Consider the following 115,343-nt stretch of genomic DNA (forward strand, 5'->3'; position numbering starts at 1 on the left):
ACCGACTTTTTAGCTAAGCGCTTATCGCCACATCAAGTCGCGGTCATTAACAGTGGAATTTCAGGAAATCGACTACTCACAGACGGTATGGGTGACAGTGCTTTAGATCGTTTGAAAAAAGAAATATTTCAATATTCAGGTGTGAAAATATTAATTGTTCTGGTGGGTATTAATGATATTTCATGGCCTGGTACCGCATTTGCACCCAAACAACAAATACCGACTTTTGAAGCACTCACTCAAGGTTATAAACGTATTATAGAGGAAGCACATCGCCAAGGTATTCAAGTGATTGGAGCAACCTTATTACCATTTTCGGGAGCTTTACCCAATACACCGTTAGATAATTATTACCAACCGAATAAAGACCAATTACGCCAGCGCATTAACCACTGGATGAGAACCAGTAAAACATTTGATGGGGTTCTTGATCTTGAGCAAGGCTTAAAAGATTCAAAACATTCCGATCGATTAAATCCAATTTATGATTCTGGAGATCATTTACATCCGAATGATCGTGGTAATCAACAAATGGCAAACCTAGTTGATTTAAAACAACTAGTTAATCAATAAAACATCTAGATACAGGTAGGAATTTGTTTCCTACCCGTATTCATATTGATTAATTCCCCTCTAACTCGGCGTTAAGCTTTGGTGTAATAGGCTGTTTTTCAGCTGCATATCGTCTTAAAACCATGACGGCGAAAAGCGCTAAAATTGCAGGGATTGCGATCATCACAAAATTCATTTTATGTGGTAATTCCAACCCTAATAACAGGCCCGTTAAGATAGGTCCAACAATAGCCCCAATTCGACCTACACCAGAAGCACAACCAATTCCAGTAGAACGCACACTTAGTGGATAATATTGTGCAACGTAACTATAAAGAAGAATTGAAGTACCAATCGTTGCTGCTCCTGCCACAGTCACCAAACCATATAAAACATAGGCTGGTGACTTAAAACCTAAACCGACTAAAGCAACAACACCTGCCAGTAGCATTCCCATAATTACAGGTTTTAGATGGAATTTATCAGACAAAATACCGCCACCGATTGAACCGATCATTGCGCCAACATTTAGAGCAAGCAAGAACAAAATACTCTTTCCGAGTGAATAACCTGCTGCCAGCATGAGTTTTGGTAACCAGCTACTTAAGGCATACACCATGAGCAAGCACATAAAGAACACGAGCCAAAACATGAGTGTATTGAAAGCACGGCCTTGTTGAAATAATCCCTTTACAGAACTACCTGTTGGAACATTATCTTCATTAAGCACTAATTGCGTAGTGATCGTTAGGTTTTGTTCAGGCGAAATTTTTTGAATAATGCGCTGTGCTTGCTCAGTCTTACCCGTCTTAACTAAAAAGGTTAAAGACTCAGGTAAAAACTTCCAAATGACAGGTAATAAAAATAATGGAATACCGGCAATTAAAAACATAATTTGCCACCCCTGACTTTCAACCAAATAACTACCGATCAATGCTGAAAGTATTCCCCCAATTGCATAACCACTAAACATACTCCCCACCAAAGTACTTCTTATACGTTTAGGCGCATATTCTGATGTAAGTGCAACTAAATTTGGCATAACCCCACCAATGCCTAGTCCCGCCAAGAACCGAAGTACCCCAAACTCAAGTGGGCTTGATGCAAAAGCACCTAAAAAGGTAAAACCACTAAAAAAAGTCACACAGATTAAAATTACCTTTTTACGGCCTATTTTATCTGCCAATGTTCCAAAGAACATTGCCCCAAACATCATTCCACATAGTGCTGTACTTGCTAACATCCCCGCTTGTACAGCTGTTAACGACCACTCTTGCATTAGCAAAGGCAGTACCACGCCATAAATCACCAGATCGTAACCATCAAAAATAATAATTAATAAACACCAAAGTAAAATGCTCCAGTGAAAAGGGGTAAATCTGGCCTGATCAATAACTTCATTTACATTTAATTTAGATGTTGTCATTTACTCACCTCCTCTGTGAGATAAATTCATATTCAATCTTTTAAAACGACATACTGCACCCTAAAGAAAAAACTAATTATTCAAGGTTTTATTGAATAAATTAAAAGTCATAACTCGCCATCATATTGAAGCGGTTATCTATCCCGTTACGGCCATCAAAAGTTTCTCGTTCGCCATACACATATTCGACGCCCAAGGTAATTGGTTTGTATGGGTTATAAAGTGCATTCACCCAGCCCTGCCAAAGCTCTTTATTTTGGGTGATGCTATTACGTTGTAATTCAGCAAAACGGTTATCATCTTTGGCTTTCATATAGCCGTAGCCTAAAGTCGAGCGAATTTGCGGTGTAAATTGATGAGTAATGCCTAAAGAAACGGTGTCAAATTCATTGCTATGCATATTGTTTTGATCATCTATTGCATAGCCGCTGTTAGTCCATAACAGGAAACGCCCATCTCCTTTGACATGGTAATAATCGGCTTTGAGTAATGTATCGGGCGTAATTTGGTATTTACCGCCCAAGCCTACGCCCCAAGCGACTTCCTCATCATGATTAGTTCTCTTTTCGGCAACAAAACTACGTCCCGACAACATCGAGCCATTGGCAAATTTATGATTTAAGCGACCTACCAACGCTGGTAAACGCATTTTATTATCTGGGTCTGAGGTCGCAGTATATTTCGGATCTTCAACCGATATTGCAAAGCTTGTATTTGCCGTTAAGTTATCGCTATAGCGAACTAGCGGTGATCTTAACAATGCACTGCCTACAAATGTACCCGCATCAATCGTTTCCGGATAATATTCGGGTGCGATAAATGTTGACCACGTTTGACCGATGAGCCATTTATCAAAAGTTAAATAAGCATGGCGTATCCGAAACTGATCACGAGTAGCTGCCCCAAAGAAGTCCATTTCTAACTTTCCGCCCACCTCACCCGCGGCCGTCGGGGTTTTAAAATTCAACCCGAAACGTGTCACATTAACCGTACTATGCAACTGGTCTTTTTGTGCAGATTCTTCTGGCGTGTTCTCAAGTGGAACACCGCTAATATTGTTATACATCGTAGATGCCCCTTTCATTTGATAAGAGGCATCTGCCCGTATATAACCATATAAGTTAAATTCTGCACCAGACTTGGTTAAACCTTGCGGTGGTACGGGTACGGCTTGAGGAGTCGCTGAATTTGCTAGTTCCACTCGTCCTTGCGATAAAGATTTTTGCGCCTGCATATTGGCTTGTAACATCGCCCGAAGTTCTTTTACTTCTTGGCGAAGTTGTGCTATTTCAGGATCTGTTTGACCTGCAAAAGCAGAAGACACAAACAGGGTCACAGAAACAGCCAACAGGCTTTTTGGAACCGTTGTATTTAAAACTTTCATCATGAAATTTTCCTTTTGATCTTTAATTCGACTTAAAGATCTCGACATCCTTTTTGTTATGTACCTATCTAAAATAGGTGCTTAAAATTTTTCTTTCTTTCACAAGAAAAACCTTCGATCATATTTTTTAGACAAAACCTCCCTAAAGCGGCCTCAAAACCACTTTTAATTTGTTTTAAGTAAAGCTAAATCTTCTAATTCTTTTCAGTTTTTATATTCTCTTCCTCATTGAGAATATGCAGGTTTTATATCCGTATTAACGCTTTCCCAAATCCATTATTTTTTTGCAATAAACCCTTGATACGTCAAAATTTGCGTATAAGGATGCACACTTTCAAAACCAGTTTTTTCTAAAAGTTTTATATATCCTTCAGTGGTTAGGCTAAAAAAGTCTTGCGCCATACGCTCTAACATTTTTTGACATTGTTCTTCTGTTAAGCCTTGTGCCAAACATAAATAACGTAAAGCTTGAAGATGTTGTGGATTTACACACGTCATTAAATCGTAGGTCAGCAAAACAGCTTTTTCTTTTAAGCGATCATAAATACCCTTAAAAAAAACGGGTTTTATGTCATCTGCAATAAAATGAGCCACGAGAATAGAAAGTGCAGCATCAAAGCAATTTTCCAGAGGCAAAGTCGAAGTTTCACCATGTACAAAGGTAACTTGTGAAGATTTATCTAAAAGTTCAACCTGTTCCTGAGCTTTTTTCAGCATGGTCAAAGATGGATCAACTGCTGTAAATTTCCAGTTTGGATGACGTTTAAGTAAATATTCGAGTTCATACCCCGTGCCACAGCCCACAATTAAAATATGAGCATTTGGCGGCAACACTGATTGCAAAATGGCATCCACCTGTTGATGGATCACTTCATAACCCGGAATTAATTTACGAATATGTTCGTCATATCCTTCGACTACCTTTGGGCTATTAAAGTCTTTTGCCATTTTGTTTATCCTCTATTTAAACTGCCTTTCAACTTATAGTTTGCTGCACTTTGACCTGACTTTCGACTTCTTTAATCAAAGACATTTCCAGTTAAGTTAAGTTCAGCTCGCATAATTTCCTGCAATTTAAACTTTTGCGCTTTGCCTGAAGCAGTCATTGGAAACTCATTAAAGAATCGGACATAGCGCGGCACTTTATTATGAGAAATATGCTCTTTGCAGAATTGGCGAATGCTGTCTTCATCAATTTGATGATGTTCATGCAAAATAATACAAGCACAGAGTTCTTCACCATATCTGGCATCTGGCAAGCCAATGACTTGGACATCGCTTACATCGGGATGAGTGTATAAGAAATCTTCAATTTCTTTTGGAAAGAGATTTTCCCCGCCGCGAATCACCACATCTTTAATACGGCCTTTAATTTTAATAAAACCGTCTTGATCCATTTCGGCAATATCACCGGTATGCATCCAGCCAGCAGCATCAATGACCTCTTTGGTCTTTTCTTCTTCGCCCCAATAACCCGCCATCACTGAATAACCGCGAACGCATAGCTCGCCCAAAGTTCCTTGCGGAACAATCTGCCCTTCTAAATCGACAATTTTAATTTCAACATGCGGATGAACATGTCCAACTGTACTTACCCGTTTATCAATCGAATCATTTACCGAGCTTTGTACACTCACTGGCGAGGTTTCGGTCATGCCATAACAAATGGTGATTTCAGACATATGCATGCGGTCTATAACACGCTGCATAATTTCACGTGGACAAGGACTACCTGCCATAATGCCTGTTCTTAAACTCGACAGATCAAACTCATTAAACTGCTCATGCTCTAAGGTTGCAATAAACATGGTTGGCACGCCATAAGCTGCCGTGCAACGCTCTTGATGAATCGCTTTTAAAGTTTCTAAAGGATTAAATACCGCCGATGGATAAACCATGGTTGAACCATGCGTAACGCAGGCTAAATTCCCCATCACCATGCCAAAACAATGAAACAATGGCACAGAAATACACACTTTATCTTGAGGGGTTAAACGAATACCTTCCCCCACAAAATAGCCATTATTTAAAATATTATGGTGGGTCAACATGGTCCCTTTAGGGTTACCTGTTGTACCTGAAGTAAATTGAATATTAATGGTTTCATCAAACTGAAGTTGCTTGGTTAATAGTTTTAACTCTTCTAACTGTTCTGATGTTGGCGTAGTGACCAAATCACTAAAGCGATGAATACCTGTATGTTGCTGATCATCAATTTTAATGACAAATTTTAAATGTGGTAGTCGCGCTGAACTGAGCACTTTGTCAGTACAAGTGGTTAACTCAGGGGCAATTTTTGTGAGTAGTTCTTGGTAATCAGTCGTTTTGAATTGAGAAGCAATAATCAATCCTTTGCATGAGACTTTATTCAACACATATTCAAGTTCATGGCTCTTATAAGCTGTATTGAGATTGACTAAAATAATCCCTGCTTTAAAAGCTGCAAATTGGGTTACCGTCCATTCCACACAGTTAGGCGACCAGATCGCTAATCGATCACCTTTTTTTAATCCCAATTTTAAAAGGCTACAAGCAAAAGCGTTTACTTCATCTTGTAAAGCTTTATAGGTTAATCGTCTGTTTTGATGAAAACTAACGATTGCTTCCTTTTCAGCATATTGCCGACAAGCCTGATCAAATTGTTCACCAATGGTCATACCCAATAAGGGCTGCGTGCTTGGTCCCGAGGCGTAGCTTAACCGTTCTTGTTGCATTGAATCATTCTCCTTGATTCTTTTATTCTCTTCTTACCTGATCTAATTGTTGTTACTGCAACTACTTTTCCAAACTACTTATTTTGTGTTGTTTATCGTATATATGCCCTATTTCCTCTGCACAGCATCTACACAAAAGTCAGCAATCTGTTTTGAAAAATAGTCTTTATGCGCATGATCAAACTTTGTATTTTGAGCTGGGTCTAGAGGTTCAACCACCACATAGGTCATGGCACCGACAACACAGAGTGCTGCTGTATTTAAATCATCCAAGACAAACTCACCACTTGCATTTCCATCCGCAAGTATTTTTTTAATACTTTGTTTAATCAATTGCTTTACACGAAAACGCTCATGTTCAACTGTTGAATCGACAGGTTCAAACATGAGTGAATATGCAAGCTGAGGGCTATTGAGTGCCCGTTTTACAAAGGTTGCCACAGCCTTGTGTAATTTCTGCTTTGCCGATAAATCACTTTCGGTAATCGAATCGATAACCAATAGTTCTGTATTAATGGCTTCGGACAAAACTTCAATCAGCACTTGGCTTTTATTATCAAAGTAGCGATAAACCAGACCACTTGATACGCCCGCTTGCTCTGCAATTGTTTGTATTTGCGCGTCTTTAAACCCTCCCTCTGAAATTAACTTTCTGGCTGAACTCAAAATCGACTTACGATTTTGCTCCATCCGCTCTTGCATTAAAGATGATCGTTTATAGCTCATAATTTATTCTCTAACAAATAAAATGAATTGTAAATCATTTTATGAATCAGTATTCACTTTTTTAAAAAATCATTGTATGGTAATTATCAAATACCCACAAAATATTTTATGGACAACAAATATAACCAATAGGATGAAGATATCATGAACCTACGCAGCTTGAATTTCGGTCTAGATGAAACTTTAATTGCGCTTCAAGATTCAGTGGCAGCATTTTGTGCAAAGGAAATTGCACCAATTGCCCAACAAGTTGATCAAGACAACAAATTCCCTGCACATCTCTGGAAAAAATTCGGAGATATGGGCCTTTTAGGCATGACGGTTTCTGAAGAATATGGCGGTGCCAATATGGGTTATTTAGCTCATATTATTGCTATGCAAGAAATTTCGCGTGCTTCGGCAGCCATTGGTTTGTCATACGGCGCTCATTCTAATTTATGTGTAAACCAAATTAACCGTAACGGTAACGAGCAGCAAAAACAGAAATATTTACCAAAATTGATTTCCGGTGAATATGTGGGTGCCCTTGCGATGTCTGAACCGAATGCGGGTTCTGATGTTGTTAGCATGAAATTACGTGCCGAACAGAAAGGTGATCACTTCGTTTTAAACGGTTCAAAAATGTGGATCACTAACGGCGGTGATGCAGATGTACTCGTGGTTTACGCTAAAACTGATCCGCAAGCTGGCGCGAAAGGTATGACTGCTTTTTTAATTGAAAAAGGCATGAAAGGCTTTAGTCACGGCAACCATTTAGACAAACTCGGTATGCGTGGCTCTAACACATACCCTCTGTTCTTTGACAATGTAGAAGTACCTACTGAAAACGTACTCGGCGGCGTCGGTAACGGCACAAAAGTACTGATGAGTGGTTTGGACTATGAACGTGCAGTTTTAAGCGCCGGACCTTTAGGCATTATGGATGCCTGTTTAGATGTGGTAATTCCTTATTTACATCAACGTGAACAGTTTGGCCAAGCTTTAGGTGAGTTCCAGCTTATGCAAGGTAAACTTGCCGATATGTATTCAACATGGTTGGCATGTAAAGCCCTCGTCTACGCTGTTGGTGCTGCCTGTGACAAAGCTGACCATGACCGCAGTCTACGTAAAGATGCTGCAAGTGCCATTTTATATTCTGCCGAAAAAGCAACATGGATGGCTGGAGAAGCGATTCAAAGTTTAGGCGGCAACGGTTATATCAATGAATTCCCTGCTGGCCGTTTATGGCGCGATGCAAAACTTTATGAAATTGGTGCCGGAACTTCTGAAATTCGCCGCATGCTGATTGGCCGCGAACTCTTCAATGAAACCAAATAATAATTATAAATAAGGACGCATCTTATGAACCAATTACAAAGCAAGATTAATGTTCGAAGCGAAGACTTCAAAACAAACCAGCAAGCCATGCAAACATTGGTCACAGATCTCAAACAAGTTGCCCAGCGTATTGCGTTAGGCGGCGGTGAAAATGCCCGTCAAAAACATTTGGCTCGAGGCAAACTTTTACCTCGTGAACGTATTGATCAACTGATTGATGTCGGCACGGCATTTTTAGAAATTGGTCAATTGGCAGCGTACAACGTTTATGAAGATGATGTTCCTGCCGCAGGTGTGATTGCAGGTGTTGGTCAAGTCAACGGCATCACTTGCATGATCGTTGCCAACGATGCAACGGTTAAAGGCGGAACGTATTATCCCCTTACAGTTAAAAAGCATCTACGTGCACAAGAAATTGCTGAACAAAATCACTTGCCTTGTATTTATTTGGTGGACTCAGGCGGTGCCTATTTACCAATGCAAGATGAAGTCTTCCCAGACCGCGACCACTTCGGGCGTATTTTCTACAATCAGGCACGCATGTCGAGCCTTGGTATTGCCCAAATTGCTGTAGTAATGGGTAGCTGTACCGCTGGCGGTGCTTATGTACCTGCCATGTCCGATGAAACTATTATTGTACGTAATCAAGGTACGATTTTCTTAGGCGGCCCTCCTCTGGTAAAAGCTGCAACTGGCGAAGTCGTAAGCAGTGAAGATTTAGGTGGTGGTGATGTTCACACACGTCTTTCAGGTGTGGCTGACCATTTAGCCGAAAATGATGAACATGCAATTGCGATTGCACGTAACATTGTCGCTAACCTTAATAAAAAGCCAAACGACTTAAATAAACAAGTCGATGAACCATTGTTTGATGCATCAGAACTCTATGGTGTGGTTCCAAGTGATGCACGTAAACCTTTTGATGTTCGTGAAGTGATTGCTCGTATTGTAGACGGCTCGCGTTTTGACGAGTTTAAAGCACGCTTTGGTTCAACACTGATTACTGGTTTTGCTTCACTCTATGGTATGCCAGTCGGCATTATTGCCAATAACGGGATTTTATTTTCTGAGTCTGCACAAAAAGGTGCGCACTTCATTGAGCTATGCACACAGCGCAATATTCCATTGTTATTCCTACAAAACATTACGGGCTTTATGGTTGGTCGCCAGTATGAAAATGAAGGGATTGCAAAAAACGGCGCCAAATTGGTGATGGCAGTTGCAACTGCAAATGTACCAAAACTCACCCTGATTATTGGTGGTTCGTTTGGTGCTGGTAACTACGGCATGTGTGGCCGTGCTTATTCACCACGCTTTTTATGGACATGGCCAAACTCTCGTATTTCAGTCATGGGTGGCGAACAAGCGGCAAGCGTACTTTCGACTTTAAAGCGTGACCAGATTGAGCAAAAAGGTGCCGAGTGGTCAGCACAAGAAGAAGATGAATTTAAACAACCAATTCGTGAACAATACGAGCGTCAAGGCCATCCGTACTATGCTTCTGCCCGCCTTTGGGATGATGGTGTAATTGATCCAGCTCAAACTCGTCAGGTACTTGGTTTAAGTCTTGCAGCTGCTATGAATGCTCCAATCCAGCCAACCAAATTTGGCGTGTTCCGCATGTAAGAGGTGTATATGAGCTATCAATTTTTACAACTCGAACAACAAGATCAGGTTGCCTATGTTTGGCTGAACCGCCCTGAATTACACAATGCTTTTAATACGACAGTCATTGAAGAACTGCATGCCTGCTTTAAACAAATTAATACGCGTGATGATATTCGTGTAGTGGTTTTAGCAGGTCGCGGCAAAAGCTTTTCGGCAGGTGCCGACCTCAACTGGATGAAGCAGGCAGGTCAGGCATCTTCAACAGAAAATGAAGCAGATGCGTTAAAACTTGCACAAATGCTTGATGCACTCGCAACACTTAAGCAACCGACCATTGCCCGCGTGCATGGTATTGCCTTTGGTGGAGGCATGGGTTTAGCGTCGGCATGTGATATTTGCATTGCCAGCACTGATGCCAAGTTTGCAACATCTGAGGTTCGTTTAGGGCTTGCTCCATCTACCATTAGCCCCTATGTAATTCGTGCAATTGGTGCAAGACAAGCCTCTCGTTACTTCTTAACTGCCGAGCGGATTTCAGCACGTGATGCTAAGCATATTGGTTTGGCACACGAAGTTGCAGATGCCGAAGATTTAGATAAAAAAGTTCAAGAAATTATTGATGCTCTATTACTTGGTGGCCCGCATGCTCAAGCGGCCTCAAAACAACTCATTCAAATGGTGAGCAACCAGACCATGAGCAATGATTTGCTGCAACAGACAGCTCATCATATTGCTCAAGTTCGTCAAGGTAGCGAGGCAAAAGAAGGTCTGAGTGCCTTTTTAAATAAACAGGAGCCTGCTTGGGTTTCTAACTCGAATAACAACAATTAAGGACGATCATCATGTTTGAAAAGATTTTAATTGCGAACCGTGGCGAAATTGCCTGCCGTGTGATTCGCACAGCTAAAAAATTAGGTATTGCAACGGTTGCCGTTTACTCAGATGCAGACGCAAATGCACAACATGTCAAACTTGCAGATGAAGCGGTTTATATTGGTCAGTCCCCTGCAACGCAAAGTTATTTACAAGCCGACCGCATTATTCAAGCAGCGATTGAAACAGGCAGCCAAGCGGTTCACCCAGGCTACGGCTTCCTTTCTGAAAATGACCAGTTTGCACTCGCTTGCCAACAACACAACATTTGCTTTATTGGCCCGCCAGTAGATGCCATTTTAGCGATGGGCTTAAAAGCGACCTCAAAAGCTTTAATGGAAAAAGCAGGTGTTCCTTTAACACCGGGCTATCACGGAACCAACCAAGATGCTGACTTTTTAAAACAGCAGGCAGATCGAATTGGCTATCCTGTTTTAATTAAAGCCAGTGCTGGCGGCGGTGGTAAAGGCATGAGTTTGGTTGAACGCAGTGAAGACTTTCTCCATGCCTTAGCTTCTTGTAAACGTGAAGCCAAATCGAGTTTTGGTAATGATGACGTCTTGATTGAGCGTTATGTGATTCAACCTCGCCATATTGAAGTGCAAGTTTTTGGCGATACACATGGCAACTATGTACATTTGTTTGAACGCGACTGTTCTGTACAACGCCGACACCAAAAAGTGTTAGAAGAAGCCCCTGCTCCACAAATGCCAAGCGAGAAGCTCGATGCAATGCGCCAAGCTGCAATTGATGCTGCACGCGCGGTAAATTACGTGGGCGCAGGTACGGTTGAGTTTATTGTAGAACAAGATGGTACGGCGTATTTCATGGAAATGAATACCCGCCTACAAGTCGAGCATCCTGTCACGGAAATGATTACAGATGAAGACTTGGTTGAATGGCAACTTCGTGTGGCTTATGGCGAACCTTTGCCTAAACTACAAAACGAATTGCAGATTCATGGACATGCGCTCGAAGCACGTATTTACGCCGAAGAACCAGAAAAAGGCTTTTTACCTGCCATTGGTAAAATTGACTATTTGCATTACCCAACTCAAAACCAGTATGTGCGTGTAGACAGTGGTATTGTTGAAGGCGATGAAATCACGACCTATTACGACCCAATGATTGCCAAACTGATCGTATGGGGTAAAAACCGTGAAGCTGCGCTCATTCAAATGCAACACGCTTTAAGCCAATTCCATGTCGATGGTTTAGGCAACAATATTGCTTTTCTTGAAAAAATTGTTCGTAGCGAATCGTTTAAACAAGCCAGGCTTGATACCAACCTGATTCAACGTGAACAAAACTTCTTGTTTAGCCCTGAAGATATCAAACCTGAACTTGTAGTTGCAGCAGCATTTATTGAGTTTCTAAGTAAACTTAATAACAACAGCTCAAGCCAAAAACAGCTTTGGCAGGCTCAACCACTTTGGCGTTTAAATATTGCTTATCAGCACAGTATTAAACTGAATTATTTAAATCAGAATATCCAAATCAAATTTGCCTCAAATGAAGATGGCTTCACCGCAGAATATAACGGTCAAAGCTACCCGATTTCAGGTCAATTGATTGATGCGCATACGGCGTCTGTTCAAATTAGTGGGTCTAAGCAAAAGCTGTCTTTTAACCAAAGTCAGCAAGGCATTACCTTATTCCAAAATGGACAGAACTATAAGTTTGCTTATATTCGCCAAGACTTTAATCAAGCAGATAGCCAAGCCGATGAAGGCCACCTAAAAGCACCAATGCCGGGTGTGGTCACGCAAGTACTGGTGAGTGCAAATCATAGCGTGAAGAAAGACGATATTTTAATGACGCTTGAAGCAATGAAAATGGAATATACCATCCGCGCCCCTAAAGACGGCGTGATTGTAGACTCCTATTTCCAAGTCGGTGATCAGGTCAAAGCTGGCGACGAGCTTGTGGAATTTCAGCCTGCTCAGGAGGAAGTTGCATGAGTGAGTTTGTCAAAATCGTGGAGGTCGGTCCCAGAGACGGCCTCCAAAATGAAAAGCAGGCTTTGACTGTCGAACAACGCTTAAACTTTATTAATGACCTTATTAATGCAGGTCTGAAATCGATTGAAGTCGGTTCATGCGTTTCGGCAAAATGGGTACCTCAAATGGCTCAAAGTGATGAGCTATTTAAGCTGTTACCCCAAACAACTGATGTGCAATTTAGCCTGCTCACCCCCAATATCAAAGGTTTTGAAACTGCTCAAGCGGTAGGATGCAAAGAGGTTGCGGTGTTTACCGCAGCTTCTGAAAGTTTTACCCGCAAAAATATCAACTGCTCTATTGATGAAAGCTTTGAAAAATTTAGCGATGTCATGAGCGCGGCAAAAGCGCATAACATCCGTGTACGCGGTTATGTCTCTTGTATTGTCGATTGTCCCTATGAAGGTGCAATTGCCCCTGAACAAGTGGTAAAAGTTGTTAAACGGCTCTATGACATGGGCTGCTATGAGGTGTCTTTAGGTGAAACTATTGGTACCGCAACACCAGATCGCGTTCAAAAGGTTTGGCAAGCATGCCTCGCTGAACTCGACAGCAAGGTTTTGGCAGGACATTTCCACAATACCTATGGCATGGCGATTGCCAATATTTATCAGTCTTTACAACAAGGCATTCGTGTTTTTGATTCATCTCTTGCAGGACTTGGCGGTTGCCCTTATGCCAAAGGTGCTTCTGGCAATGTATCGACCGAAGATCTATTTTATTTGCTGTCACACATGGGCTTTGAAACTGGCATTGACTTAGAGAAACTGATGCAAGCCAGCCAAAATATTAGCAACGTATTAAACCGAAAAAGCTTGTCGAATTATGCAAATGCGTATTGGCAAACCAAGTGTGCCTAATCATAAATTAAAGTAGTTCAGCATCTGGTATAAGGCTTAATATAAGGCTAAGTACCAGATCATCCTATCTCATCTTTATCTCATTTCATTCAGGAATTGGGACTAATTCCCTCATGCAATTTTTTTAAAATTTATCATTTATCTGTGTATTAAATGCCTCTTTCAAAAGAAGCATTCTCTACCCTATTTTTATTCTAAACCGTATTATTCTTCATCCTTTTCTAGCTTAGTCCTTAAAAAATTTATCTCATTATTTATAAAAATAAGATGCATCCATTTCAATTCTTGGCGAAATATATTCTTCCACCCAATCTAACCATGCACGTGTTTTGGCATCAATAAAATGGCGTGAAGGCAATAAGGTATAAACCCCAATATCGGGCGAACGCCACTCTGGCAAGATATGACATAATCTTCCATTTTGTACTGCGTCTAAAGCCGAGAACATTGGCAATAATGCGATGCCCATATCCTGTTGCACCACATCTAGTAATAACTCAGGGTTATCTGCAATGAGTTGTCCGCCAATGTCGATTTGGTAAGACTCACCACTTGTATTTAATAAGTGCCAATCTGGTGTAATAGATGGGTTTACCAAGCGTAAACAGGCATGGTTTTTTAAGTCTTCAGGGGACTTCGGCATACCATGTTTTTCGAGGTAAGCAGGTGATGCACATAAAACAGAAAAAATAGTGCCAATTCTGCGTGCAACAAACCGAGAATCTGTTAATGATTCAGTTAGATAAAGACTGACATCGACCCCTTTTGCCAACAAGTCTGGAACGTACTGTGAAGTCGTATATTCCACTGTTAATTCGGGATAATGCTTACAAAACTCGGCCATCACTGGAAAAACATAATGATGCCCAAAGCTTCCCATGCTTAACACACGTAAACGTCCTTTGGGTTTAGATGCCGTCCCTGTTACTTCTGATTCTGCTTCATCCACCATTGAAATGACTTGGCGACAGCGCTCTGCATAAGTCGCACCAATATCGGTCAGTGCCTGCTGGCGCGTTGAGCGTTGTATTAATTTTGTACCTAAGCGTGTTTCTAGCTCGCTGATAAGACGTGAAACCTGTGCTGTGGTCAGATCCATCTGCTCAGCTGCTGCTGTGAAACTCCCGCTATCAATCACTTTCAGGAATGCATGCATTGCATGCAATAGTCCACCATCGAGATTTTTGCGCATAACGTAAATATGTTTTCCTAAATTACGGATTGTTGCACCAGTTTAGTTCAACCACAATGACTAAATGTACATACATTGGCACTAATTCTTTTTAAGAAGAGGAACCGATCTTTTTTTATTTCGTATGTCACTTGCTCCAAATATTCAACTGGATGTTGAAAAAAGAAAGTAGTCCGAGCTACTAAAAATTCTAAGGAGATATAAATGAATATAGCTACAAAAGTCACTCCAAATATTATTGCAACAAAGGATGTGTCACTTGAAGATAAATATGTAAGTGATAACGGTACAGCATATATGACCGGCATTCAGGCACTTGTTCGGTTGCCTCTTGCCCAAACTCGCCGTGACGCGATGAATGGTTATCATACTGCTGCTTTTATTTCTGGTTATCGCGGTTCTCCTGTTGGTAACTATGATAGTTTCCTTTGGCAAGTTCAAGGATTACTTAAATCCCATAATGTTGTATTTCAACCTGGCGTAAATGAAGACTTGGCTGCTACCGCTATTTGGGGTACCCAACAAGTTAATCTTTCAGGCCAAGGCAAATATGATGGAGTGTCTTCATGGTGGTATGGTAAAGGCCCGGGTGTTGACCGTTCAGGCGATGTACTCCGCCATGCTAATTTAGCTGGTACCTCTGAACGTGGTGGTGTTGTTGCTTTATTTGGTGATGACCACTCATGTAAATCTTCTACAATTCCTCACCAGTCTGAACATGTCATGATTGGTTGTGGTATTCCAATTTTCTATCCAACATCCGTTCAACAAATTTTAGACTTTGGTGTTCATGCCATTGCCGTTTCACGTTTTTCTGGCGTTTGGTCTTCAATGAAGTTGGTCAGTGAAATTGTAGAGACTTCTGCGTCAGTTCATGTCGACCTAGACCGTGTTACTCCGGTTATACCTGAAGATGTCAATTTCCCAGAGGGTGGCGTTAACATTCGTTGGCCCGATCATGGTATCCAACAAGAAGAACGCCTTTATAAGTATCGCTTACCTGCTGTTTTGGCCTATGCCCGTGCCAATAAAATCAATACTGTTACATGGCCTTGTGAAAATGCCCGTGTTGGTATTGCCGCAAGTGGTAAAGGTTATTTAGATACCATTGAAGCCTTACGCATTTTAGGTATTGAAGATGAAACTGCCCAACAGCTTGGGCTACGTGTTTATCAGGTTGGACTGATTTGGCCTTTAGAACCACAAGGCATTCGTGAATTTGCCGAAGGTTTAGAAGAGCTAATCGTTATTGAAGAAAAACGTCCAATTCTTGAAACACAAATTAAAGATGAGCTGTACTCACTGCCTGATGACAAACGTCCTCGTGTGATTGGTAAAGCAACTGACGGCAAAGGCGAATGGAGTACTTCTATTGAAGAAGCACCGCTCATTGGTCACTATGAATATCAGCCTGAACCGATTGCAAAAATGCTGGCTGCTCGCTTCTTAAAACTTGATATTCCAGAAAACTTAAAAGCACAAATCCAAAGCAGAATCGACTTACTGCTAAAAGCAGAGCAAGAATCAAAACGTGTTATTGATCTTGCAGAACGTAAACCTTATTTCTGTAGTGGTTGCCCTCATAACTCTTCAACCGTAGTTCCTGAAGGTAGCCGTGCATTAGGCGGTATTGGTTGTCACTATATTGCCGTTTCACTTGACCGCGGTACTGAAACGTTCTCTCAAATGGGCGGTGAAGGTGTAAGTTGGGTGGGTGCATCACCATTTACCAATGAAAAACATATTTTTGCGAACCTTGGTGACGGAACTTACTTCCACTCAGGTTACTTAGCAATTCGTCAGTCTATCGCTGCAAAAACCAATATTACCTACAAAATCCTCTATAACGATGCAGTCGCTATGACAGGTGGTCAGCATGTAGATGGTCATTTGAGCGTTGCACAGTTAACTCGTCAGCTTGCTGCTGAAGGTATTAAAAAACAAGTCATTGTTACTGATGAAGTTAAACTATTAAACGAAGAAGACGGCATTGCACCAGGCGTAGAAATTCGCCACCGTAATGAGCTCGACGCAGTTCAACGCGAGCTTCGTGAAATTACAGGGGTCACCGCTTTAATTTATGTACAAACCTGTGCCAGTGAAAAACGTCGTCGCCGTAAACGTGATGCCTACCCCGACCCAGCTGAACGTTTATACATTAACAGTGATATCTGTGAAGGCTGTGGCGACTGTTCGAAAAAATCAAACTGTTTATCGATTGAACCAGTAGAGACTGCTTTAGGTACTAAACGTCAGATTAACCAAAGTAGCTGTAATAAAGACTTTACTTGTGCCGAAGGGTTCTGCCCAAGTTTTGTGACTGTTCATACACGTGATATGAAACGTCCAGCTAAATTTGAAGGTATTGGTGCAGGCTGGCCGACATCACCAGTTATTCCTCAGTTATATGACGTTCCAAGTCGTATTATGGTCGGTGGTATTGGTGGTACAGGTGTTGTGACTATTGGTGCACTGCTTGGTATGGCAGCTCACCTCGAAGGTAAAGCGACCCGTGTGATGGACATGGCTGGACTTGCGCAAAAAGGTGGTACGGTTTATTCATACGTACAACTTGCAGCAAGTGATGAACAAATTTCTTCTACCAAAATTCCGGCAGGTCAATGTGAATTATTGATTGGTGCAGATGCGGTAGTCGCTGGTGGTAGCGCTGCTCTATCTCGCTTAAAAGATGATGCTTTGGTTATTGTGAATGAAGACAGCACTCCTACTTCTGAGTTTATTAAATCTCGTGACTGGTATGCGCCTATTAGTGATTTAATTGATCGTCTCCGTGGTCGTGTTCGTCAAGGTCAACTGGTTTCTCTGCCAGCGGCTCGAATTGCAACTCAGCTCTTAGGTGATTCAATCTATACCAACCAGTTATTACTCGGTATGGCATGGCAATCTGGTCGTATTCCATTACTGCGTGAAAGTATTGAAAAAGCAATTCGTTTAAATGGTACGGCTGTTGAAAAGAACCTCGAAGCTTTCCGTGTGGGTTGTCATCTTGCAAGTGACCCAACTTTAGCTGCACGCTTAGTTGCGGCAATGCCAAAAACCAAAACTCCGCAAACTTTAGCTGAACTTGTTGAAGACCGTTGTGCTCGTCTAACAGACTATTGGAATGAAGCTTATGCAGCTAAATACCGTACGCTTGTAGAATTAGCTGCTAAAAAGTTACCTGAAGAATTAACAGGTACGATTGCAACTCAGCTTTATAGAGTCATGGCGTATAAAGATGAATATGAAGTTGCACGTCTTTTAACAGGTAAAAGCTTCAAAGAATCGATTGAAACACAGTTCGGTAAAGGCCTACGTTTAACGTATCACCTTGCTCCGCCAGCGTTACTTGGTGGGCTGAAGAATGTCCGTAAACGTGCGTTTGGTTACTGGATGCGCTTCCCAATGATGATGCTTGCTCGCTTACAATGGCTTCGTGAAACTTTCCTTGATCCATTTGCACGTCAAGAAGAACGTCAACACGAACAAGCATGGCGTGATCGTTACATCGCATTTGTTGAAGCACTTGTTGAAGCACCAGACAATCATAACTTGGCAGTTGCTGAGCAAATTGCAAAATTACCAGCAGAAGTCCGCGGTTATGGTCATATCAAAATGAAAGCAATGGATGCTGCAAAACAACGTTGGGATGACCTTACTCCAACACTCATTAAAGTACGTAGCTAAGAAATTGCTTAAAATTTAAATCTGAAAATAAAAAGTCATCCTTAGGGATGACTTTTTTATTGGCTCAAAAATTTACTTAGTCATTTTACGTAAAGTTAAAATCTGCTCGCTTCGTCCAAATGGGCCATATACATCATGTAAAACTGCACTGGTTAAACCAATGCCATCCGAACCATATTGCTGAACGGTTTCTAAACCTAGCCATTTCCCTTGTGGATAACGGTGCATGTGGATTTGTAAATCAAGATTTGGAAAGCCCCACGTAAATTCACCTTCTTGTCTTGGTACAATGCCGTTTGCGGTATCGATCATACCAATTAAATGCGCAAAATCTGTGGTCGGTTGCCCTTCCACGATTTCAATATCATTATTGAGCCAAACAATACCTTTACCCGCACGATGCTGATCATCAGTTTTAGTGACGAGTGTCTGGATAAAACCACCCGGCCATCTTTTCATGCCCGTCCATTCTGTAAAGGTATCTGGATGATGAACTGGCTGATCTTCAAGCCCAGCAATATCTGAACTATCTTGAGTACACATGCGCCATGCTCTAGCCACAATGCATGTTTTACCCTGTGCTTGCATTTCAGCTTCAATCAGTTCAATGGTTTTACCGGCGCGAATCACATGCGTCTTAATCGTAAACTCACCAAAGGCAATCAATCCAAAAATATCAAAACTAATTCGAGCAATTCGCATATCTTGTCGTGGTGAAAATTGCTCTAACTCTGCTGCGATTACACCACTTGCAGGCGCCATGTGCTGTTCATGAGGATTCCAAGCTCCTTGTGCATGAACAGTTGAGCAATAATGAGCAATAACTTCACCTTGAGGACCAATTGTTCTATTCAGTAATTGATAATAAGCATTCATGATTTTCTTTCCGTAGTCCTTGTCCAACATCAATATTTAATGAAAATTCACGTTTTAATGCTTATGTTAACCCTCTAGTTCATTGGCTCAACTGGTTTTTCCTACCAAAAACTGATGAGTCTAAAATTACAAATTTAATCACTAGGTAAAATTCCGCACATAAATTTCACCCAGTGATTCTAGATATTACGATTCATTAAAATGCAAAAGCATCTTGATCGAGCTCCATCACAGATTCAGCTCCAGACTCAATAGAAGCGGCATGACTCTGTGCACGATGCAAAAGCTTTTGATAAAAAAACTTAGCAGTAGTTAATTTTGCTTTATAAAAAGCTTCCTCTTGTGTACCCGATTCTAATTTTTCATGGGCAACTTGTGCCATTCGGGCCCACAAATACGCGAACACAACGTAACTGGAAAAATAAAGATAATCTACTGAAGCGGCTCCTATTTCTTCTGGGTTGTGCTTGGCTTTGTCAGCAATCGTTTTGGTCAGTGACAACCATTGTTGCTTGAGCTCAGCTAATTTTTCTAAATAAGGTTTCAAGACTTCATTTGATTGCTGTTGACCAATAAATTGATCAATTAAGTCGGTCATATTTTTTAGAAGTTTGCCTTCTGACTTGAGGACTTTACGTGCAAGTAGATCTAAAGACTGGATTTCTGTGGTTCCTTCATACAATGTTGAGATACGCGCATCACGTACAATTTGCTCCATACCATGCTCAACAATAAAACCATGCCCACCAAATACTTGAACGCCATGCTTTGCAGACTCATTACCTGACTCTGTTAAAAAGGCCTTAGCAACGGGTGTTAAAAAAGCCAGTAATTCGTCGGAGTGTTTTTGCTGTTCCTGATCGTTTGAGCTTTCGACAATATCGACATGCTGAGCCAGAAAATAAGCCAGCGCACGACCACCTTCGGAAAAAGCTTTTTGTGTCATTAACATTGAACGTACAGCGGGATGCACAATAATTGGATCGGCATTTTTGTCAGGATATTGGGGACCGGATAACGAACGCATAGCGAGGCGCTCTTTGGCATAACTTAATGCGCCTTGAAATGAAATTTCAGAAGCAGCAAGCCCTTGTACAGCCGTTCCAATACGTGCGGTATTCATAAAGGTAAACATACAATTGAGCCCGCGATTTTCCGGACCAATCAAATAACCTTTGGCGCCATCAAAATTAAGTACACAGGTGGCATTGCCATGAATCCCCATTTTATGTTCAATCGCGCTACAGACGACTTTATTACGGTCCAGCACCTGACCGTCGTCACTCACATTAAATTTAGGCACAATAAATAAAGAAATGCCTTTAGTCCCTGCAGGTGCCTGAGGCAAACGGGCTAAAACAATATGAATAATATTTTCAGAAAGATCATGCTCACCCGCCGAGATAAAAATCTTTTCACCTGTAATGGAGTAGCTACCGTCCGGATTTGGCTCTGCTTTTGTTCTAATTAATCCAAGGTCCGAACCCGCATGTGATTCGGTTAAACACATCGTTCCAGTCCAGACGCCACTAATGAGTTTAGTCAAAAACTTTTGTTTTTGTTGCTCAGTGCCATGATGCTCAATCGTTCTCATTGCCCCATGAGATAAGCCCGGATACATTGCCCAAGCCCAATTAGAACCACATAACATTTCAGAAATCGCGATCCGTAGCAATGTCGGCAAGCCTTGCCCACCATATTCCGGATCGGCAGCTAATGAAGTAAAACCTAGCTCGGCATATTTTTGGTAGGCTTCTTTAAAACCTTTCGGCGTTGTGACTACGCCTTGATTTAAATGACACCCTTCTTGATCACCATTTTGATTTATAGGGGCCAATTCATTTTCACAAAAATCTGCTGCTGCATCTAAATATTGATCAATTAATTCTCGATTTATGCTTTCCTGATATTTGCTTAAACCTTGATAGTTTTGTTCTGTTTGAAGCATTTCATGCAGTACAAATTGCATATCACGTAATGGAGCTTTGTATAAAGGCATAGTTTTTTCCTTTCACTTCACTGCCTGTGTCATGGGCAGATATCGTTTTTCCTTAAAATGGACTTTTTATTGTTTCAATCTCACCAAAATATCAAAAAATTTCTTATAGCAAAATATATTTTCACTAATTTAATAAAATTATCCTAACTTAGCTATAGAGATAAAATATAAACATATGTTTTTAAATACAAATATAATATAAAAAGTAGTTAGTCTCGTTTAACTAGAATAAATTTTTATTTTGTATTGCAAAATTTTATTCCGTAAAAAATCAATTTATAGTATGGTGATTAGACTGCTTAATCATGCAAGGACGATTTATGGAAAGCCCGAAATACACAGGTCTTGAGTTTTTAACCGCTTTAAAAAATGGTGAAGTTTCTCCATCACCTATGGCTCACACCATACCAATGGAACTCGTTGAAGTTTCCGAAGGTAAAGCAACTTATAAAGTTACTCCTCGCAAAGAACATAGAAATATACAAGGCGGTGTACACGGCGGCTTTTGTGCGACAGCTTTAGATACGGCGACAGGCAGTGCGGCCCATACATTACTTGAACATGGCGTTGGCTATGGAACCATTGATTTAAATGTAAAAATGATCCGCCCCATGCAGGTTGATACGTCTTATTATGCGACGGCCGAGTTGATTAATGCGGGCCGCAATATTATTAGTACCCAAGGTAAAATCGTAGATGAAAACGGCAAAGTGTATGCTTTTGCTTCGGCAACCTTAATGATTATTCGCAAATAATAAAATATCTAAGCTCCTGTTTATGGAGCTTTTTCTTGCTTTGCTATCTTGTTCATTTCATAAAAATCTAAGCGATCAATCATAAAACTCAGCATTGCCATCGCTAAACCTAAGGCTGCACATGCTTCCCATCCCCAGTGTTTCCAAGCATACACTGCAATAAAAGAACCTAAGGCGGCTCCGCCAAAATATAAGGTCATATAAATTGAATTAATACGAGAACGTGCCTCGGCCGAAATTCGATAGACCAGATTTTGGTTCAAAACATGAAATGCCGACAAACCAAAGTACGCCATGATCACACCAGCAGCGTAGGCCACCAAAGACTGCTGAGCAAAAAATAGGGGTATCCATGCACTCATTAATAACCCCATGCAAATCACTGCAATTTTATTTTCAAGACCTGCTGCAATTTTCTTACCTGCCCAAGGAGTCGCAAATACGCCAGCCAAGCCCACAATTCCAAATAAACCAATTTGGAAATCGTTAAAGTGATAAGGCTCATTCGCCAAAATAAAAGTCATGGTGGTAAAAATAAGAGCCAAAATACCAAAACCAATTCCCCCTGCAAAACCACGGCGTAGTAAATGAGGCTGATGAACAGCTAATGAAAATAGTGAACCATAAATCTGTAGAATATTAAGTTGGTGAGACTTACGCGCAACTGGTAACTTTACCCACATTACCCAAGCAAACACCAAAATGACAATTCCGCTAATTAAATAAACCGCATGCCAAGACCAAACTGTAGAAAGTAAGCCTGCAATAGAACGTGCCAATAATATTCCTAAGAACAAACCACTCATGAGAGTGCCTACAACTTGAGGACTTTTTTTCGGGCTGGCTAAACCTGCGGCAAAAGGAACCAAAACTTGAGTCGCAATCGAAAAGAATGTCGCTAAAAAGGTAAAGCCATATAAAGCTGGCAAGGTTTGACTTAAAGATAGCCCTACTTGGGCAAGGCCTGTACAACACATGAGCAAGCAAATATAACTTCGCTTTTCAAAAAAGTCGCCTAAGGGAACCAATATAAAAAGGCCAACTGCGTAGGACAGTTGGCTAATCACAATAGTTAAAGCGACTTGATCGGCATTAACTTTTAATGCTTCAGCAATCGAATAGATTAAGGGCTGGTTATAATAGTTTGAACCCGCACAAATTCCACATGTCATTGCCATGATAAAAATAAAGCTTTTTGACAGTATATTTTCTGCATTGGGCTCAACTATTTTTTCCATTTTTAACTACGCCCCATTTTAGAATTTATACATCGATACAAAGTTTACACGTGATACATCAGCGGTTCTGCCGTCAAACACTTCTCGTTTGCCTTGGTGATATTCCATCCCAATATCCATTTGCTCAATCGGTGAATAAAAGACGTTAGCTGCGTAGTCCGTTAAGCGTTTATTAGCATCTGGGTTGAGTTTGGCATATGCCGTGTCGTCATCATAATCAAACATTGAAGCCGATAAGTTTGCACGCCATTGCTCATTAAATTTATATGAATAACCAATATTGATGCTATTCAACTTATTCATAACCAAATCTGTTTTGTCTTCGTTTAATGAGAAATCACCCGCGGCATTTAAACTTGTTGAATTTGCCAACCCACTTTGGGTGGTATACGGCATAAATTTTTGATCACCGACAATATATTGATAATTTGCTTGTACCGATTGCTGAGGCGTGAGTTGATATTTTAAGCCGCCTCCTGCACCCCAACTTACTTTCTTCACCGTGGCAGTTGCGACATCTGTAGACTTTTCATTAATAAAGCCTTGCGCAAGTGCTGTTAAAGGACCTTGTTTAAAGGTATAGCGACCCGTTAAAGTTGGAAATGCCGAGACTCTCGAACCTGTATATTCCAAAGCTACTTTTAAATCATTATTGGCATCAATTTTCCAGTCATAGCGAATTTGAGGAGTACGCGTATAAGAGGTTCCCACAAATTGGGTGTAATCAACAGCTTCTGTACGGGTTTCCATGTTAGACATGAGTGACCATGTTTGACCAAAGGTCCAGTCTTTATAGGTAAAAAATGCATGACGGATACGGAATTTACCATCCCCAGTTCCCATGTTAGAACTATCAAAGAAATCGGCTTCGATATTCCCTGTAACCGCTTTATTTGGGCTATTAAAATAAACACCTAATCGGCTTGCATTAATCATGGCATCAGAGCGTGCATGGTTTGAACGTTTTTCACTTTCAAAAGGTGTTCGGTACAGGCTGCTGGTCGTTCTACCACCCGAGTCAGGTGATGATTTAAAATCGACCGCTGCATCAATACGGGCAATACCGTAAACCTTGACATTATCCGTCCAAGTGACCCATGAAGGAGCAACTGGCTTTTCTGTTACCGTTGCTTTAGTTTTTTCAATGTTCTCTTCGATCTTAACCTGTTTGACCTGTAAATTATTTTGAGTTTGTTTCTGAGCAGCAAGTTCTGCTTTTAATTTTTGCAGCTCAGTTTCTAGCAAATTAATTCTTTGTTCTGTCGTATCTGAAGAATTTGCAAAAATGGTCCCTGAAGCCGCAGCACAAGCTGCAGCTAAAATTAATTTTTTCATCTTTTAATCCTTAAAGAAGCGTTTTTCCGTGTGTATTTAGGCTACACGTGCATCGATTAGTTCACAGTCAGTGACTGCCTGTAATTCATCAAAAGTTAAGCCGTCTACCATTTCCTTGACGTAAGCTTTTTGGTCTTTGAGTTCAATAATGCATAAATCGGTATAAATACGGTTTACACACTGCTCACCCGTTATTGGATAGCTCAGTTCTTTTACAATTTTGGGCTCACCTTTTTTAGTGACATGCTCCATATAGACATAAATCGTTTTTGCACCGACTGCCAAATCCATAGCACCGCCAACTGCCGGCACATCATCTGCCTTACCGGTATGCCAGTTTGCCAAGTCTCCATTTACCGCAACTTGGAATGCACCAATCACACAAATGTCCAGATGGCCACCACGCATAATGTCAAACGAGTCGCCATGATGCATAAAGCATCCACCGTCTAACAAAGTGACAAGTTCTTTTCCAGCATTAACTAAATCTTGGTCTTCTTCGCCAGGCTGTGGCGGTGGACCAAAAGCCAAAACCCCATTTTCCGAATGTAAAAAGATTTCTTTGTCTTTTGGCAAAAATTTAGCAACGTTGGTTGGTAAGCCAATCCCTAAATTGACATAAGAACCTTCAGGAATGTCATTGGCAATGAGCTTGGCAATATCTTCACGAGAACGCTTTTGAACTGACATTAGATATCTCCTACTTTTACAACGTGCTGAACAAAAATTCCCGGTGTAATAATGCACTCTGGGTCAAGCGTTCCTAGCTCTACGGTGTCATTCACTTGAACAATCGTGGTCTTAGCGGCTTTTGCCATGATTGGCCCAAAATTACGAGCTGCTTTACGGTAAGTTAAATTGCCCCAGCGGTCGGCTTTATCGGCATAAATCAGTGCAAAATCAGCTTCAAGTGGATACTCGAGCACATAGTTTTTACCGTTAATGGTTCGGGTCTCTTTACCCTCGGCAACTTTGGTGCCATAACCAGTCGGCGTAAAAATAGCACCGAGACCAGCACCTGCGGCCTGAATACGACAAGCCAAATTACCTTGTGGAACCAGTTCTAACTCAATTTTTCCCGCTCTATATAAGTCTTGAAAAACGCTTGATCCAGCAGATTTCGGAAATGAACAAATCATTTTTTTAACACAGCCAGCAATAATGAGCTTGGTTAGGCCACGGTCACCAGAAGCCGCATTGTTATTTACAATGGTAAGTTCTTTTTTTCCTAAATCGATTAAGGCTTCAATTAATTCAGCAGGTTGCCCCGTCACACCGAACCCGCCTGTCATGATGGTTGCACCATCAGGAATAGCTTTTAAAATCGGTTCAATATCACTGGTGATTTTATTTATCATCTCACTTGTCCCTTTTCATCCTTAATTTAAGGTGACAGATTGATCTGTCACTCTGCCTTTTGCGGGTTAAATAGTCGGTCTTTAATAAATAACAATGGGATTACACCGCAGATAAAATAAGCCGCAGCCATCACCAAGAGCCCTAAGCCAATAGAACCGTTTTGCGATAGAAAACCAATTGTTAATGGAGAGAAAATAGAAAGTACTTTGCCAATATTATAAGCACCACCCACTGCCGAGCCTCGAATAGAAGTCGGGAAACTTTCTGTCATATAGGTGGCATTAATTGCGTATGGAATACCGTAAAGGAAACCGAAGAACAGCATCATCCACAAAATATTCGTAGGCGTATTTAAATAGACAATGACCGGAATAAATAAAGCTGTGCCAATGGTTCCGAAAGCGAATACAGCGCGGCGCCCTAATTTGTCGGCAACGATCCCTGCAATCACTTTGGCAAACATCATAATCAGGAAAGTACCGACCATATACATGGCCATTTCTTTAAACTTGATGCCTAGATCAGACTCTAAATAAGCCGGTAACCAGTTACTTACGCCGTAATAACCAAACTGCAATGCACCAGTACTAATAATCCAAAGCACAAACATGGTGCCATGTTTCTTATCTCTTAAAATCTCAAGATATGGATTTTGGCGTTTTTTAGGTTGGTTACTTTGAGCAACTTCTAGCGCTTTTAATTGACGCGCTTTTTTCCAAGACTCAGGTTCAGGTACGCAAAAGTGCATCAAAACTGACAACACCACAGGCGCAATTGCAATCCAGTAAAGGAAACGCCAGCCATGTTCAGGAATAATATGTCCAGCTAATAAGGTCGCGAGTAATGAACCTAAGGTGTACCCCGTCATGAGAGTAGCTAAAACAGTCGAGCGATGTTTGGTTGGCACCATTTCAGACATTAAAATATTACAGGCAATATAAAGTGCACCTAAACCCATCGCTCCAAATGTTCTTAAAACTGCAAATTGCATATAAGAATCAGTAAAACCCAACGCACTAGTTAAAACTGAAGAATAAGCAATAAAGAACACAATAATGCGAACTCGCCCAAAACGGTCACACGCCCAGCCACCAATCAGACCACCCACAGCGGAACCGAAAAGCGTTAAGCTGCCTAGCGTTCCAGCTTGTACACCGGTTAAATGAAATTCTGTTTTAAGACTGGTCAGGCTCAATGCCAAAAAACCTAAGTCTGCCCCATCACACAACAATGTTAAAAAAGCGAATATAAATGCGGTAATCCAAATCTTTTTTGGTGTCTGGATAGCTTCACTGCTAGCCGTATTTTGGGTAACTGTTTCTGTTGTCATGTCCATATCCTCAGAAGGAACATGAGGCATCCAATGCCTCATGGCATTTGTTCTTTATTAGGCTGTAGCTTCCCTAATCATGTTTTTAGCAATAATAATTTGTTGAACTTGCGTGGTTCCTTCATATAAACGGAACAAACGCACATCGCGATAAAAGCGCTCGATGGCATATTCACTGATATAGCCTGCACCACCATGAATCTGTACACAGCGGTCAGCAACGCGTCCGCACATTTCAGTCGCAAACATTTTTGCGCATGATGCTTCTGTGCTAATGTTTTCGCCATTATCACGGCGGCGAGCTGCATCTAAAACCATACATTTAGCTGCATAAATCTCGGCTTTTGAGTCGGCAAGCATGGCTTGAATCAACTGGAAGTTTGCAATAGGTTGACCGAACTGCTTACGCTCAATCGCATAGTGTAATGCGTCGTTTAACATACGTTCGGCAACACCCACGCTATAGGCACCAATGTGTAAACGCCCTTTATCAAGCACTTTCATGGCCGTTTTAAAACCAACACCTTCTACGCCACCAATCAATGCAGAAGCAGGCACACGGCAATTTTCAAAAATCACATCACAAGTGTGTGAACCCTTTTGCCCCATTTTTTGGTCAATTTTGCCCAACGTAATGCCCGGTGTATTGGCCTCGACTAAAAAAGCTGAAATGCCACCCGACCCTTTAATTTCAGGATTGGTTCGCGCCATTACGGTAAAAGTTGCAGCATGGGGTGCATTGGTAATAAAACGTTTGGTGCCGTTTAACACATAAAAGTCGCCATCTTTTACTGCACTGGTTTTTAAAGAGGCAGCGTCAGAGCCAGATTCAGGTTCGGTTAAACAGAATGAACCAATAATTTCGCCACTTGCGTAACGTGGTAAATATTTTTGCTTTTGCTCTTCTGTACCATCAATCAAAATTGCACTTGAGCCAATACCGTTATTAGTACCAATTAAAGAGCGAAAAGCTGGTGAAGTTTGTCCAAGTTCAAATGCAACTCTGACTTCTTCTTCAATGGTGATGCCTAAGCCACCATATTCTTCGGGAATTGTGAGCCCGAACAAGCCTAGCTCACGCATTTGCTGCACAATGTCATCTGGAATTTTGTCTTTCTCTACCACTTCGTTTTCACGAGGGATCAATTCATTTTTTACAAAATCTCGAATTGTTGAAAGTAACTGCTCCAACATCCCTTCATCACGGATCATCTGTGATCTCCCTTTTTATGTATTTCCATCGCACCCATCAGCCATCTCCAGCTTGTCTGGATACCATGTTTTAAATCTTATTTACTGCGGATGTGTTTCATAGTACGAGAACGAAAATACAAATTTCAAGCTTTTTTGAAAATTAATTTCGTTAAACGAAATTTAAAAATACACCATTACTAAATATCAAACACTTAGCTTATTTAATAAATCATAATTGCTCTAATGGACTAAATAAGACTTGAAATAAATTCCAAAATAAGCATCATAAAAGGAATATAGTTTTGATGTGCGAAACAAGGAATTCAAAAATGAGTGTATCAATAGGGAATAATTTCGTAGAAGTCGACTTTTCTATTCAAAAAATAGCGATTGTAAAAATAAACCGACCTGAAGCAAAAAATGCACTGAATACAGAAGTTCGCAAACAACTAGCACAAGCTTTTACCGAATTAAGTTTTAACGATGAGATCAATGCGGTGGTACTCACAGGTGGTGAAGAGGTCTTTGCCGCAGGTGCAGATCTAAAAGAAATGGCAACCGCAACTTCAACAGAAATGTTATTGCGTCATACCGAACGTTATTGGAACGCGATTGCCCAGTGCCCTAAACCCGTGATTGCTGCCGTAAATGGTTATGCATTAGGGGGTGGCTGCGAACTTGCAATGCACGCTGACATTATTATTGCAGGTAAAGGCGCAACTTTTGGTCAACCAGAAATTAAAGTTGGTTTAATGCCTGGTGCTGGCGGTACACAACGTTTATTCCGTGCTGTGGGTAAATTCCATGCCATGCGCATGATTATGACAGGCGCCATGGCCAAAGCCGAAGAAGCTTATTTGATTGGTCTTGTTTCACAAGTCACCGAAGATGACCAAACCATTCCAACTGCAATTCAAATGGCACAAAGCCTCGCAAAAATGCCTCCTATTGCCCTGCAACAAATTAAAGAAGTCGCGCTTATGAGCGAAGATGTTCCATTAAATGCAGGCTTAACGCTAGAACGAAAAGCATTCCAGTTACTGTTTTCGACCGAAGATAAAAATGAAGGTGTTCAAGCTTTTATCGAAAAGCGCAAGCCGTCGTATCAAGGTAAATAATTTAAAACCATAATAACAAAGGAATGAAAATGGCCAGAAAAGTATTGATTAGTGCAGGTGGTTCAGGGATTGGACGATGCATTGCCGAGGTATTTTTAAACAATCATGATGAAGTTTTTGTTTGTGATATTAATGCTAAAAGCCTAGAACAATTTCAACAAGCTTATCCAAAGCTACATATATATACCTGTGATTTGGCTGATCATAAACAAATTGAACTTATGTTTAGTCAAGCCATTCAGAAACTTGGCGGTATTGATATTTTAGTCAATAACACAGGCATTTCAGGTCCGACCGTTGCAGCAGATGAGCTAAGTTTTGAAGATTGGAATACGGTCATTAATTTAAATCTGAATAGCACTTTTTTAATTACCCAGTTAGCCATTCCCTATTTAAAGAAAGCACAAGCAGGCGTGATTATTAATATGTCGTCTATTGCCGGCCGCTTAGGCTATCCATATCGATTAGCCTATTCCACTTCAAAATGGGGGCTGATCGGTTTTACCAAAACGCTTTCTATGGAACTCGGTGCAGATAATATTCGAGTTAACGCTATTCTTCCGGGTGCGGTAGATGGTGATCGAGTTCAACGTGTATTACAGGCCCGTGCCGATGTAGCGCATACCTCACTTGAAGAAGTGACTCAAAACGCATTGAAAAATCAGTCACTCAAATATTTTGTCAATCCAAAGCATATTGCAGATTTATGTCTATTTTTAGCGTCAGATAGTGGTCGCTCAATTTCAGGACAAATCTTACCCATTGATGGTGATAAACAATGCTTAAGCTAAATCACCCAACCCTATTTTTCCGTTTAATTTCAAATATAGATTAATCATCAGGATGATCGACATGACTTATGATATTAAAAGCATGGCTGTGATTGGTGTAGGTGTCATGGGCAGTGGTATTGCTCAAATTGCTGCGCAGTCAGGTCATACCACTTATTTATATGATGCCAAAGAAGGCGCCGCAGAACAGGCTAAAGAAAAACTGGCTGCTACATTTCAAAAGTTAGTTGACAAAAATAAAATTACATCTGAGCAAGCAGCAGCGGCAAATAACCATTTAATTGTTGCTCATCAAATTGAAGATTTAAAAAATTGCGACCTCATTGTAGAAGCAATTGTTGAACGTCTTGATATTAAACAAAGTTTGATGCAGCAGCTTGAAGATATTGTTTCGGATAATACTATTTTAGCCTCAAACACTTCTTCTCTTTCTATTACAGCCATTGCGGCAAATTGCAAGAAGCCTGAGCGTGTTGTGGGTTATCACTTTTTTAATCCCGTTCCACTCATGAAAGTGGTTGAAGTCATTCGTGGTTTAAAAACAGACCCACTTATTATTGATGCTTTAAACGATTTATCTCGTGCATTTGGTCACCGCCCTGTTGTAGCGAAGGACACCCCTGGATTTATTATTAATCACGCTGGTCGAGCTTATGGCACCGAAGCACTCAAAATTTTAAATGAAAACGTTTGCGATATCAGTGAAATTGATCGAATTTTACGTGACGGCGTTGGTTTTAGAATGGGTCCTTTTGAATTACTCGATTTAACTGGTCTTGATGTTTCTCATCCTGTGATGGAATCGATTTATCATCAATACTATGAAGAAGCCCGCTACAAGCCAAACCCGCTCACCAAACAAATGCTTGATGCCAAACAACTTGGACGTAAGGTTAATCAAGGTTTTTATAATTATGAAACCGGTTCAAAAACAGGTGAACAACCTGCTCAGTTTGTAGAGCGTTTAGCGCAATATCCAAAAGTTTGGATCGCTGCCGATTTTTTAGACGATAAGAAACAGCTCGAAGATTATTTAACTCAGCAAAATATTGCCCTAGACACCAATTCTGAACCACAAACAGATAGCTTATGTTTACTTGCTTGTTACGGTGAAGACACAACCCAAGCGGCGACCCGTCTAGGGGTTAACCCTGGACATGCTGTTGCTATAGACATGCTTTATGGCATTGCAAAGCATCGAACCTTAATGCCATCACTCATTACTAAATCTGAATATCGTCAAGCAGCTCACTCTATTTTCAATTTAGATGGAAATCTGGTGAGTATGATTGCTGAAAGTATTGGCTTTGTTGCACAGCGTGTTTTAGCAATGGTCATTAATTTAGGCTGTGATATTGCGCAGCAAAATGTTGCCACTGTAGATGATATTAATGCCGCGGTACGTCTTGGCTTAGGCTATCCATTTGGCCCAATTGAATGGGGTGATCAAGTCGGCAGCGAAAAAATCTTACTCATTCTGAACCGTATAACAGCGCTTACGCATGACCCACGTTACCGCCCTAGCCCGTGGTTACAGCGTCGTGTCGCACTTCATTTACCTCTTACTTTTACTCACGAGTCTTGAAAAGGAATTTCTCAATGTTAAATGCATATATCTATGATGGTTTACGTAGCCCATTTGGCCGTCATGCAGGTGAACTTGCCTCAATTCGCCCTGATGATTTAGCCGCAACTGTCATTCAAAAACTACTAGAAAAAACTGGTGTACCAGGCGCTGATATTGAAGATGTGATTTTAGGCGACACTAACCAAGCGGGTGAAGATAGCCGTAATGTGGCACGAAATGCATTATTACTTGCCGGTTTACCTGTTACTGTACCGGGCCAGACAGTAAACCGTCTATGTGCTAGTGGTTTAGGTGCCGTGATTGACTCAGCACGTGCCATTACTTGTGGTGAAGGTGAACTGTATATTGCAGGTGGTGTAGAAAGTATGTCACGTGCACCCTTTGTGATGGGTAAAGCTGAAAGTGCTTATAGCCGTGATGCAAAAATTTATGACACCACGATTGGCTCTCGCTTTCCAAATAAAAAAATTATTGCCCAGTACGGCGGTCATTCAATGCCTGAAACAGGCGATAACGTTGCAGCCGACTTTGGTATTAGCCGTGAGCAAGCAGACTTATTTGCCGCTCAATCACAAGCTAAATATCAAAAAGCCAAAGAAGAAGGTTTCTTTGCCGATGAAATTACGCCAATTGAGGTTTTCCAAGGCAAAAAATTGCCACCTAAACTCGTTTCAGAAGATGAACACCCTCGCCCAAGTTCAACTGTTGAAGCACTTACAAAGTTAAAACCGCTCTTTGAAGGTGGCGTGGTCACTGCGGGTAATGCCTCAGGTATTAATGATGGTGCAGCAGCACTTTTGATTGGTTCAGAAGCGGCAGGTCAAAAATATGGCTTAAAACCAATGGCTAAAATTTTGTCAGCAGCAGCAGCGGGTATTGAGCCACGTATTATGGGTGCAGGTCCGATCGAAGCCATTAAAAAAGCTGTTGCGCGTGCGGGACTTACTTTAGATGACATGGATATTATTGAAATTAATGAAGCCTTTGCTTCACAGGTTTTATCTTGTTTAAAAGGCTTGAATGTTGATTTTAATGACCCGCGTGTGAACCCGAACGGTGGTGCGATTGCAGTTGGTCATCCACTTGGTGCATCTGGCGCTCGTCTTAGCTTAACAGTAGCTCGCGAGTTAATTCGCCGTAAGAAGAAATATGCCGTGGTGAGCCTATGTATTGGTGTAGGTCAAGGTCTTGCAATGGTGATTGAAAACGTTTCATAACCATGAACCAGATATCCATTCATCACAACAGCGCAGTGATGAATGGATTTATTTTGCAGAGCGAAATATAATGGCAAAACTATTGCTTTAATTATATTTGAGGATCGAATGTCTCAAAACACGGAAACTGAAAAACCAATAAATTTTGATGAGATACGTTTAGATCCTATTTCGCATATACATCGGGAAAATAACCCGCAATTTATTGCTTCTTTAGCGCGCGGTTTAGAACTTTTAAGATGCTTTTCTGCAAACAATCAGGTGCTTGGTAACCAAGAATTAGCAAAAATGACAGGTTTACCTAAACCGACCATTGCACGTATTACCAATACCCTTGTGTCATTAGGTTATTTAAAACAATTGCCTAACTCGACCAAATACACACTAGATATTGGTGTCTTATCTTTAGGATATGCAGCATTATCTAACATCTCGATTCGTAATATTGCTCATCAATATATGGAAGAGATGAGTCAGTATGTTCAAGCGCCTGTGGCGATGGCAACGCGTGACCGCTTAAATATGGTGTATATCGATGTTGTGCAAATTGAAACAGCCTTGAATATGCGTCGTCCAATTGGTTCTACTTTGCCAATCCATAGTAGTTCAATGGGACGAGCATGCTTGGCTGCGACCCCTGAACGTGAGCGCAATTTTCTACTTGATGCGTTGAAACAAAAAAATCCAGAAAACTGGCCAGCCATAAAACGTTCTTTAGAACGAACTTTCCGTGATTACCAAGATTATGGATATTGTTTGTCTTTAGGTGAGTGGCATAAAGAAGTGAACTCGGTAGCTGTACCTTTGGTCAGCTCGAAACACGGTCTTTATGTTTTTAACTGTGGTGCGCCAAGTTTTCATTTAAATCCGGAAAAACTTGAAGGTGAAATTGGACCACGTTTAATCCACATGGTGCACAACATTCAAGATGCTTTGAATGAAACGCATTAACAGTCGTGCTTAAAATAGTCATGGTTGTGTTGATTAAAGGTCCACTTTCATTATGACTAAGGCATGATGAAAAACGCACTATATACTCCAACCATTATTTTAATGGCGATTGCCGCAGGCATTTGTACAGGTGGAAATTATTTTAGTCAGCCACTTATTCACTCAATTAGTGTAAGTCTAAATTTAACTGAAACAACTACAGCATGGGTGCCCACTCTAGCCCAAATCACCTATGCCTGTGGCTTACTCTTTTTAATGCCATTGGGCGATATATTAGAAAAGCGCAAGCTGCTATTTATCTTTATGTTATTGGCTTCAAGTGGATTAATTATTAGCGGTTTTTCGCACAATATTTATCTTTTACTGCTTGGTACTGTCATTACTGGACTATTTTCTAGTGCAGCCCAACTGTTGTTACCGCTTGCTGCAAGTCTGGTTCCAATTCAACAAAGCGGCCGTGTCGTCGGTTTTTTACTGAGTGGACTGATGATGGGGGTTTTACTCGCCCGCTCTCTTTCAGGGCTGATGTCTACACTTTTTGCATGGAATATTATTTATCTGGTCAGTGGCTTTCTGTTACTTGTCATTGCCATTATTTTGCATCGTAATATCGGGTTATTTCCACCAACCAAATCTGAAAACTATGCAAAAACTATTCGCTCTTTACCACAGATTTTTATTCAAAATCGGCGGTTAAGAACCAGAACTTATATTGGTGGTTTTACATTTGCTTGTGTAAGTTTAACCTTTACCACCATGTCGTTGCTTTTGGCTCCAGCGCCCTATTTTTTTAGCGACTTTACCATTGGCCTTTTCAGTTTTGTTGGCGTGTTAGGAACTTTCGTTGCCAATTTTTCAGGTAAATTTATTGATCAAGGCTACATTCATAAAATTTCAATTTATTGCGGCATTGGCCTTATTTTAAGTTGGATTCTTTTTTCACTTTTACCCTACCATTTCGCTTTTTATATTATTGCCTTACTCATTCTCTACGCTTCTCTTTCTGCTGTGCATGTCACCAACCAAAGTATTGTATTTAAACTTAATCAAGAACTACGCTCACGTTTTAACGCGATTTATATGACGGGTTACTTTGCTGGCGGCGCTTTAGGCACAACGGCAGGAAGTTATGCTTGGAAACACTTCGGATGGACAGGTGTCTGCATTTTAGGCTTAATTTTTGCCGTTTTATGTCTTTATTATTGTGTGAGTGATGCAAAAAATCAGCACAGTTAAAACTTGTGCTGATCTTATATAAAGTATGTTAATAGTTAATTAGAAGAGCTAGATTAAGTCCTATAAAAGCCCTAATAACCGACCACGAATAATATCTTCTGCATCTTTAACAATTCGGCTAACCAATTCATCGCATGTCGGAATATCATGAATCAAGCTTGCGACTAAACCGCATGACCATGCACCTGCATTAACATCGCCATCAATCATGACTTTTGGATAGACGCCAGCGACTTCTTCAATAATATCTTCAAATTTAATGTTATCGCCTAGCGCTTTTTCTTTTGCCACGATTTTTTCTACGGCCGCATTATTCATGACACGTTCTGTATTTCGCAAAGCACGCATAATTAAACGTGTATCTCTTTCGGTTGCATTCAGAATCGCCTGCTTCACATTTGCATGTACGGGAGCTTCCTGAGTCGCAATAAAACGCGTTCCCATGTTAATTCCATCGGCTCCCATCGCTAATGCAGCAGCCAGTGAGCGTCCATCTGCCATCCCACCTGAGGCAACAAACGGAATTTCTAATGCATCAGCAGCTAAAGGCAATAAAATCATATTGGGCACATCATCCTCACCGGGATGACCACCGCACTCGAAACCATCTACAGAAACCGCATCGCACCCAATTTGCTGAGCTTTTAAGCTATGTCGAACCGAAGTACATTTATGAATTACTTTAATACCAGCAGCCTTTAAATATGGCATGACTTGTTCAGGATTACGCCCCGCTGTTTCTACAACCTTTACTCCGCCTTTAATGATTGCTTCTACAAAACCCGGATAATCAGGAGTATTTACCGTAGGCAAAAAGGTTAAATTTACCCCAAAAGGCTTGTCGGTCATTTCTCGGCAACGTGCAATTTCTTTTGCCAGATTTTCAGGCGTACGCTGAGTCAGGCCAGTGATAATGCCTAACCCACCCGCGTTTGAAACCGCAGCTGCAAGCTCAGCAAAACCAACATAATGCATACCGCCTTGAATAATTGGATGCTCAATTTCAAATAATTCTGTAATTTTGGTCTTCATATTCTTTCCACTCACTGTTCTATAGCTAGCCTCTTATTTCCTTAGCAGAGCTAGATGCTTATTTACGCATAAATTCTATCAGCATTTAAAGTAATTCAAGTTAAAAATTTCATAATACAAAATTTTATACCACAATATAAAACAAAATAATTGATAACGGAATTATTTTTCGATAGCATCATTTTAATCAGTTTAATTTTTAGACAGCAAGTTATTTAAAGGGATGAATGATGCAGCAGGACAACAAAACTCAAAACCAGCTTAAAACAGGCACAATTCATAAATATTTTGATAGAAATATACTAACGCTCACCATGAGTAATCCCACTAAAAAGAATGCGATTAATTATGAAATGTATGCAGCCCTAAGTCAGGCATTAGATGAGGCTGCAACTAATCAAGACATTCATGTGGTTGTGCTGACTGGTGAAGACTCCGCATTTACCAGCGGCAATGATGTAAACGCATTTGAAAAACGAGATACCACCAGTTCCGAACCACCCGCTTCGATTGTTTTCTTAAAAAGCTTGGCAACGTTTCCAAAACCGATTATTGCTAAAGTAAATGGTGTGGCAATTGGTATTGGCAGCACTATGCTTCTACATTGTGACCTTGTGTATGCAAGCCAAAACTCTATTTTCCAATTCCCCTTTGTAAACTTGGGACTTGTACCTGAAGCGGGTTCAAGTTACATCTTGCCAAGGTTATTGGGCTTTGCTCGAGCTTCGGAAATTATTTTACTCGGTGAAAAGTTTTCGGCAGACCAAGCAAAAAATTATGGTCTGGTAAATGAAATATTTGAGGCAACTGAGCTGGATCAAGCGGTTGAAGATATGGCCATTAAACTTGCTCACAAACCAAGCCAAGCCTTACAGCTCAGCAAAAAGTTACTAAGAGATATGCCAATTGATGATCTACTCAATCGTATTGATCATGAGTCGACTATTTTCTCGCGTTGTTTACAAGGTTCCGAGTTTAAAGAAGCATTAAGTGCTTTCAAAGAAAAACGGAAACCGAACTTTCACAGCCAAACAGCCTAAAACTCACCCACTAAAAAGCCAGCATTGAAGATCAAAGCTGGCTTTTATAAATAAATCAAATAGGTTTAGCTAATCTCGGTACGAATATTATTCACCATGTGTAAAAGACGCGGTGCAATATCTTCTTCAAGTTTTTCACGGTTCATAATAAAACTTGGACCACCACAGTTGAACACCAGCAAACCATGTTGTTCATGAATAAGTGGGACTGCAACCGAATTTACATCTTTATGCCATTCGCCGATTGAAAAACAATATCCAAAATCTTGGTAGTCTTTAAACGCTTTGTCTAAATCGCGGTTAATTTTGATCCAATCTTCTTTGTGCTTACTACGGATGGCATCAAGTAAAAATTCTCTTTCATCTTCAGGCATTGCAGCTAAACAGGCACGTCCCATCGAACTTAAATGGATCGGCAAATAGGTTCCAACTTGACGGCGCATGGTCATATTGCCTTTGCCTTGCACCACATCAAGATAAATCATATTCAGTCGATCACGTGTTGCCATGGCTACAGCAGCGCCAGCATAGTCTGCCAAATTTTTCATATATGGATGAGCAATAGAGCGAATCGACACGTTAGACAGCATGGAATAACCAAACGCAAGAACACCAACTGAAAGCTGGAATTTGCTTGAATTAGGTACTTGTTTGATATAACCCAAACGCGACAAGGTATGTGTAAGGCGAGTAATGGTTGGTTTTGGCAAACCTGTCATCTGAGCAAGCTCTTGGTTGCCCAAATGCTGATGCTTCGGTGTAAAACAACGTAATAGCTCTAAACCACGTGCTAATGCAGTAATAAATTGGCGATCATTTTCATCCTGCATGTCTTCAATCGGATGTAATAATTCATGCCTTAATGGCGCTAATAATTTTTCTGTCGGTTCTGCATCAACTGCATCGTTCATTGTCATACCAATCCATATTTTGTTTCGCACTGCGAAAATTATAATCTATTTTTTCTATAAATAGCAAAAGAGCAAACATCCGAGTCTGCATCTAAAAGATAACTTCATTTAACTCATTAAAGCGAAAGATTAAATATTTTATTTTCTGATTTTAAATATAATTTTAACCTTCCGCTTTTAAGCCACCTACCCAATTACGCCCTTTTCTTTGAGCTCAGCTAGTTTTTCAGGAGAAACTACTCGACCTAAAACCGCCTGCGTATGTTCACCCAACAATGGAGGAGCTGTTTTGTATTCAACAGGCGTTCTAGAAAGTTTGATTGGCGAGCCAATTACTTTCAATTTCTCACGCTTAGGATGGTTCATCTCGACCAGCATTTCTCGGGCAATCACTTGTGGCTCTTGAAAAGCTTGTTCCAAGTTATTAATCACACCGACCGGAACTTTAGCCGCATAGATAGAATCTACCCATTCATCTGCTGTTTTTGTTAAAAAGTGATTTGATAAAATTCCTATAATTTCATCACGATGCTTAATGCGGTCTGCATTTCTGGCAAAACGTACATCATTTGGTAAATCGGGTAACCCAATACTTCGACAAAGTTGAATAAACTGAGTGTCATTTCCACATGCAATAATAAAATCACGGTCAGAAGCTTTGAACACTTGATAAGGCACAATATTGGCGTGTGCATTGCCATAACGCTTAGGAATATTACCCGATGAAAGATAATTCATTCCCTGATTTGCCATTGTGGCAATTTGAACATCAAGCAAAGCCATATCAATGTATTGGCCTAAACCTGTTACATGGCGGTTGAGTAAAGCAGCCTGTATGGCAATCGTAGAATAAAGACCCGTGGCTAAATCGGAAAATGCGACCCCTACTTTTTGTGGACCGCCACCCGGCAAATCATCACGCTCACCCGTGACTGACATAAGCCCGCCCATGCCCTGAATAATAAAGTCATAACCGGGCTCTTCTGCTCTTGGGCCAGTTTGACCAAAACCTGTAATCGAGCAATACACCAGTTTAGGGTTAATCGCAGATAAAGACTCGTAGTCTAAACCGTATTTTTTCAAAGAACCCGCTTTGTAGTTTTCAATCACAACATCGGTGTCTTGAATAAGAGCTTTAATCAATTCTTGACCATCAGGGCTAGCAATGTCGATGGCAACCGATAGTTTATTGCGGTTGGTAGACTGATAATATGCAGCTTCTTGAGTGTCTTGGCCTGAGTCATCTTTCATCCAAGGTGGCCCCCAAGAACGGGTATCGTCACCGACTTTCGGTCGTTCAATCTTGATTACCTCTGCGCCTAAATCGGCAAGAATCTGTCCACACCAAGGTCCAGCCAATACCCGACTTAAGTCAAGCACCCGAATTCCATTTAAAGCACCCATCTTCATCCCACTATATTTTGTGACTTATTTCCTATAGGAAAACTTATCCATTTAAAATTTCGCATAGCGATATATATTTTTAATATACACAGCTCTTTTTAAAAATCAAACTTTAATTTTCCACTAAAAATAATGATTTTTTATAAGAAAATATAGCTCAAATAAATCAATAAATTAGCCAAACATAAATCAACAACAAAGTATCGCATTGCGAAATTAATTTTCAAAATATATTGTTTTGCGTTCATCGTTTGATTACTATCGCTTCAAATATTGGTGATTTTACGAACATCACATTGATGTTTTCTGCATGTAGTAAAAGGACGAGACTATGATTCGTGATCAGGAAACCTTAGATCAACTTGTTGATATGATTCGACAATTTGTTGAAGGTGTATTAATTCCTCATGAGAATGAAGTCGCTGAAACGGATGAAATTCCTCAAGATATTGTTGAGCAAATGAAAGCTCTCGGTTTATTTGGTTTAACCATTCCTGAAGAGTACGAAGGTCTTGGCCTGACGATGGAAGAAGAAGTCTATGTGGCTTTTGAATTAGGCCGTACCTCTCCTGCTTTTCGCTCTCTCATTGGAACCAATAATGGCATTGGCTCAAGTGGCCTGATTATTGATGGGACCGAAGCACAAAAATCATTTTTCTTGCCACGTTTAGCACGTGGTGAAGTGATTAGTTCTTTTTGCTTAACCGAACCGGATGCAGGCTCTGATGCTGCCTCTTTAAAAACCAGCGCTGTAAAAGATGGCGATTTTTATGTGTTGAATGGCACCAAACGTTTTATTACCAATGCACCTCATGCTGGTGTATTTACAGTCATGGCTCGTACAAACTTTGATATTAAAGGTGCTGGGGGCATTTCTGCTTTTATTGTCGATAGCCAAACTCCAGGGATTTTTCTTGGCAAGCGCGATAAAAAAATGGGGCAAAAAGGCGCACATACCTGTGACGTTATTTTTGAAAATTGTCGCATCCCTGCTTCAACGCTCATTGGTGGTGTAGAAGGTGTCGGTTTTAAAACGGCCATGAAAGTACTCGATAAAGGCCGTTTGCATATTGCTGCCCTGAGTGTCGGCGCAGCAACACGAATGCTAGACGATTCTTTAAATTACGCCATCGAACGCAAGCAATTTGGACAACCGATTGCCGAATTTCAACTCATTCAAGCCATGCTTGCCGACTCAAAAGCTGAAATTTATGCCGCTAAATGTATGGTCTTAGACGCTGCACGCCTACGCGATGCAGGGCAAAACGTTAGCACTGAAGCTTCTTGCGCAAAAATGTTTGCAACCGAAATGTGTGGCCGCGTTGCTGATCGTTGTGTACAGATTCACGGCGGTGCGGGTTATATCAGTGAATATGCCATTGAACGTTTTTATCGAGATGTTCGTCTGTTCCGTCTTTATGAAGGGACCACTCAAATTCAACAAATGATTATTGCCCGAAACATGATTCGCGCTGCGTCTTAATCAAGTTTTAAGCACTTTAAAACGATTTGAAGTGCTTTTTATCAAATGTAGGTAATGGATTATGGCTACAAATTACAAAGAAGGTCTTTCTCGTATACAGCCTCATACGTGGAAAATAGCTTTTATTTTTGCTTTTCTAGCACTGTTGGTAGATGGTGCAGATTTGATGCTACTGTCTTATAGCTTAAATAGTATTAAGGCAGATTTTGGATTAAGTTCAGTACAAGCAGGTATGCTTGGCAGTTTCACATTGGCAGGCATGGCTGTTGGTGGAATTTTTGGGGGATGGGCATGCGATAAATTTGGTCGTGTGCGCATTGTGGTTATTTCTATTTTAACTTTCTCGCTCCTCACCTGTGGCTTAGGTTTCACCCAAAGCTTTCTTCAGTTTGGTATTTTAAGATTTTTTGCATCACTGGGTTTGGGTTCACTTTATATTGCCTGTAATACCCTCATGGCCGAATATGTTCCAACCCGTTATCGCACAACAGTACTGGGCACACTACAAGCTGGCTGGACCGTCGGCTATATTGTTGCGACCTTGCTTGCAGGTTGGATTATTCCTGATCATGGCTGGCGTATGCTGTTTTATGTTGCGATCATTCCTGTTGTTATTGCTTTCCTCATGCATGTGCTTGTACCGGAACCAGAAGCATGGCAAAAGTCTCGACTACAACAACCAGTTGTGGCTCAAAATGCTCAAAAAACCTCGGCATTTAAGCTTATTTTCCAAGATAAACGAAACCGTAATATGTTTATCCTATGGGCGCTAACGGCAGGCTTTTTACAGTTTGGCTACTATGGCGTAAATAACTGGATGCCTTCATATCTAGAAAGCGAACTGGGTATGAAATTTAAGGAAATGACTGCCTATATGGTAGGTACATATACCGCCATGATTTTAGGTAAAGTCCTTGCGGGCATGATGGCAGATAAATTAGGACGTCGTTTTACCTATGCTTTTGGTGCAATCGGTACTGCTATTTTCCTACCTTTAATTGTTTTTTATAACTCACCAAGCAACATTCTATATTTACTGGTCACTTTTGGTTTCCTCTACGGCATCCCTTATGGCGTAAATGCAACCTACATGACCGAAAGCTTTGCAACAGCAATCCGCGGTACAGCCATTGGTGGTGCTTATAACGTTGGACGTTTAGGTGCTGCTTTGGCTCCTGCAACGATTGGTTTCTTAGCCTCTGGCGGCTCAATTGGTTTAGGTTTTGTCGTGATGGGCGCTGCCTACCTGATTTGTGGTGTGATACCAGCCCTATTCATTAAAGAAAAATTATACGACCCTCAAAAGTCGTAAAAGATCCATCACAAAAAATACTATAGGTCTTATGACTATAGGATTGATGGTCTAACGATCTAAACATGTGTTTTAGATGGTTAGCAGGAAATAAGGAATTTACTCTTCAAAGTTACTCTTTATTTCCCCATATGTAGAGTTTATTACTCTTCATTTTAATTTTTTAGGTAAGCTTAGCTCCCAAGGGAGCTAAGCTTAAAAAAAATATTGACCTAAACATTTGTTTAAGGTCGTTCACCCTGCCCCAAACGGCGTTCAATATCATCGAGTACATTTGGCAAATCAGCGACACTATCAATCACATAGTGAGCCCCAGACGCATTCATTTTTTGGTATGCCTTATCTTTTAGAACAATCTGTTCATCGACCGATAGTGCACTCCACTCTTCATAGCTTAAACCGACTTCATTACCACTAACTGCAAGTCCTACTGTCCAGCATCCGGCATTTAAACCTTCATCAATACCCACCACAGTATCATCTACTTTTACAACGGTTTTGATGTCAGATACGTCGAGTTGAATTAAGTTTTTCCATAACATTTCAGGATATGGACGGCCATATTTCACGTCGCTGGCAGTAACGATACAGTCCGGTCGGTAACCCTGGTCAGCAGCATCTTTGACCAAGCGGCCAATCATCATGGACGCATAACCCGTGTTACTCCCAATTTTTGCACCACGCTTTTTAATATTTTCAAACGTTTCCAATGCGCCCGGAATTAAAGCAGAACATGTTGGAATAGAATTTAACTGATACGGAATAAAGTCTTTATATAAACGGTCAATATCTGCTTCAGTTGCAGCTTGCCCATATACTTCCTGCCATGCAGCTGCGACACGCGGCATTTTTAAAACGGCAGCAATATGGTCACGTTTTTCTAAACCCATTGGTTCACGTGCTTCTTCAACCGTAATTTCAATTTTATTGTCTTTAAACAAAGCCATAAAAGCCAAAATTGGTGCGCGTGATCCAAAATCTACAGTTGTACCTGCCCAGTCAAAAACTACAGCCTGAATTTGTGTATTGTTGGTTGTCATGATGTATTCCCTTTAATTTAATAAAAATTATGCTGTTACAGCTTGATTGAGATGGTTTTGACAGTAGCTCGCAATCGCAGCAAGAAGCCCTTCAATGTCGTGAATATAAACTTCTCCAATATTGCCAATACGGAAACAATTAAGGTCAGTGACTTTGCCCGGATAAATTACATAACCTGATTTTTTCAACGTTTCATAAAATGACTGGAAGCTAAATGTCTCGGCTGTTGGGTAAAGAAAAGTAGTAATGATGGGTGATTGTGGGCACTCTTTACCGAGCACCAATTCAAAGCCCAGTTGTTGCATACCTTGCGATAAGGTTTGTTGGTTCTGTAAATAACGTTGATAACGTGCAGCAACTCCCCCTTCGACTTCAAGCTCAAGCAATGCTTGATAAAATGCACGTACCACATGGGTTGGCGAGGTAAAACGCCATTTACCGTTATGCTGCTCCATTGTGTTCCACTGGTCATACAAATCGAGACTGACCGAACGAGCCAAGCCTTTACATGCTTCTAGGCAATCACGCTTTGCCAAAATAAACCCAAAGCCCGGAACACCTTGAATACATTTATTTGCACTTGAAATTAGAAAATCAATTTCAAGCTCAGCCATATCCATAGGTACTCCACCAAATGAACTCATGGCATCTACAATCCAGATTTTTCCTGCCGCTTTAACTAAACGGCCTATCTCTTGGATCGGGTTTAAAATACCAGTGGTAGTTTCACAGTGCACACAAGCAACATGGCTAATAGTTTTATCTTTTAAAACACGCTCAACTTCTTGTAAATCTGGTGTTTGGGTTTCTAAATAGTTCAGCTCGATCACTTCAATATTTAGGCAACGCGCCATTTGCACCATACGTGCACCGTATGCGCCGTTATTAATGATCAAGATTTTGCCATCACGTGGAATAGCTGAACCAAGCACAGACTCCACAGCAAAACTACCACTGCCTTGCATTAACACAGCCGTATATTTTTCAGGCTGACTGGTTGCCAAATTGACCAATCGAGAGCGGATATCTTGTACAAGCGAATTATATTCTTGGTCCCAAGTACACCAGTCTTTTTGCATAGCACGGCGTACTGTTGCCGATGTTGATAATGGTCCTGGTGTGAGAAGCAAATACTTGTTCTCTAAATCCATATCGAGTTGGGGTTGCATGTTCATAATGGTACTCATTTCTTTCACGTTCATTTCAATATACATCAATCTGGTTTAAACCAGATGACAAACTAGTAAATATTTTGTTCTAATATTTCTTTCATAAATCCAGCCCCTGTGGTCATACCTTTGCCAGCAATTGCACTCACCAGAAAGATATTTTTTTCAGCTTCAGTGACACAGGCCAACTCATCTTCATGAGTCAGGTAATAACCATTCCAACGTTTTTGAATTGGAGGTAAAGTCAGCCCTAATTTTTCATGGCAGTAAGCTTGGATAAATTCATTAATCTCTTCACGCTGCTCGAACTGAGGCGGTTCATTAATCGGATGGTATTCGTGACTATCGCCCACGATCAGTTCACCAAATTCGTTTTGTTTAATCAGAATATGAATACCGAATTCTTTAATGAAACCTTGTTGTGACGCTTTAACTAGCTCAGCATGACTTGGGCAAATTTCAAAAGCCGGATAACGTGAAATAGATAAGCCTGAATAAAGAGAAGCATTTAATTTTTGTTGAAATGGTTGAGTCAGTGCCATTTGTAAGCCACAACGTTTCAATTTCAAACTTTGCAGCAGTTCTGGATATAAAACATCGATAACTTCACCGTGACAGATCAAAACTTTATTTGCCCGATAAGTCACTCCACTCGCCAAACGAACCAGACAACTTTCATATTGATATTGGGTTTGAACGACACAAGCATTGGTATAAATCTTTACGCCTTTTCTTTCGGCATATGCCAATAGTCGCTGCCCAATCACATGTGGTTCGACCGAATAATCTTCCTCAAAAACCAAGCCGCCTTGAAACTGCTGTTCGGGATTTAAATAAGAAAATTGGGTGACCAGTTCATCATGACTTCGTAAATAAACTGGAATTTGGTAATTATTTGCACGCTCGGCAAACTCATTTAAAACCTGCCATTCAAGTGCAGTGTTTGCCAGATAAACACCTTGGCGTTGAGCAAACGAAATATCGGTTTCAGCTTGAATTCGCTGATAAAAAGAACGCGTTTCAAGCGCGTACTTTCGCCACTGTTGCTCTGGATGGGTTAATGTCGAAGTTCCGACCATGCCGAAATTACGGCGAGTTGCCCCCACTGGTTGAGCATTTTTCTCGAAGATACAAACTTTTAAGCCTTGTTCTTGTGCCTGTATGGCAGCGGATAGACCTAAAATACCGGCTCCGACAACAATTAAATCAAACTGTGCGTTATTCATAAGACTTCCAATTTGCGAAATTTAGGATGAATAAACCCTTGCCTTGTTGAACAAAGCATTTTCATTTCAGTCGGTTAAATAAAAATTGTGTTTAGCTAAAACTTAGTGAGCGCTTTCACGCCATTGCTGACTTCGTGCCATAATTTTTCGGGTAAATAACCAGTGAATGAGTTTTACAACACATGATGTGGTTAAAATTAGAGTGCTCATCGCAACAGCAGCAACCGTGTCTCCCGCATCATCCATATTTAAAACGGCTACCGCCGCTAAACTGGTGTCTGGTGAATAGAGGAAAATGGCAGCCGACACAGTGGTCATGGCATTCACAAAAACATAGACCGACACATCACATAGCGCTGGAAAACACATGGGCAAATATACTTTCCAAAAGGTTTTCCACTTTGATGTTCCTAGAGTTTCCGCCGCCTGATCGAGCTGTAGCGGAATCTGTTTAATGGCATTGGTTAAAGTCAGATGTGGCACAGTGTAATAATGCACCATGGTTGAAATCACCAAAATGGTCATGGTTCCATACAGCACATTTATCGGATTACTTTGCTGGTTAAAAAACAAAATATAAGCAATACCTAGCACCAACCCCGGCACAGCGAGTGGCAGTAAAACCAAAGCCTGTACATAATTTTTAATGAGTGGATGTGCCTTAAAACGTTCGGTTAATAACGCCACCATAAAAATCAGTGCTGTTCCAAAAACCGTACTAAAGAGTGCCATGCGAACCGAGTTAAAGTACGCTGCCCAACCGCCGCCATCGACATATTCAAAACTGTAATGTGCTAAGGTCAAAGACAAATCATAAGGCCAAGACTGAATGAATGAAGCCAGCACTGCCGTAAAGATAATCAGTAAAATCACACCTGAAACTAAACCACAAAATAAGCCCAGAACGACTTCAAGTTTTTTATTCGATGCTGAAACATAAGGTTTAGCCTGAAAAGCTTGAAACCGTGCATGGCGTTTGCTTTGAATACGATCGCAAATGAATACAAAAACTGCTGGTAACAACAATAAGATGGAAATCACTGCACCCATGCTCATATTTTGCTGACCAATAATCTGTTTATAGACATCAAGCGCCATCATGTTAAATGAACCGCCAATGACTTTTGGAATCCCAAAATCGGTCAGTACATAAATAAAAGCCACCAGACTTGCACTAATAAGCCCATAGCGAATTGCAGGTAATGTGACGTGATAATGCGTCTTCCAGATATTTTTGCCGAGCGACAAAGACGCCTCAATTAAACGCTGATCGACACTGCGAAAAGACACCATCATCAACATCAAAATTGCCGGAAATAGCCAAAAGCAGTAGCTGATTAAAATACCGATTGGGCCATAAATTTGTATATCGCCCAGCAAAGGTTTAAACACACCTTGCTTACCAAATAAATAAACCAATGCCAAAGAAGGCAAAAGTGATGGCGCTAAAATCGGTAAAAAAGCGACTACTTTAAAGAAGCCTTTGCCTTTAATATTCACATTGGTCAGGGCAAAAGCATAAATACTGGCAAGCAATACTGTAATGACAGTAGCAGCACAAGCAACCCACACCGAGTTAAATATAGAACTGAGTAAAGCTGGACTTGCAAAATAGTTATAAAAATTTTCAAGACCAACAAAATTTTGATTTTCATCAAAAAATGCAGTTTCAAATAACATGATTAAAGGAGCAATAATCGCTAAAGTCAAAGCGATTGCGACCATAGCCAAAGCAATATTTGATCTTAATGAATATTCAGTTTTTCGACGCGGCTGTGTTTTTAAAACCGCTGAAGCAGCTTCATTTAACATAGTGCGTATCCTTGTTCGTCAAAGACATGAATGAGCTGATTAGGCACTTTTATAAACATGAGTTCTTGCAAAGATTTGAACTTGGTACTTTCAATTTCAATTTGCAACAGGTGTTTTGCCTGCTCAATTCCATCGATATGAATAGCGCAAAACAAACGACGCTTGGCGCCCAAAAATTCAGTGCTTAATACTTTAACTGACAAATACAACGACTCTTTATCACTACCAAAATCATCAACCAACTCGACAGCTTCGGGTCTAAAACCAATGCTGTAATTTTCCCCAGCTTTAAGTTTTTGTTGCTCTAAATTTAGAGGAATAAAACCTAAAACCTCGAGCTGATTGGCGACTGAACAAGTGGCAGTTAAAAAGTTCATGGTGCCAATAAACTTGGCAACGAATTGGGTTTGTGGCTTGTAGTAAATATTGTGCGGTGTATCAATTTGCTCAATAACGCCATGATTCATCACTACCACACGGTCAGAAATGCTTAATGCTTCTTCTTGATCGTGTGTGACCATAATAGTGGGCAAATTAAGCTGCGATTGAATCGAACGGATCTTTTGTCTTAGGTTTAGACGTACCTGAGCATCGAGTGCGGACAATGGTTCATCCAGCAGTAAAATATCTGGATTCGGCGCAATTGCTCGAGCAAGCGCAACACGTTGCTGCTGCCCGCCTGACAATTGGTTTGGATATTTTTTAGCAATATCAGGTAATTCAATCAGTTCCAATAATTGCTGAACCCTTTGGCTACGCTGTGCCTTATCCCACTTTTTTTTATCTAAGCCAAACGCAATATTTTCTTCAACGTTTAAGTTTGGAAATAACGCATAGTTCTGAAACACAATGCCACAGTGACGCTTTTCAGCACTTAGCAATGTAATGTCTGCGCCTTTTTTTATAACCTTTCCATAATCAGGTTTTTCTAAACCCGCAATTATGCGCAGCAATGTGGTTTTACCGCACCCTGAAGGCCCTAAAAAGCTCACGAACTCGCCTGCTTTCAGGTCTAAATTAATATGCGTTAGGGCCTGAAAGTGTTGGAACTTTTTTTGAATATCCACCACTTCTAAAACTGAGGGGCCATGTTCAGGATATTTATAGGTCGTTAAGGTCGACAATAAATGCCCTGCTAACTCGCCCTTTTGGTTTTGACCTAGCAGCGATGATTGCAACGACGAAGGAATTTGCATAATGAAGCCCTTATCCAAAAGATCACTTTTCAAAACGCTTTGACCATTCAGCCAAAATACGTTCACGCTGCTCGGCCGCCCAATAAAAATCATTTTTTACGAGCATTTGAGGAAGATTTTTCGGGAAGTCCATAGTGGTATTTTTAATGCCTTTATAGGCCACCATTGAAAAGTTATGGGCATAGGCTTCATTTGCCGCTTTGCTTACCGACCAATTTATAAATTTTTGCGCGCTACTTAATTTCTTGGTTCCTTTCATAATTGCTGAAGCTTCCATTTCCCAGCCTAAACCTTCAGTTGGATAAACCACTTCTAAAGGCGCGCCCTCTGCTTTTAATTTAAATGCCGGATAACCGAAAGAAACACCAATTGGGATTTCGCCCTGTGCTGCCATCTTGCAAGGTTTTGAACCCGAGTGAGGATATTGGGAAATGTTTTTATCCAAAGCTTGCATATAGTCCCATGCCTGCTTTTCGCCCCAAATTTGCATCCAAGCCGTGACATCTAAATAGCCTGTGCCACTCGAAGCCGGATTTGGCATCACAATCAGGTTTTTATAAATGGGATTGGTTAAATCTTTCCAAGTTTTTGGAATTGGTAACTTACGCTTTTCTAATTCGACTTTATTTACACAAATTGCAGATTCCCATGCATCCATACCCGTCCACGTCGGAACAGATTTTTGACTTACAAATATTGGTTTTAAATTTTGCACACCTTCAGGTTGGAAAGGCTCAAGCATGTCTTTCTTTTCCATGACCAGCAAACTGGTTAAAGCCACACCAAAAACCACATCCGCTTGTGGGTTTTTCTGCTCTGCCAAAAGTTTAGCGGTGATCACCCCTGTTGAATCACGTACCCATTTTACTTTTAGCTCTGGATAGGCTTTGTGTAATTCTTCTTGGTATTGCTTAAGTTGGTCGGCTTCCACTGCCGTATAGACTGTAATTTCTTCTGATTGTTTTGATGTTGCTGATGAACATCCCATTTGAATAGCGACCACTACACCTAAAACTGATGCAGTGCCAAGTTTAATTGTCTGTTGAACATACTGTTTCATCTGCAAACCATCGAATGCAATTATTTGATGATCGTATTTCAACAGGTTTATATGACAGTTTAATTAATCTGGTTTAAACCAGATTGTATTTTTATGCTCGCGCCTCGAAATGTAAATCTAAAACATCATGTAGCCAATATTCTTGGTCAACATCGGTAATCACGCCCTCTTCATTTCTGTTGCTACGGCAAATATATAAACCAAGGGCGCCCACATTGACATGCAGTGCTTTGGCCTGCTGTTCCGATAAAGCGGTTGGATAGAGGTTAATATCGGCTCTGGTGATATGGCAGTTATATTGATTTGCCATCAGTAAAGTAATCGATTGCTTGAGATCATGAGTTAAAAACTCAGGAAAAAGCTCGGCATTCACCCGTAAATGCTCAACCAAAACAGGTCGACCATTAATACAACGACGTCGCCAAACTGAATAAATCGGATGCCCTTTTTCAACTTTTAAATGCTTAGCATCCCAAGAAGTAGCCTGAGTCAATTCACTCGAAATCACTTCTGTCGAAGGTTCATAGCCTTGTTCAATCACAAACTGATTAAAGTTTTTGGTAGATTGAGGGTGATAAATAATACGCGGAGAGCGAACATACCAACCACGGCGGTCTAAACGATAAATCAAACCATCGGTTTCCAAAGCCAGCAAAGCTTCACGCGCAGCCACGCGAGTAGTTTGGAATTGTTCAGAAAGCACTCTTTCTGATGGGAGTTTTACGTGGGCTTCTAATACGCCAGATTCAATATCGTGGGCAATTGCATCGCGAATAGGAATATATTTAGGTATGCGAGCTTGGTCCTGTTCCATACAAACTTAGAATTTATAAATAAAGAAATTAATAGCAATATACTGAAAAAATGTGACAAAAGCTTTTATTAATGCTGATCTTTTAAGCAAAATGTGTCCTATTCCCCGCTTTTTTCCAATTCATTTTTTCATAAAAAATGGTGGGTGTACCAATGGCTTCGAAAATCTTTCCTTAGCTCATTTGTTCATCAAGAAAAATCGGCATGGCATAGCCATTACATCATATTTAGTTAGACACTTTTTAAGATAAAAATTCATATTTCTGTACGGACTCTTACACAGGAATTGATGGTTTGCACTAAAAATCAATATCAGCCCTCCTATATTACATCCTTGTAGAATTAGAATAATATGATCAAGAAAAAGCCAAACTATTCTGAGCAATAAAAAAACATACTCATCATCTTATATTTATAAAGTCTTAATACAAAATTATTCATTTAATAAAAACTAAAATATTAAGAAAATTACTTAACCTCAAAACAGACATAAAATTTTAATTTAACTAAAACCTTAAACAATAAATCGAATTAAAAAAAGAATATAAGACATACTAGCTCATTTATTACACAAAACAAAAATCAAAAACTTGCGGCTAAATACCATCCAATTATTCATTCAATCTAATTAATATTTTATTTATAAAATTTAAATTAACTTATGAAAAACTATTAAATATGACATTAGACGCTTAAAAATTGACTCAAAATAATTCACAACTTCTAAACAGCTTTAACGAGCAACAAACAAACCAATGAAAAATATAGTTATTTTAATTTTTTGTATTCTATTGAATAAAATTACGGTTCTTTATTTCACCAATTTTTTATATTTTACCAACCGATAAAAAATACAATCCAATTTATTTAAAAAAATAAAAAAATCTTTTGTAATAATAAAGTTAATTATTTACCAAATGTTATATTTTAAAAAATTTTATTAAAAACAGCACCAATAGATAGATTAAAAAAATAACATTCAAAAAATTATAATAATTTTTCTTCTTGTTTTTTTATGAATGTATATTTAGATTTAATTAAGATTAATTGAAATCAGATTTGTATTTTTTCAATTTAGTTTAAGCAAAATTAAACTTTACTTAATAGCGACTATAATATTTTAAGGAGAAAGTATTATTGCGACAAAATCATGTGACATTTTAAATCAATTATATTTCAGTACTTAACCATAAAAATCCACCCAGCATTAAATTATATTCAGCCAGGAAAGATTAAAAAACTCATGAAACTTAAAACAAAATTTTCTCATCTCGCTTATAGCTGTGCATTAATATTATTCGGTTCGGTGCAATTTGCTCATGCAGCTCCTTTACTTACTCCCCATGTTACAAATGAAGTAAGCCCTGCTCCTACAGCAAATGCATGGATTGAAATTGATACTCAAGCTTTTGAAGATAATATTAAAAGGACAACTCAGTTACTTAATGGCAAAACACAACTTTGTATAGTCATGAAAGCTAACGCATACGGCCATAGTATTGATCTACTTATGCCAAGTGTTATGAAGTTAAACGTATCTTGTATTGGCATTACCAGTAATGCTGAAGCGGCTATGGTGCGTAAGCATGGCTATAAAGGCAAAATTACACGTTTACGTACAGCCACAGATAGTGAAATTATCAACGCACAGGCTTTAAATATTGAAGAGCTTTTAGGTAATTATGACCAAGCTGCTCGTATGTCTAAATGGGCAGAAGCGAACAATACAACTGTTCATTACAGCTTGGCTTTAAATTCGGGTGGTATGGATCGTAATGGTCTTGAAATGGCTACGGCTCTAGGCAAAGAACAAGCTGTGGCGATCACCAAACTTCCCCATCTTAAAATTGACGGCATTATGACCCACTATGCCGTAGAAGATGAAAAATTTGTCCGTGAGCGTCTGGCGCAATTTAATGAACAAACCGCATGGTTGATTAAAAAAGCCAAACTGAATCGTAAAGAATTAACATTACATACAGCTAATTCATTTGCTACTGTAAACGTTCCTGAATCACATTTAAATATGATTCGTGCAGGTGCAATTATATATGGTGATTTTCCTAATCACCCTGAATTTAAAGGCATGATGGCATTTAAAACACAAATTGCCGCGGTTAATAATTACCTTAAAGATTCAACTGTGGGTTATGACCAAACCTATACTTTAAAACGTGACTCTAAACTTGCAAACCTCCCTGTAGGTTATTCGGATGGCTATCGTCGTAGTTTTAGTAATAAAGCTTTTGTATTAATAAATGGACAAAAAGCGCCAGTAGTTGGTCGAGTATCAATGAATACTGTTATGGTTGATGTAACCGATATTCCAGAGGCAAAAGCAGGTGATGAAGTTGTATTATTTGGTCGTCAAGGCAATGCGGAAGTTAAAACGAGTGATTTAACCAGTCTTACAGGCCATATTTTGACAGAAGCCTATATCCCGTGGAGTAACTCTAATCCACAAGTGATTAAGCCCCTTCAATCTCAACAACAAGTGATATTAACCAATAATAAAGTTACGGCAAACGCCCACTAAACTTTAGGTGAATTGATAGGTAGCCCTATATTTTGAAAAGTATCGGGCTACTTTATAGCCGAATCACATCTTTTAAACGATCTTATTCCATCCAGTTTTTATATAAAAAAAAAGGACATTTGCATGCCCTTTTTATTTTTTACTTAGTTTAGCTTGCGTGCTTGAAACTATCAATTTGCTTAATCTCATAAGGCAAACCGACATAGTTTTCGGCCAAGGTGGTTTTACCTGCAATCGAGCCAAGCACATAACTTAACTCGGCTTGTTTAATCTTGTGATCAAATTCGCTCTCAGTTTCAAAGCGATGCAACAAGTGAGTCATCCACCAAGAAAAACGCTCCGCTTTCCATACACGTTGTAGGCATTTTTCTGAGTATTCATTTATACCTTGCTCGGAACCTTCGACATAATATTCAACAAGCGCACTTGATAAATAAGCAATATCAGAAGCAGCAAGATTGAGGCCTTTTGCTCCTGTCGGTGGAACAATATGCGCAGCATCACCTGCTAAAAATAGTTTTCCGAAACGCATTGGTTCGGTCACAAAGCTACGTAACGGCGCGATACTTTTTTCAATAGAAGGTCCTGTCACTAGCTTTTCGCGGCTTTCAGGGTCTAGGCGGTTTTTTAACTCATCCCAGAACTTTTTATCCGACCAATCTTCGACGTGATCTGTTAAAGGGACTTGTAAATAATAACGGCTACGTGTTTCTGAACGCATACTACATAAAGCAAATCCACGCTCTGACTGTACATAAATGAGTTCATCGGCTACAGGTGGCACATCGGCCAACACCCCTAACCATCCAAACGGATAAACTTTTTCAAAGGTCTTAATTTTATCTTCTGGCACGCTGGCACGGCAGACGCCATGGTAGCCATCACAACCAGCAATAAAGTCACACTGAATTTGAAAGGCTTTACCTTGGTACTCAAACTCAACTTTTGGTGCAGTGTAAAAATCTTTTACTTGTACATTTTGAGCTTCATAAAATGAAGTGAGCTGCTCTGCTTCACGCGCAGTCATTAAATCTTTAGTCACTTCGGTCTGACCATATACGGTTACTTGTTTACCACCCGTGAGTGCAGCCAAATCAACTCGATGCAATTCACCATTGGTTAAGATTTCGATGCCCGAATGTGGTAATCCTTTTTCTTTTAAGTTTTGGTCAACGCCTGCTTGTTTAAGTAAATCGACCGAAACTTGCTCTAAAATTCCTGCACGAATCCGTGAAGCCACATATTCAGCACTACGTTGCTCAACAATAATATGGTCGATGCCAGCTTTATATAGAAGTTGCCCAAGCAATAACCCTGCTGGTCCAGATCCAATAATTGCAACCTGTGTCTTTAAAATATCCATAACTTCATCCTTGTTTCATCCTGACTTTTAAATTACTGGCTTTAAGTTTTGTGCACTATGTATCCAAGACGAAAATAACCGTTTATCATTTAGTTTGTCCGAATAGCGGACAGAAACAACCAAAATAACAGGAATGAAAGGATGTCTTCTCTCGATGCTTTTTTAGAGCACCCGAACTCGCATGAGAAAATTCGTCAAGAAGATTACATTGCAGGGTTAGCAAAAGGCTTGGCTTTGCTGGAAGCTTTTGGAACAGATCGCCAGCGGCTCAATGTCACTCAAGTGGCTGAGCGAACCGGTATTAGCCGTACAGCGGCAAGGCGTTATCTAAAAACTTTAAAATACTTAGGCTATTTAGAAACCGATGAACATTACTTTTGGCTCACGCATCGCGTGCTGCGCTTTTCAAGTTCTTATTTAAGCTCTGCCCACCTGCCTAAAGTTGCTCAATCATTTTTAAACCTTTTGTGCGCGCAGACGTCTCTGACTTTCTCAATTGTGGTATTAGACGATAACGAAGTGGTGCCAATTGCGCGTAGCTATTTACCGCAGCAAGATAATTTACGTGTAAGCCCTTATGGCATGCATTTAGGAAACCGACTGCCTGCCCATGCCACGTCTACAGGTAAAGTATTGCTGGCTGCACTACCCGAAGAAGCTCAGCATACGTGGGTAAAAAATTATGGTTTAAAACGCTTAACCCCGTTTACCATAGTAGATGAGTCAAAGTTTTTTGAAGTGCTTAAGGGCATTTCCTTATCGGATTATTGTCTTTCTAAAGAAGAACATGAGCTTGGCGTAATTGCGATTGCAGTGCCTGTATTTAATGCGCAAGGTCAAGCGATAGCTGCGCTTAACTGTATGTCTCAAACCAACCGTGTACAAGAAGACTATTTGGTTCAGCAGATTTTGCCATTGCTACGTAACACGGCAAATGAACTTAGAAATGTAATTTAAATAGACTTAGAAACTCTTGTCATTAATTAGAGATACAAGAGTTTCAGCTCATGATTTTAAATGGCGAATTCTTTCACTTGCTGGTTTGCCAGATCTAATGCATTGCTGCGATAGGCCTGCATGTCTAAGCCTTCTGCATAGATAAAATCGACGTCATGAATGCCCATTAGACCTAACACCGCTTTGAGATAAGGCGTGACTGCCTCAGTCTCTTGGCCAACATGAATACCGCCACGACTACTTACCACCACCGCTTTTACCCCTTCAACCAAACCTTGAGGATAAGTTTCGGTATAGCAGAATGTTTGTCTTGCGCGTGCCACCAAGTCAAACCAATTTTTGAGTTGAGTCGGCACATTTAAGTTGTACATGGGTGCGCCAATGACCAATAAATCAGCGCTTTTTAATTCAGCAATTAATTCGTCCGACAAAGCAACGATCTGCTGAATGTCTTGATTTACATTTTCAGCCCCACGAAGCGCCTGAAAAATTTCTAAATCTAATACAGGCAGGTTCATTTCAGCTAAATTGCGTATGGTGATGTCATCTTGCAAACCTTGGTCTTTACGGTGTTCAAGCATGACATCAATTAGGCGATTGGTTTGTGAACCCTCACCCATAATGCTGGATTTTAATACCAATATTTTAGCCATGACCATCTCCAATTTTTTGATGAAACCATATTAACTCCACAATAAATTCAACAGTGGTGATATTATTTCTTTATATTGGTTCCTTTTAGGCAACAATCATGCAACATGAGCTAAGTGCAATTTCTATATTTGTGACGGTGGTCGAAGCTGGAAGCTTTGTAAAAGCTGCCGAGCAATTGCATTTAACTCGCTCAGCCATAAGTAAAAATATTGCTCGCCTTGAAGAACAGCTTGGCGTTGCTTTATTTAAAAGAACAACACGTTCACTCAGCATGACTGACGAAGGCGCTTTGTTTTATGAACATAGCCGCCGAGCAGTGAATGAAATACAAAATGCGGCGGCGTTATTAGACCAAGGGAAAATAAACGCAACAGGCCGTTTAAGAATGTCTGTGCCAGTGTTGTTCGGGCAACTCTTTGCTGCCCCGCTTATGGTTAAATTTGCTCAGCAACATGCGGACTTACAGCTAGAAATTTCATTTAATGATCGAAATGTAGACTTGGTTGAAGAAGGTTTTGATTTATGTATCCGCATCGGGGCATTGCCTGACACCACTCAGCTCGTTGCCAAATCGATTGGTGAGCATCGAATGCTACTTTGTGCCTCACCTGACTATTTAAATGAAGCAGGTCCCCTAGAAAATATTGAAGACTTAGACCAGCACGCCACGATTGCCGATCCGCATTTTGGTCAAATGCAAAAATGGCGACTTCAAAAGGAAAATGACGAGCCATTATTTATAAAACCCAAAGCAAAACTTCTTTTAAATGACTTACAAGCCATTAAAAATGCAGCGCTTGCTGGAGCTGGTATCGCTTGGCTACCCGACTGGCTCATTCAAAATGAATTACAGGACGGTAAGCTGCTACAAGTGTTAGAAACCATGTCGAGCATTGCTTTTCCGATTCATTTGGTATGGCCTACACTGCCTTTTATGCCACTCAAAACCCGCCTTGCAATTGATTATTTGGCACAGCATTTACCCCCTGAACTGAACTAATAAGCTTAAAATAAATAAGGCCTCGTCCACTTGAACAAGGCCTTTTTTAATATTCAAAGCCAATGTTTATTGCTTATATTCAAATGCATTGACCGCCTTATTCGCATTAAGGAAACAATCCAACATCTTTTCCCGATCAATTGCCCCATCTGAACTTAAAAGCTGAATGATTGCGCCTTCAATCATATATAAAAATAGTTTGGCGTCTTGAAAAGTCGCATCGATTTTTAGTTTTATAAGCTGGCTATAAATTTCATTCAGCAGCCATGTGCGATATCTCACTGCGGTGATATAGGCTTTTGGATAGCTCAGTTTCGTTTCAAACATGGCTTTAAATAATAGGTAGTACATCCCCTCTACATCGGTATGTAAGAAATAAAGCTGTTTGAGTTTATCGGCCGCGCTTGTGTCTTGGGCGTACTCAACAATTGAGACCACTTTTTCTTTTAAACGTTCTTTTTGCACGATCAAACAGATTTCAATAAACCGCTCTTTTGAATGAAAAAAGTTATAAAAGGTCGCTTTGGTAATTTCACATTCTTTGACGATTCGATCTACCCCAACGGTATGAAAGCCACGATGGTGAAATAAATCAATTGATTTGTTGATGACTTGTATGGCACGGGAAGAAAGCACTAACTTTGGCATAGTTTTACTGTTATAAATTCTTGTTGTTTGTAAATGAGATAAAAAGCCTGTGCCCTTTCTGGGAGAAAAAAAGGCACAGCAAAGCCGTAAAGACTGTGCTTGGCACATCTCAAGTTTTGTTGTTGCTAAGTTTTAAGTAAAAAAGACTTTAAGCCTGAAAACCTTAGGGCGTTCAAGCTGCTTTAATTTTTAAGCTGTGTCGTTATAGCTTTTGGCATTGAGAGCCAAGAAATAATGGATGTACAAAGCCAACTCCTTTTTATTGGGAGTTCTGCCGACATTAAAATTATGGTGGCAGAACGAAGGGGGTTCGCGGACTGGCCTTAAGACTCCAGCACACCCAAGGGTGTCCCCCTCCGTTCCACCATAGAGGGGGCACGAGGGTGTACACACTAAAAGTATAAAACCTTTAATGTTCCTAAGGGACGGTCCGCGACGACCGACTGGCAATGTAGGCCAGCAGGCAAAGAATAGTGCCCAACCCTTTTGCAGTCAAGCACGCAAAATGCCATTTGTTTTAAATTAAATCATTAGAAAAGTAAGGCTAAATAATGAGGGAGTTATTGTTAAGTGTGGGTTGTAGAGAGAGGATTTTTTGGCTTATTGCGGTGCTAATTTTGAAATGTAAGTGGGAAATTAGAGATTTATTATCTCTTTAATACAGCTTCGTTCCCCGTATCAGAATACTTACTTAAGGCTTTGGTTTTAAATCTTCAACCCATACATTAGGTACACCTGAAAAATAATCTCTCAATCTATCTTCCACATGCTCTGGCTCCCAGACCGCTGCGCATTCTAAATCTTTAACTTCCTCATATGTTGCAGGCAGAATATTACCTTGGTGATAAATTGAAAACTCCTTGGTAATCACATCCTGCATGAAATATTTATTTGATATCGCCAAATCTGCCTCAATAGGCTTATTGTCAATCACTACCCATTGACCAGAAGTAATAGCATATTTCATTACGGGCAATCGAAATAATTCTTTTGCTGAATAAATCTTATCGAGACCAAGACTAGAAATATTATCTGTAAAAAAGTCATAAAAAAGTGTTTCCTCTTTATTTATGACCCGACCAAATGCATATTGACCATTTTTTAAGTCAATTTGTAATAAAGCACCAATACTAAAATTCTGCTTTTTCATTTACTACTCCTCTTTAATATTTCTAACTCCACTAAAGTTGGATCACATTTATATCCTTTACTATTAGGATGAATGTTAGTTATTTTTTATTAAATATCAAAAAATCAGTCATCAAACTTAGTAAAAATTTTAATCCTCTACTCTAAAGAGTCGAGTTCAAATGCAACGATGGATGAGGGAATAGAAATAGTTTTACTAAAGTTTTCTTTGGCTCAACGAGTCATATAATGATCAAAATCAGGTTTGTAATAACGATAAATTACGACCCGATGACTAGCTTAGAAAATTGAAATTTTATGCCTCTACTGCTCAAAAATTTTTTAATCTTATCCAGAAATTTAAAATCACTCATAAAAGGATCGAAACGATAAATAAGTTCTATAACAATTTTTTTGCCAATAGCTTGTGCATACTTTTCATAAACATCACCACTCTCAATGAAATCAATATACTTATTTATTTTTTCTTGCAGGATATAAAGATGCTCATCATTCCCCCATACGAAATGATCAGAAATCGTTAACACGACATCCCCTTCTAGACTAGTGCTAATGAAATCTATACTTTCCAAATTATCTACTGTCATCATTTTCTCTTATTTATTTTGGCCGAACAATTTCCATCTTTTAGGATTAACTAGATAATATAAACTTATTGAATAGCTCTTTAACCTTTGAAGTAGTGTTTGTTTTATCAAAAAAGAATGAAACTTGATTTGGCTCAAACTTTATATGGAAAAGCACAGAATGCTTTTCCGTTAAAAAATCTTCAAATTGATCTGCAAGCTCCAAATCCTGACAAACTAGTATTACACCGTATTCAGGATCTTCTATAATTTGTACATTAGGGATTGGGTTATTCATTTACTATTTCTCTTTAATATTTTTAACTCCACTAAAGTTGGATCGCGTTTATATCCTTTACTATTAGGATGAATTTTGATGAGTTTGTTATTTCTTATTAAATATCAAAAAATTAAATACAAAAATCAAGGAGTGACATAACTTATCTTTCTTTATCAGACTGCGATACTAATGAAGCAGCTAAAGTCTTTGTGGTACCATTATATTTTTCACTTTGTAATACTCTAGACGCTTCTGATTCCATTTCACTTCCAGTTTGTTTAGTGGAGTGCGTTTGGGCTAAAGCTGATCCAGCTAACTTTTTCTGAATTGCTGAGGAAGATGGATCTCGCAATACTTCTGAAGCTAATTTAGCAACTTTATTTGAAGTTTGTTTTGAATTTTTAGACATAATAAAAACCCCTTAGTTAAGAAATTCTTATCATATCTAAGTTTTTAAATTGATCAATATATGAACGACTAAAATTGTCGTAGCAAAATTTATTCCCGATTAAATACAATTAGATTTGGCAAAAAACAGATAAGGTTGACCTTATCTGTTTTTATAAAATTTAAGCAACCTCTTCCTTTGATTTTATTTCTTCTAATATATTTACTAATTTAGCTAAGTTTTGCTCTGGATCTAACCACCAATCTACCGTCCAAACCGATAAAACTTCCCAGCCTAGTCCGTTTAAAACAGTTGGTCTCAGCTGATCTCGATCTCGTGCTGTAGCTGCTTTAGCGTAGTTTTCACCATCTACTATAATACCTGCAATATAACTACCCAAATTCAAATCATCTTTAATAGCTATATCTACACAACTATCGCCCTGACCTATTCCAAGATCCACACTCCAGCCTTCTTCTTGCAACTTAGCTTGTAGGTACTGTACGAATTCTTTTTTAGCCTGCTGTTTACTTTGATCAGTATAATTTAAATGCAATTGACCACTTCGAGCAAAAATGAGGAAGTCTTTTAGATCCCTTACACCTTCGCTATTAGTACGTGCTAAATTAATTTCTTCCGGACTCAAAGCAGAGAAAACATGTAATCCTTGACGAGCACGAGTAATTGCTACATTTAAACGACGCTGACCACCTTGACGGTTAAGCGCACCAAAATTCATTGATAAGCGGCCATCCTGATCTTTAGCATAGGTAATTGAGAAGACAATAATATCGCGCTCATCCCCTTGTACATTTTCTAAATTCTTAACGAATAAAGGTTCAATACCTGATTTACTCAAGGTCTCTAATTCAGGATGATTCACCAGTTCATTATCCAGTAAATCCTCAATTAACTTTTGTTGAGTCATATTGAAAGTTACAACACCAAGAGTCAGAGGGTTGTCTTGCCCTAACTGTGACTGTAAATGCTGAATAATAAATTCCACAATCGCCTTTGCTTCATTACTATTGGTACGTGTATCGCCTTTGTCGTATACACCCTCAACCACATGTAGTTTTACAGCCGTATCTTTGGCAACAGGTGCAGGGAAAGTAAATAAACCGCCTTTGTAGTATTTCTGATTACTAAATTGAATGAGGCTTTCATAACGGCTACGGTAATGCCAGTTCAAGGCCAATTCTGGTAGCTGAGCAGCAAGGCATTCATCTAGAATACTTTCTAGATCTTCGGTTACTTCTTCATCGATTTCTTCCTCAGAATCTCCTTTACCAAAGAAACTTGTTGGCGGCATTTGTTTATTATCACCCACCACAATTGACTGTTTACCTCTCGCTAATGCACCAATCGCATCCCATACGGGAATCTGTGATGCTTCATCGAAAATCACCACATCAAATTTTGCTTCTGTATCCAGATATTGAGCAACTGATAACGGACTCATTAATAAACATGGTTTTAACCCAACTAACACATCAGGAATCTGACGCATTAATTCGCGTACAGGAATATGACGGCGCTTTTTACCTAATTCTTTATTGAGAACAGTCCACTGAGCCTTATGTTTATCTTGTTCACTAAAAATAGCATTCCAACGATGAATAATCTCATGACTCGCAGCAAGCTGGTGATCTCTGTCTTGCTGTGCAAAAGTTTGGATCTTCTGTTCATGTTGTTGACTATTGAACTGATTTAATTCTGGATGTTGACTAAATTGATGAGTAATCCAGTGTCTCGCTAAATTAATATTCAAACGCTTTAAAGCAGCATCCAACTCCAATGGAGTATCTAAGAGTTCAAAGGCCAACGGTTTTAACCCATGTTGAATCAACTGGCTTTTTATAGCTTGCCAATTTAACCAATGTCTCCAAGATGAACTGTGTTGTTGTAATTGATGCTGTCTTGCGAGGATTTCATTAAAATTAATATCTAGATATGGAGTAAGTTGAATATCATTTTTTAGCGCATGATCATTCAGCAATTGACTGAATGTATTTTCCACTTGAGCTATGTTTTGTTTGATTTCATCCAAACTATTATTTTTACTAAATTCCACGGCTTTTAATAAAGTTGCTTGATCAGTAATTTTTGAAGCAACTATCTGCTTAATTTCTTGCCACTGATTATGAATAGTTTCAAAACTTTCCCACGCACTCTCTTCACTCTGCCAGTAAGGACCAAGTTTACTCGCCAACTGATTTTCATATTCAGTGAACTGTTTTTGTTGACTTTGGATATGTTGCAAAATTGGCAAGTCATGTGCAACAGCCAAAGCTGTAGGACGTTGAGTTGAGGTTTGATAAGTTTTGAGCAAATTTCTCAACTGAAACTTTGCGAACCATGAGAATGGAAAAATTTTTGATTCTGCTTCACGCCATTTAAAACCAATTTGACTTAAATCTGCTTGATAAATTTGAGATTGGTATTGTCCAGTTAATGAAGAACGCTGTTGTCTTAAATCTTGGACTATTTGTTTCGCTTGTGTGATTGTTCCTAAATTTAAATCTTTAACAACACTTAGTAATTTTAAATCGGTTTGCTGAACGAGATCGGATAATGCCTTAAAAATAGTAATATCATGTTTAACCTGACTCAGATTTTGCTTTTCTTCAAACCCAAAGACTTCTTGCCAAGCAGACATTGAATTTTGCAAACGTTGTATCTGGTCTACAAGTTGATCTTGTAATATCTGATACTGCTCTTGCCATGCCAAACTCCAAATTGGACCAGCTAAACCCTCAGCGAAACCATTCAATACATCTTTTGAATTTTCGTTGACGAGCTGACGTAAACTTACAGCTTGTGCAACTGTCTCACTCATTAGCTCCCGTTTTTCTGCTGTCAAAGTCGCAATATTGATATCAGGAAAACGTAAATGCGGAGTATCCCGATAACGAAGTTCATCACTCATTGCAGCATATAAACTCCAGCCTATCGAATGTGATGTATGGAGGTTTTTTACATGTTGATTCAGTTCATCACGGGTTTGAATTAATCTATCTGAAAGCTTCTGCCATTCTGTTGTTTTAGGTTGAGTACTAAGGAAGTAAGGATCATTATTTTTCTGCGCTCTTTCTCTCAGTTGATCAAGTACTTCCATTTTTTGAGATTTTGATGAGTGTAACTGCAAGCACAATTCACTTAAGCCAATTTGTGTCAGACGACGATAAACGACTTCTAATGCAGCCATTTTTTCAGAAACGAATAACACCGATTTACCATCTGCCAAACATTGAGAAATCATATTGGTAATGGTCTGTGACTTACCTGTACCAGGAGGACCAGATAACACAAAAGTACGCCCCAATGCTGCGGACATGACTGCTGCCAGCTGCGAAGAATCAGACGATAATGGCGTAAATAATTGTTGTGGCTTATATTGTTGGTCTAATTGAGCAGGTTGCGGGAATTCATCTTGTTTAATAAAAGGTTCCCGTGGGGATTCAATCAGATGATTTACTACAGATTGATTTTTTAGTTGATCCATCCGTGAAGACAAATCAAGCCACATTAAATATTTTGAGAATGAGAACTGACCAATTGCAGCCTCAGCTTTTACTTCCCATCCAGGTATATTTACAATCGCCTTTCGTACAATATGTAAAACCTGATTAACATCTATGCCGGAATCATCTGTTGGTAAAGGATTTAAGCCCGCAATATCAAGTTCAAAATCCTGTCTTAATAATTGTAATAAGGTAGAGTTAAAACGTGGCTCATCATCATACATAAATAGACGATAGCCTGTTTTAGCTGTCTCACGTGTAATCTGTACAGGAATGAGTAGTAACGGTGCCTTAAATGTACGTTTTGAGCGTTCGGACTCTCTCCATTCAAGAAAACCAACCGCAAGAAATAAGGTATTGGCCCCTCCTTCTTCTAATGCAGTACGCGAAGCACGATAAATCTCAACTAAACGCTTGGTTAATGTGCCACTATCTAAAGAACTAAATAGTAATCTTCTTGCAAGGCTCTCATCTACATACTGATAAATATGCTGACTTTCATTTTCTCGTTGTACTCCTTTAAGAGAAATAGTATCAATACTTCCAAAGAAAAATCCCTCTTGATTTGCAAGCGTATCTTCAAGCTTACTAAGCGTTTTCTCAGAACACTGTAATGGGATGCTGTAACGATTATCTTTAAAATTTAATAGCTTGTTTCTTAGACTTAAATCTAACAAACGCCGTAACCAGCGATCTACTCTTGTCACTTTATTTTCGGTGGTCTGTGCTTCTACACCATACGCAGGGGTAGAAGTAGGTATCCATTCAACCTCTGTGTCATCCACATAACTTTTCTTGTCTTGTAATGTAGAGATTGGCTTAATTCCTCGTAAGCGAGATTGTCTCACATCTATTGCAAAATAAAATTTCTTAGCAACATCATTAATATGAACTAATGCAGCATCAAGAGCTTTGTTAAGTTTTGCTTGTTGGGTTAATAATGTTGTCTCAATAAAAACTATTTCCCCTAACACATTTCTTTTTCTAAGTGCTTGAACATCATCAATAATCAGGTCAATATTTGGAGTTTCACTCAACCAGACACCGAGGTACGCATGTCCCTCTTCAATAATAAGTAAAGTATCTAAACCAATTTGTTCAGCTAATGCGCTTAATAGCAATGTTGTATCTAAACAACATGCTAGCTTTTCTTCAAAAATTTGTTTCACTAAACGTACACGTTGCCCGCTTTTAACAAAGCTTGCTGGACTAACAATATAATGAATGTCTTGTTCCAGTAAGGACTCCCAAATTGCGTTCAATTGAGATAAAACAGAATCTCTATCTCGATCCAAATACCCATTTAATGAACCTAATTGTTTTGATTTTAGAATTTCACTCGCTTTAACAAGAATTGGACTAAGTGCTGAAGCATTAGGTTGTGAAAAACTTGCCAACAACTCTATTGGCTGACGTTCTCCGCCCCAAGTATCAATGGTCAATACATCGATTTCTATCTGTTGTTCTGCTAGTAGTTTTTCATTTTCATTTAACCAAACTACTTCGATACTTCCTTTAATATTCTCAGGTATCTCTTGCAATAATTTAATATCAAAAGCTAATTTTGGTTTATCAAGAGCCAAGACTTGATTGGCTTCCAAACTCGCGATATTGATGATGTGTTCTTTGAAATACTCAGGATTAGAACGAATAACGATTCGAGAACCAGAAATTGTTTCAGTTGAAGAGATTAGAACTTGTCGAATAAGGGGCACTGAATTTTGCTGTAAAACAAAGTTCAAAGCTGATGCACAATCAACCTTTAATGAATATTCAGGATTAGGTTGTTGTTTATTATCAATTTCTGGCACTATTGCCCCCTTATCTATTTTATTAAATCTAATTAAAGACGTATTTAAAAAACTAAAGTTACAATATTAAATGATATATGTCTTATTTTGAAATTAAACAAACAGCAATATTGAAATAAACAGCAAGTTCTTGCTGCGTTACTATGTGTTGATTCAGCTATTTTATTTATATGACATGAGACTCATAACCTCATAATATTACGGCGCAAGTCTGTAACACGTAGATGTAAACAAAGCGACTCTATTATTTAAACCGTCTGTTATCACAACTTCATAATGTGCGAATTTTTTACTACTTCCAACCTTAGTTGCCGTTGCAAATAACACTCTATCTTTCGCACCGCTCATATAGCGAATATCCGCCTGTAAGCCAGTATATGGCGCATCCCCTGCATTACAAGCCATCGCAAAAGCAATATCAGCTAAAGAAAATATGACACCACCATGTACGCCGTCCAAGGCATTCATGTGTTCATCTTTTACATTAAGCTGACAACGCGCTTCATCAAAACTGCGATGCAGCACTTGTACACCCAATAGCTCTGCGAATTGATCAACCGCTGTGGTTTCCATATTTTGCACAAACGTCTCCCTACTCGTGCGAGTATTCCTTAAATGTTATGAATCACTATGTATTGAAATCGACTTTATAAGCCGTTAAATACTATCTTGTTTAATCTGATAGTTTGAAGCACTAAAGTCCTTATAGGTCAGGCGGTCATCCACCTCTGAGCTTAAAGGCTGAACTTCTTGCATTGAGTTTAAGCAGCGCTGTGCAAGCTCAATGTATTCTTGCGTACCTCTAGTTTTCCACTTTTTTTCTTGTTCTGATAAATCACGTGCAACCTTGGCAGGACTTCCCATTGCCAATACATTTGCCGGAATAATATCTTTGGTTTTGACCAGACTATTTGCGCCAATAATGGTGTTTTCACCAATTTCGGCATAGTCCAAAATTACGCTGTTCATGCCGACCAAAACATTTTTTCCAATGCGGCAGCCATGTAAAGTTGTGCCATGCCCAATGTGCCCCATTTCCTCAACTAAAGTCACGCTTTGCGGAAAACCATGTACGGTACAGCTATCTTGTATATTGGCATTTTGCTTAATATGAATACGACCAAAATCGGCACGCAATGAAGCAAATGGCCCAACATATACGCCCGCTTCAATAATCACATCACCAATTAGAACAGCAGTTGGGTGTACAAAAGCTTCTGGGCTAACGACGGGAATAACACCGTCAATACTATAACAAGGCATGATTTAACCTCTCATTTGTTGCCACCAAACCTCCGAAACGGCGCCAATAATGTGCTGTGGCATTTGGCATTGGTCCTTCTGCTGTTGCGGCAACAGACAAGAAGTATTCATCCGCAGGTTCAAATACTTTTTTATAAATATTCATTGATAACGTTCGTGCACTAATCGCGGGCCAGTCAGTTGGCAACAATTCAAGCGGTAATGCAGGGTCTTTCAACAAAATCCGACGATAATAATGAATCAGCAAAGTTCGAATTTGAAAGGCCTGAACAGGTTCGAGTTGTTCATTTTCCTGCATCAGCAACACGCCAATTTCTCTAAAAATATCGAGAAACTGTAAATATCTTTGGCGTAATTCATCGATGGGCCAGTTAGTTCTGAGCATACGTCCAATGGTATCGACCGAATTATTAAAGAGCTGCAAGGTTTCGGCTTTAAACACCACCACTTGCTCACTCATATTTAAGTCAACCAACAAGCGTTGCAGTTCAATACGGTTACAACCCGGATAAGCCATTAAGTTTGTCGAAATATTGGCAAATCCTAACCATTCGAGTTCTTTCTTTAACAACGCTTTATTTTCAGTGTCGAGGCTAGACATCAGAATAAGATCCCAATAATGGTCCCACTCTTTCATCTGGTCGTTATAAATGCGTTGCTCGGCCTGCAAATAGGTCGAACGGCTCGAATCGGTAATTCGATAAAAACTGGTTCTACCGATTTTGTCCGAACATAACCAATCATTTTTAACTAAACGAAAAACAGAGGTTCTTACAGCGCGGTCATTAAAACCAAATAGCTCTAATAACTGAATCAGGCTTGCAAGACTAATGTTTCCACCCCGATGAAGTACTGAATCTCCAAAAATTGTCGAAATAAGCGAAGTTCCACTTAAGGTTTCATTCTTTACAACAGAATCAATTATTTGCTGTATTTTTGCACTCATACTCATGTCTTGGCGTTTAGTTTCAGGGTATAGATTCTATACCCTGAATGATCTTGATGTTAAGCAATCTGACGCATATCGATTACCCGCTTTGCCTTACCTTCCGAACGAGGTAAGGTCGCTTCCGTTACAACTTCTACAGTAACGCTAATCCCAATCATGGTTTTAATGCGTTTCATCAACTCCTGAGCAAGTTGATTGGCCTGTATAGTACAGTTATGACACATCTCTGTACGAATATGCAAAGTATCCATATGGCCTTTTTTAGTCACCAAAATTTCATAATTTGGAACTAAATGCGGAACTTGCAAAATTTGCTCTTCAATCTGAGTCGGGAAAACGTTCACGCCGCGAATAATCAGCATGTCGTCGCTACGGCCCACAATTTTATCCATTTTACGCATTGCCAGATTTTCACCCGCCAGTAAACGGGTCAAATCACGAGTACGGTAACGAATAATCGGTAAGCCTTCTTTGGTAATCGTGGTAAAGACTAGCTCGCCAAGTTCGCCATCTTTACAGACTTCACCTGTTTCAGGGTTAATAATTTCTGGGTAGAAATGATCTTCCCAAATGGTTAATCCCTCACCCTCACCTAAGCACTGCATCGCAACACCCGGCCCCATTACCTCAGACAAGCCATAAATATCGAGTGCTTTAATATTTAGGCGTTCTTCAATTTCACGGCGCAGTTCGTTGGTCCATGGCTCGGCACCAAAAATCCCGACTTTTAAAGACGTATTACGTGCAGTACCAAATTGCTGTTCTAGCTTTTCAATAATACTTACGCAATATGATGGCGTAACCATAATTGCAGTCGGTTTAAAGTCTTGAATGAGCTGAACTTGCTTTTCAGTTTGCCCTCCAGACATTGGAATAACCGTTGCACCTAAGCGCTCGGCACCATAATGTGCGCCTAAACCACCTGTAAATAGTCCATAGCCATAAGCCACCTGAACCATATCTTTCGCGGTTAAACCTGCCATGCGTAAGCAACGTGCAACAATGTCCGACCAAGTATTAATATCTTTTTGGGTATAACCCACCACGGTCGGTTTACCCGTTGTGCCTGATGATGCATGTAAACGCACAATTTGCTCTTGCGGTACGGCAAACATCCCAAACGGATAGTTGTCTCTTAAATCCTGTTTGGTGGTAAATGGAAACTTCGCCAGATCGTCTAAAGTGACGAAGTCATCAGGATGTACACCCGCTTCATCGAACTTTTTCTTATAGACCGGACTATTTTCATATACAAAAGTCAGGGTTTGCTTTAACCGTTTAGTTTGCAGCTCTCTAAGCTCTGCAAGTGTTAATTGTTCAACATTATCCGTTGTAAGGCTGTCCATCGCCTATCTCCTCATTATTAATTTTTAAAACCGTCTGAATTAATTTAAATTTTCCAAAATCAGTGCGACGCCTTGTCCAACACCTACACACATCGTGCAAAGTGCATAGCGTCCACCGCGTTTTTTTAGCTCACGTGTTGCTGTAATTACTAAGCGAGTACCACTCATACCGAGCGGATGGCCTAACGCAATCGCACCGCCATTTGGGTTCACGCGTTCATCGTCATCTTTTAGGCCAAGTTCACGCATACAAGCCAAAGATTGGGCTGCGAATGCTTCATTTAGTTCAATCACATCCATCTGATCTAGCGTTAAACCTGTTTGCTTTAAAATTTTCTGCACAGCCGGAACAGGACCTATACCCATATATTTGGGTTCAACCCCTGAACTTGCAATACCAATCACACGTGCTAAAGGTTTTAAATCATGTGTATCTGCAAATTCACGGTTGGTAATTAACACACATGCGGCGCCATCATTTACACCAGAGGCATTTCCGGCAGTCACCGAACCACCTTCTTTTCTAAATGGCGCTTTTAGTTTTGCGAGTGCTTCAAGTGTCGTTTCACGCGGATGTTCATCGCGGTTCACAACGTTCACGTTTTTCTTACGGTCTACAATCTCGACAGGCAAAATCTCATCGTTAAAGAAACCGTTTTGTTGTGCCGCAGCGGTTTTTTGTTGGCTACGCAATGCAAACGCATCTTGGTCTTCACGACTAATCTGATATTTTTCAGCTACATTTTCCGCAGTTTCCGGCATGCTGTCGGTGCCGTATTGTGCTTTAAGTTGCTTATTTACAAAGCGCCAGCCAATGGTCGTGTCATAAATTTCAGGTGTACGACTAAACGCTTCTGTTGGTTTAGCTTGTACAAATGGCGCACGGCTCATCGACTCAACACCACCTGCCAACACAAATTGTGCTTCACCTGCCTTAATTGAGCGTGCTGCAAGTCCTACCGCATCTAAACCCGAAGCACATAAACGATTGACGGTCATGGCTGGTACTGTATCAGGTAAGCCTGCTAACAGTGTTGCCATACGTGCAACGTTACGGTTGTCTTCACCTGCTTGGTTGGCACATCCCAAAAACACTTCGTCTACCGTATTCCACGGTAGGTTCGGGTGTTTATCTTTTAAATATTTGATGGGCAATGCAGCTAAATCATCTGCACGTACAGCACTTAGGGCACCTGCATATCGTCCAATTGGGGTACGAATAAAATCGCAAATTAAAACGTCTTCCATGTTGACTCCTGATTATGCAAATTCGGTCATATCACGTGAATATTGAGTAGCAATGTTTTGAGTTTTCGCTACGTATTGCTTGAGGTAGATACTCGCGCGATATTTTTCCTCTCCATACAGTGCATATAAGTTATTTAAGGTTTGGAGCACATAAGCGCCACCCATTTGTGTCAACCACTGGTAAGGGCCTTTAGGATAATTCACTCCATATTTCATGGCATTATCAATATCTTCCAGACTCGCAACTCCATGTAAACTTGCTTCGCAGGCTTCATTAATGAGTAAAGCGATGGTACGTAAGGTTAACAGTGCCGGATGGTCTTTAATCCACATCACGCTCATACCAAACTGTGCAAAGTAAGCCTCAACTTTAGCCAGATCATTTGTTTCACAAAGCTCGTTATGACTGAGTACTAAAGCCTCTGCGTGCTCAAAATCATGGTGCCAATCCATTAAAACCACTTTACGGCTTAGGTAATGAATATTGGCAGACTCACCTTGGCTTAAACGTAAGTCGATATCATCAATTTGAAGGATATTGTCATCACTCGCAGATCCGCCTTTTAAACCTAAACGGGTTAAAAACGCAGGTAGCTGAGACCAAGTCCCTTTTAGCTGAATATGGGCATCAACTGGTTTGGCAACCACAGCTTGAGGCTGAAATGTCTCGTACTGATTTTTTTCGTTATAACTATAGAAACCCTGTTTTGACTTACGGCCCCAAGCACCTGCATCGACCAATTCTTTTTGAATGAGGCTTGGGCGGTAACGTGGCTCGTAAAAGAACTCTTGGTAAACGCTTTGGGTTACTGAAAAGTTAACATCTTGACCAATGAGGTCGGTGAGTTCACACGGTCCCATCGCAAAACCGCCGCATTGCTTTAAGGCATAGTCTAGTTGGTCATAGCTAGTGACCTGTTCTTGCAGTGCTCTAAAGCCTTCTGCATAAAACGGACGTGCAATTCGGTTAACAATAAACCCGGGAGTCGACTTGGTGAGTACTGGAATTTTTTTCCAATTCAACATCAAGTTTTTTAAAGCCAGACATAAGCTGTTTGGTGTTTTTAAACCTTGTACAATTTCAACCAATTTCATGACTGGCGCAGGGTTAAAAAAGTGTAAACCCACTACGCGCTCAGGATGAGCAATACCCGCCGAAATTGCAGTCACTGAAATTGAAGATGTGTTACTTGCAAAAATGGTTTGCGCACTACAAATTTCAGCAAGTTGCTTAAATAAAGACTGTTTAACTTCTTTTTTTTCAACGACGGCTTCAATAACTAAGTCAGCATCACACAGTGCTTCAACTTGATTGACCACCGTTAAACGCGCTAAAGCTTCATCCGCTTGCTGTTGGGTAAGCTTGCTCTTTTCAACCAGCTTTTTAAACGTCTGCCCTAAACCTTGAGCGGCTTGTTGCGCTTTTTGAGCGTCTAGATCATATAAAATGGTCGAGTGCCCATTGACGATGGCTAACTGGGCAATGCCGATGCCCATGGTGCCAGAACCAATGACGGCAATTCGGGCACGAGATAAATCTAAATCTGTCATGCTTAGCGCCCTTTAAAATTTGGTTCACGTTTATTCATAAAGGCTTGTACACCTTCACGATAATCTTCTGAACGACCAGCAATGCGTTGTAAATCTCGCTCTAAAAGCATTTGCTCATCAAAGGTGTTATTGCTTGATTGATGAATGGCTTTTTTAATAAGAGATAAACCAAATGTAGGCTGTTTCGCTAAACGTTCAGCGAGTTCAGTCACCTTTGTTTTAAGCTCGGTGTCTTCAACCACATCCCAAATCATGCCCCATTCTTTTGCGGTTTCTGCCGGCAACTTGTCCCCTAACAAAGTTAAGCCCATAGCACGCGCATGGCCTACAGCACGTGGTAAAAACCATGTACCCGCCGAGTCTGGAACCAAACCTAAACGGCAAAATGCTTGTACGAAGTTTGCCGATTTAGCTGCAATCACCAAATCACATGCCAAGGCAATATTTGCCCCTGCACCTGCTGCCACACCATTTACCGCGCAAATCACAGGCTTTGGCATATTTACAATCGTTTTAATGAGCGGGTTATAGTAAGTTTCAATGGAATATCCTAAATCTGGTGCTTCAGCGTTTGGGTCTACTACACGGTCACCTAAATCTTGCCCTGCACAGAAGCCGCGGCCTTCGCCACTAATCACAACACAGCGAACATCCGGATTTTTGGTCCACAGGTTTAAAACCTCAGCCACTTCACGATGCATATCAACGTTAAAGCTATTCAGTGCTTTTGGGCGGTTAAATGTCAGGTAGCCAACACCATTTTTTTCTTCAGCAATAATATTTTGATAGTCCATCACTCACCTCTAAACACTGGCTTTCTTTTCTCAAAGAAAGCATTAATCCCTTCGTTCCGATCTTTTGTAGCCGCCAGCCAGACAAAGTTTTGTCGTTCAAACTTGAGTCCCTGACTTAACGTTGTTTCATGAATACTTTTAATTGATTGTTTAATCACGCGAATCGCTAAAGGCGCTTGTTTGGCAATTTTGGCTGCCAGTTGAACCGCATATTCAACGGTTAATTCGGTTGGCACCACTTGACTGCAAATGCCATGTTGCTCGGCTTGTTTTGCCGAAATCATCTCACCTGTCATGGCCCAGCGCATGGTGAGTTGTTGCCCAACCAAGCGTGCTAAACGTTGTGTTCCGCCTGCACCCGGCAACATACCCAAGGTAATTTCAGGTAAAGCAAAACGGGCATTTTCACCGCAAATCACCATATCTGAATGCAAAACCAACTCAAACCCAGCGCCTAAGGCATAACCATTGACTGCACTAATCAGTGGCTTACTAAAGGCATCAATTTTTTGCCAAAGCTTCGGGCGAATATCGAGTTGCAAAGACACGGTATCCATTGCAGCCAACTCACTAAGATCTGCACCAGCCGCAAAACACTGAGCGTTACCCGTTAAAACCACTGCTTTGACTTGAGCATTATGTTCAGCTTCTTCGAGCAACTCGCATAAACACTGCAATGTTGCATTGTTTAAAGCATTTCTTTTTTCCGGACGGTTTAGGGTTAATAACAAAACACCGTCAGCAGCTGTGCTGGCTTTGATCAACTCTTGCATGACAGCCTCTACTCATCAAAACTCAAGCGAACATTTGAGCCTTTTGGTAAGGTCTGACAGCTCAGCACATAGCCCTTTTCAACTTCATCTTCTTCAAGACTATAGTTAAGGAACATGTCGACTTCGCCTGAAAGCACCTTACAGCGACAGGTCGCACACACCCCACCTTTACATGCGTACGGCAAATCAGCACCAGCACGTAAAGCCGCATCAAGAATACTTTCATCATCTTGAGCCACAGAAACAATCAGTTCACGACCATCTAAAATGATGTTTACTTTTTCTTCTTTACGGTTTGCATCTGCTTCAACACTACGTTTACGCGCTTGTCCTGTATGAAAACGTTCGGTGTGAATGCGCTCTTTGGCAATACCAAAGTTCGGTAAAGTATTTTCTACGGCATTCATCATTTCGTCTGGGCCGCAGGCAAACACATGGTCAAAGTTTGTTTCAAGCACTTCATAATCAAAAAGTTGCTTAAGCTTTTCTGCATCAATACGACCGTTCATCAGTTCGCTATCATTGAACTCACGAGAAAAGATATTGATGAGTTGAAAGCGTTCTTTAAACTGATCTTTCAAATCCATAATTTGCTCGGCAAACATGGTTTGTTTCCATGAACGATTGCCATAGAGCAACGTAAATTTAGCTTCAGGTTGTTCAAACAAAACTTGTTTAACAATGGATAAAATTGGGGTAATACCACTGCCCGCAGCAACGCCTAAATAGTTTTGACCGCCCATCTTGGCTGCTTTTTGAAAAAACACACCTTGTGGTGGCATGACTTCAAGCACATCGCCCACTTTCAAATGGTCATTTGCCCAGTTTGAAAATTGCCCTTGATCAATTTTTTTAACCGCAATGCTGATGTCTTCTTTACCCGCATAGCTACAAATTGAATAACAACGGCGGATTTCACCAGCTTCGGTTAAGTGGCGAATGGTTAAGTGTTGACCCGGTTGAAATTGGAATTGTTCTTGTTGTTCAGGTACAACGTCAAATGCAATACAAATTGCCTGATCGGTTTGAGGCGTAATACTTTTTACTTTTAATGGTACAAATTGGCTCATGGCTGATTTCCTTATCTAAAGACTTAAATACATTTGAAGTAATCAAAAGGCTCAAGACAGTCCTGACATTTATAAAGTGCTTTACAGGCGGTAGAACTAAACTCTGTTAACAGTCGGGTATGTCGGCTTTTACAACGTGGGCACTCGACACCATTTGTTAAGTGAACATGAGTTCCACATTGATGCGCCAACCCTTCAGGTGGTGCAATGCCATAGACTTGCAGTTTCTTTTTACCCGCTTCAGACATCCAGTCTGTGGTCCATGCTTCTGACAAATCGACCATCACTTTGACCGGTGTCAAAGCTTCTGCGGTAAATGCCTCAACAATTTGTGCTTTCAACATATCTGTTGCTGGGCAACCGCTATATGTTGGCGTTAGACGAACAATAATTTCTTGTTGATCGTTAATCTCTACACCGCGAATCATGCCTAAATCGACAACAGATAAAACTGGAATTTCAGGATCACTGACTGTTTGTAGAATATCCCAACATTGGTCGATGCAATGACGAATCATTTGCATGGCTCACCTCCTTGTCTTACCAGGTCATGCCCGGATAAGTTCTTTGAATACTTTGCATTTCAGCTAACAAATAACCTAAATGCTCAGTATGCAATCCTTGTTTCGCACCACGGCGATAAGCACCGTTCACAGCAACATTCAATTCAAAACGCTTAAGCTCATCTGCAATGGTTTGGTTCCATTGTTCTTTTTCATTTGAAAAATCTGGAATCACGCCTTGTGCAACTAGTGCTTGTTCGTCTGCACTCAGTTCAAATAACTCAGCGGTAAAGCGCCATAAATTATTTAATCCGTCTTGCACACGTTGATGTGCTTCATCTGTGCTTAAACTTAAACGTTCCATCCAGCTTGTTGAAAAGCGGATGTGATACTTCACTTCTTTTAAAGATTTGACAGCAAGCGCACTTAATTCAGGAAGTGAGCTTTGCGTTAAAGCCGTAAATAAATGAAGATGGTAATGGTCCATCAACCACTGGCGTACAATCGTTTGTGCAAAGTCCCCATTGGGTTGTTCGCACAACAAGAGGTTTAAAAACTCACGTTCTGTACGGAAATACGCAAGTTGGTCTTCATCACGCTTGGCTTCATCATATTGACCAGCCAAAGTCAGAAAGTTTCTTGCCTGACCCAACAAGTCCAAACCGATATTTGCTAAGGCAATATCAATTTCAAGCTCAGGTGCATGTCCGCACCATTCAGCCAAACGCTGAGATAAAACCAGTTGACTGTCGCCAATATGTAATAAGAATTTAGATAAAACTGAATGATTCATTTGCCATTCCCCTTACATGTGCTCAATGCCATCTGGGATATGGTAAAAAGTCGGATGACGATAAACCTTGTCTAAAGAAGGATCGAAAAATTCAGCTTTTTCATCTGGCTGTGAAGATTTAATCAGTTCTGAACGAACCACCCAAATGCTAATTCCTTCATTACGACGCGTATAAACATCACGAGCATGTTGCAGTGCGATTTCATCATCTGGTGCTCTTAAGCTGCCTACATGACGGTGGCTTAAGCCTTGTTTACTACGTACAAATACTTCGTAGAGCGACCAGTTGTTTTTATCTTCCATTTTGATTTCCTCAAATTTTTCCATAAATCTTGTTAAGCCACTTTGCTCGCTTCAAGCTGCTGTTTTTTCGCGTAGACCACTGCTGCATCACGAACCCATTTGCCGTTTTCCCATGCTTTACGGCGTGCTTCGATACGCTCGTGATTACATGGTCCACGTCCGGCAATTACTTCATTAAATTCGTGCCAGTCAATCTCGCCAAACTCATAGTGGCCTGTTTCTTCATTGAACTTTAAATCTGGGTCCGGTACTTCCAAGCCAAGTTGCAACACTTGCGGTACGGTGTTATCGACAAACTTTTGACGTAATTCATCGTTACTAAAACGTTTGATTTTCCACGCCATGCTTTGTGCGCTATTTGGAGAATGCTCATCACTTGGACCAAACATCATCAGTGCTGGCCACCAATAGCGATTTACCGCATCTTGTGCCATCTGTTTTTGTTCTGGCGTACCGTTTGCCAAAGCCATCATCGCTTCAAAACCTTGACGTTGATGGAAACTTTCTTCTTTACAAATACGTACCATCGCACGTGCATATGGCCCATATGAAGTACGGCAAAGCGCAACTTGGTTCACAATGGCTGCCCCATCGACAAGCCAACCAATTGCAGCCACATCTGCCCAAGTCAAAGTTGGATAGTTAAAGATTGATGAGTATTTCATTTTTCCATCAATCAACTTTTCCATCATGTCATCACGGTCAGCACCTAAGGTTTCTGCTGCACTGTATAGATATAAACCATGACCCGCTTCATCTTGTACTTTTGCGAGCAAAACCGCTTTACGTTTTAAAGTTGGTGCACGAGTAATCCAGTTTCCTTCAGGCAACATACCTACAATTTCAGAATGGCCATGTTGCCCAATTTGACGAATCAATGTTTTGCGGTAGGCATCGGGCATTTGATCCTTAGCCTCGATCGTAATTTCATTGGCAATATTTTGTTCAAATTTCTGGTAATTGTTTTCCATTCTTTCATTCCCTGTAGGTATCACCCTTGAATCTATTTTTCGATACACTAAAAACAAAGTCAATCACTTTTTTAGTATCAAATTAAATCCACCCAACAAACAAGGGCTAAATATTTGAAATTAATAAATATTAATTAAAAACAAAAAATCTTTTTACGTTTACAAATCAAAATAAAGTTGACTTTTAGACAAATTAATCTGAAATTATGAATCATATTTTTGCAATTTTTATAATTGATGTATCAAATAAAAAAGGAGTTTGGTCATGCTTGAACAAGCACACCTAGAAGGAACCTCAACTGACACAGATTTTCAGCAGTCTGAGCATCAACTGCCTCATCTTGCTTCTTCTGTCTATGGAACATGGCATTCGACGAGTGAAGAACTGCGCCCTGTTTATCATGCTATTACAGGTGAACCAATTTATGCCGTAAGTAGTCATGGCATAGATATGAAACGTGTTGTTCAATATGCCAAACAAAATGGTTCAGAGTTGGCTAACTGGACATTTCACCAACGTGCAAATGCGTTAAAACAAATTGCCCAACATTTACTTGAGCGCAAAGAAGAGTTCTACAAACTTGCTTATGCGACAGGCGCAACTCGTAAAGATGCATGGATTGATATTGAAGGTGGCATCCAGACGTTATTTGCCTATTCAAGTCTGGTTCGCCGTGAACTCAATGACGAAAAAATTATTACTGAAGACAGCTGGATTCAATTATCTAAAAATGGAACTTTCGGTGCTAAACACATTTTAAGCCCTAAAGCAGGTGTTGCCGTTCACATTAATGCTTTTAACTTTCCAATTTGGGGAATGCTTGAAAAGATTGCACCGACGCTACTTGCAGGCGTGCCATGTATTGTGAAACCAGCAACTGATGGTGCCCAATTAACTCAAGCGGTTGTAAAAGCCATTGAAGAAGCACATGTGCTACCGAAAGGCTCACTACAACTCATTTGCGGTCAGACTTATGACCTGTTCGACCACTTAGGCCCTCAAGACTGCGTGACCTTTACAGGTTCTGCCTACACAGGCCAAAAACTACGTAACCACCCTCACCTCAATAAATATTCGATTCCATTTAGCATGGAAGCCGACTCGGTAAACAGCGCAATTTTAAGCCCTGAGGCAAATGAAGAAACTGTCGATTTATTTGTGCGTGAAGTCTTCCGTGAAATGACCACCAAAGCAGGCCAAAAATGTACTGCCATTCGTCGTGCATTTGTTCCTGAAAACTTGTTAGCAACTGTGCAAGAAAAGCTAACTGCCAAACTTGCTAAAGTTGTGGTGGGCGACCCTCAAAAAGAAGAAACTACCATGGGTGCTTTGGCGAGCATTAAACAAAAACATGACGTTGCAGAAAAAGTTGCTGAACTCAGCAAAGATGCAAAAATTGTTTTTGGTGGCAATGATAGCTTTACATTTAATGCAGACCATCCTGAAAAAGGTGCTTTTTTCGCTCCAACTTTATTGGTGTGTGAACAGCCTTTACAAGCAACGAATGTTCATACCACAGAAGCTTTCGGTCCGGTATGTACACTCATGCCATATCAAAATATTGAAGAACTAGCTGACCTTATTTCACGTGGTGAAGGTAGCCTAGTGGCTTCTGTCGTTAAAAATAACGATGAGAATATTGAACAGATTATTCAAAAAATTGCGCCTTGGCATGGCCGTGTGCATGTACTCGATGCAGAGTCTGCAAAAGAAAGTACAGGACATGGTTCACCACTTCCACATTTAGTACACGGCGGCCCTGGCCGTGCAGGTGGCGGTGAAGAGTTAGGTGGTATTCGCGCGGTTAAACATTATATGCAGCGCACCGCAATTCAGGGTTCTCCAAATAGTCTGACACAAATTACCCACTCATGGACTGCTGGCTCAAAAGTTAATGAAGACCGTGTACATCCATTTAAAAAGTCTTTTGATGAGTTAGTGATTGGTGAACGTTTATTAACAGCGCGTCGTACAGTCACCGAAGCTGATATTGTCAATTTTGCTTGTTTAAGTGGTGACTACTTCTATGCACATACCGACAAAATTGCAGCTGCCGAGTCTTTCTTTGGAGAGCGTGTGGCACATGGTTACTTCATTGTGTCTGCTGCAGCAGGTCTATTTGTAGATGCAGCACAAGGTCCTGTGATTGCCAACTACGGTATGGACAACTTACGTTTTGTTGAACCGGTTAAAATTGGTGACTCAATCCAAGTTGAACTCACCTGTAAACAAAAAACACCTAAGCCACAAAAAGACCCGTCTCAGCCTGCGCATGGCGTTGTGGTGTGGGATATTAAAGTCAAAAACCAACGTGGTGAACTTGTCGCAACTTATGACATTTTAACTTTAGTTGCTCGCGAAGCTTAATGGTTAAAATGAGATGGGGTCACCTCGTCCCCATCTCATTTTTTTAGCACTCAATGGCGTTAACAGCAAGGCCACCTTTTGAAGTCTCTTTATATTTCTCAGACATATCTTTGCCAGTTTCTTTCATGGTCTGAATCACTTTATCTAGCGTGACAAAGTGTTCATCGTCATCATGAAGTGCCATTTGGGCTGCATTAATGGCTTTTACAGCTGCAATTGCATTTCGTTCAATGCAAGGCACCTGAACCAAACCACCAATCGGGTCACACGTTAAACCCAAATTATGTTCAAGCCCAATTTCAGCCGCATGCTCCACTTGCTCAGGTGATCCACCTAAAATTTCGGCTAAACCCGCCGAAGCCATTGCACATGCTGAGCCGACTTCGCCCTGACACCCTACTTCTGCACCAGAAATAGAAGCATTGAGTTTACATAAAATGCCGACGGCTGCCGCACTTAGAAAAAAGCGAACCACTTTATCTTCGGAAAAGTCTTTAGAAAAAGTCACGTAGTAATATAAAACTGCTGGAATAATCCCTGCTGCACCATTTGTAGGTGCCGTCACCACGCGGCCACCAGCAGCATTTTCTTCATTTACCGCTAAGGCAAATAAATTGACCCATTCCATCGCATGAAAAGTCGTCACGATCAGGTTTGAGTTTTTCTTATTTAATAACTTATCGTGAATTTTTTTAGCCCGACGTTTTACGTTTAATCCGCCCGGTAATATTCCGTCATTAATTAATCCGTTATGAATACATTGCTGCATCACTTTCCAGATTTCCATAATCTTGCTACGAATCTCAGCTTCACTACGCCAGCTTTTTTCATTTTCAAGCATTAACTCGCTCACTGATAAATGATGAGTCTTACATAAGCTTAAAAGTTCAGCCGCACTGTGAAATGGATATGGAACCTTAACGTCGTTTGTTTCAGTTTGAGTTGTTGCTAATTGCCTTTGGCTAACAATAAAACCGCCACCAACCGAATAGTAAGTTTCTGCATATAAAATTTCTTGAGCCTCGTTATAGGCAATCAACTCCATTGCATTGGGGTGATAAGGCAAAGATTCATCTAGAAAAAGCACATCATGCTTATAATCAAAAGAAATAGTCTTTTGCTGATTAAGCTGGATGGCGTTATTTTCAAGAACATCTTCAATCAAGCTTGTACTTAATTGGGTATCAATATGTTCAGGGTCAAAACCCATTAAACCTAACAGAACAGCCTTATCTGTCGCATGACCAACACCAGTTGCCGACAGCGAACCGTATAACTTCACCTGAACTCTAGCTGTTGCTTGTAAATCGTTTTGCTTCAATAAATCATCCACAAAACTGTATGCCGCTCGCATGGGTCCAACTGTATGGGAGCTAGATGGACCGATGCCAATTTTAAAAAGATCAAATACACTAATAAACACGTGGTCCTACCTTCGATTCATTATTATTCGTATGTTCGTCATTATTGTGTCCTTTCGGATAACTCTAAAATTATCATTAAGCCAAGTACAAATCACGAATAACTCTTGGGTAGTCGCACAAAAAGACAACGGTTGAACAATCACTATAAATAACTTTGTTCACAGCCATAACTTTTGTAGTTTTTATTAACAAATATAAATGTATTAGCGCCCCCTTCCTTAAAACAAGTACAGGAAGTTGTACAAATAAAAAACTACAAATATTAGCCATTAGTCGCACCTCCCTATTTTTATTCATTTTTGCTGGTAAAGTGCTCTACATGGTTTGATACAACCTACTTAACTCAGATGCATAATTCACCTGTTCTTGCATCTGATGTTTTTCTGCCTCTAGTCCGCTAGGGGCTTTTTTTATTATTGATTTAAATACTGATATATTAAATTTCTAGAGATAATTAAAGACAAGAAAAATGGATCGAGTTTTCAAATTAAGTATTTTAAGTTGTCCGCTTTTATTGTTAAGTGGTTGTATTGGTTGTTATAACCCAACAGGCTGTAACCGTGATGATTCGCCGTATTTCTATACAACACAGAGCACTCAAGTCAAAGGTGTAACGGTTCCTGTTGGAACAAAACTGGTTTATAAATCTCAAAAGTCCAAACAGAAAGATGAGCAAACTGCACCTCTTAAAGAAGAGAATATAACGTGGATAAAGCTACCGAAAGACACCGCTATACTTTGGGGAGGAATGCCTACCAATCATCTCCTTCAATTTGCTAACTCTGAAATGCAAGGATTTACAGCCTACCGAGCACAAGAAGCTCCCGCTGTATATTCCAATCAATTTTTAAAACTCTGGAAAGAATGTGATAGTGATTTAGATATCTCGATCAAAAATAAAAATGACTGGAGCTTTAATCCTGCAAATATGAAAATTATTGGATGCGGAATTAACTATCAAGAAAGAGCTTCATACAACACCAACAATCCAAGCCAAGACAAAGTGGATATTTTTCTCATCAAAATTAATCAGGCTTTACAGAAGCTGCCACAACAAAAAGAGTATCCGGTTGTCCATTATTCCGAAAATTAAAGTAAAAAAGCCTGCATTTTCAGCAGGCTCTTTTCTTTAAAATTTGATTTACCAAACTTTAATTACACACATTAACCACAGGTTGCTTGAGTAATTTTCTTAGAAGCAGGATCAATAGTAACTGTAACTCGGTTTGTACGATAATCCATAGTCATTGGTTGACCTGGAGCCACTTTGCGCACAATTTCTGATTTAGTTTTTTGTTTAATTTGATCATCAGTAAGGCCAGATTGACCCACTAATTTTTGAGCTTCTTCTGCTACACAGTTCGCTTGGTTATCACGGAATAATTTCCATTCTTCCACGACTTGGCCATTTGGTAAGTGACAATACCCAACCTGACCATTTGCTTCATTTCTAATTTCTAATTTCCCGCCTTGTTCAACACAATATTGACTAGCTGGGTTTGGTGAACCAATTTTTGGTGGAGTTGGATCTTTATGTTGTACAGATGAACAAGCCGTTAACGAAACAAGCGCTAAACCAAGAAAGATAATTTTTTTCATAAATTTTTGCTTCTTAATAAAAAAACTAAAGATATCAAAAAAATTCATGTTCCATGTGTCTTGTTTACAATAAAAAACTCACTTGTGAGTTCTACTCACCATTTCTTTAATTGATTGGAATTTAAGATTTTCCTTTCTAAAAATAATTATCAAAATATTGCGATCATGGCCTTTCTAAAATTCGTGCTCCAGATCCCTCTTGCCCCAAAACATCTTCAGGATTTCTTAACGGACATTGCTCTAACGATAAGCAACCGCAGCCAATACACCAGTCCATTTCATCCCGTAACCTCGTTAATTTTTGAATACGATCATCCAGATCTTTTCGCCAATGGCTTGATAACTCTTTCCACTGTTTAGCTGTTAATTTGCTTCCCATAGGATATGCGCTAAGAGCCTCTTTAATTTCATTTAAAGGAATTCCTACTCTTTGAGCAACTTTAATAATCGCAATATATCTTAAAACAATTAATGGAAAGCGGCGCTGATTACCATTGGTTCTTATACTTTTTATCAGCCCCTTCGCCTCATAAAAATGTAGGGTCGAGACAGGAACTCCACTCCTTTTTGCAACTTCCCCCACAGTCAAAACTCGACTAGAGTCAGCTTTTTTATTTTCACTTATCATGATTAACCTCAACTTTACTCAAGGTTTATAAGAGAGCCTATTGTTTTTGTCAAATCAATCATTCAACCACTCAAAGTCATTTTTCTGAGTTTATTGCTCTTAACTTTTCTATAAAAGCTGAGAAAATAAATTTGATACGATTACTAATTCAATTAAATTTATAAAATGAGCTGCTGACATTTAAATTTAAGAAATTAATTTTGTAGGGTACATGGGCACCCGCAAACCCAAAACATGTTGTAAACGAAAGGCATCGGTGCTCCTAATGGATAGACCTTAGCTTGTTCGATCTTATAAGTTTTTTTACGTGACTCAATGTGAAGTATATTATCGTAGCGAGCAACTACAATTCCCTTTTTATATAATTTTTTTCGTTCGTTCTTTGCATCAAATTTATATACCAAAAAGTAAACTTTTTCTCCTACGCTGATCTTTGAATGATTAACCATAATGTAACCATTACAATACTTACATTGCCAATCTTTCATATCTCAAATAATCACACACTTAAATTTAAAAACATATCAAGTTTTATAGTATAGATTTATTAAAGCTACAAATCTAAAGAAATATTTTAATTGAAAAAATAAGGTTTATCTGTGACACACATCACAATAAAACATAAAAAATTTCAAATTATATTTAGAAACATCAATCACTTACCTAGCTATCTTTTAATATTATTATTTTAAAAAATATTAAATTTATCTATATTTTATATTACTATATAGTATTTCGGTTAATAAATTTAAAAGTACCGATATAAATAATTTTAATATTTAATAATCTAATTATTTCATTATATTCAACTAAACCACAAATAAAGTAATAAATAAATTTTAAGATATTAAATTAATTTCATGTTTAATTGAAAATAATTCAGTTCACATTATACAAAATAAAAATATATAATTATTAGAATTGCAATTTAATTTTTTATTATGTCAACTCAACGTTTAAAATTAGAACTCCCATCTGGACATGATCAATTATTACTTCATTCTTGCTGTGCTCCTTGTTCAGGAGAAGTTATGGAAGCATTAATTGATTCTGGAATTAAATTTTCAATATTTTTTTATAATCCTAATATTCATCCGGTAAAAGAATATCTCATCCGTAAGGAAGAAAATATTCGTTTTGCAGAAAAGCATAATATTCCATTTATCGATGCAGATTATGACACGGATAATTGGTTTGCTCGAGCTAAAGGTATGGAAGATGAACCAGAACGCGGCATACGTTGTACCATGTGTTTCGATATGCGTTTCGAGCGAACTGCCCTTTATGCACATGAACACGGCTTTAGTCTCATCAGTAGTTCGTTAGGAATTTCTCGTTGGAAAAATATGGCTCAAATTAATGATTGCGGAATTCGGGCAGCATCCAATTATCCGGATATTCAATATTGGGATTATAACTGGCGAAAAAATGGTGGCTCTAGTCGAATGATTGAAATCAGTAAGCGAGAGGAATTCTACCAACAGGAATATTGTGGCTGTGTATATTCTTTACGTGACACCAATCGTTGGCGTATGAGTAATGGTCGAGACCGAATTAAACTAGGTGTTAAATTTTATAGTAATGCCATGGAAGAAGATTAAATCTTATTCTCCTTAAAAAATTAATTCATTCTAAGCTATATTTATTCCTAATAAAAAAAGGCCACATCTGGAGAATGTGGCCAAAAGGTGTACTGTACTGAGCTTTGATGTTTTTAGAATAATGAAGTTATCTTAAAATAAGATTAATAAATCTTTTAAATTTAAATTTTTTAATATTTCATCAAAATATTTAAATCGAATAAATATTTTGTCCTTCTCATTAAAAATAAAATCCCTCTAAAATTCATATATAATTTTGAAAAGTTTAGCTATTTTACTTTTTGATACTCATGGCTAGTCTCTTAATATTTTCCACCATTTCCTCAGGTTGATGTGCAGCATAGCCCAACAAAACTGCTGCTTTTTTTGACTCAAGTTGACAATATCTTGATAGAGGTTGAATCTCCAAATCCAATGCCGAGCAATGAGAAATAAACTCATGCTCTGTCCATGGTGCTTTTAACCAACATATAAGATGAATGCCTGAATCTGTTGGCTGAACATTAAGTACATCTGAAAGGTATTCATTAATAGCGTTAATCAATACTTGTTGACGCTCATAGCATGCTTTTCGAACTTTACGTACATGTCGAGCATAGTGGCCTTGTTGAATGAATAAAGCTAAAGCGACCTGCTCTAAATATGAACTTCGCACGTCAGTATAGTATTTAGCTGCACTAAAGGTTTCAATCAATGCTTCAGGTACAGCCATGAACCCTAAACGAAACTCTGGAAACATCATCTTGGTAAAAGTTCCAGAATAAATGACTCTTTGCTGCTGATCTAAACCTTGTAGTGCTTGGATTGGGTGCGTGCCATAACGAAACTCACTATTATAATCGTCTTCAAAAATCCATTTTTCTTGTTTGTTTGCCCAATCTAATAAAGCAAAACGGCGAGCTAAACTTAAAGTTCCTCCTAAAGGAAACTGATGTGAAGGTGCCGTATAAACAAGTTTGCTTTTGAAATAATGATCTGTAATGTCAGAGATTTGCATTCCCTCCTCATCACTCTCGATCAAATTTACCTGTGCACCAAAACTTCGAAAAATCTTAAAAGCTGCATCATATCCCGGCTCATCCAAACACACTTCATCATTTGCTTGAAGTAATGCATAGGCTGTTAAATGAATAGCCTGCTGCGTTCCGTTTACGATAATAATTTGCTCTTCGTTGCAGTTCAGGCCTCGAGTGGAGCGAACATATTCAGAAATTGCCTGACGCAAAGGTAGATAGCCACGTGGGTCGTAAAATTGACCAAGTTGATAATAGGACTGCCGCCAAGCTTGCGTTAATAACTTGCCCCACAGTTGATGAGGAAATAAATCAATACAGCCTACCCCTACATGAAACATCTTTTTCTTTTTACTTAACCATGACTGCTTTCGCCATGAATCCAATAAAGCTTCAATATTCGGATTAATATTTAAGGAACGATGAGTATTTTTAGACGTTTCTTTTGAATTTTTTTGAACGTGTATTAACTGATCTGGCACAACCTCAGCAACATAGGTCCCCGAACTTGGTTTAGTAAATAAATATCCCTCATCTAGTAATCGTTCAAGAGCCGCCAATACAGAATTCCTTGAAATTGACATCATCTCTGCCAAAGCACGACTTGAGGGTAATTTTGTTCCAGCAGTTAGCCTTCCATCTAAAATCGCATCACGCAAAGCCGTATATAACCCATCTTTAATCTGGCCTTTTGGCAAAATTAAATGTGGAAAAGATGCAGAAATCGAAGCTGCCATATCAAAACTGGTACTGTGAAAAATATCAAAAGTGTATCTTATAAAAATACCACTATTAAAACTACACTCTAGTTGTCGATTTTTTATTACTTTAAAACAGAGTGTAATTATTATGCAAAATCAAGGTATTCAAATCGTTCCTGTTGAGCAGCAAGATTATTCACAATGGGAAAAATATTGGCTTGCTTACCAAAATTTTTATCAGGTGAATTTACCCCTTCATGTCACAAAAGTAACATGGGAACGTTTTTTCGATGAGAATGAACCTATGTACTGTGCTGTTGCCAAACAAGGTGAGCAAGTTTTGGGAATTGTTCATTATGTTATTCATCGTTCAACATGGGCAGAAAATAATTATTGTTATTTAGAAGACCTCTTTGTTTCACCTGAAGTTCGTGGACAACACATTGGTAAGCAACTTATTGAATATGTGCAGAAGCAAGCAATTGAACACAACTGTGACCGTTTATATTGGCATACTCAAGAAACCAATCTAACAGCACAAAAGCTTTATGACTGGATTGCACAAAAACCAGGGATTATTGAATATCGTATGTCCTTGAACTAATAAAGTGAAAACACCAAAAGCTGGAGTGCTTTTGGTGTTTAAATTTTAGTACGAATAAGCTTAATCACTTTGTCATTAACAGTTAAACATTGGTTAAACGCTGTGAAACGTTTGAGCTCTTGCTCCAATTCAAAAGAGAAATGCTCTTTATCTTTGATTGTTTTTTCTAAATGCAAGCTAATCACTTCTAACTCTTTGATAGAGCGATGTGCTTTACAATCTAGTCGGCCGACTAACTCGTCTTGATATAGAATCGGCAAACAAAAATAACCATATACACGTTTGGCCGCTGGTACATAGCATTCAATGCGGTAATCAAATTCAAATAAAGAAGCTAAACGGTCACGATGAATAAGAGAATTATCAAAAGGTGAAAGTATTTTTAAACCGAACTCAGTATTAAACTTTTGTTCTAATGCAGCGACCTCCACATATAGCATTTGACCTTTCGCAAGCTTAATTGCTGATACAACACCTGCATCAATATGTTCTTTCAGAACGACACGCATAGTTTCTTTTAAATCATTTTTCTTTAGATGAACTAATTGTTTCCATGTAAATGCACCATGTGCTCGAAGCGTATTATTAAATAAATACTGCGCATATTCATAAAGCGTAGGCATACTTAAATCAATATTTTCAGGCAAGCAGCGCTCGGTCAAATCAAAGACCTTTTCCATTCCGTTGCGCTCACAGATCATCAGGTCACCCTGCATATATAACTGCTCAAAAGCACGACGGCCTGGTCCGGTATTCCACCAGTTTCCCAAACTCTTTTTATTATTTTTATCAATATCACGGAGGCGAATTTTTCCTTCAGCACGAACACGGGCTAAAATTTCATTCATAAGGTGTTGATCACCTTTATTGAAATAACGGCTTTCTCCGTTTCTGACAGACATCATGGCTGGCAATGCATAGCGATAATCTTTCATAGGAAGATACGATGCGGCATGATACCAATATTCAAAAATCTGGCGCTCACGAACCAAACTATTGAGATGACTTAGCTCATAATCAGGCACTCGGCTCCACAATATATGGTGATGAGCTCGCTCTACAACCGATATGGTATCGATCTGCACATATCCTAAATGCTCAATAGCCTGTAAAGTTCCATCCATGCCTTTTGCAAATCGACTGGTTTTTCCTAGGCCTTGATTAAATAAAGTGAGCTGTTTCAAAGAAGAAGTCATAGAAATCAAATATTGTTGTATTCATTTAAAAGAGGAAATTTTCAGTTCTATCCTATCACTATTTCCTCATTTGCTTGTGATTATAGGAGCAACAATTCTTAAAAAATGAATCTCGGCTAACTCAACGTTTTACAGACTTACTTTAAAATAACTTTTGGGATTCAATCTAATTACTAAAACAACTACTAATATCACACTGGCTAAATGGAAAAGCCATCCTGCTTTGTAAGCCCCCGTAAGATCATGCAAAATTGCAATAATCCACGGCGGGATTGCTGCCAGTAAAAAACCACCACCCTGCATCAATGCAGATAAAGCCCCTGCATGAATCGGATCATCAAAATGGTCTAATGCAACGATAAGCGTTAACGCAAAACATCCTCCCAAACCTACGCCCAAACAAATTGCCCAAAGTATAGAGGCAAAATCAGGCATAAAAGCCATTCCAGAGAAACCGACTAGCTGCATTGCTAACGTAAACCATAACCATGGACGTCGATCTTTATATTTCCTAGCTAAAACAGGCAAAATGAGCGCTGAAGTTGCTTGGCTCAAGGCCAGCAAAGCGAGTAATTTTCCACTTTGTGCTGCACTCCAACCCTGATCTTGAAAAGAAGGTGCCAACCACGCTACTACTGACGAGTAGCCACCATTTACAAGTCCAAAGCACATCATTAATAACCATGTTCGAGGTTGATTTAACAACTTGCGTACAGGCGGATGATGAATGGATGAACTAACTTTTATAGGTAAAAAGACAAGCGCCAATATAAATGTAAATAAAGCTGGAATGGTAAAAAAAGCTAGGCCAATCGACCAGACTCCCGTTATATTTGAAATTATGGGAGCTAACCATGCACCTAGTGCTCCTCCTCCCATGAGCATAGCCGAATAAAGTCCCATCATCGGACCAATATATTGGCTAAATTCTCTTTTGATCATGCCGGGAAATGCCGCTTGTATCATCGCAACTCCGAATCCAATTACTATTGCACTAAGAATTAATCCTTCGGATGTAGGCAATAAAAATCGGACAGCACATCCTCCACAAATGGCCAGCAATGCACCAAGAATAGCTTTTCGTTCGCCGACATAGTTCTGCAATATTGGGCCAACAAATGCAATGACTCCCATAAGCATCATCGGTAGCAAAGTAAGTAGTGCTATCCCTTGTAAGCTTAAACCAGTGGCTGTTCGAATATTGGCAATCAATGGTCCAATACTTGTGATAAATGGTCTTAAATTAAGCCCAACCAAAGCCACAGTTACAATGAGCATCGACTGAGTCAAAAAAGCTCCAGACTGCTTCATTATTCTGAGCCTGAATGATTGGCTTGATAACTCTTCCAATGCGCATAAAGATCAGTGCGGTTTTCAACTCTGATCGGTATATATTGAATTTTCATTGATTGCTCAGCAAAGGGCTTGGCAAGCTCTATATATATTTCGGCTGTAGACAAACCAAATGGTGTTCCGTCTTCATTAGAATATGCATAGCTCACCGACTTAATACCTGCTATACGCATTCCAGCCATACACATTGGGCATGGATGACCACTTGCATACACAGAACAACCTTCTAAATTGGCAGTTCCTAAAACTTGACTGGCTGCACGAATCGCCAGTAATTCAGCATGTGCGGTTGGATCATTCGTTACCAGAATCTGATTTACGCCTGAAGCAATAATTTCTCCATTCTTTACAACCACAGCACCAAATGGCCTGCCACCTTTTTCAATATTGTTATAGGCAAGCTCAATCGCCTTACGTAAAAACTGTTCACCTTTTTCCATCACATACTCTCACTTTCTATTTTGCACCAGCTGCAAGAAGTCTTTTTTCAATTTCACGGTATCCTCGTGACCGCGCATAGTGTAAGGGAGTTATGCCGTCTTTATCAGCCAAATTCGGATCAGCACCTGCCTTTAATAAAAGCTCTACAATGTGTTGATATTTAGGTTCTCCATTTCCCAAAATGATGGCCTCAAGTAATGCCGTCCACCCCAAATTATTGACATGATTAACATCTACACCGGCCGCAATTAATGTACGAACTGTTTCAACATGGCCTCGTTCCGCTGCAGGAATGAGTGCAGTTCCACCGTAACGGTTAATACTTTTTAAATCGGCACCATGCATGAGTGTCATTCTTAGAATTTTTAAATATCCCTGTGCACCAGCATATAAATATGGACTGTCTTGAATATTGTCTTTTGCATTTACATCGGCACCAGCCTCTATCAGCATATGAGCAGCATGTACATTATTTGCTCTTGTAGCGACCATCAAAGCAGTCGAACCAGTTTCATCTCTCTCATCAATTAAAGCTTTTTGAGATAAAATCCGTTTAATAGATTGTGTGTCATTATTTATCACTGCCTGATGTAAAGGATACTCACCCATTGCATTCGTCATATTTGTAAAACCCGAAGTCCCTAATACAACAATCAGATTCATCCATATTAGTGACTTACGCATGCTGGTCTCCCAATAGAAATTTATGGCAAAACATTTTGCAAATAGAATAAACACGACCAAAAGTATTTGGAAATTAAATTATTGAATCGATAGTATTAAGATTATAAATATTTATCTTATCGGCTTTTAAGTGTGGCGGTACCTAATATGTTTGATCCTCGCCTTTTACGTGCTTTCGTCACTATTTTTGAAACTGGCGGTTTTACCACAGCTGCCGATCGATTACACCTGACTCAATCAACAGTTAGCCAGCAGTTAGCACGACTTGAAGAATCTGTCGGTCATGCCCTTATAGATCGGACAGCGAGACCTTTCAAATTGACGGCATCTGGAGAGTATCTAATTGGTTATGCGCAAAGGATTTTGACTCTCCAACAGGAAGCTGAGGCCCTACTTAAAGATCCGGCAGGAAGTATTCCCATTCGTATTGGTTTACCAGAAGATATGATGAGTCCTGCAATGGCTGAAGTTTTCGGTATATTTGCCAAAGAGCATCGTTCCATTCGTTTAGATGTAACCTCTGGCTTAAGTCGGAACCTAACAGAACGTTATCGGAATGGTGAGTTCGATATTATTATTGTCAAAGAACCTGCTGCTAGTGCCGATCACCACGCTACATTCCCAGAAGAAATGGCATGGTTTGAAAGTTCGAATTCAACAACTGAATGGTCTGATCCCATGAGTTTAGTGACCTTTCCTCAAGGCGGACTTTATCGGGATGAGATGTTCGCAACCTTAGAGCGCGAACGGCGACGTTGGTATATTGCCTTTACGGGTAGTAGCCTAGAAAGCGTGTTAGTCAGTGTTGAAACAGGATTAGGATTATCTTTATTACCTGTAGCTACGACCAATGGACGGAGAGTACGTCGATATGATTCATTAGGAGCTGTGCCGCCTATGGCCGTTTCAATTTACACATGGGAAAAAGCTGGGATAATTTCCCAGCTTGTGGATAAAATGACGTCTGTTTTACAAGAACGTTTTCAATCCTCAATCAATATTTAACTTATATCATTCGAACTTTCAGCAATCAGTTTTTCTGCCATTTCTTGAGTTTTTCTTAAGCCCGGCATACGGAACTCAGTATGCCCATAATCTTGGATAGATTTCCAACGTCCACCCCAAGTTAAACCAACCGATTCGGCGACTTGACCATATAATCGATAGCCTTGCATTGCCCACGGATCTCGCTCAGAAATAACCACTTTTCCATTTCGCTTAAATGCTACATCAGCTGCTAAACCAAATTGGTGATAGCTTTGATACCCCCTTGCTCTAGTCGTATTTGGATTGCCCGCCAACATATTTTGACGTGCTGGGCTACGATAGCCTTCTAATAGAACCAACTCATAACCATACTGTTCTTTCATGATTTTAAAGACCATGAGTAAACGCTGTTTATAGCGTGGGTTCATTTTGTCCCATTTACGATCAACTAAATTTGTGTCCAGAATAGCTCGACCATCGAAACTGGCGTTATCAATCGGTGAAGAATTAATAGCTCCACTATTTTGAGACGAATATTGCTGCTCTAACTGCGTCGCCTCAACAATTGCGGCTTCAATTAGGCTTTCATCTACTTCTGGCGGTGGCGATAATATTTCACCATTTAAAAGTGCATAAATTTGAGGATCTGTTTTTTTCAGATATTCAGCTTCAATTCGGGTTGAACTAATTGGACGAGTAAAAGCAAAAACTAATATACTGGCAAACAAGAAAAAGCCTGCAATTACAATCCACCATTGCTGTAAATGCCAATGAGATTGTAATTTTTCAGGAGCAGCTGCCTGATTCATGGTTTGGGCAAATTGCCTAACCTGATTAAGCTGTTTACGCCCTTGGGGCAGTAATGACAAAACAAAATCTTTGCTTCTACTCCTGAGTTCATAAGACATTAAAAACGCTAAACCAATTGCTAAACATGTAAAGCAAAAGAAAATGAGAAAGATCATCATCAGTTCATTAATTCACGGCAAAAGGACTTCGTGTAATTTTAATATCTACCGATGCCTTAGGTGGCTCAACCTCAGGTTCTGGTTCGGCTGGAGCTTTACTCTCAACTACGGGTTTAGCCTGCGCCACTTGTTGCTGCTGCGGCTTACTCACAGGTTTTTGCTGAGTTGGCTGTATTTTAGGTTGAGTCGCTTTAGCTGTACCTGTCTGTAGTTGAGGCACAATCTGAACTTTCTTTTCACCTGTTAGCTGCTCATCAAATGGTGAAACTCGTTGTTCATTCGTAGCAACAGCTTTATGTGGAACAGGTTTAAAAATATTGCTTAACTCATTATCTTTTGGCTTTTCAAAGCCATCACGACTCATTGAGTCCGTCTCGTTATCTTGACTTACAACAACCTGATTTTGTTCATCTGAAGAATGTACAGCATCTTGATTTAAAATTTGCTCTTCCGTTGATTTACTCTCAATTGCTGCTGATTCAGGCGAATTCGGTTGAGACAAGAACAGGAATAGCGAGATGCTGACAAACACCCCTGCAATCACACCAATCACAATATAAAGTACTGGTGATTTCGGCTTTTTTTTATTCGATTGTAAAACTCGAATAGAAGTTGGTTTTTCCTGAGCCATTTCGTTCCATCATCAAGGTAAATAAACTGTAATATGTGCTTGCTCTTGAGGAGCAGAAATCACATTTTGATAGTTAGATAATGCTTTATCATTTTGATTGTTCAGCATAAATCTTAAACCCGCAAAGGTAAGTAATGCAAAAATCAATAAAAAGATCAAAATCCAAAAGAAAGGTACTTCGCGATGAATAATATTTCGTATTTGATCGGGAATTGCCGAGAACGGCGAAAACGCAACTTTTTTCCCTTTTAAATAGTCAATTTCATCACCCACTCTTGATACTAGGTGGTTGAGACTTTCAATAGATTCAATTCGGTACTTACCCTGAAAACCGAGCAAAAGGCAGTAATGAAATACCTCTAACGCAGCTAGACGTTCTTTTCCACGACTTCGCAATTGCTCCAAAATTTCAAAGAAACGATACCCAGCTAACTGAGAACCAAACAAGCTCAATTGCAATGGGCTAATTAACCAAGCATTTTGTAAATTAAAATAGCTTGGGTCTTGTTGCGTTACGATAGTTTCATCAATCAAAGCACAAAATGCATATTTAGCATCATGAATATCATCAGCTGAAAATTGCAACTTTTTAGCTTGCTGCTCAAATTGATTGAGTAAATTTAAGATTTTTTCACGAAACTGCTGAGCGTCTGCCGGCACATACTGATTTCGAATCAAAAAAACCAAATAAAAGCCATCATGCAATAAATCAATAAGATTGATTGCCTGTAGCTTTGCCTGAGACTGGCTATTATTGTTCCCACCCGTTCCAATTTGCCCATCGTCAAATAAAGAAGGAGCACCAGTGGATTGTGACATTTTTCTCTCCTTTACCCTTAAGCGTTCATAACAGCAATCAGTTCAATACTGATATCTTGGAAGCCAGCCGGAACATAAATACAAATCGTCTCTGAATCTAACATGCGCTGGTATAATTCATGATGCGGTTCAACTTCAAAATAGCTCACACCAGAACGTACTGGGATCGCTGTTGGAACCTGAATCAAGTGATGCAATGGAATTGCAGGTAATGCAGCAACTACACGTTGCTCTACATCTAAAGTGCTACCAATCTTGAATCGTAAAGGTACGATCTGGATCAACTCATGTGTCTGCATTGCACTACTTGATACTGCAATATAAAGTCGAGTATCTCGAGTAATCTTATCGGTCTCAAGACTTCCCACCCAATATGAAGGGCGGATTTCTTTAAGTGCAATACTGATGTAACGACTCGAAATAATCGTATCGAGTAAATCACGTAGAATCGTGTCTAACTGCGAAAAACTTTCTTGTAAATTATGGTGTTTATAGGCAGGCAACTGATCAACATCATAAGCCGTCGAGAAGGTTAATAAAGAACCTGCTAAACGTAACAATTCGAAGAACAAACGTTCTGGATGGATTTGTGGATATTGCACAAAATGATTCAGGCCAGCATGAGCTGTGTTTAAGGCATTTACTAACCAGAATGAAACGATATCACCTGAACGGAATTCAATTAACTTCTGTTCATTTTCTCGGTTATTGGTTTGAATCGTCTTAATTTTTGCCTTAATCACATTCAGTGTTCTTTTTAAGTTTGAAATGAGTGATTCAGAGGCATCCACGTGTAAAATTGGCGGAATAAACTTCCGATCAATTTCAAAAGCGCCAGAGCTTTGTCGCTTAATCTTTCCAATCGGCAGATATAAGAAACCATCTAGATTATGGTCTGGATTACTATGTACATCTAATAATTTAAAAACAGCACGTCGGCGTAGCAAACTAATATCTGCTTCTGTAGCATTAGTAAACAAATCATGCGTTTCAACAAGGTGAGATTGATATCTACCCTTCTGCGCTTGGTTTTGATCAATTAGATTTTGCTTATTTGCTTGTAAAAGCGGCAATGCTAAATAGATTAGCATCTCACCACGTAAATTAAGATCATCTAATAAAATTGGTTCAGGCAATAAATCATATGCCGGTGCCTGATAAATTTCACCGTCTTGCCAGATCATCTCTACAGACTCAAGAGCAAGAATATGTGTACTCAATTGAGCTTCATCGAAACTTAGCTTCTGAATACCATATGAAAAAGGTACAACTGCGCGAACCGTATGATTTAGGCGTTGTTCATGATACGTATCTTGAATTTGGAAATGTTGAGGTCTTAAAAATAAACCTTCGCCCCACAGGACTTTTTCAGCTTTAAACATATGTCTTTACCAATCTTTATTCATATTCATTTTTAGGCTGCACACCTAACATTTCCTGAACCATTTGTAATGGATGCTCATCTTTAATAACTTGCGCTAACCACTCGTGTAATGGCATTTGACTCCATTTAATCGTTTTTTGAAGCATATAGCTCACAGGACTATGAGGTTCATTTGCTTGGAAGTAATCTGCGATCTCTTGCAATACTTTCATTGCTTGTTCACGGTTAGCCAAGTGCGTTTGTGCTTGAGGCTGAAAAGCTGGCTGATCTGAAACAACTTGTACAGGCCCTTGATTTTCCATAGATGAACTCGTGATAACAGTAGCCTGTTCTTGGATTGGCGTAAGCCCAGTACCAAAAGCTTCTGCTTTATAAATCTTACGTAATGTGCTGTGAATGGTCTCAAATGCCGAATCAATAGCAGCAAAACTCGGCGAATCTAATCCCATTAAATGATCAAGAGTCTGTTTTAAAACATCCCACTCGGTTAAGACTGAACTAAAATCTTGATAATTAGAATATTGAAAAGTTTTAGAAGTATTAAAAATGGCTTGGTCGAATTGTTCTAATTCAGATGGTCCTGACTGGCTGTCATACTCTTCAGTTTGTTTACGGCGAACATTTTCGTGATATAGAAAATTATCGTAATCAAGCAAATTATAATAAGGAGCTGTATTGGTTAAAGAAACTTTCTTTAACAACATCGGAAGCTGATTAATTAAACCCTGTAATAAACCAATGCGTTGATCTAAGTCATCATCTTCAATAACAGGGTGAATTTCCTGCCAGTATTGATTCAGCATGGTATGGCTTAAAGTTAAACCTTTAGCCATACCTTCAAAACCATAAAGATGAGTCCAAGCCTCTAAGAGCCAAGTTAATAGACGAATATCTTTCGTTTTATCTTTTAGCAAAACACTCGTGTTCTTTGCTACAAAGTCCCAATCGGCTTGTTTGCGCTCAGCAACCCAATCACCTTGATCTAGTAATAAATCATCTTGTGTCTTGGCTTTTTTAATTTCATGAAATTCATTAGAAAACGAAAAGTCATCACCACAAGGCAAACTATCACTAATGGGTTCGAGTAGTTCAGAAATATCAATATTCATCTAATTTTAGCTCTATTCAATTTTAAACTTCTGACTTCAATTTTTTACTAGTCCTTTTTTTAGCAGCTTTTACAACTGGGTCTAGTACATATTGAATTTCGTCATCTTTAGCATCAATCATGATAATTTTAGGTAGTTTTTGCTCTGCTAAAGCCACCAAAATTTCTGTAGCTAATGCAGGTAACACTGTAGAATTTAAAATATTATCAACGTTGCGCGCACCACTATCGACTTCTGTACAACGGCTTAAGAGGAGCTCTACCAAATCATCAGAATACTGGACTTGTGTTCCATATTGTTTCTCAATTCTTGCTGTGATTTTGCCTAACTTATGTTTAATAATTCGTACAAGTAGATCATCATGCAGTGGGAAATAAGGTACAACTCTCATTCGGCCTAAAAATGCAGGCTTAAATTGTTTATATAAACTTGGTTTTAAGTGCTCAATCAACTCTTCAGCTGTAGGCCACTCTTCTACAGGTCTATTTAAGCAAGCCTGCATAATGGCACTTGAACCAGCATTTGAAGTTAACAAAATAGTCGTGTTTTTAAAGTCAATTACTCGTCCTTCACCATCTTCTAAAGTACCTTTATCGAATACTTGATAGAACAGTTCCTGAACATCGCTATGAGCTTTTTCAATTTCATCAAGCAACACAACACTGTACGGGTTACGGCGTACAGCTTCTGTTAAAACCCCACCTTGGCCATATCCGACATATCCTGGAGGCGCACCTTTCAATGAAGATACCGTATGCGCTTCTTGATATTCAGACATATTAATAGTGATTAAATGCTGCTCACCACCATATAACTCATTTGCCAAAGTTAATGCAGTTTCAGTTTTACCTACACCACTCGGTCCCACTAAAAGAAATACACCTTGTGGCTTATTAGGATCTTCAAGTTTTGCTTTTGAAGTTTTAATGCCTTGAACTAATTGTGTGAGTGCATAATCTTGCCCCATTACACGCTCGCCCAATTTATCTTCAAGCGTTAATATCTGTTTAATTTCATCATTAACCATTTTTCCAACAGGAGAGGTTATAAATAGTGAGTGAGCCGTCGCTTTGCCCTTGGCTCGCTTCGGTAATAATACCTGTTGTTCTAAAAAACTGCCCCATGTCAGTGACTTGATCGACGGCAACCTGACAGCCAATAAATTGTTTTAATGCAATATGTGCGTTGGTCGATAGACACAGTAAGTCAGCAACGCTGCCTTGGTTGAGTGTATGTTCGCCCTCGATGCGTTGCAAGAAAACTTGATTGTTTAATGATGCGTTGGAAAATTGCACATGAAGAACGCGATTCTGTGCGACCAATCCTAAACTATCTAAAATTTGAAATATTTTATGGGACATCATTATTATAAAAACTGAGTCATAATCATCGATATTTTATAAAAAACAGACAGAATTGTCTATTTATATAAAATAGCTTATCTTCCTTTAACTTACATACTTTTTAGTTTATCTAAAAGAAAGATAAGGTTTTAAAGGAGAAAAATCATGTCTAAACAAATGGATCAGGCCATTCAAAGTGTAATTGACCTACATGTTTTAATAGAAAATGTATTTACAGGTCGAAATGCAGAACAAAGTCTGAGTCCGCTTTTAAACAGTTTTGATCAAAATTTTAAGATGGTAACGGTTCAAGGTCGGAGTATTGGCTTAGCCGAAGTTAAAAACTTATTTAGTCAAAATATTGGAAAGAAATCCTCTTTAAAAATCACCATTATTAAGAGTACAGCTTTATACGAATTTGAAAATTATTGTTGGGTGCAATATCAGGAACATCAACAAACTGATGAAACCGAAACATTACGCACTTCGACAGCCTGCATTAAAGTAGAAGACGAAAAATGTTATTGGATTTATTTACATGAAACTTTAGTTCCCTCATCTTCTTAACTCATCTGGAGCACCTTAAAGATGGCACCTATTTTGCTTAGCAATATTACGTTTTATGAAAATCGTAATACTGATCAAAATGGGGAGCTCTCGATATGGGTTATGTTGCAAAGGAATTTACGCGAAAGAACAAGCTGATTCTCAGTATTTGTTCTTTCGTTATTCCAATATGTCTTTGGTGCGCAATCAGTTATTTACCTTTTGTTTGGCATCCTCAAGTACAAATCACGAGTTCGGGAAGTGTTCCTTACCTACAAGTAGGAAGTCGCGTTGATAAAAATGTGTTCTATCTCGAAGCACAAAATGCAGTCAATCGAGATTCTGCACCACCACAAGGTATTCTAGTCAATCCAATTTATTTACCCGCTCCCCATGAAGTCGCTAAGGCTTTAGTGACTGCATTTACTACGCCACCTGAACAACCTGATTCGCCGTGGTTTCATCAAAGTTTATGGCACAGTATCAAACTGGTTTTTTCAGCTTTTTTTATCTCTTCATTGATTGGAATTCCACTGGGTATTTTGTGTGGTTTTTCTAAACGAATATCCCTGTTAACAGAACCGTTTGTTGAGTTTTTCCGTTACTTACCCGCACCTGCTTTTGGCGCACTTGCAGTGGCAATTTTAGGGATTAATGACGCACCTAAAATTGCCATTATTGTGATTGGTACGCTATTTCAGCAAATTCTCATTATTGCTAATACCACCCGAATGGTAGATCGAAGCTTAATTGAAGCTGGCTATACGCTTGGTACCAATAAGCTCAAAAGTTTATTTCACGTGGTGATTCCTGCGGCCTTACCTAATATTTACCGTGACTTACGTGTGTTACTGGGCTGGGCTTGGACCTATTTAATTGTTTCAGAGTTGATTGGTACGACCTCGGGTATTACGTGGTTTATTACCCAACAGGCTCGCTATCAAAACTTTGACAATGTCTATGCGGCTATTTTGATTATTGGGGTGATTGGTCTGGTCTGTGACTGGCTATTAATGAAGTTAGGTGAGCGGATGTTCACTTGGAAAGTAGGAGCAAAATAATGAACGATTCAACATTTAACGCACATGAATACTTTCAAAAAATTTATGAACGTCCTGTTATTTTGGAAGCTAAACAACTGAGCCAAGTCTTTAAGCATGGTCACAGCGAACGCACTGTTTTAAATAAACTCGATTTAAAAATTCATAAAAGAGAATTTATTTGTGTGATTGGACCTTCTGGCTGCGGCAAATCGACTCTAAGCCGTGTTATTGCAGGTTTAGACCCATACCATAGTGGAGAAGTTTTAGTAGACGGCGAATGCATTACGGGTCCATGCCCTGAACGCGGCATGGTGTTTCAGGGCTATACCCTTTTCCCGTGGAAAACTGTAAAAGAAAACGTGATGTTTGGCCCGCAAATGCGTGGGGCGAGCCAAATGACAGCCGAAGCTCAAGCACGTGAATGGATCAATATTATTGGTTTAGAAAAATATGAAAATCAGTATCCACATCAACTTTCTGGTGGCATGAAACAGCGCGTTGCGATTGCTAGAGCTTTGGTTAATCAACCTAAAATTTTACTTATGGATGAACCTTTTGGTGCGCTCGACCCACATACTCGCCAAAAAATGCAAAAGCACTTGATGGATTTATGGCAAAACATTGATATCACCATTATTTTTGTGACCCATGACATGGATGAAGCCATTTTACTTGCTGACCGAATTGTGGCACTCAAAGCCAATCCCGGTGAAATTAAAGAAATTATTGAAGTTAATTTACCTCGCCCACGCTCACTCGACTTAATGAGTGCACCTGAGTTCAAACAACTTCGTTCACGGGTAGATTATTTAGTCCACGCCGAAGAAGATGAGCTTGACCCTGCTTTACAAGACTTACCAAAAATACCGCGTATGACTCAGGTCAGTACAGAAAAATAAGAAAGATATTAAAAAGCCCAAGTTCATCTTGGGCTTTTTTATTTACTAGGCTTATTTGAGCTGTTCTATGAGTGCTGGATAAATCAGCCCATCTACATTTTGTTCGGTTTTATAAATACCGTTTTCAACGTTAAATTTATTAACGTGATAGGTCGAGCCATAAATTGAGTCAAAACCTTGAGATTTAGCAAATACTTTTTTATTGGCATTGATATCTAATAAATGCGTACCGCTGACCATCAGCTCATATTGTTTTGGGTCGACCCCTGAACGGTTTGCCATAATTTTAACTGCATCGGCATGGGTTGCAGGATCATTAATATATTTAACTGTTTTGTCCCACACCTGAATGATTTTTTTCCATTCCTCTTGATGAGCTGTTAAATGGCTCATGTTGACTGTTAAGGTGTCATAAATTAAACCCGGCTTGTCTTTAGAGGTGTAGATAATTTTAGAGCCTGCCACTGCTTTTAATGCCTGACCTGCAACAGGTTGCCAAACAGCAATCGCGGAAATATCAGGGCTATTAAACACTTGGGGTAATTGGTTAGTGGCTGAGTTTACTAGCTTCACCTCATTCGCTTTAATGTTATGGTCGGTTAAAGCTGTTGCTAGTAAAAGATGATCAACCAAGCCTTTTTCAACACCGATCGATTTTCCTTTTAAATCTTGAATGGTATTAATGCCCTCTTTTGCAATAATGACATCATTGCCCGCAGAATAATCCGTTGCCATGATCATCATGCCTTGCGTACCGCCCGAAGCAGTTACCAAGTTATCGCCATTGGTGACCAACACAGCATCGAGCTGATTTGCGGAAAAGGCTGACAGAGAAGCCGAATAATCAAACCATTTAAACTCTACATTTAGCCCTGCTTCTTTTAACCAGCCTTTTTCAATAGCCACTTGCCAAGCCACCCAGCCCGGCCAATCACTATAGCCAATGGTAATTGGTTTTGTATTTGTGGATGCCTGAGCATCTTGTTTAGCCTCAGGCACTTTAGCGGTATTGTCACACCCACCCAATATAACTGCCGATAAAATAGATACGGATAACAACGCTTTTTTAATCATATAGAAACTTCCCCAACATTTTTACTAACAACATTTTGAGCAGTTTGATTGAGTGACTTTATATAGGCTCGCCAGCCTCCAAAATGGCTAATATCGGTTGCATCTTGAATGGCATAAGCTTCGCAAATAAAGCCTTTGACCCATGTTCCATCTTTTAATTTCAGGTTCCCAATACCAAGTGGTGCAGGCACTTCAGCCACAATGGCTCCAAAATTTGCTAAAGGAACATCCCACACTTCCACTTCAATGGACGTACCTGCTGCGTCACATTGCAGTCCCGGCTTTGGTGGCGTGGTATTTTTCAAGGCAAAGAGTTTATAAGTCTCTGCGGTCTGGGTTTTCTTGAGCAAAGTGGCATTACGGCTAGTGAGCTGAAAATTAAGTGGCATGCCTGTTAAGTGTGCTCCCACTACAGCAAGCTGCACTGAATGATTCGATTGGATTTCTAGACTTTTTTGATAATGTTGAGTTGATTTACCTAAACTCAGCGATGTTTCGGTTTGCCAGAGCTGCGCAAAATTGGCGAGTGCCTGATCGTGCCAAGCTGGTGCAATAAAAGTTACTCCACTTGGTAAGCCATCTTCACGGAGTACATTTGGTAAGGCTAAAGCCGAAAGATCGGCAAAATTGACAAAGTTGGTATAGGCCCCCATGTGCGCATTTTTAGTCAACGGGTCGGCTTCAACTTCGGCAATGGTGTAAATGGTTGGTGCTGTCGGAACCATCAAGGCATCAAAAGGTTGTAATGCCAAATTAATTTTTCGAGCCAGAAAGGCGCGGTTATATTCGGCTTGAAGTGCATCTATTGCCTTGAATTTATCTGCCTGTGCAATAATCTGGGCAATGACTGGATGAGCCTTTTCACGTGTTGTCATGCGTTCAACGGCGACTGTTCTTTCTGCCACCCATGCATCGTTATACAGTGCGGCAGCAAGCTCATTAAACGCGCTGAAATCAATACTCTCAATTTCATAACCCAGTTTTTTTACGCGCTCGACTGCAACTAAAAAAGCTTTTTTAGATTCAGCATCACCATAAAACTCAAGCTGAGCTGGAATAGCAATCTTCCGTTTAGAAAATTGAGTCGGTACATTGGCTGGATGTGCTCGTGAATATTCATCTGTTTCATCATAACCCTGCATTAAACTGGCAATATTCCAAGCGTCATCAATATTCAGCGCAAAAATAGAAATGACATCAATGGTTCGACATGCAGGAATTAAACCTGTGGTAGAAAACCAGCCCTTTGTCGGCTTAAGGCCCACAATATTGTTATGACCCGCAGGTACACGCCCTGACCCCGCCGTGTCTGTCCCCAAACTAAAAGGCACAATACCATTGGCAACCACCACTGACGAACCAGAGCTTGACCCACCGCTGATATATTCGGGGTTAAAACTATTTTTTACTGCACCGTATGGAGAGCGAACACCAACCAGTCCCGTTGCAAACTGATCAAGGTTGGTTTTACCAACCACAATTGCCCCTGCTTTTTTTAGCTTGGCAACGACGGCAGCATCTTGTGTCGCTAAATATTGAACCTCTTTACAGGCAGCAGTGGTTTGAAAGCCAGCGACATCAATGTTGTCTTTGACTGCAAATGGCACACCGTATAGTGGTAAGTCAGTAATATTCTGATCGTTTAAAACATCCATTTGTGCCTGAATCTGCTCGTTCGATGCAATTTCAATCCATGCATTATCATCATTTTTAATTTCTGCAACGTAGCCAATCAGATCTGCAAGATGGATTTGCCCGTTTTGATATGCTGTTTTCCAGTCTTGAATTGTCCATAAATTTTTCAACACGCTACTCCTCATTTAATCATTTTGCTGTATCGGCGGCATCACGGCATCCATCAGTTCTAAATGCCCTTTAATCACGCCTTTAAGCACAATAAATTGCTGGCTAATTTGTCTAAGCTCAGAACTCGCGCCCTGCATTAACATGACTTGCAATATCTTTTGTTGGTCGAGCTGGATATGAAGTGAGCTAATCACCTGTGCTAAAAACTGTTGCTGTAAATCGACCAATTGATTACGCAAGGTCATTTGGCTTGCGTCATAAAGCAGCGTTAAGGTGCCCACCATGACTTCATTGGCCTGTGCTTGCTCTGCAATTAAGTGTTTATTAATCATGTCGACAATGGCTTGCGAGCGACTTTCATAGTTCTGCTCAACAATTTTTTGGTCGAGTGCGTTAAGTGTCGTTTCAGGTACGGTAATACTGATTCGAGCCAACTTTTGTTTTGCCACAGTCTTATCCTTTTGTTTTAGGCGGCTGATTGTTTTGCTTGATATATACGCCTGCACGTACACTAAGCAATTCGACTAAAAAGGCTTTTAAAGTTGGCTTTGGTTGAACCACAGGTTTTACATCGTTCATTTCGCACCTCTAGTTTGGTATTACCAAATTCAGTTTTTGTATTACTGATAAGAGATGCAGAAAATGTGCCAGTTTTTAAGATAGGTTTTGATGGATTTGAGCGGTATTTATGAGTGTTTTTTGGGCAGAAAAAAGCCCCATGCACAGGGATGGGGCTAAATTAATAAATCAAGCTAAACAGCATATATAATTTTAGAAGTATAAAATTTTTATAAAATAATTTAACTAGATAGAAATAGTATAAATTTTAGGCTAGATTAATCTAACAATAAATAATGAAGTCAAAATCATATGGAATTAATTTCAATAGTTTTGGAAAACTTTAGGGGCTATCATTTAAAACATACAATTTTAATTGATGAATGTTTAACAGGAATTATAGGAAAAAATGATGCTGGTAAGTCCACAATATTTGAAGCCTTAGATATTTTTTTTGAAAATTCAAGTTTTGAGAAAAATGATCGGTGCATCTTTGCTACAGAAGAACAAAATACTTCTATCACATGTGTATTTAAGGACTTCCCTGAAAGTTTAAGTTTAGATGCCACTTCTCAGACTACTTTAGAAAGTGAATATCTTTTAAATAATGATTCATTTTTAGAGATCAAAAAAACTTTCCGTGTAAATCAAAAAATCACAACCGAAGTTTCAATTATCGCTAATTATCCATCAAATCCTGATCTAAATAGTTTAATTACACTTAAAAATGCTGAGTTAAAAAGCTTAATAAAAACTAAAGGGTTAGATATTACTCAAGTAGATGACCAGCGCTCTAATACCTGCTTAAGAAAGTTTCTTTTTTCTTCCGAGGCTCTAACTTTCCAAACTAAAGAAATTTCACTGAACAAAGAAGATGCAAAAAACTTATGGGAAAATATAAAAAGTTTTTTACCTATATTTGCATTATTTAAGTCTGATAGAAACAGTAGCGATCAAGATAGCGAAGTTCAAGATCCAATGAAATTAGCAATAAAAGCAGCTCTTTCTGAAATTCAGCCCAAGTTAACTGAAATACAAGAATATATACGGACAAATGTAGAAGATGTAGCAAAGAGAACGTTAAATAAACTTGGGGAAATGGATTCAAACCTAGCCAAGGATTTGATACCTAATTTTTCTAAAGATCCCAAATGGGATTCAATTTTTTCTATGACTTTAACATCAGAGTTAGGAATACCAGTTAATAAAAGAGGTAGTGGTGTCCGTAGACTAATTTTATTAAATTTCTTCAGAGCTGAGGCTGAAAAAAAATTCAAAGAAGCTAGAAATAGGTCAATAATATATGCAATTGAAGAACCAGAAACATCACAACATCCTAATTATCAAGAAATGCTTATCAAAGCATTATTAGAATTATCTCTATCTCCCAAAACGCAGATTTTAGTTACAACTCATACACCAGCATTAGCAGGTTTATTACCACTGGCAAGCTTACGTTATATCAATAAAGTTGATAAAAATCACATTATAGAACATGCAGATACAAACCAAATATTAGATAAGATTAGTCATGATCTAGGAATACACCCTTTTGGCTCGATAAATGATACACAATGCAAAGGTTACATATTTGTGGAGGGAGTATCAGATGTTGTATTCCTACAACATATCTTTTCAAAATTCGCAGAAAATTCTCTTATTCAAAGAGATTATATTACAGCGAGGGATATTCAGTTATTAATAAGCGGTGGCAGCGATAATTTAAAACATTGGGTAAATTACAAATTAATTGAAACGCTTCAAAAACCATGGGCTGTATTCTTTGACTCAGACAATGATGGGCAGAACTGTGATAAATATCAGAAGAATATAGAGACTCAAAAAAGATATTCACATGTTGTCTTCCATCTAACGAAAAAAAGAGAATGTGAAAATTATCTTCATAAAAATGTTATTTCGCGCATAACAAATGGAGAAGTTGTTTTTTCACCTAATGATTATGCTGATCAGAAGGTCTTATTACATACCGAATTAATAAAATATATTGCAGTTAAAAAAACTAATTTAATTGAGAAATTATGGCACACAACCACTTGTGAGGAAATTATTGAAAGTTGCACAGATGTAGATGGAAACAATGAATTTCTAGAGTTTATTAACCGTATCGAAACACATTTTAGTTTGCATGAAGATTCTAAAAAGACCGCATAAGCGGTCTTTTTTATTTGTTCTCTAGACTATAAGTAGAACCAATCATCGTATGTGCCCATACCGATAAAGACTCTAAAACAGGCTTAAAAGACTGGCCTAATTCAGTCATTTCATAGACCACTTTAATCGGTGCTTTTTCACCATAAACGGTTCTGGAGATTAAACCACTTTGCTCTAATTGTTTAAGTTGAAGGCTTAAGGTCATTTCTGTGATGGTGGGCATTAATTGATTGATTTCATTAAAACGTTTTGGCCCATCTTTTAAATAATACAAAATAACACCTTTCCATTTTCCACCCACCAAATCCATAGCCATACTGATATGACATGGATACGTTTTTCCATTCATGGTGATTTCACATTTATTTTCAGTATTTGCCATTTTTAACGCCACCTATCAACTTTGATAGTTATTGTACACCCATACTATAAAAATTATAGTGACTATGATTTTTATAGCTACAAGGCATTATTATGGCTTTACTTATTTTGGCCCATCCCTACTACGCTCAATCAATTGCAAATAAAACGATAGTGAATGAACTTATAAAAACCTATCCGGACCTTGAAGTCCGAGATATTTTCCAGCTTTATCCAGACTATAAAATTGACGTCAGCGCTGAACAAGAAGCGTTGCTACGCCATGACACCATTATTCTGCAATATCCAATGTTCTGGTTTAATATGCCGGCAATTTTGAAATTATGGTTTGATGAAGTTTTTACTTATCAGTTTGCTTATGGCTCTCAAGGCGACAAATTAAAAGATAAAAAAGTCATTATTAGTATGACAGTCGGGCAAAAAGAAGCCGATATGGTGAATGATCGGGAAAACTTAATTGATAGCTTTTTGAAAGCGGTTCAATATTCAATTCAATATACGCAAATGCAGTTAAGCGCCACTTACTTGCTTTATGACGTTTCGCCTTTATCAGGTAACCCAGAGTCAAAAATTAAATTAGAAGCTGTTGAACATGGTCATAAAGTATTAAAGCATTTGACCGAAGCATAATATGAAAAGAGAGCATCAATATTGATGCTCTCTTTTAGGTTTAAGCGACTGGTGCCAAGGTAAATAGCACTTGTCCTGTTTTTACGGTTTGACCTTTTTCAATGGTAATGGTTTCTACCTTCATACGTTCCGGCGCAATAATTGGAATTTCAATTTTCATTGCCTCAATCACTGCAAGGGTTGCACCTTCTTCAACAATATCACCCGATGCACATTCGATTTTCCAGATTGACCCCGGCATGTGTGATTCGACTGTACAGCCTCCTTCAGGGATCACCACGGTTTCGCCATCATCTACAGCATCTAGGCTTTCAGAAATATATTCTTGCAAGCCTGCTTCATGCCAACGGCGGCGTTCAGCCTCAAAGTTAGCTTGCTGTGTATCTTTAAAGGCTTGAATGCTGTCTTGATGCGTCTTTAAAAACTCGTTGTATTCTTTTAAGTTGAGTACACCATCTTCAATACGAAGTTGTAGACGACCTGCCTTAAAGTCTTCACGCATTTGCAGAAGTTCAGCCTCAGAAACTTCATAAAACTTAACTTGGTCAAAAAAGCGTAATAACCACGGTTTGCCATCTTCGAAGTCGGCATTTTTACGATAACGACTCCACATTTGAGTGGTACGACCAACGAATTGATAGCCGCCCGGCCCTTCCATACCGTACACACACATATACGCCCCGCCAATGCCGACCGCATTTTCAGGTGTCCAAGTTCGCGCAGGGTTATATTTTGTGGTCACTAAACGTTGGCGTGGATCGAGCGGCGTCGCAACGGGTGCACCTAAATACACATCGCCTAAACCCATCACCAAATAGTTTGCGCTATAGACCACATCTTTAACCGCTTGCTTAGAAGCTAAGCCATTAATACGGCGAATAAACTCGACGTTATCTGGGCACCACGGTGCATCTGGTCGAACAATTTGCGTATAGCGCTCGGTGGCGAGTTGAGTCTGCGAATCTTCCCAAGCCAAAGGCAAATAGACAGTTCGTGAAGGCACCTGCATATTTTGAATGTCAGGTAATTCAGCTTCTGCCTGTTGAAGTTTCTGTAAAAGCTCCAGTTGATCGAATTGAATTGAATCAAAATGAATTTGTAGTGAACGAATACCCGGTGTTAAGTCGATAATACCCTGAATTTTTTGATCTTTGACCCATTGCATGAGCGCATGAATACGGAAACGTAAATTTAGGTCGAGGACTAACTCACCATATTCCACCAACAAATAGCTATTTCCTGCTGGTCGATAGGTCACGCTTGGTAAATCAGTTTTACCTTCTAAAGTAGCTAAAACTGCATCTTTTAAAGTGTCGGGTTCTGCTTCAATGGCTGGGTTGAAATCAATACGAGTTGTATCAGCCGCAGTTAAGCTTTGATGATATTTTTGATCAAGTACTTTTGCTTGTGTATAACTCACAGGTACAAATTTAACTTTATCGCCTGCTTTTAATTGCCCAATTTTCCAAAGCTCGGAATGAATCACTACCGCCGGGCAAACAAAACCGCCTAAGCTCGGACCATCCGGACCCAAAATAATTGGCATATCGCCAGTAAAATCAATTGCGCCAATGGAATAAGCATTGTCATGAATATTGGAAGGATGTAAGCCTGCCTCACCGCCGTCTTCACGTGCCCACTCAGGTTTTGGGCCGATTAAGCGAATGCCTGTACGGCTTGAGTTATAGTGAATTTCAAACTCATTGGCAAAGAAGGTATCAATATCTTGTTTGGTGAAAAAATCTGGTGCGCCATGTGGGCCATACATCACTGCTATTTCCCAGTTTTGAGTAAAGCTAGGAATTTGCGCTTGAGGTAAAGCGGTAGTCGATTGAGCGGAATATTCAGTAATCGGCAGCATATCGCCAATTAATAAATTACGGCCTGCGTGCCCACCAAACTGCCCTAAAGTGAAAGTCGCCTGTGACCCTAAGTAATCAGGAACATCGAAACCACCTTTCACACCTATATAGCTACGGCAACCTGAACGGATAATCCCACATTTTAAAACTTGGCCTTTTTTCACATTGATGGTTTGCCACATCGGTACAAGTTCACCATCAAGTTTTGACGGCATATCACCGCCAGTAATCACAATTTGGCTGTCGCAGTGAAACTTTAAAGTTGGTCCTTGCAAGGTACATTCAAGCCCTGCGGTATTTGGCTCATTGGCTAAAAGCTGGTTTGCCACAGTTAAACTGAGTGGATCGATGGCACCTGATGGCGGCACCCCAACATCCCAGTAACCTAATCGACCTGTTACGTCTTGAATGGCAGTTTGAATGCCAGCCTGCAACACCTCAATTTTTTGAGTTTTCCATTCAAACGTATTTAAAAATCGAGTGGTTTGCGTCCCTAAAGCAAACACATCACAAGCAATAATGTTTTGTAAATATTCCAAATTGGTTTCGATGCCAGCCACCTGTGTGTTGGCAAGACTGGCACACATTGCCTGTATAGCTTGTTCTCGTGTTGCAGCGGTCACAATAATTTTAGCAATCATTGGGTCATAAAAAGACGACACCGTTGACCCTGTTTCTACCCATGTTTCGACTCGTGCTTGCGGGTCAAATTTAACATGGGTAAGCAGGCCTGCACTCGGCTGGAACTGTTTAATCGGGTCTTCAGCATAAAGACGAACTTGAATGGAGTGCCCTGTTGGCTCTAACTTTTCAGTCGGTGCTGACCAGTCACCGCTTGCCAAAGTAACCATCCATTCGACTAAGTCGACACCAAACACTTGCTCGGTCACGCCGTGCTCGACTTGCAAACGCGTGTTGACCTCTAAGAAATAAAACTCTTGGGTTTCAGTGTCCATGACAAACTCAACCGTACCTGCCGAACGGTAGTTCACCGACTGCATGAGTTGAATCGCAACTTTTTGAAGGTGGTCACGTTGCTGTTCATTTAAATGTGGTGCGGGTGTTTCTTCAATCACTTTCTGATTACGGCGTTGTACCGAACAATCACGCTCACCCAACGCTAAAACTTGTCCTTGCCCATCACCAAAAATTTGTACTTCGATATGGCGCGCGTGTTGTACAAATTTCTCTAAATACAAACCTGCATCTTTAAAATTGACTTGCGCTAAATAAGATACGGTTTGATAAGCATCTTTTAACTCGGTTTCATTCCAGACCAGACGCATGCCAATACCACCACCGCCCGCGGTACTTTTCAGCATGACCGGATAGCCAATACGGGCTGCCTCAAACAAGGCCTCAGCTTCATCGGAAAGTAATGAGCTACCCGGAAGCAAAGGCACATTGCTTTGAATTGCGAGTTCACGTGCAGTATGTTTTAAACCAAAATCGAGCATTTGGCTTGAAGTTGGTCCAATAAAAGCAATACCTTGGCTTTCGCACAGATCACAAAACTCGGCATTTTCAGACAAAAAACCATAACCGGGGTGAATGGCTTCTGCTCCCGACTGTTTAGCAACCTCAAGGATTTTTTCAATATTTAAATAACTTTGATGCGCAGGTGCAGGACCAATCAAGAAAGCTTCATCGGCCAAAGTCACGTGTAACGAATCACGGTCGGCTTCGGAGTAAACAGCCACCGAAGCAATCCCGAGTTTTTTAAGGGTGCGAATTATGCGACAGGCAATTGCACCGCGGTTAGCAATCAGAACTTTTTTAAACATGCTTACACCCCTTCCGCTTCACGGACAACCAGTTGAATTTTGGTTGGGTTATAGGCATTACATGGGTTATTCAGCTGAGGGCAATTAGAAATTAAAACAATTAAATCCATTTCTGCCCGAACCTCGACATATTTACCTGGGCCTGAAATTCCGTCATCAAATTTAAGCTGACCGTCTGGTGTCACAGGTACATTCATAAAAAAGTTAATGTTTGGGCCGATGTGACGCACATTTAAACCATGCTTTTTTGCAATCGGGTGTTTTGCCAAGGCATACATAAAGTTGTTACGGCAACTATGCATAGGATACGTTTCATGTGCATAGCGAACTGTATTACTTTCACATGAACAGGCACCACCAATGGTGTCATGGCGACCGCAGTTATCATCATGAATGACGGCAATTGGGCGGCCAAAGTTACTGTAGAGCTTGGTGCCCTTTTCTAAATAAATCTGTTGGTTAATAGCCAAAGTGTCCATTGCGCTATAACGCTCAGTTGGATTTTCGGCACTCATAAACAAAGTATCGACCGCTTGGTTTCCTTCCAGATCAATAATTCGAAAATATTGGCCCTTTTTAACCTCGCACATCCACGCTTCACCCGCAGGACAAACTTCATTTAAAACTGCTTTTTCAAATGATTGTAAAACTGTCATGATGCTTCTCCTGATTTAAATATTGCTAAGCGCGTAGTAGCGGGCTGTGTTTTGAAACGCACGCTGATTTTGTGAACACGCATCACGACAAATATCGCTGTCTGTTAGTGAATTGGCTTTAAATAAACTGAGTTGAATACTGGCGGGTTGATAGATTGGGCTGGTGTCTAAACCATGCGGTGCGGCAGATAAAAATAGCAGGCAGTCCATTTCAAAACGCAGTTCAATGGTTTGATCAGTATTGTCAGAACTGACATATGACAAAGCGCCGTTTTCGTCTGGCACAACTTTAGAAAATAGATTAACGGCGGCACTCAGGTCTTGGCTGGCAAGTCCGTATTTACACATTTCAATGAGTAAACTGTCTAAGCCGTTTTGGTACATATCATTACGGGCATCTTGAAATGTGCGAGTACCGAATTGCTTTTCAATTTGCTCTGGTCGGCTTGGACCACAAAGCGCGTCATTCCAACCATGGTCATCATAAACAATGGAAGCCATGACACGGCCTAGGTCTGAGTACAGCACATTGGAAGCTTTTAAATAGGCAGTGTGTTGTCCTTTTAAACTGTCGGGCATGTTAAAACGTTCAAGTACATCGGCAGCATTTACACAAAACAAAGAAACATTTGCCTGAGCGCCAAGCGATGTAAATCTAAGAATAGTTCCTTTTTGAATACGACCTGACCAATGATGTCCGCCGGGTAAAAGTTCGGTCCAAATCGCCTGATTGTTATGATAACTTGCAGTGTTCATAGCTACTCCTGTCGGATAGTTTTAGACTTCCTCCCGGGCTTTTATCCCTCCGTGTAGTTCGCTAGGAACCGTGAACTCTCGGTCCAGTCATACTGTAAGTATCGGAACCCTAGATCACTTTTGATTGCTTAAGACTATGCAAAGGACATGCCAGCTTAGTATTACGTTTTTGGCTAAAAGTAATACTAAAATTGGGCAATTTGAGTGCGATTTAAAATACAAAATAAAAAGCTGCACTCAAAATTGTGCATTTCAAAATAAAAAAGCCCCTTTCACTAAGAGGCTTAAGACTAAATTATAAGAGAGCGTATTAAGGAAGCAGAATCACCTTACGACAGTCCTCTTCTCTTTCATTAAAAATGCGATAACCCTCTGCGGCATCTTCTAATTTCATTCGGTGGGTAATAATCGTTTCAGGTGTTAATTCACCACGCTCAATCAATTCCAAGAGTTGCGGCAAATATTGATGTACATGGGTTTGTCCCATTTTAAGAGTTAAGCCTTTATCAAAAGCATCACCAAATAAAAAACCATGAATCGGGCCTGCATATACACCTGGTACACTAACCATCCCACCACGGCGAACTGCTGCAATGCATTGACGCAGTGCTGCACCACTTGAACCTTCAAGCTTTAAATTGGTCAGGACTGTTTCAATCACACTGCCTTTTGCCTCGAAACCAATGGCGTCAATCACCGCATCGACACCGCGGTAATTGTCTGTATGTTGAATAATAAATTCGGCAGCATCGACCTCATCAAAATTAACCGGAATGGCACCGTATGTTGCCGCTGCATAGTTCAATCGATAGTCATTGTGATCGACCATAAATATCTTTTCAGCACCGAGCATCTTGGCACAAGCAGCACTTAACAGTCCGACTGGACCAGCACCATAAATTGCAACGGTTGAGCCACGTTTCACTTGGGCATTAGTCACGGCTTGCCAAGCAGTCGGTAAAATATCAGTCAAGAAAAGTACTTTTTCATCTGACAATGAGGTTGGTACTTTAAAAGGGCCTTTATTGGCTTTTGGCACACGCACATATTCTGCTTGCCCGCCCGGTACACCGCCGTAAAGATGACTATAACCAAATAAAGCCGCACCTGGTGGAATCTGCTTTTTATTAATAATTGCGCCGCGACCTGTATTCGTAGTTTCGCAAGCAGCAGTTAGGTCAAGTTGGCAAAAGAAACATTCGCCACAGGCAATCACAAAAGGAACAATGACACGATCGCCCTTTTTCACTGCGGTGACAGCTGGACCGACCTCTTCAACCACCCCCATAAATTCGTGCCCAAAGATATCGCCCTGTTCGGTTCTAGGGATTTTGCCTCGATATAAATGTAAATCAGAGCCACATATTGCTGTGGCAGTCACTCGTAAAATAATGTCATCCGGTTCTTGAATAATAGGGTCTGCTACTGTTTCTACTCGAACATCTTCTGCACCGTGGTAAGTAAGAGCGCGCATTTTATATTCCTCTATTTTCTATGATGTCCTTTGATTATGAGGAGGCTTTCTTTACGGTTTGCAACGATTCTTACTCTTCACGTAAGGCATATAGTTCAAATGCAACGCGATAGGAATTTCAGTAACATTTAATGAATCTAGGATTGTTTCAGCTAGGGATGTTTTTGTTATTTACCCCAATAAAAAAAGCCAATCATCTCTGCAATAAAATGATTGGCTCTATTCTAATATTTTGAATTAATCTAACTTAAGTTGTTGTCTGAGCTTTAAGATATCGACCAGACCTTTATCTCTGGTTTCATATAAATCGATATCTTTATATTGTGTTAATAACTGGTTGGTTTGTGCTTCCAATAACTCTGTTGTCTCGTCTGAATGTTGAAATGCGTGCATATCATTCCACCATTCTGTCATTGGTGGGCCTAAATGATGAATTGCTTCTTTAAAGCCCTTTTGGTTGGCAAGCTGCATATTAATGTAGGGGCCAAAGAGCGCCCATCTTAAACCTGGCCCGCTGGTAATCGCGACATCGACATCTTCGGCAGAGCACACGCCTTGTTCAACCAGTGAAAAAGCTTCTCGCCATAGCGCAGCCTGCAAACGGTTTGCGACATGCCCTTTTACTTCTTTATTTAAAACAATTGGATTCTTGCCCAGTTGTTTATAGAACTCAGAAGCCTGTTTTAAAATTTGAGGATCAGTCAGATTACCACCAACGATCTCGACCAAAGGTAAGAGATGAGGCGGATTAAAAGGATGACCTAATAAAATACGTTCAGGGTGTAGCGCCTCTTTTTGAAAATCAGACACTTTTAAGCCCGATGAGCTTGAAGCAATAATGGTATGTTCAGGACAATATGCTGTGATTTCTTGATATAGCTGTTGTTTTACATCCAGACGTTCTGGGGCATTTTCTTGAATAAAATCTACATCTGAAACCGCATCTTTTAAATTACTAAAAATTTCCAGATGAAGCAGTACATTTTGCGGAGAATAACTGTGTTCAGCGTTTTGGTCTAAAGCGAATAAATCATTTAAATTTGCAGATATTCTATTTTTAAAGACCGCTTCATCTATAGGATACGGGTCGTAAACATTAACTTTAAATCCTTTATATAAAAATAAGGCCGTCCAACTTGCACCTATTACACCTGCTCCAACAACACCAACCGTTTTAATGACTTCCATATTTTCCTCGTACAAATGTTGTTTTATTCGAAATTTCGTTACTCAATTGAATGCTAAATAAACATAGGAGATTCAACCAATCAATAAATTTAATTGTTTATATTTTATATAATTTGTCCTATATTCCTTAGCTTGAAAATTGATTCCTTTCATCTATATAGCTTCATCTTTTACCATTTTTTAACCGTTATTTACTGAATTTTATGTCAAAAAATCTAGCAACATTGATTGGTTTAAGCGCCATTCTCATGTGGGCATCTCTGGTCGGCTTAATGAAACAAGTCAGTGCCGCCATTGGGCCTGAGCTAGGTGTTACGTTTATTTATTCTTTAAGTACGCTACTGTTGCTTGCCATTTTCAAAGTTCCAGATTTTAAGCAGATCTCTAAAAAATACT

Annotated in this window: 100 protein-coding genes, 2 pseudogenes and 1 riboswitch (2 of these 103 cut by a window edge); of the genes and pseudogenes, 31 read left to right on the plus strand and 71 right to left on the minus strand. The window is 39.7% G+C overall.

All coding sequences use genetic code 11. From position 1 onward, the window contains the following. On the plus strand, nt 1-573 hold the 3' portion of the coding sequence (locus MKL51_RS09805; protein ID WP_017481563.1) for an SGNH/GDSL hydrolase family protein. It extends 666 nt beyond the left edge of the window; the window shows 573 of its 1,239 coding nt (coding positions 667-1,239); its start codon lies beyond the left edge, outside the window; it ends in the stop codon at nt 571-573. Nucleotides 574-622: 49 nt separating this feature from the next. Here the strand turns inward: MKL51_RS09805 and MKL51_RS09810 are convergent, their stop codons facing one another. The 5 genes from MKL51_RS09810 to MKL51_RS09830 all read right to left on the minus strand — a co-directional run bounded on the left by MKL51_RS09810 (nt 623) and on the right by MKL51_RS09830 (nt 6,802). Then, nucleotides 623-1,978, minus strand: a complete 1,356-nt coding sequence (locus tag MKL51_RS09810; RefSeq protein ID WP_017481562.1) for an MFS transporter — start codon at nt 1,976-1,978, stop codon at nt 623-625. A gap of 100 nt (nt 1,979-2,078) precedes the next feature. Further along, nucleotides 2,079-3,362: a DcaP family trimeric outer membrane transporter gene (locus MKL51_RS09815; RefSeq protein ID WP_080612935.1), complete on the minus strand. Its 1,284-nt coding sequence runs from the start codon at nt 3,360-3,362 to the stop codon at nt 2,079-2,081. Nucleotides 3,363-3,638: 276 nt separating this feature from the next. Further along, nucleotides 3,639-4,310, minus strand: a complete 672-nt coding sequence (locus MKL51_RS09820; protein ID WP_017481560.1) for a class I SAM-dependent methyltransferase — start codon at nt 4,308-4,310, stop codon at nt 3,639-3,641. A gap of 71 nt (nt 4,311-4,381) precedes the next feature. Further along, nucleotides 4,382-6,076, minus strand: coding sequence for an AMP-binding protein (locus tag MKL51_RS09825; protein ID WP_017481559.1), 1,695 nt, complete (start codon nt 6,074-6,076; stop codon nt 4,382-4,384). Between the two features lie 108 nt (nt 6,077-6,184). Further along, complete coding sequence (locus MKL51_RS09830) at nt 6,185-6,802, minus strand: TetR/AcrR family transcriptional regulator (protein ID WP_002114305.1); 618 nt, start codon at nt 6,800-6,802, stop codon at nt 6,185-6,187. 144 nt (nt 6,803-6,946) lie between these two features. Between MKL51_RS09830 and MKL51_RS09835 the strand changes: the two genes are divergently transcribed. From MKL51_RS09835 to MKL51_RS09855, 5 genes are read left to right on the plus strand one after another with little or no spacing between them, the layout of a single operon-like run. After that, complete coding sequence (locus tag MKL51_RS09835) at nt 6,947-8,119, plus strand: isovaleryl-CoA dehydrogenase (protein ID WP_017481558.1); 1,173 nt, start codon at nt 6,947-6,949, stop codon at nt 8,117-8,119. Nucleotides 8,120-8,143: 24 nt separating this feature from the next. Further along, nucleotides 8,144-9,745 (plus strand): carboxyl transferase domain-containing protein, encoded by a 1,602-nt coding sequence (locus tag MKL51_RS09840; RefSeq protein WP_017481557.1) that lies wholly within the window; start codon nt 8,144-8,146, stop codon nt 9,743-9,745. A 9-nt stretch (nt 9,746-9,754) separates the two neighbouring features. Further along, entirely contained in the window at nt 9,755-10,558 is an 804-nt protein-coding gene (locus MKL51_RS09845; RefSeq protein ID WP_017481556.1) for an enoyl-CoA hydratase/isomerase family protein, read from the plus strand. A gap of 11 nt (nt 10,559-10,569) precedes the next feature. Further along, nucleotides 10,570-12,561, plus strand: coding sequence for an acetyl/propionyl/methylcrotonyl-CoA carboxylase subunit alpha (locus MKL51_RS09850; RefSeq protein WP_017481555.1), 1,992 nt, complete (start codon nt 10,570-10,572; stop codon nt 12,559-12,561). Next, the gene (locus tag MKL51_RS09855; RefSeq protein WP_017481554.1) at nt 12,558-13,460 is read left to right on the plus strand and encodes a hydroxymethylglutaryl-CoA lyase; all 903 of its coding nucleotides are present in this window, start codon (nt 12,558-12,560) and stop codon (nt 13,458-13,460) included. The genes MKL51_RS09850 and MKL51_RS09855 overlap by 4 nt, the downstream gene beginning before the upstream one ends. 250 nt (nt 13,461-13,710) lie before the next feature. Here MKL51_RS09855 and MKL51_RS09860 read toward each other — a convergent pair whose 3' ends face one another. Continuing rightward, the gene (locus tag MKL51_RS09860; protein WP_005069913.1) at nt 13,711-14,652 is read right to left on the minus strand and encodes a LysR family transcriptional regulator; all 942 of its coding nucleotides are present in this window, start codon (nt 14,650-14,652) and stop codon (nt 13,711-13,713) included. A 204-nt stretch (nt 14,653-14,856) separates the two neighbouring features. On the opposite strand from MKL51_RS09860, the gene MKL51_RS09865 reads away from it, so the two are divergent. Next, nucleotides 14,857-18,339, plus strand: coding sequence for an indolepyruvate ferredoxin oxidoreductase family protein (locus MKL51_RS09865; protein ID WP_017481553.1), 3,483 nt, complete (start codon nt 14,857-14,859; stop codon nt 18,337-18,339). A gap of 72 nt (nt 18,340-18,411) precedes the next feature. Here MKL51_RS09865 and MKL51_RS09870 read toward each other — a convergent pair whose 3' ends face one another. After that, on the minus strand, nt 18,412-19,215 hold the full coding sequence (locus MKL51_RS09870) for a thioesterase family protein (protein ID WP_017481552.1): 804 nt from the start codon (nt 19,213-19,215) through the stop codon (nt 18,412-18,414). 196 nt (nt 19,216-19,411) lie between these two features. Further along, nucleotides 19,412-21,214, minus strand: a complete 1,803-nt coding sequence (locus MKL51_RS09875; protein WP_017481551.1) for an acyl-CoA dehydrogenase C-terminal domain-containing protein — start codon at nt 21,212-21,214, stop codon at nt 19,412-19,414. A 305-nt stretch (nt 21,215-21,519) separates the two neighbouring features. Here MKL51_RS09875 and MKL51_RS09880 point away from each other — a divergent pair, with 305 nt between their 5' ends. Beyond that, on the plus strand, nt 21,520-21,969 hold the full coding sequence (locus MKL51_RS09880; protein ID WP_001984007.1) for a PaaI family thioesterase: 450 nt from the start codon (nt 21,520-21,522) through the stop codon (nt 21,967-21,969). A 20-nt stretch (nt 21,970-21,989) separates the two neighbouring features. Here the strand turns inward: MKL51_RS09880 and MKL51_RS09885 are convergent, their stop codons facing one another. From MKL51_RS09885 to MKL51_RS09910, 6 genes are read right to left on the minus strand one after another with little or no spacing between them, the layout of a single operon-like run. Then, complete coding sequence (locus tag MKL51_RS09885; protein ID WP_017481550.1) at nt 21,990-23,207, minus strand: MFS transporter; 1,218 nt, start codon at nt 23,205-23,207, stop codon at nt 21,990-21,992. An 18-nt stretch (nt 23,208-23,225) separates the two neighbouring features. Further along, a complete protein-coding gene (gene dcaP / locus MKL51_RS09890) occupies nt 23,226-24,542 on the minus strand; it encodes an outer membrane trimeric porin-like protein DcaP (RefSeq protein ID WP_000733488.1) in 1,317 nt (438 codons plus the stop codon). 36 nt (nt 24,543-24,578) lie between these two features. Then, nucleotides 24,579-25,232, minus strand: coding sequence for a 3-oxoacid CoA-transferase subunit B (locus MKL51_RS09895; RefSeq protein ID WP_000116039.1), 654 nt, complete (start codon nt 25,230-25,232; stop codon nt 24,579-24,581). Then, nucleotides 25,232-25,900 (minus strand): 3-oxoacid CoA-transferase subunit A, encoded by a 669-nt coding sequence (locus MKL51_RS09900; RefSeq protein WP_017481549.1) that lies wholly within the window; start codon nt 25,898-25,900, stop codon nt 25,232-25,234. The genes MKL51_RS09895 and MKL51_RS09900 overlap by 1 nt, the downstream gene beginning before the upstream one ends. 47 nt (nt 25,901-25,947) lie before the next feature. Continuing rightward, on the minus strand, nt 25,948-27,231 hold the full coding sequence (locus tag MKL51_RS09905) for an MFS transporter (RefSeq protein WP_017481548.1): 1,284 nt from the start codon (nt 27,229-27,231) through the stop codon (nt 25,948-25,950). Nucleotides 27,232-27,288: 57 nt separating this feature from the next. Beyond that, nucleotides 27,289-28,443, minus strand: coding sequence for an acyl-CoA dehydrogenase family protein (locus MKL51_RS09910; protein ID WP_017481547.1), 1,155 nt, complete (start codon nt 28,441-28,443; stop codon nt 27,289-27,291). A 311-nt stretch (nt 28,444-28,754) separates the two neighbouring features. Here MKL51_RS09910 and MKL51_RS09915 point away from each other — a divergent pair, with 311 nt between their 5' ends. The 6 genes from MKL51_RS09915 (at nt 28,755) to MKL51_RS09940 (ending at nt 35,326) form a co-directional block, all read left to right on the plus strand. Continuing rightward, nucleotides 28,755-29,543, plus strand: a complete 789-nt coding sequence (locus tag MKL51_RS09915) for an enoyl-CoA hydratase (RefSeq protein WP_107908812.1) — start codon at nt 28,755-28,757, stop codon at nt 29,541-29,543. A 29-nt stretch (nt 29,544-29,572) separates the two neighbouring features. Continuing rightward, nucleotides 29,573-30,334, plus strand: a complete 762-nt coding sequence (locus MKL51_RS09920) for an SDR family oxidoreductase (protein ID WP_017481545.1) — start codon at nt 29,573-29,575, stop codon at nt 30,332-30,334. A gap of 61 nt (nt 30,335-30,395) precedes the next feature. Next, nucleotides 30,396-31,919, plus strand: coding sequence for a 3-hydroxyacyl-CoA dehydrogenase (locus MKL51_RS09925; RefSeq protein WP_017481544.1), 1,524 nt, complete (start codon nt 30,396-30,398; stop codon nt 31,917-31,919). 14 nt (nt 31,920-31,933) lie between these two features. Next, complete coding sequence (locus MKL51_RS09930) at nt 31,934-33,139, plus strand: 3-oxoadipyl-CoA thiolase (RefSeq protein ID WP_005069941.1); 1,206 nt, start codon at nt 31,934-31,936, stop codon at nt 33,137-33,139. A gap of 108 nt (nt 33,140-33,247) precedes the next feature. Further along, entirely contained in the window at nt 33,248-34,090 is an 843-nt protein-coding gene (locus MKL51_RS09935) for an IclR family transcriptional regulator (RefSeq protein WP_017481543.1), read from the plus strand. A gap of 63 nt (nt 34,091-34,153) precedes the next feature. After that, entirely contained in the window at nt 34,154-35,326 is a 1,173-nt protein-coding gene (locus MKL51_RS09940) for an MFS transporter (protein ID WP_025468441.1), read from the plus strand. A 60-nt stretch (nt 35,327-35,386) separates the two neighbouring features. Here the strand turns inward: MKL51_RS09940 and MKL51_RS09945 are convergent, their stop codons facing one another. Next, nucleotides 35,387-36,358 (minus strand): NAD(P)H-dependent flavin oxidoreductase, encoded by a 972-nt coding sequence (locus MKL51_RS09945; protein WP_005304164.1) that lies wholly within the window; start codon nt 36,356-36,358, stop codon nt 35,387-35,389. Between the two features lie 230 nt (nt 36,359-36,588). Here MKL51_RS09945 and MKL51_RS09950 point away from each other — a divergent pair, with 230 nt between their 5' ends. Then, nucleotides 36,589-37,398 (plus strand): enoyl-CoA hydratase, encoded by an 810-nt coding sequence (locus MKL51_RS09950; RefSeq protein ID WP_017481541.1) that lies wholly within the window; start codon nt 36,589-36,591, stop codon nt 37,396-37,398. Nucleotides 37,399-37,463: 65 nt separating this feature from the next. Here the strand turns inward: MKL51_RS09950 and MKL51_RS09955 are convergent, their stop codons facing one another. Both MKL51_RS09955 and MKL51_RS09960 read right to left on the minus strand, forming a co-directional pair. After that, entirely contained in the window at nt 37,464-38,309 is an 846-nt protein-coding gene (locus MKL51_RS09955; RefSeq protein ID WP_013198245.1) for an IclR family transcriptional regulator, read from the minus strand. 186 nt (nt 38,310-38,495) lie between these two features. Further along, nucleotides 38,496-39,713 (minus strand): CaiB/BaiF CoA transferase family protein, encoded by a 1,218-nt coding sequence (locus MKL51_RS09960; protein ID WP_017481540.1) that lies wholly within the window; start codon nt 39,711-39,713, stop codon nt 38,496-38,498. Between the two features lie 331 nt (nt 39,714-40,044). Here MKL51_RS09960 and MKL51_RS09965 point away from each other — a divergent pair, with 331 nt between their 5' ends. Further along, nucleotides 40,045-41,196, plus strand: coding sequence for an acyl-CoA dehydrogenase family protein (locus tag MKL51_RS09965; RefSeq protein ID WP_017481539.1), 1,152 nt, complete (start codon nt 40,045-40,047; stop codon nt 41,194-41,196). A 61-nt stretch (nt 41,197-41,257) separates the two neighbouring features. Then, a complete protein-coding gene (locus tag MKL51_RS09970) occupies nt 41,258-42,508 on the plus strand; it encodes an MFS transporter (RefSeq protein ID WP_017481538.1) in 1,251 nt (416 codons plus the stop codon). Between the two features lie 224 nt (nt 42,509-42,732). Here the strand turns inward: MKL51_RS09970 and phnX are convergent, their stop codons facing one another. From phnX to MKL51_RS10005, 7 genes are all read right to left on the minus strand, one after another. Continuing rightward, complete coding sequence (gene phnX, locus MKL51_RS09975) at nt 42,733-43,548, minus strand: phosphonoacetaldehyde hydrolase (RefSeq protein ID WP_017481537.1); 816 nt, start codon at nt 43,546-43,548, stop codon at nt 42,733-42,735. A gap of 27 nt (nt 43,549-43,575) precedes the next feature. Further along, entirely contained in the window at nt 43,576-44,763 is a 1,188-nt protein-coding gene (gene phnW, locus MKL51_RS09980) for a 2-aminoethylphosphonate--pyruvate transaminase (RefSeq protein ID WP_017481536.1), read from the minus strand. A 26-nt stretch (nt 44,764-44,789) separates the two neighbouring features. Continuing rightward, on the minus strand, nt 44,790-45,944 hold the full coding sequence (locus MKL51_RS09985) for a TIGR03364 family FAD-dependent oxidoreductase (RefSeq protein WP_017481535.1): 1,155 nt from the start codon (nt 45,942-45,944) through the stop codon (nt 44,790-44,792). Nucleotides 45,945-46,046: 102 nt separating this feature from the next. Then, nucleotides 46,047-47,756, minus strand: coding sequence for a putative 2-aminoethylphosphonate ABC transporter permease subunit (locus MKL51_RS09990; protein WP_057090073.1), 1,710 nt, complete (start codon nt 47,754-47,756; stop codon nt 46,047-46,049). After that, entirely contained in the window at nt 47,750-48,952 is a 1,203-nt protein-coding gene (locus MKL51_RS09995) for an ABC transporter ATP-binding protein (protein WP_270904287.1), read from the minus strand. The genes MKL51_RS09990 and MKL51_RS09995 overlap by 7 nt, the downstream gene beginning before the upstream one ends. 22 nt (nt 48,953-48,974) lie before the next feature. Next, a complete protein-coding gene (locus MKL51_RS10000) occupies nt 48,975-50,012 on the minus strand; it encodes a putative 2-aminoethylphosphonate ABC transporter substrate-binding protein (protein WP_017481531.1) in 1,038 nt (345 codons plus the stop codon). 91 nt (nt 50,013-50,103) lie between these two features. Then, complete coding sequence (locus MKL51_RS10005; RefSeq protein WP_017481530.1) at nt 50,104-50,826, minus strand: UTRA domain-containing protein; 723 nt, start codon at nt 50,824-50,826, stop codon at nt 50,104-50,106. A gap of 1,242 nt (nt 50,827-52,068) precedes the next feature. Here MKL51_RS10005 and alr point away from each other — a divergent pair. Next, nucleotides 52,069-53,361, plus strand: a complete 1,293-nt coding sequence (gene alr, locus MKL51_RS10010) for an alanine racemase (protein WP_017481529.1) — start codon at nt 52,069-52,071, stop codon at nt 53,359-53,361. 148 nt (nt 53,362-53,509) lie between these two features. On the opposite strand, the gene pobA is transcribed toward alr, so the two are convergent. After that, nucleotides 53,510-54,724 (minus strand): 4-hydroxybenzoate 3-monooxygenase, encoded by a 1,215-nt coding sequence (pobA, locus tag MKL51_RS10015; RefSeq protein WP_057089807.1) that lies wholly within the window; start codon nt 54,722-54,724, stop codon nt 53,510-53,512. Between the two features lie 141 nt (nt 54,725-54,865). Here pobA and pobR point away from each other — a divergent pair, with 141 nt between their 5' ends. Beyond that, a complete protein-coding gene (gene pobR / locus MKL51_RS10020) occupies nt 54,866-55,681 on the plus strand; it encodes an IclR family transcriptional regulator PobR (RefSeq protein WP_017481527.1) in 816 nt (271 codons plus the stop codon). Nucleotides 55,682-55,737: 56 nt separating this feature from the next. Here the strand turns inward: pobR and MKL51_RS10025 are convergent, their stop codons facing one another. Continuing rightward, complete coding sequence (locus MKL51_RS10025) at nt 55,738-56,334, minus strand: NAD(P)H-dependent oxidoreductase (RefSeq protein WP_017481526.1); 597 nt, start codon at nt 56,332-56,334, stop codon at nt 55,738-55,740. Nucleotides 56,335-56,432: 98 nt separating this feature from the next. On the opposite strand from MKL51_RS10025, the gene MKL51_RS10030 reads away from it, so the two are divergent. After that, nucleotides 56,433-57,335, plus strand: a complete 903-nt coding sequence (locus MKL51_RS10030) for a LysR family transcriptional regulator (protein WP_017481525.1) — start codon at nt 56,433-56,435, stop codon at nt 57,333-57,335. 66 nt (nt 57,336-57,401) lie between these two features. Here MKL51_RS10030 and MKL51_RS10035 read toward each other — a convergent pair whose 3' ends face one another. The 19 genes from MKL51_RS10035 to paaA all read right to left on the minus strand — a co-directional run bounded on the left by MKL51_RS10035 (nt 57,402) and on the right by paaA (nt 77,265). Continuing rightward, nucleotides 57,402-57,983 carry a TetR/AcrR family transcriptional regulator gene (locus MKL51_RS10035; protein ID WP_057089808.1) on the minus strand — a complete coding sequence of 194 codons (582 nt, stop codon included), beginning with the start codon at nt 57,981-57,983 and terminating at the stop codon, nt 57,402-57,404. 691 nt (nt 57,984-58,674) lie between these two features. Continuing rightward, complete coding sequence (locus tag MKL51_RS10040; RefSeq protein WP_057089809.1) at nt 58,675-59,133, minus strand: Imm26 family immunity protein; 459 nt, start codon at nt 59,131-59,133, stop codon at nt 58,675-58,677. A gap of 259 nt (nt 59,134-59,392) precedes the next feature. Then, nucleotides 59,393-59,722 carry a DUF6572 domain-containing protein gene (locus tag MKL51_RS10045; RefSeq protein WP_228129604.1) on the minus strand — a complete coding sequence of 110 codons (330 nt, stop codon included), beginning with the start codon at nt 59,720-59,722 and terminating at the stop codon, nt 59,393-59,395. Nucleotides 59,723-59,765: 43 nt separating this feature from the next. After that, nucleotides 59,766-59,996: a hypothetical protein gene (locus MKL51_RS10050; protein ID WP_017481520.1), complete on the minus strand. Its 231-nt coding sequence runs from the start codon at nt 59,994-59,996 to the stop codon at nt 59,766-59,768. Between the two features lie 142 nt (nt 59,997-60,138). After that, complete coding sequence (locus MKL51_RS10055; RefSeq protein ID WP_017481519.1) at nt 60,139-60,387, minus strand: hypothetical protein; 249 nt, start codon at nt 60,385-60,387, stop codon at nt 60,139-60,141. Between the two features lie 160 nt (nt 60,388-60,547). Continuing rightward, on the minus strand, nt 60,548-65,701 hold the full coding sequence (locus MKL51_RS10060; RefSeq protein ID WP_017481518.1) for a DUF4011 domain-containing protein: 5,154 nt from the start codon (nt 65,699-65,701) through the stop codon (nt 60,548-60,550). Between the two features lie 198 nt (nt 65,702-65,899). Then, complete coding sequence (locus MKL51_RS10065; RefSeq protein WP_017481517.1) at nt 65,900-66,283, minus strand: PaaI family thioesterase; 384 nt, start codon at nt 66,281-66,283, stop codon at nt 65,900-65,902. A gap of 75 nt (nt 66,284-66,358) precedes the next feature. After that, nucleotides 66,359-66,964 (minus strand): DapH/DapD/GlmU-related protein, encoded by a 606-nt coding sequence (locus tag MKL51_RS10070; RefSeq protein ID WP_017481516.1) that lies wholly within the window; start codon nt 66,962-66,964, stop codon nt 66,359-66,361. Beyond that, a complete protein-coding gene (gene paaX / locus MKL51_RS10075; RefSeq protein WP_000062822.1) occupies nt 66,951-67,916 on the minus strand; it encodes a phenylacetic acid degradation operon negative regulatory protein PaaX in 966 nt (321 codons plus the stop codon). The genes MKL51_RS10070 and paaX overlap by 14 nt, the downstream gene beginning before the upstream one ends. Nucleotides 67,917-67,969: 53 nt before the next feature. Then, nucleotides 67,970-69,259, minus strand: coding sequence for a phenylacetate--CoA ligase PaaK (paaK, locus tag MKL51_RS10080; protein WP_017481515.1), 1,290 nt, complete (start codon nt 69,257-69,259; stop codon nt 67,970-67,972). A 39-nt stretch (nt 69,260-69,298) separates the two neighbouring features. After that, nucleotides 69,299-70,507 carry a 3-oxoadipyl-CoA thiolase gene (pcaF, locus tag MKL51_RS10085; RefSeq protein ID WP_017481514.1) on the minus strand — a complete coding sequence of 403 codons (1,209 nt, stop codon included), beginning with the start codon at nt 70,505-70,507 and terminating at the stop codon, nt 69,299-69,301. A 12-nt stretch (nt 70,508-70,519) separates the two neighbouring features. Next, the gene (locus tag MKL51_RS10090; protein WP_017481513.1) at nt 70,520-72,058 is read right to left on the minus strand and encodes a 3-hydroxyacyl-CoA dehydrogenase; all 1,539 of its coding nucleotides are present in this window, start codon (nt 72,056-72,058) and stop codon (nt 70,520-70,522) included. Nucleotides 72,059-72,060: 2 nt separating this feature from the next. Then, nucleotides 72,061-72,852, minus strand: coding sequence for a 2-(1,2-epoxy-1,2-dihydrophenyl)acetyl-CoA isomerase PaaG (paaG, locus tag MKL51_RS10095; RefSeq protein ID WP_005047939.1), 792 nt, complete (start codon nt 72,850-72,852; stop codon nt 72,061-72,063). Continuing rightward, entirely contained in the window at nt 72,852-73,625 is a 774-nt protein-coding gene (locus MKL51_RS10100; protein ID WP_017481512.1) for an enoyl-CoA hydratase-related protein, read from the minus strand. Before MKL51_RS10100 ends, paaG begins: the two co-directional genes overlap by 1 nt. An 8-nt stretch (nt 73,626-73,633) precedes the next feature. Continuing rightward, nucleotides 73,634-74,695: a 1,2-phenylacetyl-CoA epoxidase subunit PaaE gene (gene paaE / locus MKL51_RS10105; RefSeq protein ID WP_017481511.1), complete on the minus strand. Its 1,062-nt coding sequence runs from the start codon at nt 74,693-74,695 to the stop codon at nt 73,634-73,636. A gap of 23 nt (nt 74,696-74,718) precedes the next feature. Next, nucleotides 74,719-75,219 (minus strand): 1,2-phenylacetyl-CoA epoxidase subunit PaaD, encoded by a 501-nt coding sequence (gene paaD, locus MKL51_RS10110; RefSeq protein WP_017481510.1) that lies wholly within the window; start codon nt 75,217-75,219, stop codon nt 74,719-74,721. A 16-nt stretch (nt 75,220-75,235) separates the two neighbouring features. Then, on the minus strand, nt 75,236-75,991 hold the full coding sequence (gene paaC / locus MKL51_RS10115; RefSeq protein WP_017481509.1) for a 1,2-phenylacetyl-CoA epoxidase subunit PaaC: 756 nt from the start codon (nt 75,989-75,991) through the stop codon (nt 75,236-75,238). 12 nt (nt 75,992-76,003) lie between these two features. Beyond that, nucleotides 76,004-76,294, minus strand: a complete 291-nt coding sequence (paaB, locus tag MKL51_RS10120; RefSeq protein ID WP_000389648.1) for a 1,2-phenylacetyl-CoA epoxidase subunit PaaB — start codon at nt 76,292-76,294, stop codon at nt 76,004-76,006. Nucleotides 76,295-76,326: 32 nt separating this feature from the next. After that, nucleotides 76,327-77,265 (minus strand): 1,2-phenylacetyl-CoA epoxidase subunit PaaA, encoded by a 939-nt coding sequence (paaA, locus tag MKL51_RS10125; RefSeq protein WP_017481508.1) that lies wholly within the window; start codon nt 77,263-77,265, stop codon nt 76,327-76,329. A gap of 265 nt (nt 77,266-77,530) precedes the next feature. Here paaA and paaZ point away from each other — a divergent pair, with 265 nt between their 5' ends. After that, entirely contained in the window at nt 77,531-79,633 is a 2,103-nt protein-coding gene (paaZ, locus tag MKL51_RS10130) for a phenylacetic acid degradation bifunctional protein PaaZ (RefSeq protein WP_017481507.1), read from the plus strand. Between the two features lie 43 nt (nt 79,634-79,676). Here the strand turns inward: paaZ and MKL51_RS10135 are convergent, their stop codons facing one another. Further along, complete coding sequence (locus MKL51_RS10135) at nt 79,677-81,056, minus strand: L-serine ammonia-lyase (protein ID WP_017481506.1); 1,380 nt, start codon at nt 81,054-81,056, stop codon at nt 79,677-79,679. Between the two features lie 470 nt (nt 81,057-81,526). On the opposite strand from MKL51_RS10135, the gene MKL51_RS10140 reads away from it, so the two are divergent. Continuing rightward, nucleotides 81,527-82,150 (plus strand): hypothetical protein, encoded by a 624-nt coding sequence (locus tag MKL51_RS10140; protein ID WP_017481505.1) that lies wholly within the window; start codon nt 81,527-81,529, stop codon nt 82,148-82,150. A 71-nt stretch (nt 82,151-82,221) separates the two neighbouring features. Here MKL51_RS10140 and MKL51_RS10145 read toward each other — a convergent pair whose 3' ends face one another. From MKL51_RS10145 to MKL51_RS10155, 3 genes are all read right to left on the minus strand, one after another. Further along, a complete protein-coding gene (locus tag MKL51_RS10145) occupies nt 82,222-82,656 on the minus strand; it encodes an I78 family peptidase inhibitor (RefSeq protein ID WP_005076719.1) in 435 nt (144 codons plus the stop codon). A gap of 163 nt (nt 82,657-82,819) precedes the next feature. After that, nucleotides 82,820-83,284 (minus strand): redox-sensitive transcriptional activator SoxR, encoded by a 465-nt coding sequence (gene soxR, locus MKL51_RS10150; RefSeq protein WP_017385517.1) that lies wholly within the window; start codon nt 83,282-83,284, stop codon nt 82,820-82,822. A gap of 194 nt (nt 83,285-83,478) precedes the next feature. Beyond that, on the minus strand, nt 83,479-83,772 hold the full coding sequence (locus MKL51_RS10155) for a hypothetical protein (RefSeq protein ID WP_005070027.1): 294 nt from the start codon (nt 83,770-83,772) through the stop codon (nt 83,479-83,481). Between the two features lie 453 nt (nt 83,773-84,225). Between MKL51_RS10155 and MKL51_RS10160 the strand changes: the two genes are divergently transcribed. Further along, nucleotides 84,226-84,885 carry an epoxyqueuosine reductase QueH gene (locus tag MKL51_RS10160; protein WP_005070032.1) on the plus strand — a complete coding sequence of 220 codons (660 nt, stop codon included), beginning with the start codon at nt 84,226-84,228 and terminating at the stop codon, nt 84,883-84,885. 274 nt (nt 84,886-85,159) lie between these two features. Here MKL51_RS10160 and pdxR read toward each other — a convergent pair whose 3' ends face one another. Beyond that, nucleotides 85,160-86,635, minus strand: coding sequence for a MocR-like pyridoxine biosynthesis transcription factor PdxR (pdxR, locus tag MKL51_RS10165; protein ID WP_017481504.1), 1,476 nt, complete (start codon nt 86,633-86,635; stop codon nt 85,160-85,162). Nucleotides 86,636-86,747: 112 nt separating this feature from the next. Between pdxR and MKL51_RS10170 the strand changes: the two genes are divergently transcribed. Continuing rightward, complete coding sequence (locus MKL51_RS10170) at nt 86,748-87,203, plus strand: GNAT family N-acetyltransferase (protein WP_017481503.1); 456 nt, start codon at nt 86,748-86,750, stop codon at nt 87,201-87,203. Nucleotides 87,204-87,241: 38 nt separating this feature from the next. Here the strand turns inward: MKL51_RS10170 and MKL51_RS10175 are convergent, their stop codons facing one another. The 4 genes from MKL51_RS10175 to MKL51_RS10190 form a co-directional block, all read right to left on the minus strand. Beyond that, nucleotides 87,242-88,399: a winged helix-turn-helix domain-containing protein gene (locus MKL51_RS10175; protein WP_017481502.1), complete on the minus strand. Its 1,158-nt coding sequence runs from the start codon at nt 88,397-88,399 to the stop codon at nt 87,242-87,244. A 129-nt stretch (nt 88,400-88,528) separates the two neighbouring features. Next, nucleotides 88,529-89,710, minus strand: a complete 1,182-nt coding sequence (locus MKL51_RS10180; RefSeq protein WP_017481501.1) for a cyanate transporter — start codon at nt 89,708-89,710, stop codon at nt 88,529-88,531. Next, nucleotides 89,710-90,192, minus strand: a complete 483-nt coding sequence (locus tag MKL51_RS10185; protein WP_017481500.1) for a nucleoside deaminase — start codon at nt 90,190-90,192, stop codon at nt 89,710-89,712. Before MKL51_RS10185 ends, MKL51_RS10180 begins: the two co-directional genes overlap by 1 nt. A 16-nt stretch (nt 90,193-90,208) precedes the next feature. Beyond that, on the minus strand, nt 90,209-90,877 hold the full coding sequence (locus MKL51_RS10190) for an ankyrin repeat domain-containing protein (protein ID WP_017481499.1): 669 nt from the start codon (nt 90,875-90,877) through the stop codon (nt 90,209-90,211). Between the two features lie 147 nt (nt 90,878-91,024). On the opposite strand from MKL51_RS10190, the gene MKL51_RS10195 reads away from it, so the two are divergent. Continuing rightward, complete coding sequence (locus MKL51_RS10195) at nt 91,025-91,882, plus strand: LysR family transcriptional regulator (RefSeq protein ID WP_017481498.1); 858 nt, start codon at nt 91,025-91,027, stop codon at nt 91,880-91,882. Here MKL51_RS10195 and MKL51_RS10200 read toward each other — a convergent pair. From MKL51_RS10200 to MKL51_RS10230, 7 genes and pseudogenes are all read right to left on the minus strand, one after another. Further along, entirely contained in the window at nt 91,879-92,832 is a 954-nt protein-coding gene (locus MKL51_RS10200; RefSeq protein WP_031945052.1) for a M15 family metallopeptidase, read from the minus strand. The two genes, MKL51_RS10195 and MKL51_RS10200, sit on opposite strands and share 4 nt — an antisense overlap. A 7-nt stretch (nt 92,833-92,839) precedes the next feature. Beyond that, nucleotides 92,840-93,463 (minus strand): hypothetical protein, encoded by a 624-nt coding sequence (locus MKL51_RS10205; protein WP_017481496.1) that lies wholly within the window; start codon nt 93,461-93,463, stop codon nt 92,840-92,842. Nucleotides 93,464-93,475: 12 nt separating this feature from the next. After that, nucleotides 93,476-94,282 (minus strand): type IVB secretion system protein IcmH/DotU, encoded by an 807-nt coding sequence (icmH, locus tag MKL51_RS10210; RefSeq protein ID WP_017481495.1) that lies wholly within the window; start codon nt 94,280-94,282, stop codon nt 93,476-93,478. 17 nt (nt 94,283-94,299) lie between these two features. Further along, nucleotides 94,300-95,664: a type VI secretion system baseplate subunit TssK gene (gene tssK / locus MKL51_RS10215; protein ID WP_005076735.1), complete on the minus strand. Its 1,365-nt coding sequence runs from the start codon at nt 95,662-95,664 to the stop codon at nt 94,300-94,302. Nucleotides 95,665-95,680: 16 nt separating this feature from the next. Beyond that, the gene (tssA, locus tag MKL51_RS10220; protein ID WP_017481494.1) at nt 95,681-96,775 is read right to left on the minus strand and encodes a type VI secretion system protein TssA; all 1,095 of its coding nucleotides are present in this window, start codon (nt 96,773-96,775) and stop codon (nt 95,681-95,683) included. Nucleotides 96,776-96,797: 22 nt separating this feature from the next. Further along, nucleotides 96,798-97,814 (minus strand): annotated as a pseudogene (locus MKL51_RS10225) (AAA family ATPase); the annotation flags it as partial. After that, nucleotides 97,813-98,139 (minus strand): annotated as a pseudogene (locus tag MKL51_RS10230) (contractile injection system protein, VgrG/Pvc8 family); the annotation flags it as partial. The pseudogenes MKL51_RS10230 and MKL51_RS10225, both read right to left, overlap by 2 nt. Nucleotides 98,140-98,283: 144 nt before the next feature. On the opposite strand from MKL51_RS10230, the gene MKL51_RS10235 reads away from it, so the two are divergent. The 3 genes from MKL51_RS10235 (at nt 98,284) to MKL51_RS10245 (ending at nt 100,606) form a co-directional block, all read left to right on the plus strand. Continuing rightward, a complete protein-coding gene (locus MKL51_RS10235; protein ID WP_017481491.1) occupies nt 98,284-98,685 on the plus strand; it encodes a hypothetical protein in 402 nt (133 codons plus the stop codon). A gap of 95 nt (nt 98,686-98,780) precedes the next feature. Then, entirely contained in the window at nt 98,781-99,725 is a 945-nt protein-coding gene (locus MKL51_RS10240) for an ABC transporter permease (RefSeq protein WP_017481490.1), read from the plus strand. Beyond that, the gene (locus MKL51_RS10245) at nt 99,725-100,606 is read left to right on the plus strand and encodes an ABC transporter ATP-binding protein (protein ID WP_017481489.1); all 882 of its coding nucleotides are present in this window, start codon (nt 99,725-99,727) and stop codon (nt 100,604-100,606) included. The genes MKL51_RS10240 and MKL51_RS10245 overlap by 1 nt, the downstream gene beginning before the upstream one ends. A 51-nt stretch (nt 100,607-100,657) precedes the next feature. Here MKL51_RS10245 and MKL51_RS10250 read toward each other — a convergent pair whose 3' ends face one another. The 4 genes from MKL51_RS10250 to MKL51_RS10265 are packed head-to-tail and all read right to left on the minus strand — an operon-like array spanning nt 100,658 to nt 104,065. Continuing rightward, complete coding sequence (locus MKL51_RS10250) at nt 100,658-101,680, minus strand: ABC transporter substrate-binding protein (protein WP_017481488.1); 1,023 nt, start codon at nt 101,678-101,680, stop codon at nt 100,658-100,660. Further along, nucleotides 101,677-103,488, minus strand: a complete 1,812-nt coding sequence (gene atzF, locus MKL51_RS10255; protein ID WP_057089988.1) for an allophanate hydrolase — start codon at nt 103,486-103,488, stop codon at nt 101,677-101,679. The genes MKL51_RS10250 and atzF overlap by 4 nt, the downstream gene beginning before the upstream one ends. 12 nt (nt 103,489-103,500) lie before the next feature. Further along, nucleotides 103,501-103,935, minus strand: a complete 435-nt coding sequence (locus tag MKL51_RS10260; protein WP_001118705.1) for a CopG family ribbon-helix-helix protein — start codon at nt 103,933-103,935, stop codon at nt 103,501-103,503. Nucleotides 103,936-103,939: 4 nt separating this feature from the next. Beyond that, a complete protein-coding gene (locus tag MKL51_RS10265; RefSeq protein WP_001000625.1) occupies nt 103,940-104,065 on the minus strand; it encodes a hypothetical protein in 126 nt (41 codons plus the stop codon). A gap of 291 nt (nt 104,066-104,356) precedes the next feature. Between MKL51_RS10265 and MKL51_RS10270 the strand changes: the two genes are divergently transcribed. Further along, the gene (locus MKL51_RS10270) at nt 104,357-106,216 is read left to right on the plus strand and encodes an AAA family ATPase (protein WP_057089989.1); all 1,860 of its coding nucleotides are present in this window, start codon (nt 104,357-104,359) and stop codon (nt 106,214-106,216) included. Between the two features lie 10 nt (nt 106,217-106,226). Here the strand turns inward: MKL51_RS10270 and MKL51_RS10275 are convergent, their stop codons facing one another. Beyond that, nucleotides 106,227-106,598 carry a winged helix-turn-helix transcriptional regulator gene (locus MKL51_RS10275; protein WP_017481483.1) on the minus strand — a complete coding sequence of 124 codons (372 nt, stop codon included), beginning with the start codon at nt 106,596-106,598 and terminating at the stop codon, nt 106,227-106,229. Between the two features lie 92 nt (nt 106,599-106,690). On the opposite strand from MKL51_RS10275, the gene MKL51_RS10280 reads away from it, so the two are divergent. After that, nucleotides 106,691-107,227: an NAD(P)H-dependent oxidoreductase gene (locus tag MKL51_RS10280; protein ID WP_017481482.1), complete on the plus strand. Its 537-nt coding sequence runs from the start codon at nt 106,691-106,693 to the stop codon at nt 107,225-107,227. Nucleotides 107,228-107,267: 40 nt separating this feature from the next. Here the strand turns inward: MKL51_RS10280 and uca are convergent, their stop codons facing one another. The 5 genes from uca to MKL51_RS10305 form a co-directional block, all read right to left on the minus strand. Then, nucleotides 107,268-110,873 carry an urea carboxylase gene (uca, locus tag MKL51_RS10285; RefSeq protein WP_017481481.1) on the minus strand — a complete coding sequence of 1,202 codons (3,606 nt, stop codon included), beginning with the start codon at nt 110,871-110,873 and terminating at the stop codon, nt 107,268-107,270. A 2-nt stretch (nt 110,874-110,875) separates the two neighbouring features. Then, complete coding sequence (locus MKL51_RS10290; protein ID WP_000217380.1) at nt 110,876-111,529, minus strand: urea amidolyase associated protein UAAP2; 654 nt, start codon at nt 111,527-111,529, stop codon at nt 110,876-110,878. A gap of 15 nt (nt 111,530-111,544) precedes the next feature. Further along, nucleotides 111,545-112,285, minus strand: a complete 741-nt coding sequence (locus MKL51_RS10295) for an urea amidolyase associated protein UAAP1 (protein ID WP_017481480.1) — start codon at nt 112,283-112,285, stop codon at nt 111,545-111,547. 28 nt (nt 112,286-112,313) lie between these two features. Further along, nucleotides 112,314-112,409: riboswitch (guanidine-I (ykkC/yxkD leader) on the minus strand. A gap of 186 nt (nt 112,410-112,595) precedes the next feature. Beyond that, nucleotides 112,596-113,759, minus strand: coding sequence for a zinc-dependent alcohol dehydrogenase (locus MKL51_RS10300; protein WP_017481479.1), 1,164 nt, complete (start codon nt 113,757-113,759; stop codon nt 112,596-112,598). 237 nt (nt 113,760-113,996) lie between these two features. After that, a complete protein-coding gene (locus MKL51_RS10305; RefSeq protein WP_017481478.1) occupies nt 113,997-114,947 on the minus strand; it encodes a 3-hydroxyacyl-CoA dehydrogenase NAD-binding domain-containing protein in 951 nt (316 codons plus the stop codon). A gap of 203 nt (nt 114,948-115,150) precedes the next feature. Here MKL51_RS10305 and yddG point away from each other — a divergent pair, with 203 nt between their 5' ends. Further along, nucleotides 115,151-115,343, plus strand: partial view of an aromatic amino acid DMT transporter YddG gene (gene yddG, locus MKL51_RS10310; RefSeq protein WP_017481477.1) — the 5' end (the start) only. It continues 740 nt past the right edge of the window; the window shows 193 of its 933 coding nt (coding positions 1-193); its start codon is at nt 115,151-115,153; the stop codon falls past the right edge of the window.

It is taken from the genome of Acinetobacter sp. AOR18_HL, from assembly GCF_027855145.1.
Classification (GTDB): domain Bacteria; phylum Pseudomonadota; class Gammaproteobacteria; order Pseudomonadales; family Moraxellaceae; genus Acinetobacter; species Acinetobacter pittii.

Bases quoted from the DNA above. Each gene is read 5' to 3' on its own strand.
- MKL51_RS09810 (WP_017481562.1), bottom strand. From the start codon at position 1,978: ATGACAACATCTAAATTAAATGTAAATGAAGTTATTGATCAGGCCAGA.
- MKL51_RS09815 (WP_080612935.1), bottom strand. From the start codon at position 3,362: ATGAAAGTTTTAAATACAACGGTTCCAAAAAGCCTGTTGGCTGTTTCT.
- MKL51_RS09820 (WP_017481560.1), bottom strand. From the start codon at position 4,310: ATGGCAAAAGACTTTAATAGCCCAAAGGTAGTCGAAGGATATGACGAA.
- MKL51_RS09825 (WP_017481559.1), bottom strand. From the start codon at position 6,076: ATGCAACAAGAACGGTTAAGCTACGCCTCGGGACCAAGCACGCAGCCC.
- MKL51_RS09830 (WP_002114305.1), bottom strand. From the start codon at position 6,802: ATGAGCTATAAACGATCATCTTTAATGCAAGAGCGGATGGAGCAAAAT.
- MKL51_RS09835 (WP_017481558.1), top strand. From the start codon at position 6,947: ATGAACCTACGCAGCTTGAATTTCGGTCTAGATGAAACTTTAATTGCG.
- MKL51_RS09840 (WP_017481557.1), top strand. From the start codon at position 8,144: ATGAACCAATTACAAAGCAAGATTAATGTTCGAAGCGAAGACTTCAAA.
- MKL51_RS09845 (WP_017481556.1), top strand. From the start codon at position 9,755: ATGAGCTATCAATTTTTACAACTCGAACAACAAGATCAGGTTGCCTAT.
- MKL51_RS09850 (WP_017481555.1), top strand. From the start codon at position 10,570: ATGTTTGAAAAGATTTTAATTGCGAACCGTGGCGAAATTGCCTGCCGT.
- MKL51_RS09855 (WP_017481554.1), top strand. From the start codon at position 12,558: ATGAGTGAGTTTGTCAAAATCGTGGAGGTCGGTCCCAGAGACGGCCTC.
- MKL51_RS09860 (WP_005069913.1), bottom strand. From the start codon at position 14,652: ATGCGCAAAAATCTCGATGGTGGACTATTGCATGCAATGCATGCATTC.
- MKL51_RS09865 (WP_017481553.1), top strand. From the start codon at position 14,857: ATGAATATAGCTACAAAAGTCACTCCAAATATTATTGCAACAAAGGAT.
- MKL51_RS09870 (WP_017481552.1), bottom strand. From the start codon at position 19,215: ATGAATGCTTATTATCAATTACTGAATAGAACAATTGGTCCTCAAGGT.
- MKL51_RS09875 (WP_017481551.1), bottom strand. From the start codon at position 21,214: ATGCCTTTATACAAAGCTCCATTACGTGATATGCAATTTGTACTGCAT.
- MKL51_RS09880 (WP_001984007.1), top strand. From the start codon at position 21,520: ATGCAAGGACGATTTATGGAAAGCCCGAAATACACAGGTCTTGAGTTT.
- MKL51_RS09885 (WP_017481550.1), bottom strand. From the start codon at position 23,207: ATGGAAAAAATAGTTGAGCCCAATGCAGAAAATATACTGTCAAAAAGC.
- dcaP (WP_000733488.1), bottom strand. From the start codon at position 24,542: ATGAAAAAATTAATTTTAGCTGCAGCTTGTGCTGCGGCTTCAGGGACC.
- MKL51_RS09895 (WP_000116039.1), bottom strand. From the start codon at position 25,232: ATGTCAGTTCAAAAGCGTTCTCGTGAAGATATTGCCAAGCTCATTGCC.
- MKL51_RS09900 (WP_017481549.1), bottom strand. From the start codon at position 25,900: ATGATAAATAAAATCACCAGTGATATTGAACCGATTTTAAAAGCTATT.
- MKL51_RS09905 (WP_017481548.1), bottom strand. From the start codon at position 27,231: ATGACAACAGAAACAGTTACCCAAAATACGGCTAGCAGTGAAGCTATC.
- MKL51_RS09910 (WP_017481547.1), bottom strand. From the start codon at position 28,443: ATGATCCGTGATGAAGGGATGTTGGAGCAGTTACTTTCAACAATTCGA.
- MKL51_RS09915 (WP_107908812.1), top strand. From the start codon at position 28,755: ATGAGTGTATCAATAGGGAATAATTTCGTAGAAGTCGACTTTTCTATT.
- MKL51_RS09920 (WP_017481545.1), top strand. From the start codon at position 29,573: ATGGCCAGAAAAGTATTGATTAGTGCAGGTGGTTCAGGGATTGGACGA.
- MKL51_RS09925 (WP_017481544.1), top strand. From the start codon at position 30,396: ATGACTTATGATATTAAAAGCATGGCTGTGATTGGTGTAGGTGTCATG.
- MKL51_RS09930 (WP_005069941.1), top strand. From the start codon at position 31,934: ATGTTAAATGCATATATCTATGATGGTTTACGTAGCCCATTTGGCCGT.
- MKL51_RS09935 (WP_017481543.1), top strand. From the start codon at position 33,248: ATGTCTCAAAACACGGAAACTGAAAAACCAATAAATTTTGATGAGATA.
- MKL51_RS09940 (WP_025468441.1), top strand. From the start codon at position 34,154: ATGATGAAAAACGCACTATATACTCCAACCATTATTTTAATGGCGATT.
- MKL51_RS09945 (WP_005304164.1), bottom strand. From the start codon at position 36,358: ATGAAGACCAAAATTACAGAATTATTTGAAATTGAGCATCCAATTATT.
- MKL51_RS09950 (WP_017481541.1), top strand. From the start codon at position 36,589: ATGCAGCAGGACAACAAAACTCAAAACCAGCTTAAAACAGGCACAATT.
- MKL51_RS09955 (WP_013198245.1), bottom strand. From the start codon at position 38,309: ATGAACGATGCAGTTGATGCAGAACCGACAGAAAAATTATTAGCGCCA.
- MKL51_RS09960 (WP_017481540.1), bottom strand. From the start codon at position 39,713: ATGGGTGCTTTAAATGGAATTCGGGTGCTTGACTTAAGTCGGGTATTG.
- MKL51_RS09965 (WP_017481539.1), top strand. From the start codon at position 40,045: ATGATTCGTGATCAGGAAACCTTAGATCAACTTGTTGATATGATTCGA.
- MKL51_RS09970 (WP_017481538.1), top strand. From the start codon at position 41,258: ATGGCTACAAATTACAAAGAAGGTCTTTCTCGTATACAGCCTCATACG.
- phnX (WP_017481537.1), bottom strand. From the start codon at position 43,548: ATGACAACCAACAATACACAAATTCAGGCTGTAGTTTTTGACTGGGCA.
- phnW (WP_017481536.1), bottom strand. From the start codon at position 44,763: ATGTATATTGAAATGAACGTGAAAGAAATGAGTACCATTATGAACATG.
- MKL51_RS09985 (WP_017481535.1), bottom strand. From the start codon at position 45,944: ATGAATAACGCACAGTTTGATTTAATTGTTGTCGGAGCCGGTATTTTA.
- MKL51_RS09990 (WP_057090073.1), bottom strand. From the start codon at position 47,756: ATGTTAAATGAAGCTGCTTCAGCGGTTTTAAAAACACAGCCGCGTCGA.
- MKL51_RS09995 (WP_270904287.1), bottom strand. From the start codon at position 48,952: ATGCAAATTCCTTCGTCGTTGCAATCATCGCTGCTAGGTCAAAACCAA.
- MKL51_RS10000 (WP_017481531.1), bottom strand. From the start codon at position 50,012: ATGAAACAGTATGTTCAACAGACAATTAAACTTGGCACTGCATCAGTT.
- MKL51_RS10005 (WP_017481530.1), bottom strand. From the start codon at position 50,826: ATGGAACAGGACCAAGCTCGCATACCTAAATATATTCCTATTCGCGAT.
- alr (WP_017481529.1), top strand. From the start codon at position 52,069: ATGAAACTTAAAACAAAATTTTCTCATCTCGCTTATAGCTGTGCATTA.
- pobA (WP_057089807.1), bottom strand. From the start codon at position 54,724: ATGGATATTTTAAAGACACAGGTTGCAATTATTGGATCTGGACCAGCA.
- pobR (WP_017481527.1), top strand. From the start codon at position 54,866: ATGTCTTCTCTCGATGCTTTTTTAGAGCACCCGAACTCGCATGAGAAA.
- MKL51_RS10025 (WP_017481526.1), bottom strand. From the start codon at position 56,334: ATGGCTAAAATATTGGTATTAAAATCCAGCATTATGGGTGAGGGTTCA.
- MKL51_RS10030 (WP_017481525.1), top strand. From the start codon at position 56,433: ATGCAACATGAGCTAAGTGCAATTTCTATATTTGTGACGGTGGTCGAA.
- MKL51_RS10035 (WP_057089808.1), bottom strand. From the start codon at position 57,983: ATGCCAAAGTTAGTGCTTTCTTCCCGTGCCATACAAGTCATCAACAAA.
- MKL51_RS10040 (WP_057089809.1), bottom strand. From the start codon at position 59,133: ATGAAAAAGCAGAATTTTAGTATTGGTGCTTTATTACAAATTGACTTA.
- MKL51_RS10045 (WP_228129604.1), bottom strand. From the start codon at position 59,722: ATGATGACAGTAGATAATTTGGAAAGTATAGATTTCATTAGCACTAGT.
- MKL51_RS10050 (WP_017481520.1), bottom strand. From the start codon at position 59,996: ATGAATAACCCAATCCCTAATGTACAAATTATAGAAGATCCTGAATAC.
- MKL51_RS10055 (WP_017481519.1), bottom strand. From the start codon at position 60,387: ATGTCTAAAAATTCAAAACAAACTTCAAATAAAGTTGCTAAATTAGCT.
- MKL51_RS10070 (WP_017481516.1), bottom strand. From the start codon at position 66,964: ATGCCTTGTTATAGTATTGACGGTGTTATTCCCGTCGTTAGCCCAGAA.
- paaX (WP_000062822.1), bottom strand. From the start codon at position 67,916: ATGAGTATGAGTGCAAAAATACAGCAAATAATTGATTCTGTTGTAAAG.
- paaK (WP_017481515.1), bottom strand. From the start codon at position 69,259: ATGGACAGCCTTACAACGGATAATGTTGAACAATTAACACTTGCAGAG.
- pcaF (WP_017481514.1), bottom strand. From the start codon at position 70,507: ATGGAAGACGTTTTAATTTGCGATTTTATTCGTACCCCAATTGGACGA.
- MKL51_RS10090 (WP_017481513.1), bottom strand. From the start codon at position 72,058: ATGACAGATTTAGATTTATCTCGTGCCCGAATTGCCGTCATTGGTTCT.
- paaG (WP_005047939.1), bottom strand. From the start codon at position 72,852: ATGGACTATCAAAATATTATTGCTGAAGAAAAAAATGGTGTTGGCTAC.
- MKL51_RS10100 (WP_017481512.1), bottom strand. From the start codon at position 73,625: ATGCAAGAGTTGATCAAAGCCAGCACAGCTGCTGACGGTGTTTTGTTA.
- paaE (WP_017481511.1), bottom strand. From the start codon at position 74,695: ATGAGCCAATTTGTACCATTAAAAGTAAAAAGTATTACGCCTCAAACC.
- paaD (WP_017481510.1), bottom strand. From the start codon at position 75,219: ATGCAAATGATTCGTCATTGCATCGACCAATGTTGGGATATTCTACAA.
- paaC (WP_017481509.1), bottom strand. From the start codon at position 75,991: ATGAATCATTCAGTTTTATCTAAATTCTTATTACATATTGGCGACAGT.
- paaB (WP_000389648.1), bottom strand. From the start codon at position 76,294: ATGGAAGATAAAAACAACTGGTCGCTCTACGAAGTATTTGTACGTAGT.
- paaA (WP_017481508.1), bottom strand. From the start codon at position 77,265: ATGGAAAACAATTACCAGAAATTTGAACAAAATATTGCCAATGAAATT.
- paaZ (WP_017481507.1), top strand. From the start codon at position 77,531: ATGCTTGAACAAGCACACCTAGAAGGAACCTCAACTGACACAGATTTT.
- MKL51_RS10140 (WP_017481505.1), top strand. From the start codon at position 81,527: ATGGATCGAGTTTTCAAATTAAGTATTTTAAGTTGTCCGCTTTTATTG.
- MKL51_RS10145 (WP_005076719.1), bottom strand. From the start codon at position 82,656: ATGAAAAAAATTATCTTTCTTGGTTTAGCGCTTGTTTCGTTAACGGCT.
- soxR (WP_017385517.1), bottom strand. From the start codon at position 83,284: ATGATAAGTGAAAATAAAAAAGCTGACTCTAGTCGAGTTTTGACTGTG.
- MKL51_RS10155 (WP_005070027.1), bottom strand. From the start codon at position 83,772: ATGAAAGATTGGCAATGTAAGTATTGTAATGGTTACATTATGGTTAAT.
- MKL51_RS10160 (WP_005070032.1), top strand. From the start codon at position 84,226: ATGTCAACTCAACGTTTAAAATTAGAACTCCCATCTGGACATGATCAA.
- pdxR (WP_017481504.1), bottom strand. From the start codon at position 86,635: ATGGCAGCTTCGATTTCTGCATCTTTTCCACATTTAATTTTGCCAAAA.
- MKL51_RS10170 (WP_017481503.1), top strand. From the start codon at position 86,748: ATGCAAAATCAAGGTATTCAAATCGTTCCTGTTGAGCAGCAAGATTAT.
- MKL51_RS10175 (WP_017481502.1), bottom strand. From the start codon at position 88,399: ATGACTTCTTCTTTGAAACAGCTCACTTTATTTAATCAAGGCCTAGGA.
- MKL51_RS10180 (WP_017481501.1), bottom strand. From the start codon at position 89,710: ATGAAGCAGTCTGGAGCTTTTTTGACTCAGTCGATGCTCATTGTAACT.
- MKL51_RS10185 (WP_017481500.1), bottom strand. From the start codon at position 90,192: ATGGAAAAAGGTGAACAGTTTTTACGTAAGGCGATTGAGCTTGCCTAT.
- MKL51_RS10190 (WP_017481499.1), bottom strand. From the start codon at position 90,877: ATGCGTAAGTCACTAATATGGATGAATCTGATTGTTGTATTAGGGACT.
- MKL51_RS10195 (WP_017481498.1), top strand. From the start codon at position 91,025: ATGTTTGATCCTCGCCTTTTACGTGCTTTCGTCACTATTTTTGAAACT.
- MKL51_RS10200 (WP_031945052.1), bottom strand. From the start codon at position 92,832: ATGATGATCTTTCTCATTTTCTTTTGCTTTACATGTTTAGCAATTGGT.
- MKL51_RS10205 (WP_017481496.1), bottom strand. From the start codon at position 93,463: ATGGCTCAGGAAAAACCAACTTCTATTCGAGTTTTACAATCGAATAAA.
- icmH (WP_017481495.1), bottom strand. From the start codon at position 94,282: ATGTCACAATCCACTGGTGCTCCTTCTTTATTTGACGATGGGCAAATT.
- tssK (WP_005076735.1), bottom strand. From the start codon at position 95,664: ATGTTTAAAGCTGAAAAAGTCCTGTGGGGCGAAGGTTTATTTTTAAGA.
- tssA (WP_017481494.1), bottom strand. From the start codon at position 96,775: ATGAATATTGATATTTCTGAACTACTCGAACCCATTAGTGATAGTTTG.
- MKL51_RS10235 (WP_017481491.1), top strand. From the start codon at position 98,284: ATGTCTAAACAAATGGATCAGGCCATTCAAAGTGTAATTGACCTACAT.
- MKL51_RS10240 (WP_017481490.1), top strand. From the start codon at position 98,781: ATGGGTTATGTTGCAAAGGAATTTACGCGAAAGAACAAGCTGATTCTC.
- MKL51_RS10245 (WP_017481489.1), top strand. From the start codon at position 99,725: ATGAACGATTCAACATTTAACGCACATGAATACTTTCAAAAAATTTAT.
- MKL51_RS10250 (WP_017481488.1), bottom strand. From the start codon at position 101,680: ATGATTAAAAAAGCGTTGTTATCCGTATCTATTTTATCGGCAGTTATA.
- MKL51_RS10265 (WP_001000625.1), bottom strand. From the start codon at position 104,065: ATGAACGATGTAAAACCTGTGGTTCAACCAAAGCCAACTTTAAAAGCC.
- MKL51_RS10270 (WP_057089989.1), top strand. From the start codon at position 104,357: ATGGAATTAATTTCAATAGTTTTGGAAAACTTTAGGGGCTATCATTTA.
- MKL51_RS10275 (WP_017481483.1), bottom strand. From the start codon at position 106,598: ATGGCAAATACTGAAAATAAATGTGAAATCACCATGAATGGAAAAACG.
- MKL51_RS10280 (WP_017481482.1), top strand. From the start codon at position 106,691: ATGGCTTTACTTATTTTGGCCCATCCCTACTACGCTCAATCAATTGCA.
- uca (WP_017481481.1), bottom strand. From the start codon at position 110,873: ATGTTTAAAAAAGTTCTGATTGCTAACCGCGGTGCAATTGCCTGTCGC.
- MKL51_RS10290 (WP_000217380.1), bottom strand. From the start codon at position 111,529: ATGACAGTTTTACAATCATTTGAAAAAGCAGTTTTAAATGAAGTTTGT.
- MKL51_RS10295 (WP_017481480.1), bottom strand. From the start codon at position 112,285: ATGAACACTGCAAGTTATCATAACAATCAGGCGATTTGGACCGAACTT.
- MKL51_RS10300 (WP_017481479.1), bottom strand. From the start codon at position 113,759: ATGCGCGCTCTTACTTACCACGGTGCAGAAGATGTTCGAGTAGAAACA.
- MKL51_RS10305 (WP_017481478.1), bottom strand. From the start codon at position 114,947: ATGGAAGTCATTAAAACGGTTGGTGTTGTTGGAGCAGGTGTAATAGGT.